Raw genomic sequence first — 113,027 nt, 5'->3', positions numbered from 1 at the left:
CGGCACCGGCGACGGCCAGACCGCGCGCTTCCAGCTCATCAAGAGCTATGGCGAGACGGTGCGGCGGATCACCCGGCCGGTGGCGGGCACCGTGGCGCTCAAGCTCAATGGCGTGGCGACCTCGGCCTTCACCCTCGGCGATGGCGGGGTGGTGACGCTCGACGTCGTGCCCGCAGCAGGCGTGAAGCTCACCGCTTCCTTCCTGTTCGACGTGCCGGTGCGCTTCGCCGAGGACCAATTGCGCGTCAGCCGCGCGACCTTCCTTGCCGGGGCCGCCGCCTCGGTCCCGCTGGTGGAGATCCGCGAATGAGCTGGCTCGACGGCACGCTGACCACCGTCACCCTGTGCTGGCGGATCGAGCGGCGCGACGGGGTGACGATCGGCCTCACCGCGCACGACCGCGACCTGCTGATCGACGGGGTGCTGTACCGCGCCGCGCCGGGGATGACCCCCAGCGCGGTCGAGCGCAGCGCGACGCTGGAGGCGGACAGCATGGACGTGCACGGCATGCTCTCCGGTGACGCCATCTCCGAGACGGACCTGCTCGCCGGCCGCTGGGACTTCGCTCGCGTCGCGCTGTTCGCCACCGACTGGACCGCGCCGGGCGAAACGGTGGCGCTCGGCGAGGGGACGATCGGCGCGATCGAGACCCGCGACGGCGCGATCACCGCCGAGCTGCGCGGGCTCACCGCCGCCTTCGATGCGCCCGTGGCCGAGGCGACCTCGCCCGACTGCCGCGCCGAACTGGGCGATGCGCGCTGCCGCGTGGCGATGGCCGGTCGGCGGCGCTTCGCTCGCGTGGCTGCAGTGGCCGGTGCGGTGGTGACGCTGGACGCCGCCGAACCCACCGCCAATGCCTATGGCAATGGCCGGCTGCGCTGGCTCGGCGGAGCGAACGGCGGGCTGGAGGACGCGATTGCCGCGTCCGAGGGCAACCGCGTGACGCTCCGCCGCCCGCCGCGTTTCGATGGGGTGGGGGCGCTGGTCGAGCTGATCGAAGGCTGCGATGGCCGGTTCGAGACCTGTTCGGGCCGGTTCGCCAACGCCGCCAATTTCCGCGGCGAGCCGTACCTGCCGGGCACCGACCTGCTTACCCGGTATCCCGGCGCATGAGCGGCGCGGCGGTGGTGGCAGCCGCGCGGGCGGCGCTGGGTGCCCCCTTTCAGCTGCACGGGCGCGAGGTGGCGACGGGGCTCGACTGTGTCGGGCTGGCGGTAGTCGCGCTCGGACGCGGCGCGCCTGCCGACTACCGGCTGCGGACCGGCGATGCGGCTGGCACCGCGGCGCAGCTGCGGGCGGCAGGGCTCATCGAGGTCGCCGAGGCGGCACCCGGCGACCTGCTGCTGTGCCGCAGCGCGCCCGGCCAGCTGCACCTCGCGATCCGCTGCGAAGACGGGATCATCCATGCGGACGCGATCGCGCGCCGCGTGGTCGAGCGGCCCGGCCCGGTGCCCTGGCCGGTGCTGAGCTGCTGGCGTCTGGGGGAGGAAGGCTGATGGCGACGGTGGTGCTGACGGTGGCGGGCGGGCTGATCGGGGGACCCTTCGGCGCGGGGCTGGGGAGCCTGATCGGCAACACGATCGATCGCCAGCTGCTTTTCAAGCAGGGCCCGCGCGAAGGCCCACGACTCGCCGACCTGCGCGTGCAGACCTCGAGCTACGGCACCGCGGTCCCGCAGCTGTTCGGGACGATCCGGGTGGCGGGCAGCGTGATCTGGGCGACCGACCTGATCGAGCATCGCGCCACCGAGGGTGGCGGCAAGGGCCGACCTTCCACCACTGCCTATAGCTACACGGCATCGTTCGCGGTTGCGCTGTCGACGCGGCCTATCCTGGGCGTGGGTCGGATCTGGGCGGACGGCCAGCTGCTTCGCGGCGCGGCCGGCGACTTCAAGGTGCGCACCGGCTTTCGCCTCTACACCGGTGCCGAGGACCAGCCGGTAGATCCTTTGATCGTGTCGATCGAGGGCGCGGGCAAGGCGCCCGCGCATCGCGGCACCGCCTATGCGGTATTCGAGGACCTGGAACTCGCGACCTTCGGCAACCGCATTCCCCAGCTGAGCTTCGAAGTGATCGCCGATGCGGAGCCCGTCCCGGCCGGCCGTATCGCCCAGGCGCTCGGCGCGGCGGCGGAGGGGCTCACCACGTCGCTGCGCGGCTTCTCCGCGCAGGACTCGCTGCGGACCACGCTGGACGCGCTGTGCGCGGCGACCGGTGCCTGGGTGCAGAGCGACGGCAATGCGCTGACTCTGCAGACCGGCCCGGGCGCGGCGCGGGCAATGTCCGACGGCGGGGTCGGCGCCGATGCCGAGCCCACCGGCCGCGGGGTGCGCGCCATCGCGCCAGCGGACGCTGCGCCGCGGCGGCTGAGCATCGGCTATTATGATCCGGCGCGCGACTATCAGGCGGGCGTGCAGCAGGCGTCGCGCCAGGGCACCGGCACGCGGGAGACTAGGATCGACCTGCCCGCCGTACTCGATGCCGGATCGGCCAAGGCGATGGCGGCCGGCGCGCTGGCCCGCACCGATCTGGCCAGAGAGCGCCGCACGCTGACGCTGGGCTGGGAGGCGCTGACGCTCGCGCCCGGCGCGCGCGTCACGATCGACGGCGCACCCGGCCAGTGGCGGGTGGATCGCTGGTCGCTCGAGAATATGGTGGTGAAGCTCGAATGCGTGCCGATCGCCGAGGCGCCGCTATCGGGTGCGGCGAGCCCCGGCCGCTCGGTCCCGGCGCCCGACTCGCAACGCGGCAGCACCATCCTGGTACCGTTCGAACTGCCGCCGCTGGACGAGGTGGCGGCGACGGCGCCGAACCTCGTCGTCGCGGCGGCGGGCACCGGCAGCGGCTGGCGCCGCGCGGCGTTGCTCGCGAGCGGCGATGGCGGCGCGAGCTGGGCCCCGGCGGGGGAGACGGCCTATCCGGCGATCCTCGGCACGGTGCGCGTGCCGCCGGGCCCGGCGCGCGCGGCGCTGATCGATGGCGCGGGCTATGCCGAGGTCGAACTCGCCCGCGCCGACATGGCGCTGGCCAATGCGGACATGGCGGCGCTCGATGCCGGTGCCAACCTGGCGATGCTCGGCGACGAACTGCTCCAGTTCGGCCGGGCTACGAACCTTGGCGGCAACCGGTGGCGCCTGGCGCAGCTGTGGCGCGGGCGGCGCGGGTCCGAAGCGGCGATCGGTACCCAGCGCGCGGGCGACCACTTCGTGCTGGTGACGCGCGACACGCTCAAAGCGCTCGAGCTTCGCGTTGCGATCGGCGCGACCGTCCAGTTGCTGGCGCAAGGGTCCGACGACCCGATCGACGCGCCGGCCGTACCCGCACGGTCGACCGGCATCTCGCTGCTGCCGCCGTCGCCGGTGCAGCTCCGCGCAACTCGGCAGGGGGAGGCCACGCGGATCGGCTGGACACGGCGCAGCAGGGTCGGCTGGGTGTGGCGCGACGGCGTCGACGTTCCGCTCGGCGAGGAGAGCGAGCGGTATCAGGTCGAGATCTTGCGCGGGGGCGAGCGAAGCGTGCTGCTGCTGGACGCGCCCGGGCTGACGCTTTCCGCCGCCGACCGGGCGCTGCCGCTCACGCTGACCGTCCGCCAGCTCGGCACGCACGGCCTGTCCCCCGCCGCGCAGCTTTCGCTTCCCAGCCTTGGAGACGACCGATGACCGTTTCGCCGACGCCGCGCCTGGCGCTGCCGCTGCTCGAACCCGGGCAGGCGCAGAAGGAGATGTTCCACAACGAAGCCCTGGCACTGCTCGACATCGCGACGCAGGCGGCCGTGGTCGCGGCGATGGTGAACGTGCCGCCTACCGCGCCGACGATCGGCCAATGCTGGATCATCGGTGGTGCACCGCAAGGCGCCTGGGCCGGGCAGGGCGGCAAGCTCACAGGTTGGACCGAGGGTGGCTGGCGATTTTTGACGCCGCAGGACGGCATGCGGGTCTGGGTCGGGGCAGACCAGGCGCTGGCGCTCTACAGCGGCGGAGAATGGTACCAAGGGCGGACCTATGGAAGACTTTTTATCGAAGGACGACAAGTAGTTGGTCCTCGGCAGCCGAATGTGGCGGAACCGACGGGAGGCACGACGGTTGACGCAGAGGCGAGAAGGGCGATCTCTGCGGTCGTGCAAATGTTGCGCCAACACGGGTTGATCGGTGTCGATTAACATGTGACGTTTGTGCAACAGTCCGCAGGTTTGTGCGCTTGCGCCGAAACTTTGGTTTGAGTAGTGAGTTTGGCCTGTCCGTAAGGACGACCATGAAAGGGGATTATGATGCGGAAGCTTGCCGTCACTTTGGCGCTCGCCACGACCGCGCTCAGCACGCCCGCCTTTGCCCGCGACGACGCGTGGTATGTGGGTGTTGAAGGCGGCGCGATGCTCGTCGAGGACATTCACTTCGACGTCGGCGCCAGCCAGGATGCTGTGACGCAGAACAACAACCATGCCGGCTGGGATGTCGGCGGTAACATCGGTTATGATTTCGGTCCGTTCCGTGCGGAAGCCGAAGTCAGCTACCGCCGTGTTTCCGGCAGCGAGATTCGCTCGTCGGTCGGCCTGCCGATCAACCTGACGACCGGTGCAGCCACGCTTCCGGCGGGTTCGTACAGCCAGGTCGGCAGCAAGACCTCGGCGCTGTCGTTCATGGTCAATGGCCTGCTCGACTTCGGCGACGACAACGGCCTGCAGGGCTTCGTCGGCGGCGGTGCGGGTGTCTCGCGCGTGAAGAACGACCTGTTCCTGCGGGGCGTTTCCTCGACGCTGGACGATTCCGACACCGTGTTCGCATGGCAGGCGCTGGCCGGCGTCCGCGCGCCGATCAACAAGAATGTCGACGTGTCGCTGAAGTACCGCTTCTTCAACGCGCCCGACGTCAAGCTGGTCGACATCGGCGGCAACCAGTGGAAGGGCCGCTTCCGTTCGCACAGCCTTCTGGTCGGCCTGACCTACAACTTCGGTGCGCCGGAAGAGCCCGTTGCTCCGCCGCCGCCGCCGCCGCCGCCGCCGGTTGCCGAGCCGGCTCCGCCGCCCCCGCCGCCCCCGGCGCCGGAAGCCAAGGTCTGCACGCCTGGGCCGTACATCGTGTTCTTCGACTGGAACAAGTCGGACATCACGCCGGAAGCAGCGAGCATCCTGGACAATGCGATCAGCAACTATGCCGATTGCAGCAACACCAAGGTTGTCATCGCCGGCTACACCGACCGTTCGGGTTCGGCGAGCTACAACGTTGGTCTGTCGCAGCGTCGCGCCGACACGGTTCGCAGCTACATGGGTGGCAAGGGTATCCCCGACGCCGCGATGTCGGCGCAGGGCTTTGGCGAGAGCAACCCGCGCGTTCCGACCGCCGACGGCGTTCGCGAACTCCAGAACCGTCGCGTGGAAATCACCTACGGTCCGGGTTCGGGCATGTAATTGCCGCCTTCCCGCAAGGGATGGACGCAAAGAGGGGAGACCGGGCAACCGGTCTCCCTTTCTTTTTGTGCATTTGCCGGGGCTGTGTGGCAGGCGCGGCGATCCGTGCCGCGCGCGTGCGGCAATCTAGACCCTGTCCTCCATTCCGATGCGGGTCAGGCGTCCGCCGCGAGCGCGGTGGCGAGCCAATCGGGCACCAGTGCGTCGCCCAGCGCTTCGACGCGGCGCAGTTCGACCATCTTGCCGAGCGCCGGGTAGGCGGCACGGGTGCGATCGCCCGGTTCGCCGAGCGGGACGACGACCAGCCGGCGGTTGACCTTGGCGCGATAGTGCATCCGCGCGGTGTTCTCCTGGCCCACATAGCAGCCCTTGGTGTAACTGACGCCGTGCAGCTCCTCGGCATTGCATTCGAGCCACAGTGTCTTGTCGCTGCCCAGTTCGTCCATGCCTTCGGTGACCCCCAGCGACAGGCGATGCGCCCGCCAGGCGTGCGCCGCGCTTTCGCCCGCGACGTCGCCCAGCCAGCGATAGCCGAGCGCCGCCAGCCGCGGGTCGGCAACCGCACCGGGCTGCGGCGATGGCGACCAATGCACGCCGCCCTCGATCGGCGCGATCGTGATCGCGCGGCGCAGGCGGTACATGGTCAGCCGGCGGGCGATGGCGTCGCGGGCGCTCGCCTCGCAGTCGATCAGGATCGCATCGCCGTCCGCCCAGAGGAGGAAATCGAACAGCGCCTTGCCCTGGGGGGTGAGCAGCCCCGCCCATTGCGGCGTCTGCGGCGTGATGCTGGCCATGTCCTGCGGCAGCAGCCCCTGCAGAAAGCCGCGAACATCGTCGCCGGAGAGGCGCAGCAGCGCGCGATCGTCGAGCCAGGTGCTGGTATCGTCCATGCCGAACAGGTAGGACGCGGCAAACGCTGACGAAAGAGGCAAGCCATGGCGAATGTCGAACTCAAGCTGCGCGGCGGCCGCGTGCATCTCCCGGGCGGACCGGCGGCAGTCGATGTCGGCGTCTCCGGCGGCAAGATCGTCGCGATCGGCCAGGTGGGCGATGCGGGCGAGACGATCGACTGCACCGGGCTCGACGTGCTGCCTGGCGTAATCGACAGCCAGGTCCATTTCCGCGAGCCCGGCCTCGAATATAAGGAAGACCTGGAAAGCGGCAGCCGCTCGGCGGTGCTCGGCGGGGTGACCGCGGTGTTCGAGATGCCCAACACCAAGCCCAATACCGACAGCGCCGACGCAGTGGCCGACAAGCTCCGCCGCGCACACCACCGCATGTGGTGCGACCATGCCTTCTATGTCGGCGCGACCAACCACAATGCCGAGCATCTGGCGGAGCTGGAGCGCCTGCCGGGCACGGCGGGCGTGAAGATCTTCATGGGCGCCTCAACCGGCGACCTGCTGGTCTCCGACGATGCCAATCTGGCGCGGGTGCTGGCTTCCGGACATCGCCGCGTGGCGATCCATGCCGAGGACGAGTTCCGCATGCAGGACCGGCTCGGTGAGCGGGTGGCGGGCGATCCCGCGTCCCATCCCGTGTGGCGGGACGACGAAAGCGCGATCCTCGCCACCCGCCGCATCCTGCGGCTGGCGCGCGCGGCGCGGCGGCGGATCCACGTGCTGCACGTGACGACCCCGGCGGAGCTGGAACTGCTCGGCCAACACAAGGACATCGCGACCTGCGAGGTCACCCCCCAGCACCTGACGCTGGCGGGCGAGGAGGCCTATCCGGCGATCGGCACCTTTGCGCAGATGAACCCGCCGATCCGCTCGGGCGCGCATCGCGACGGGCTTTGGCACTGGCTGCGCCAGGGCGTGCCCGACGTGCTCGGCTCGGACCATGCGCCGCACACGCTGGAGGAGAAGGCCAAGGCCTATCCCGACAGCCCGAGCGGCATGCCGGGCGTGCAGACGTTGCTGCCGCTGATGCTCAACCATGTGGCGGAAGGCCGGCTGACGCTGCAGCGGCTGATCGACCTGACCAGCGCCGGACCGCAGCGCATCTTCGGGCTGGTTGGCAAGGGGCGGATCGTGCCCGGCTACGACGCCGACTTCACCGTGGTCGACCTCAAGGCGCGCTGGACGGTGGACGAGGCCTGGCTGGCGTCGCGCTGCGGTTGGTCGCCGTTCACCGGCATGGAACTCACCGGCCGGCCGGTCGGCACGATCATTCGCGGCAACCGGGTGATGTGGGAAGGCCAGCTCGCCAACCAGGCGATCGGGGAGCCGATGAAGTTCGAGGCGGTCGAATTCGGCTGAGGGCAGGGGCGGGGCTGCCGATGCGGCCCCGCCCGGCACCCGATCAGAAGGGCAGCCAGCGCTGCTTTTCGCTGAACTTCATATAGCCGGCGTTGACCCCCAGCCGCCAGCCTACGCCCAGCCGCACCGGGATCAGCACGATATCGCCGCGGCGGAGATACGAGGCCGAGAAGCCGCCGACGAAATAGGCGTGGCCTTCGCCCTGCGGGAAGCGCTTGTAGATCTCCTGGCTGTCGTAGAGATTGTAGACCAGCACGAACACCTTGTTGGCGTCCCCGCCCAGGTCGAAGCCGATCGACGGGCCGGTCCAGTAGATCGGGCGCTGGCCCTCCACCTTGTGAAACATCTGCCCCTTGCCGTAGCGCAGGCCGACGCCGATCGCGCCCGACGCCTCGCTGCCGGCGATATAGGCATTGGGCTTGCCCTGGTCCTTGAGAATGTCCTCGAGCAGCTTGGCGAGGCCCGAGGCACCCTTGCCGAACGTGCCTTCGGCGGCGGCGAGCAGATCGTCCTTCTCGAACGTGTCGGTCGCCGCCTGGCGGGCCGACGTCGCCGACGGGTCGGCAGCGGCGGGCGAGGCGGGCGCCGGCTGGGCTGGCGGCGGCGGGGTATCCACGGGCGGCGGCGCCGTGTCGGCCGGCGGATAGGATTCCTGCATCTGGGTCGGCGGCGGCGCGCTCTGCGGCGGTTGCTGCTGCTGCGACGGCGGCGACTTCAGGTCCGAATCGATCGCGGTATTGGGGTCGATCGTCGTCATCTGGGCCGACGCGGGCACGCTGCCCAGCCCGGTGACGGCAACTGCCAGAAGCGTGAACCAACCCGATCGCATCATCAAAATTTCCCGAACCCTGCTGCTTTTGCGGGCTGCACCCTAGGGGCGCGCGGCTGTCGCGGCAATGAATGGGCGCCCGATCCACTCGATTTCGCGTCCATGTGGTTATCCCCGTTGATTGCGGGCGAAGGGCTCGTTATAGGGCTCGACCTCGGCGCATCCGGAGACGTGGGTGAGTGGCTGAAACCAGCGGTTTGCTAAACCGCCGTACGGGGATTACTCGTACCGAGGGTTCGAATCCCTCCGTCTCCGCCAGGCTGTTTCACCTGGAAATCGCGACCAGGTCGCCACCGCAGCGCCGCTTCCCCCCGTTCGTCCGCCCGCCCGCGCCCTAGGGGCGTCCTAAGCCGTCGGCCGGCACCTTCGCGGCATACCGCGCCTAGCTATCCCCGCGTCCATGTTGCGCTCTCCGCGCGCCCGCGCAATTTCGCGTTACGGTTGCAACCAAAGCTTCAATGGAAGCTGCTGTCCTTGCGCATCCGCGCTGGTAAAGATTGGTGAAGAAAGGTGCTCGACGGCTATCGACGCGTCCGGATGATCCCTATTTCCGAGACGAGTGCTGGTGTCCGATGGTTTCGGACGGAGGCGGTATGGGCAGCCGGTGTCGAAACGCCGCCGGTGAGCCGGTGCCTGTCCTGGTAGAGTATTTGTATGAAGCTCAATTTTCTATGTGTCGCTGCTGGGCGACTGGTGAACATGGTGGGCGCGCAACGATGAAGGTCGAGGTGTTCGCGGAGGCTGCCATCCCGGGTACCCCGCGCGTCCTGGTCGTAGACGACGACGCAGCGATGCAGCGCATGCTCGTCTCCTATCTCGGTGAGAACAGCATGCAGGCGACGGCGGTTTCCGGACGCGAGGGCGTGGTGCGCGCGCTCGCCGGGCGTGAGCCCGACGTCATCCTGCTCGATATCAACCTTGGCGATCAGGATGGCCTGGACCTGCTCCGGGAAGTGCGCGCCAAGAGCGTCGTGCCGGTGATCCTGATCACCGGCCATCGCCGTGACGAGGTGGACCGTGTGATCGGGCTCGAGCTCGGCGCCGACGACTATCTGACCAAGCCGTTCGGCATGCGCGAGATGCTCGCGCGGGTCCGCTCGGTGCTCCGCCGCCGGACGATGGATCGCCTGCACCCGGTGCGCCAGACGGAGCAGAGCTTCGAATTCGCCGGGTGGGTGTTCAGCCAGCGCAACCGCCGGCTCAAGAGTCCGGAGGGGGAGACGGTGCCGCTCACCAAGGGTGAATTCGCGCTGCTCAGCGCCTTCGTTGCAGCGCCCCGGCGGCCGCTCACCCGCGAACGGCTGCTCCAGGCGACGCGCGTGCACGAGGACGTGTACGACCGCAGCATCGACGTGCAGATCCTCCGCCTGCGGCGCAAGCTCGAGCGCGACGCCAGCGCTCCCCGGCTGATCCGCACCGAGCGCGGCGTCGGGTATGTCTTCGACGTCGACGTGCGGACGGTGTGAGGCGAGGGCTGCTCGTACGGACATGCGCGGGCCTTGCCGGCGCCGCGACGCTGGGCATTGGCGCGGCGCTGGCGGCACAATGGGTCGTGCAAGACGAGCCGATCACGCCGTTGCCGCCGGCGCCTGCGATCGCGCCGGCCAAGCTGGCGCTGGGCGCGCTGTTGTTCCGCGATCCGCGGCTGTCGCAGCGGCAAACGGTGAGCTGCAATTCGTGTCATGACCTGGGGACCAACGGCGCCAGCAACCGCAATTTCGACGTCGCGCAGAATGGCGGCGCCTTGCGGATGAACACGCTCACCGTGTTCAACGCGGCGCTCAACTATCGCTTCAACTGGCGCGGGCGGCGCGAGACCTTCGAGCGGTTCACCGCGCAGGTGCTGGACGATCCGGCGCTGATGGGCGCGGCGAATGGCGTGGCCGTAGCACGGCTGCGGCGCGATCCGGCGATGGTCGCGCGGTTCCGCGCCGTCTATGGTCGACACATCGACGAGGCTGCGCTGGTCGATGCGCTTGCGGCGTATCAGCGCAGCCTGGTCACGCCCGGCGCGCGATTCGACCGCTGGCTGGCCGGGGACGACCGGGCGCTGTCCGCGCAGGAGCGCCGCGGCTATGCCCGCTTCAAGGCGCTGGGGTGCGTCTCCTGCCATCAGGGCGTCAATGTCGGCGGCAACCTGATGCAGCGCCACGGCGTCTTCCATCCGATCGGTTCGGCAGACCCGGTGCTGGTGCGCGTGCCGAGCCTGCGCAACGTCGCGGCGACAGCGCCCTATTTTCACGACGGTAGCGCGCCCACGCTACGGCATGCGGTCCGCGCGATGGGGCGGGCGCAGCTCGATCTCGCGCTGTCGCCGCAGGACGTGGACGACATCGTCGCCTTCCTCGGCACGCTCACCGGCACCTATCAGGGCAGGCCCATTCGGCCGCCGGCGCCGGGCAGCCGCAGGTGAGGTCCATCGCCGTACTGCGCGCCGCCGCCGCGGTGACCGCGCTGGCGGCGCTGTTGCTGTTCGGCGCGGCGGCGCGGATGCGCACGATGGGGGACGGCTGGGCAGTGGAAGCGAACCGGGCGATCGAGCGCTACGCCTTTGCCGACCGTTCGCTGACGCGCGACATGCTGAGCGCGCGGATAGGGTTGCTGCGCAACTACGACATGATCAACCAGGATCTGGCGAGCGCCGACGAAAGCACCGAGCGGCTTGCCCAACGTGCCGGCGGCGACGTCCCGCTCCGTCGCGCGATCTCGCGGCTGCGGGACCACATGCGCGACGCCGAAGGGCTCGCCGAGGCATTCAAGAGCGAGAATGCGTTGCTGCAGAACTCGCTCGCGCGCGTGACGGCGCTGTGCAACCTGCTGCAGGATTCGCCCCGCGCCGGCACCGTCTCGGCACGCTTTCTCCGACTGACGCTGGATACCAGCCCGGCGGCCGTGGCGGCGGCGCGGGCGGCGCTGGCGGACCTGGCAGGCGGGCAAGGCGATCTCGAAGCCCAGCTGATCGCGCACGGACGCCTGCTGATCGCGCTGCTGCCGCGCGTCGACGCCATCCTCGATGCGGTGCGCGAGGGCGGGCGCGACGGCGAAATCGAGACCGTCCGGCGGCTGGTCGTGGAGCATCAGCGGCGGATCGAGGCGCGGCACCAGCGCGCCTTTCTCGGGCTGCTCGCGGCGGGCGTCGCGGCGGCGGTCCTGTGGCTCGCGCTCCTTGCCGCGCTTCGCGCGCAGGTGCGGGAGCGTCGACGCCGTCGCGAGAATGAGCGACTGAGCGCCACCGTGGCGAGCCTGCTGCTCGAAGTTTCGTCGGAGCAGCTCGAGCAGCGGATCGAAGACGCGTTGCAGCGGCTCGCGGCACATGCCGGTGCCACCGATGCCTATCTCGTGCTGGACGGCGACCAGGCCGGTCGCACCTATATCTGGAGCAGCGATGGGCGGCTGAGCGAACATTGGCCGGCACGCGTGGCGGTGGCCGCGCAGGACGCGCCGCTTTGGGACGACGACGTGCTCCACCTCGCGCTGCCGCACGGCGCGGACACGCCGCTCGGCGCGATGCTGCTGGCGCGCGGCACGACGTCGCTCCTGCTGATCCGGGCCCGCACCCCGGTGCCGGCGTTGCTGGGCTTCGAACGCCACGATACCGACCGCGGTCGCTCCGACGTGATCGCCGGGCTGCGCATGGCGCAGGCGGCGATCCTGCAGGCGCTGCGCCGCGACGGGCTGGAGCGCGCCCGCCTTCAGCTGGAGCTGCGCCTGGCCCGCGCGCGGCGGATGGAGGCGATCGGCGCGGTGGCGAGCGGCGTGGCGCACAATTTCAACAACATCATCGGCGCCATCGGCGGCTTCAGCGAAATCGCCGAGATCCATGCCGGTCGCAACCAGGTGGTGCGGGAGGACCTGTCGGAAATCCGCCAGGCGGTCGATCGCGCCCGCGAGCTGGTCGATGAAATTCTCGCCTTCGGACGGGGGCACGACGCCGAATACAGGCCGCTGACACTGCAGGCGCTGGTGGAGGAGACGGTGCGGCTCGTCCGGGCGGCCGGGCGCGGGACGATTCACTTCGTAGCGCAGGATTGGCCGGCGGCGCGCGCAGTGCAGGGCAATGCCGCGCAGCTCCAGCAGGTGTTCATGAACATCTGCAACAACGCCTTCCACGCGACGCCGGCGGATCCCCATGTCGACGTTACCCTCACCTTTCGCGCCGAATGCAGGCCGCGCACGTTCAGCCATGCCAGTCTGGACGCGGGCGATTATGCCGTGGTGACGATCGCGGATCGCGGATGCGGCATCGCCGCCGCCGCCCAGCCACGGCTCTTCGAGCCTTTCTTCACCGGACGGCAGGGCGGCACCGGGCTTGGCCTGTCGACTGCCTGGGAGATCGTGCAGGCGCATGGCGGCACGATCGACGTCCGCAGCGCACCCGGCAAGGGCAGCAGCTTCCATATCTGGCTGCCGGCGATGCGTGCACGGCTGCTCGTACCGGTGCAGCAGGCGGCGGCGCCGGCGTCGGGAAACGGCGAGTGCGTGCTGGTGGTCGCGCCCGAGGCGGTACGCGAGGCGGTCGAGGATCTGGTGGCGCAGCTCGGCTACGAGCCGGTGAGCGTCGATCCGACGCGCGCGGACATCGGTGCGCAGGCGGACGCGGCGGGTGCCGATGCGGTGCTGCTGGTCGACGCGCCGGATGCGGCGCGCTCTTTCGTGCCGACGGGCCCGGCGGGGCCGCAAGCTGGCGTGCTGCTCCTGATGCGGCCGGCAGGCGGACGCGCATTCGCGCCGGTGCCGCTCGCAGCGCCGCTCGATCCGGTCGCGCTCGCTGCCGCGCTTCGCCCGCTGGCCGTCGAGCCAACACTACAGTCGTAACCGCAAGCTACCCGGTCCGACATGCGGCTGAAACCGTCGCTCGGGCACAGCCGGCCCGACGGTCGCCGCCTGTGGTTGGGAGTGGATGTGTTTCGAGCCGGGGATTTCTGCCGCCGCCGCGGAGGCGCGCATCGTGTCCGCTGACGGGCGCGTCGCCTGGCGCGAGGGGCTGTTCCTGCGCCAGCAGCATTTCCAGCAGCTGGAGCGCCATCTCGACGCGCAGCTCGCGGCCGCCGCCCGCCATGCCGGGCCCTATCGCTGGGGCGTGACCGAGCTGGTGATCAACCAGGATCTCGCCGCGCTCGGCAAGTTCGCGATCGAGAAGCTCTCGGGCGTGCTCCCCGACGGGCTGCACTTCGCCATTCCGGGCACGCTGCCGCCGCCGCCGCCGATCGACATTCCCGCCGACGCGCGCGACGCCGGCATCCAGCTGACGCTGCCGGCGCACCAGCCCGGCGCGGTGGCGTTCCGCGACGTGGACGCAGCCGGTGCCGAGGGCGCGCGCTTCCTGGTCGAGACGCGCGACGTCGCCGACGTGTTTTCCGAAGAGCGCGCGAGCGAGCCGATCGAGATGGCACGGCCCAATCTGCGCTTCGGCATCACCCGCGACCAGACCTATGGCCGCGTCACGCTCGAACTTGCGCGAGTCCGCGAGCTGCGGAATGGCGCGATCCAGTTCGACGAGCGGCACATCCCGCCCGCGCTCGACCTGCGCGCGAGCCCGCGGCTCGCCGGCTTTCTCGCCGACATCCTGGGCCGTGCGGGCCAGCGGGTGGAGGAACTCGCCCTGCGCGCGGTCGAGGCGGCCGAGGCGGGGGCGGAGAGCATTGCCAATTTCCTGCTGCTCCAGGCGCTCAACCGCTGGCGCCCGCAGCTCGCGCATCTGGCGAGCCTGCCGATGGTGCATCCCGAGCGGCTGTACGAGGCGCTGCTCGGCATGGCCGGCGAACTGGCGACGCTCACCCGCCCCGAACGCCAGCCGCCGCCTTTCCCGGTCTATGACCATCTCCGCCTGCGCGAGACGTTCGAGCCGGTGGTCGAGGCGATCCAGGCCGCGCTGTCGGCGGTCTATGACCGCGCCGCGGTCCAGCTGCCGCTCGTCCAGGCGGGGCCGGGGGCCTATACCGCGCGGATCACCGATCCGGCATTGTTCCAGACCGGCTATTTCTACCTGGTCGCCTCGGCGCGCATGTCGCTGGAGGATCTGCGCGCGCGCTTTCCCTCGGTCGCCAAGATCGGGCCGGTGCAGAAGATGCGGCAGATCGTCGATTCGGCGCTGGCCGGCATCCCGCTGCGCCACACGCCGACCCCGCCTCCGCAGATCCGCACGCTGCCGGGGCATGTCTATTTCGAGCTCGACCGCTCGGCACCCGATTGGCCCGCGCTCGCCGCCGCGCCCGCGCTGGGGCTGCACGTCGCCGGCGACTGGCCCGAGCTGCGGCTCGAGCTCTGGTGCGTGAAGAAGGCGCCGCGGTGAACGACGACGATGCCCTGGGCAGCGACGGCCACACCGTCTTCCAGCCGACGCCGCTCCAGCAGGCGCGCGCCCGACTTGCGGAAACGCGGGCCACACCGCCCCCCGCCGATGAAGATTTCCCCGATCCGCCCGTCGCGGCACGCGCGCACAATCCGATCGTCGAGGCCGCGGCGCCGCTGCTCGCGCTGATCGCGTCGGCGCGTTCGGGCCGCATCGCGCTCGACCTGCCCTCGCTGCATCGCCGCGCGTCGGCCGCCGCCCAGCGCTTCGACGCGGCGATCGTGGGGGGCGGCTATGACGCCGAGACGCAGCGCCGCGCGCGTTACGCCGTCTATGCGACGGTCGACGACATCGCCCAGAACCTGCCCGGCCAGGCCGCCGACGGCGCCGAATGGGCGCGGCGCAGCATGGTGGTCCGCGGCTTCGGCGAGAATATCGGCGGCGAACGCTTCTGGGCCTTGCTGCGCGAAATGCTGGCGCAGCCGGCGGCGCATGCCGAGCTGATCGAGCTCTACCATGCCTGCCTCGCCGCAGGATTCGAGGGGCGCTACCGGGTGGCGCAGGACGAGCGCGGGCAGCGCGCCGCGATCCTGGCGAGCGCCTATGCCGCAATCCCCGCCGCGCGCGGGCTTTCGGAAACCGAACTGGTGCCGCACTGGCGCGGTTCCCCCATGGCGCGAGGGCGGGTCGGCTTCTGGGCGCCGATCGGGCTGGCGGCGAGCGTCGCGCTCGGCGTGCTGCTGCTGGTCGTGCTGGCCTTCCGGCTGGTGCTGATCCAGACCGGCCAGCCGGCGATGACCGCGCTGCTCGCGCTCAACCCCGAGCAGCCCTTGCGCCTCTCGCGCGCGGCGGCACCCGTCGCGGTCCCGATCGGTGCGCAGCAGCAGCGGCTCCAGGGCTTCCTCGCCGACGAGATCGCGCGGAAGCTGGTCGTGGTCGAGCAGGACCCCAACAGCGTACGGGTACGTACTACCGTCGGCACGCTGTTCCGCTCGGGCTCGGACCAGCTCGCCCCGGGGCGGCAGGCGCTGTTCGAGAAGATCGCCGAGGCCGTGGTGGGCGAGAAGGGCCAGGTGCGGGTGGAGGGCCATGCCGACAGCGATCCGGTGGCGAGCCTGACCTTCCCCGACAATGTTGCGCTGTCGAAGGCGCGGGCGGAGACGGTCGCGGCGATCCTGCGCGCGCGGCTCGCCGATCCGGCACGCGTGCAGGCCCAGGGCTTCGGCGCGACGCAGCCGATCGCGCCCAACGCCATCCCCGAAGGCAAGGCGCAGAACCGGCGCGTCGAAATCGTCATCGCGCGGAACGGATAACGGAATGCAGAAGCTGATGCGCAATTGGATGGCGGTGAGCGCGTCCGCGGCGGCGATCCTTGCGCTGATCGCGCTGTTCGGACTGCCGACGCTGTTCCCGCTGTTCCGCGCGACCTGGATCCGGCTTGCGCTGGTCGGCCTGGTAGCGCTCGGCTTCGGGCTCGCGGTGCTGTGGCGGCGGTGGCGCGGCAAGCGCGCGGCCGATGGCCTGGCCGAAGGGCTGGCGGCGACCGACGTGGAAGACGGGGCCGAGGAAACGCGCACGCTCGCCGCGCGGATGCGCGAGGCGCTGGCCGAGCTGAAGTCGCTGTCGGGATCGCGGCGCGCCTATCTCTATGATCGGCCCTGGTACGTGATCATCGGCCCGCCGGGTGCGGGCAAGACGACGGCGCTGGTCCAGTCCGGGCTGCGCTTCCCCTGGGCCAAGCGCGCGCTGAAGGGCGTGGGCGGCACGCGCAACCTCGATTTCTGGTTCGCCGACGAGGCGGTGCTGGTCGATACCGCCGGTCGCTACACCATACAGGATGCCGATGCCGGCGCCGATGCCGCGGGCTGGCGCGGGTTCCTCGACCTGCTGCGCCGCCACCGGCCGCTCCAGCCGATCAACGGCATTATCGTCGCGCTCGCTACCGACATGCTGAGCAGCGCCGACCGCGCCACGTTGGACACACATGCGGCGGCGATCCGCCAGCGGCTGGCGGAACTGCGCCGCACGCTGCAGGTGGAGGTGCCGGTCTATCTGCTGCTGCCCAAGGCCGATCTGCTCGCGGGCTTCATCGACTTTTTCGGCGACCTCAGCGCCGAGGGGCGGCGCGCCGTGCTCGGCGCCACGCTCGGGCCCGGCAGTGTGGCCGATGGCGCCCAGGTCGCGGCCGAGTTCGATAGCGTGGTGCAGGCGCTGTGGCAGCGGCTGCCGCGGCGGCTGCACGAGGAACCCGATGCCGCGCGCCGCGCCCGCATCCTTGCCTTTCCGGCACAGGTGGCGTCGCTGCGCCAGCGGCTCGTCTATCTCGTCGAGGGGGCATTCCTCGCCGATGGCGACGGCGCGCGCGACTTTCGCGGCTTCTACTTCGCCAGCGGCGTGCAGGAAGGCGCGACACTCGACCGGGTGCTGAGCGCGATGGCAGCGGTGTACGACGCGCCGCAGCCGCCGGCGCGCGAGGGGCAGGGGCGCGCCTATTTCCTCAACCGGCTGCTCAGCGAGGTGGTGATCCCCGAAGCCGGCAGGGTGCGTGCGGCGCCCGCCGTGCAGCGGCGGCGTCGCGTGCTGCTGGCGGGGGCGATCGGCGGCATGGCGCTGCTGGTTATCGCGATGAGTACGCTCTGGGCGGGAAGCTTCGCGCGCAACAAGGCGCTGCAGGCCGATCTCGCCGCCCAGGCGCAGGCGATTTCCGGCCAGATCGGCGCCTCGGGCACCGACCTGGTCGAGGTTCGCGCCAGCGACCCCGATCTCGAACAGGTGCTGCCGCTGCTCGATCGGCTGCGGACGCTGCCGCGCGGGTTCGCCGACCAGGCGCAGGGGGTGCCCGCGTGGCGGATGCGGCTCGGGCTGTTCCAGTCGGGGCATGCGGCGACCGCGCGCGGCGCCTATCTGGAAGCATTGCAGCGCATCCTGCTGCCGCGCCTGCTGTTGCGGCTCGAGCAGGTGCTGCGGGCCGATGCGGCGACGCCGGCGGCGCTCTACGAGCCGCTCAAGGTATATCTGATGCTCGGCGGGCAGGGGCCGCTCGACCCGCGGGTGGTGCGCGCCTGGGCGATCGCCGACTGGCGCACCGGTCCGCTCGCCGGCGACGACCGCGCCGATCTCCGCGCCGATCTCGCGCAGCATCTCGACGCGATGCTCGCCGATCCCAATCTTGGTCGAGTATGGCCGAACCGGCGCGCGCCGCTCGACGGCGCGCTGATCGCCTCGACCCGCGCCGCGGTGCAGACGCTCTCGCTCGCCGACCGCGCCTATGCCGAATTGCGCACCCGCGCGGCGGCGAGCGGTCGGCCCGACTGGCAGCCGAGCGGCGTGCTCGCCAGCGGCGACGCGCAGGCGTTCCGGGGTGGCAATGCGCTGCTTGCCGCGCAGGTGCCGTGGTTCTTCACGCGCGAGGGCTATGCCAAGGCCTATCGCCCCGGGCTCGCCGACGTGCAGACGGAGCTCGGCAACAGCCTGTGGGTGCTGGGGCCGGACGCCGCGCGCCAGTCGATCCGCGAGCAAGTGCCGGCGCTGCGGGCGGCGGTGGCCGCCGCCTATGCGCGCGACTTCATCGCCGCCTGGGACGGGCTGCTCGGCCAAGTGCAGCCGGCCGACTATTTCGGCAGCCCGGCCGCGCTGGGCGCGTTCACCCGCACGCCCTCGCCGCTCAAGGTGCTGCTCCAGGACGTCGCCCGCAACACCCGGCTGGGCAGCGAGGGCGGACAGGCGGGCGATGCCGGCGGCACGATCACCGCACATTTCGCGGATCTCGCTCGCTATGCCGGTGACGGCTCGGGGCCCGCACCGGTGGATGCGCTGGTCGACGGCGTGCGCAAGGCCGCGTCCGCCCGATCGGCGGCGAGCGTGGCGGGTGCCTCGCTCGGCAGCGACGCTGCGCAGGGGCAGCTGGCGGTGGCGCTCGGCGACCTGACGACCAGCGGCGCGTCCGCGCCCCCGCAGCTCCAGGACTTCGCGCGGCAGGCGACCCGCAGCGGCGCGAGTGCTGCGGCGAAGTCGGCGCAGACGGCGCTCGGCACCGAATATGCCCGCGACGTGCTGCCCGCCTGCCTGGCGGCGACGCGGGGCCGCTATCCCTTTGCGCCGGGTGCCGCCGACGACGCCCCGCTGGCCGAGGTGCAGCAGGTCTTCGCCATGGGTGGCACGCTCGATCGGTTCGTGCAGCAGCGGTTGCTGGCCTTGCTCGATCTGTCCGGGCCGGTCTGGCGGTGGAAGGCGGGTGATCCGGTCGCCGCCAGCTTCGCCGCGAGCAGCGCCGCGCAGTTCCAGAAGGCAGCCGCGATCCGCGCGCTGCTCGCCGGCGGCATCGCGGTCAATGTCGCTCTGGCGCAGCTCGGGCCCGAGGTGCGCGCGGTGCAGTTCGCCGCCGGGGGCGCCAGCTATCGCTTCGATGCCGCCGCGCGCGATCCGAAGCCCGTGCTGTGGTCGGCGAGCGCATTGCCGAGCGCGAGCCTGCAGCTTTCGGCCGAGCAGCGGGTCCTCTCGACCATCGAGACGCGCGGCAGCTGGGCGCTTTTCCGCCTGATCGACCGCGCGCGGGTGGCGAATGCCGGGCCGTCGACGCTGCGGCTGGGCTTCGGCGAGGGCGCGCAGGCGGCCAGCCTGACCATGGCCTTGCCGGGCAGCGAAAGCCCCTTCGGCCGCGGCGGTCCCTTCGCCTTCCGGTGCCCCGAGCGGCTATGAGCGGCGCAGCCTTCCTGTTCGGCAAGCTGCCGTCGCGCGCCGAGTTCACCAGCCGCGGCCTCCCGCCCGCCGAGCGCGTGCAGTGGGATGCCTGGTGCTGCGCGGTGATGGCCGATGGTGCCGCCCGGCTCGGCGAGGACTTCGAGGCGGCGTTCGACGCCACCGCACCGTGGCACTTCGGCCTCTTGCTGGCGGGCGGCAGCTGGCAGGCGGGCTGCATCGCACCGGCGTGCGACAGCCATGGCCGCCGCTTCCCGCTCGTGCTGGGACGCAAGGGCACGGGTGCCCCGGCGCCGCTGTTTCTGGCGGGCATGGCTGCGGCGATGGCCGAGGCGATCCAGGCTGCCTTCGCGCCGGTGCTCGATCTCAACGCGTTCCTCCCGGCCTGCGCGGCGCGCGTCGCCGGTCCAGCCGCGTCTGCGCCGGAGATGACCGACTGGCGGCACGATTGGATCGGCCGATGACGATCGCGACGCGGCTTCGCTTCGAACAGGGCGCGCGCAGCGATGTCGGCTGCGTGCGCCGGGTGAACGAGGATAGCTGGGCGGCGCGGCTGCGCGACGGGCTGTGGCTCGTCGCCGACGGCATGGGCGGGCATGCGCATGGTCAATGGGCCTCGGCGACGATCGCCGCGGCGCTCGAAGCCGCGCCGTTGCCCGAGACCTTCGAGGAAGCCGCCGCCGCCGCCCGCGCCGCGCTGCTCGCCGTCAACGCCCGCATCTATGCCGCCACCGGCGCGGACGGGGCGAAGATCGGCTCCACCGTCGCGCTGCTGCTCGTCCGCGAAGGCCGGGCACGGGTGATGTGGGTGGGGGACAGCCGCGTCTATCGCCAGCGCGAGGGGGGGCTCGATCAGCTGACCACCGATCATTCGCAGGTCGAGCAACTGATCGCGCGCGGCCTCCTCACGCGCGCGGAAGCGGAGCAGCATCCGATGGCGCATGTCCTCGCGCGCGCCGTCGGGGTCGAGCCGCGGCTCAACGTCGACATGCGCGACGAAATGGTGCTGGCGGGGGACGTGTTCCTGCTGTGCAGCGACGGGCTGACGCGGATCGTCGGCGATGCCGAAATCGCGCAGATCCTCGGCACCGAGCATCCGCGCCGCGCCGCCGACGCGCTGGTTGCGCTGGCGCTGGCACGGGGGGCGCCGGACAATGTCACCGTGGTCGTGATCGGCTGCGATTCGACCACGCTGATCGGCTAGAGCGTTTTCACCATGGGTGAAGACGCTCTAGATGTTTGTTTGCCGCATTTTCCGAGTCGTTGACCGTACACGGTCAACTTGAAAATGCTCTAGCGGGCGCCGCGCATCGCGGCGATCTGCTCCTCATAGGCGCCGCGGAATTCCTTGGCGAAGCGGTCCATGAACGCCTCGTCGGCACCGCGCACCACGCCTTCGAAGTCGCGGACATAGGCGCGCCACAGCGCCGCCTCGCGCGCCTGGCGCGACCAGCGGGCGAGGCCCGCCGGCGCGGGCTGCCGGGCGTGGATCGCGTCGGGGGCGAATTGCGCCAGCGTCTGGGTGAGCGCGCCGCGCATCGCCGACAACGTCGCCATCTGGTGCGCCTGCAGATCCTGATAGGCGTCCTCCACTGCGCGGGCGGCATCCATGAAGCCGGGCTCGGGCGCGTCGAGCAGCTGGAGCAGCGCGCGCTCGGGCGAGCGCACGAACTTGATTGGGTTGTTGCCTTCGAGTTCGAGGCTCGTCGCGGGCGTGCCGAGCTGCGCCTTGGCGCGGGCGCGGGCATCGACCATCAGGATCAGGCCGCTGACCATCTGGCGCAGCATGGCGCCGGCGGCGGCGAGCGCCTCGGCCGGGCGGCTGCGCAGCCGATCGGCGGGTACGCCCGAGGCGCGGAGGAACGCCGCCCAGCCGTCTTCGCCGATCGAGGCAGGGGCAGGGAGCATCTCGACGGCATCAGCCTGTGAGGCGGTCGCGGCGTGCTCCGGCTGCGGCGGCAGCGCCAGGGGCGCCGGCTGCTGCGCGGCGCTCCACGCTTCGGCGGCGCCGAAATCGCCGCGCGACCAATCGATCGCGCTTTCGGCGGCAAGCTGCCCCCAGACATCGCTCGCCGAGGGCTGGGTGCTTTCGCGCGGCGCGCTGGCCCAGTCGGAAGGCGCGCGCTCCGGCTCGGGCACTGCCCAGAGGCCGGCATCCGGCGGCGGTGCGGCCGGGAGATCGTCCCAGCCCGAGGGCGCGGCGGGCGGCGCGGGCGGGTCCCAGCTCCCCCAGGGCGACTCCGCCGGTGCCGCCGCTGCGGCCGCGACATGCGTGCCGGCACTCGCCTCGGCCGGGAGCGATACCGCGATCCGATAGTCGCCGATCGCGATCCGGTCGCCGTCGCGCAGCACGTGGGGCGCCGTCAGCCGCTCGGCGGAATCGTTGACGAACGTGCCGTTGGTGCTGAGGTCGGTGAGCAGATAGGCGCCGTCGCGATAGCTGACCTCGCAATGGCGCGACGAGATGTGGTGACGCGGATCGGGCAGGTGCCAGTCGGCATGCGGCGAGCGGCCGATCAGCGCGCCATGCCCGTCGAGGCGCAGCGGGGCGGGCTGGGCAGGGTCCTGCGCCGTGCCGGGCTGGAGGGTGAGGGTCAGCGTCATGGGGTGGTCTCCGCCTCGCGCCGGGCGAGGGCCGTTCCAAGATCGAGGGCGTGGTCGAGCGCGGCACGGTGGTCCGCGCCGGCCGTGGCGACGGCGGCGAGTACTGCGACCGCGGCCAGCGTGCCGGCGACTTCGCGGGGCGGTGCCGCCGGAGGCTGGTCCGGCGGCGCGATCGAGCCGCCCGAATGGAATACCGCGCTGGCGGCAAGGGTCGCGGCAGTGGACGGGGGGCCTTGCAGCGCCGCTGCGCCTGCGGCGCGGCGCTGGGGCTCCGCGGGATGGGCCAGCCACGCCTGGACCGCCGCCATCGCCGCGGCGTCTCCAGGTCCCGCGACGGGTTCGGCGACCTGCGCTGCCCAGAGTACCGCCTCGAACCGGGGCAGCGCCTGGCCCAGGAACAGCGCCGCCTCGGCCGTCTTGCCCTCGGCGCGCAGCCGCTCGAAGAAGCGATCGGGCGCCGCCTCGTCGCCGGGCAGCGCCGGCCAGCGCAGCAGCGCGTTGATCTGGCGCGCCTGCACCCAGATGGTGCGCGGCCAGCTCACAGGATCACCAGTGCACCGCCGTGCAGGGTCAGCAATCCCGCGGCCGTGACGGTGGCGGTGCCGAGGCTGTTGAGCGTCAGTGCGCCCGCCGTGTTGCCGGTGATCGTCAAGCCGTTCAGCACGATGCCCGCCTGGGTGATCATGATGCTGTTCATGCCCACGCGGAGGGTGATGGCCGCTTCGTTCATGATGATGGTGTTGAGCCCTACCGCGAGCTTGATTTCCCGCGCGGCCGTGATGTCGGCGCTGCCCCGCGCGACGTCGAGGCTGTGGTTGCCGGTCTCGACCGACACGCTGTCGTCGCCGTGCACCTCGGTCGTGCGGTCCCGGCCGACCCGGATCTTGCGATCACGCCGAACGCGCAGCTCGTCGTCGAGCATCACCTCGGCCACGCGGTCGCGCTGGGCGCGGAGATAGACCTGCTCGGCCCCGCCCTTGTCCTCGAAATGCAGCTCGTTATAGCCGCGCCCGCGAGGCGCGCCGCCCTCGGCCCCGGCATAGCTGCCGCTCGCCCCGATCGTCTGCGACCGGTAGAGCGAGCGGGTGCGATGCTCGGGCAGCGCATAGGGGTGCACGTGCTCCGAATTGTACACGCGGCCGGTGAGGATCGGCCGATCGGGGTTCCCGTCGAGAAAGTCGACGATCACTTCCTCGCCGGTGCGCGGCAGCGTGACATGCCCGAACCCCGCGCCTGCCGAGGGATAGGAGACGCGCAGCCAGCAGGAGCGCGCCTTCTCCTCCCCCTCCGACGCCCGCTTCCAAAGAAAGCGCACGCGCACGCGGCCCTGGGAATCGACATTGCTGTCGTCGGCGCCGCCCGCGACCACGATCGCGGTTTCGGGCCCGGCAATGGGCGCGGGCGTCACCGCGGGCGCGCGCCAGGGCGTGTCGGCGGGAACGGCCTCGATCGAGACGCGGCGCGGCGTCGCGTCCGCGCCCGTGCGATAGGGCTCGGCGTCCATCGCCATGTCGAGCGCGGTGACGACGAACTCGGCCCCGCGGTCGAAGGCGTCCTGCGAATCGAGCGTGAACCGCCCGCCGCAGGCGAGCCCGATCGCATCGCCGGTGCCGGTATAGACACGCTGGTTGGCGCGCGCCGCCTGCAGTGCCACCTCGGCCCAATGCTGCGCCAGCGCGGGCTCGACGAAGTCGCCGGTGTAGCGATGCACCTCCTGGCTGTCCGCCTTGTTGCGCGCGGGGCCTTGCTTCTCGCCCTCGCGCACCGTGCTTGCCTGATAGTCGAAGCTCTGCAGCAGATAGCGCCGCTCGCCGCCGCTGCGGACATGCTCGTGCCAGTCCCACAGTGCCTCGGCGAGCCCGCCGCTGCGGCCCGACCAGTCGGGGCGGAGCTTGACCGTGGCATAGCCCGGCGCAGGCTTGTGCGCCGAGGGGGAGTCGCACAGCACCAGTACATGCTCGCCCGCCTCGTGGCGGAAATAATAATAGATCCCCTCGCGCTCCATCAGCCGCGAGACGAAGGCGAAGTCGCTCTCGCGATATTGGGTGCAATATTGCCAGGGACGATAGCTGCCGGTCAGCCCACCGAAATCGACGCGGCGGCTATACGGCGCCAGCACCGCCTTGAGGATGTCGACGACGCTGCGCGCCTCGAACACGCGATAGGCGAGATTATGGTCGAGCAGGTGCAGCCAGGGCCGCAGCTCCAGCCTGTAGTGATAGCCCTGATCCTCCTCGCGCAGGAAATGTGCTTCGGCGAGCTGCGCGTGGAAGTAGCGCACATGCGCGTCCAGCTCGAAGACTTCGATCCTGGCGGCGTTGCCGAGCTTCGGCAGGAAATCCACCTTGTCGCGGACGACGATCTCAGCAGTGATCGTGAACAAGCTGCTCAGACGCTCGTACGAAGAGAAGTTCAGAAGCTTGATCGGCGAGCCGACATCGAGCGTTATTTCGGCCTGGCGCTTCATGCGATCGCGCTTTCCATCCTGTTACTATTGTCATCATGTCGTCGATTGATCGGCTTCCGAGCCGCGCCTAGGCCCGGCGCCGCCCGCCGGGCCCCGGCGGTCCCCCGATCAAGGATGCTCCCGACATGGCCATCGACCTCGAAACCCTGCTGGCGCCCGTCTCCGAAGACGATCCCGCCGGGCCCGACCTCGCCTATGACCCGCAGCGCCACCGGATCGAGCAGGCGTTCGACACGTCGGTCTCGATCGACGCCTCGGGGATCGTCGAGCAGCGCGCCGACACCGACTGGCGGCAGGTGCTCGACACCATCGCGACCCTCGCCACGCGGACCAAGGACCTGTGGCTGGGGGTCTATTTCTGCCGTGCCGCGGCGGAGTCGGGCAGGCTCGACCAGGTCGAGCTGGGCGTGGCGTTCGTCGCCGGGCTGCTCGACCGCTACTGGGATGCGGTGCATCCGCGGCTCGATGAATATGGCGTGGAGGCACGCAAGAGCGCGTTCGATGCGCTCGCCTCGGTGCCGGCCTTCGCGGGCTCGCTGCGGCGCATCGTCTATGCCGATCACGCCCGGCTCGGCCGGATCACCGGCGAGGACATCGCGCGCTTCCACCGCGGCGGCGAAGGCGAGGAAGGGTACGGCATGTTCCGCGCGATGCTCGCCGAGGCCGAGGTTCGCGCGGCGCTGACCGAGGGCGCCGCCGCGATCGAGCGGATCGAGGCGACCCTCCACGCCATCGACGAGCGGCTGATGGCCAATGCCGGCGCCCGCAATGCCACCGACTTCTCCGCGCTGTACGACGCGCTTTCGACGCAGAAGATCGCGCTGCGGAGCTTCGTGCCGACGCCGGTCGACGCGGAGATCGACACGCCGGGCGAAGACGGTGTCGTTGCGGGCCTTGAGGTGGAGGAGGGCGGCACGCAGCCGCTGCGCGGCACCGTGCGGAACCGGGAGGATGTGGCCCGGGTGCTCGATCTGGTGCTCGATTATTATCGCCGAAACGAGCCGTCGAGCCCGGTGCCGATGCTGGTCGAGCGCGCGCGCGGCTGGATCGGTCTCGATTTCATGGCCGTGCTCGAGGACATCGCACCCAGTGCGCTCGGCGATGCGCACGCCATTCTGCGCATGCGCGGCCAGTAAGCCAGCGCGGGCGCGTTCGGCAGGACGATGTCGGGCGGCGAGCGGCGCTGCCATGTGCTGCGGTTCCCGTAACGGTGTGAAGCGGTGCGTGTCGAGATAAGCGCGGCCGGGTGCCGGGGGGTAGGAGGATTGCGTTGCGCCTGAAATATTGCGGGCGCCGAACGCGCGGCATTTCTCGTGCGTACAAAGTGTCTTGTTTCGATCGTAGCTTCGCCGCCGGCTTCTGAAATCCGGCTGAAGCCGTCCGCTCGCTACTCGGCAAGCGTCGCACGGCGGATCCCCAACCGGTTTCCCCGTGCAATCGCAAACGCACGAGGTGGCTATGGTTTCGGCACGGGGCGGTCAGCGCTTCATCAAGGAGAACAGGGCGCCGCGCGTCCATATCGAATATGAGGTCGAGACCTATGGCTCGCGCCAGAAGATCGAGATCCCGTTCGTGATGGGCGTGATGTCCGATCTTTCCGGCAAGTCGCTGGTCGAGAAGAAACCGCACGACCAGCGCGACTTCGTCGATTTCGACATGGACAATTTCGAGGAGCGCATGGAGCGGATCGCGCCGCGCGCCGCCTTCACGGTCGAGAATACGCTGACCGGCGAGGGGCGGCTGGGCGTCGACCTGACCTTCAAGACGCTCGAGGATTTCAGCCCCGGCCAGATCGCCCGCGGCGTTCCCGCGCTCGCCAAGCTGCTCGAGGCGCGCGAGCAGCTCAACGACCTGATGCTCTACATGGACGGCAAGGCCGGCGCGCAGGAGCTGCTCGACAAGGTCCTGAAGGACCCCGAGCTGATGCGGTCGCTTGCCGCCGGCCGCGCGGCGCATGCCGAGACGGCCGAGGCCACGGCCGACGGCGGCGCAGCCGAATAACCGCAGATCCCGGATTCAGGAGGCACAGATGGCCCAGCAAGCAACGCAGCAGGACGATCGCGTCCAGCTGACGGAAGACGGCGCCGCGGACACGTTCGCGATGCTGCTCCAGCGCGAGTTCAAGCCCGGCTCGGACAGCAAGCGCGCGCGCATCGAGGAAGCGGTGAAGACGCTCGCCGAGCAGGCGCTCGCCGACGCCGCGGTGATCGGCGAGGACGTCTACATGACGGTCGACGCGCTCAAGGCGGCGATCGATCGCAAGCTCAGCGAGCAGGTCAACGCGATCCTGCACCATCCCGAATTCCAGCAGCTGGAGTCGGCGTGGCGCGGGCTGTGGTACCTGGTCGGCAACACGTCGACCGGCAAGGATCTCAAGATCCGCGTGCTCAACGTCTCCAAGGAGGAGACGCGCCGCCAGCTGCGCCAGTATCGCGACGCGGCGTGGGACCAGAGCCCGTTGTTCAAGCGCATCTACGAGGCCGAGTTCGGCCAGCTGGGCGGCCAGCCGTACGGCGCGATCGTCTGCGACTATCAGTTCGATCACAGCGGCCCCGACATCGAAGTGATGAAGGGGCTCGCCAAGATCGGCGCGGCGGCGCACGCGCCGTTCCTGGCGGCGGCGGCCCCGGCGCTGATCGGCATGGACAGCTGGCGCGAGCTCGCCAATCCGCGCGACATCGCCAAGCAGTTCGACGCTACCGATTATATGGCCTGGCGCTCGTTCCGCGCCTCGAACGACAGCCGCTACATGGCGCTGACGCTGCCGCGCTTCCTTGGGCGCCCGCTCTACGGCGCGAACACCGACCCCGTCGAGGAATTCGCCTTCGAGGAAGAGGTCGACGGCGATCACGACAACTATCTCTGGCTCAACGCCGCCTATGCGCTGGGCGTACGGATCACCGAGGCGTTCAAGACCTATGGCTGGTGCACGCGCATCCGCGGCGTGGAATCGGGCGGCACGGTGGAGGATCTGCCGACCGCGCTGTTTCCCACCGACGAAGGCGGGCTCGACGTGAAGTGCCCGACCGAGATCGCGATCTCGGACCGGCGCGAGGCCGAACTGTCCAAGGCCGGGCTGATGGCGCTGGTTCACCGCAAGAACACCGACCATGCGACCTTCATCGGCGCGCAGACGCTGCATGCGCCCAAGGCCTATGAGGATCCGGACGCGACGGCGAGCGCCAACCTCTCGGCGCGGCTGCCCTACATCTTCGCCAGCTGCCGCTTCGCGCATTACCTGAAGTGCATGGTGCGCGACTGGGTGGGCAGCAGCCGCGAGGCGCCGGTGCTGGAGCGCGACCTGCAAAGCTGGATCATGCAATATGTCGACGTCCAGCCCGACTTCTCGACCGAGGATACCAAGGCGCGCAAGCCGCTGAAGCAGGCGTCGGTCGAGGTGATCCCGGACCCCGAGAACCCCGGCTATTATCGCGGGTTGTTCCGCATGATCCCGCACTATCAGCTCGAGGGCATGGACGTGTCGCTGAGCATGGTCTCGCGGCTGCCCAAGTCCGGCAACTGAGCCGCGGGCCCGCCCAACCTCCCTCTCCCTCTCTCCCGCTTCAAACCCATCAAGGATGAATCATGGCTGTCGATATTTTCCTGAAGCTCGAAGGCATCAACGGCGAGTCGAAGGACGCAAAGCATCCTGCCGAGATCGACGTGATCGGCTGGAACTGGGGCATGAGCAATGTCGGCACCGCGCACATGGGCGGCGGTGCGGGCACCGGCAAAGCCAATTTCCAGGATATTACCGTCACCAAGTTCGTCGACCTCGCCTCGATGCCGCTGATGCTCAGCTGCGCGCAGGGCAAGCACATCACCAAGGCGACGCTCACGATGCGCAAGGCGGGCGGCGACAGCCCGCTGGAGTATCTCACCATCGTGATGGAGGAAGTGCTCGTCTCGAACATCCAGCACGGCGGCAGCAGCGGCGACGAGCGCACCACGGAGATGGTGTCGCTCAATTTCGAGAAGATGCACATGACCTACAAGGAGCAGACCAAGGACGGCACGGCCGGCGGCGCGCCCGAGTTCAAGTGGGACATCCTGAAGAACACCAGCGCCTGATCGGTCTTCGGGCGCTCCGCATCCGCCTCGGCATGAAGGCGCGGCGTCCCTTTTTCATCGACCAGCAAGAGAGCCAAGATGATGCCAGCCGATGTCGCGCAGGAACGGGCCATCGCGGCGCAGCTCGCCTCGGGCGATCTCGTCGCCGCGCGGCAGGCGTTGGCTGCCGTGGTGCGTAACGCCCCCGGCGACCAGCGCGCGCGGATGTTCCTGTGCCAGATGCTGTGCATCGACGGCGCATGGGACGGCGCGCGCAGCCAGCTCCGCGCGCTGGCGCAGCTCTCGCCCGAGGCGCAGATGCTGTCGGTCGCCTATGGCCAGGCGATCGAGGCGGAGCGGCTGCGCGCCGCGGCGATGGCGGGCGAGGAACGCGCGCCGCTGCTCGCCGGCGGCGAGGCCTGGGCGGAAGTGTTCGTCGATGCGCTCGCCGCGGTGGGGCCGGATGCGGGGCTGCTGCGCCGGCACGCGCTCGACGGCAGCCCCGATATGCCCGGCGAGATCGACGGCCACCGCTTCGACTATCTGTTCGACGCCGACAGTCGCTTCGGGCCGATGTTCGAGGCGGTCGTGGCCGGGCGCTGGGGGCTGATCCCGTTCGCGGCGGTCGCGGAGATCACCAGCGAAGGGCCGGTCGACCTGCGCGACCTGGTATGGCTCCCCGCCGAGATCCGCCTGCGCGACGGTGCCGGGATCGCCGCGCTGCTGCCGGTGCGCTATCCCGGCACCGAAGTGCAAGAGGAGGGCGCCCTGCGGCTCGCGCGGCGTACCGAATGGCACGAGGCAGAGGACGCCGTCCACGGCCTGGGCCAGCACCTCTGGACCACCAGCGACGGCACCGACATCGGCATCCTAGGCTTCCGCCGCATCCGCTTCGATCCCCAGCCATGACGCGGCGGATCAACCCGACGCTGTTCGACAAGCTTGTCGCCGATCTCGAGCTCGATGGCTTGCGCGACGAGTCGGTGGAGGTGCGCGGCATGGATCGCACCTCGCTGCGCTTCTACACCGTGCCCCGGATCGAGCGGTTCAACGAGGCCGCGCTCCGCACGACGGTGCTGCGCGAGCTCAACTGGCTGCTCAACACCATCTCGCTCGCCTCGGCCGAGGATCTCTCGGCGGCGCCCGAAGTGGCGAGTTCCGTCCTCAACTACGGCCTTGCCGACCTGACCGGCAGCCTGCTCACCCGGCCGGGCGTGCAATCGCGTGCGCGCGAGATGCGCGAGGCGGTGGCGCGGTTCGAGCCGCGGGTGGCGCGCGGCAGCCTCGAGGTCGAGGTCGATCCCGATCGCACCCGCGCCAGCAGCGTCGGCTTCGTGATCCGCGGCGACCTGGTGAGCGCGGTCGCCGCGCTGCCGGTCGAGTTCCGCTCGGACGTCGAGATCGAAACCGGCGCGGTCGCCTTCCGGGAGCAGTGATGGATCCCCGGCTCCTTCAGGCGTATAACGACGAGCTCGTCTATCTCCGCGAAACCGCGCGGGAATTCGGCGAGGAGCACCCGACCGTCGCCGGCCGACTGGGGCTCGACGCCTCGGGCGAAGTCGACCCGCACGTGGAGCGGCTGCTGGAGGGCGTGGCGTTCCTCGCGGCGCGCGTGCAGCTCAAGCTGCAGGACCAGTTTCCCGATTTCACCCAGCATCTGCTGCAGGTGGTGCAGCCGCACTATCTCGCGCCGACGCCGTCGATCTGCATCGCCGGGTTCGAGCCGCATGCCGGCGACGGGGCCCTGGCAGAAGGCGTCGCCGTGCCGCGCGGCACGCGTCTGCGCGCGCTCGCCGCCGATCGGGACAACTCCTCCGTCCAGTTCGTCACCGGCCATGCGGTGACGCTCTGGCCGCTCCGCGTGGTCGAGGCGGAGTATCTCTGTTCGCGCGCCGCCGTCGCGCCGTTCCTCACCGCGGTGGGGGCGGGGGAGACGATCGAGGCCGGCATCCGGCTGCGGCTGGGGACGACCGAGGGCATGCGGCTGGCCGATCTGCCGGTCGACGATCTCCCGCTCTATCTCGACGGGGCGGGCAGCGTGCCGGGCGAAGTGTTTCGCCAGCTGATCGGCGATGCCGTCGCCGTCGTCGCCCGTGCGCCCGAATCGGGCGCGGCCGGCGGCGTGCGCCTGCCGGTACCGGCGCAGCATGGCTTCGACGAGGCGCATGCGCTGCTGCCGAACGACCGGCGTTCGCACCGCGGCTATCGGCTGCTCGGCGAATATTTCGCCTGCCCCGAGCGCTTCCTGTTCGCCCGCCTCGAAGGGCTCCGCGCCGCCTTCGCCGCCTGCGAAGGCGAGACGTGCGACGTCGTGATCCTGCTCCGCCGCGCCGCGCCGGCGCTCGCCGGCGCGCTGTCCTCGGCCAATTTCCGGCTGTTCGCGACGCCGGCGATCAACCTGTTCGAGAAGCAGCTCGACCGCGTGCCGCTGCGCGGGTTCGAGCACGAGCATCAGGTGATCGCCGATCGCACCCGCCCGCTCAACTACGAGGTGTGGCGGCTGCTCGACGTGAAGGCGCATGGCCGCGAGGCGGACGATGTCCAGCCGGTGCTGCCGCTGCACGATTTCGCCGGGATGCTCTATGACTGGAGCGAGGCGATCTTCTACGTGCCGCGGCTGCGCTACCGGCGGCTCTCGACCCGCGAGCAGCGCGCGCGGCGGCGCGGTGACTATACCGGCACCGAGACCTGGATCAGCCTGACCGCCCCCGGCCGGCCCGATCGCATCGAGGAGATCGGCGAACTGTCGGTCCGCGCGCTCGTCACCAATCGCGAGCTGCCCGCGCTGGTGCGCGGCACCGGCGCGGCGCTGTCGGGCGAGGGCCTGCCGGTGCGCGCGATCACGATGCTGCGCGCGCCGACGCCGCCGCGGCCGCCGCTCGGCATCGGCGATGCGGCGTGGCGGGTGATCAGCCACCTCACCCCCAATTACACCGGCTTCGCCAGCGATCCCGACGGCAGTCCCGACGTGCTGCAGAGCCATCTCGCGCTCTACGGCCGCGTCGACGATCCGGCGCTGCGACGGCAGGTGGATGGGGTGCGCTCGGTCACCGCGCATCCCGTCTCGCGCCGCGTGCCGGGCGCGCAGCCCGGCTTCGTGCGCGGGCAGCAACTGTGCGTCACCCTCGACGAGGCGGCGTTCGAAAATGGCCGCATGTTCGTGTTCGGGGCGGTGCTAGAGCGCTTCCTGAGCGAGTTCGCCGCGGTCAACAGCTTCACCGAAACGGTGTTCGAGACCCTCCAGCAAGGGAGGTTGGCGCAATGGCCCGCGCGCATCGGCCGCCGTCCGACCATCTGAGCTATTTCGCCCGCGCCGCGCAGCAACTGCGCCGGCTGGGTCCGCTCGCGCTGCTGCGCGGGGCGGAGGCGCGTGCGCCGGGCCTGCCGCGGATCGGCGAGGCGAAGCTGCCCGCGCAGGACATCGCGACGCTCACCCACACGCCGTCGCTCGCCTTTCCCGCCGCCACGCTCGATGCGATCCGGGTGGAAGACGGCCGCGCGACGGTCGCCGGGCAATGGTTGGGGCTGACCGGGCCGATGGGGCCGCTGCCGCTCCATCTCAGCGAGTTTGCCGCCTATGAGCAGCGCTATTCGCGCACCCAGCCCTATGGCAGCTTTCTCGACGTCCTTGCCGGGCGGATGCTGCAGCTCTTCTACCGCGCCTGGGCGTCGACCAGCCCGGCGGCGAGCGCCGATCGCCCGGCCGACGACCGCTTCGCCGATCGCGTCGCCGCGCTGACCGGCGCGCAGGACGGCGCGCGCGCGGACAGCGCCTTTCCGCCCGCGGCCCGGCTGCGCCATGCCGCGCTGTTCGTATCGCCGCGTAGCCCGGCGGGGCTGCAGGATGCGCTCGCCGACCTGCTCCGCGTGCCGGTGCGGATCCGCGAGTTCGTGCCGCGCTGGCGTGCGGTCGAGCCGGAGGACGGCACGCGGCTCGGCGGCCGCTGCGCGGGACTGGGGCAGGATGCGATGGCGGGCGGCCGGGTGCGGACCTGGCAGGATGCCTTCCGCGTCGAACTCACCATCCGCGATCCGCGTGACCATGCCGCCTTCCTGCCTGGCGGCCAGCGCTATGCGCTGCTGGTCGCCGCGCTCGATGCCTTCGCGCCGCCGCATCTCGAATGGGACGTCGAACTCGCCGTGTCGGCCGAGGCGATCCGCCCGGCACGGCTGGGCGGCGGCGCCCGGCTCGGCTGGAGCGGCTGGACCGGGCGTGCGGCGCCCGGCGGCACCCGCGCCGATGCCAGGCTCGGCCCCAGCGCCCGGCGGCTCGCCCGCACCCTTTCCAAGGAGACCATCACGTGACGGAGATCAGCCGGTCGGCGCTGTTCGGACGCCTCAACCCCACCGCCCTCAAGGCGATCGAGACCGCGACTGGCTTCTGCCGGATGCGCGGCAATCCCTATGTCGAGCTGGTCCACTGGCTGCACGTGCTGGTGCAGGATGCCGGCAACGACGTGGCGGCGATCCGCCGCGCCTTCGCCATCGACGATGCCCGGCTGGCGGCGGATCTTTCCGAGGCGCTCGACCGGCTGCCGCGCGGTGCCAGCGCGATCTCGGACTTCGCGCCGCAGATCGAGGAAGTGATCGAGAAGGGCTGGCTGTTCGCCTCGCTGATGTTCGCCGCGCCGCGCGTGCGCACCGGGCATCTGCTGCTGGCGATGCTCAAGACGCCGACGTTGCGCGGGCTGCTTCACGCCACTTCGGCCGAATGGCGCAAGCTTTCCGCCGAGCGGCTGGGCGCCGACTTCGCCGACATCGTCCGCCACTCGACCGAGGCTGCGGGGACCGAGCCGGTGGCGCTGTCGGACACGCAGGCTCCGGCGACGGAAGAAAGCGCGCTGGCCCGCTACGCGGTCGACCTCACCGAACGCGCGCGTACCGGCGCGATCGACCGGATCGTCGGCCGCGATGCCGAGATCCGGCAGGCGATCGATATCCTGCTGCGCCGCCGCCAGAACAACCCGATCCTCACCGGCGAGGCCGGGGTGGGCAAGACCGCGATCGTCGAGGGGCTGGCGCGCCGCATCGCCGATGGCGATGTGCCCCCCGCGCTCGCCGAGGTCACCCTCCACGCGCTCGACATCGGGCTGCTCCAGGCTGGTGCGGGGGTGAAGGGCGAGTTCGAGAAGAGGCTGCGCGCAGTGATCGACGAGGTCGAGGCCTCGCCCAAGCCGATCATCCTGTTCATCGACGAGGCGCACACGCTGATCGGCGCGGGCGGCCAAGCCGGCACCGGCGACGCCGCGAACCTGCTCAAGCCGGCGCTCGCCCGCGGGCAGTTGCGAACGATCGCCGCGACCACCTGGGCCGAGTATCGCCAGTATTTTGAGAAGGATCCGGCGCTCACCCGCCGTTTCCAGCCGATCGCGGTGGGCGAGCCCGATATCGAGACCGCGATCGCGATGCTGCGCTCGGTCAAGCCGCTGATGGAAGAGCACCACCGGGTCGTGGTGCTCGACGAGGCCGTCGCCGCGGCGGTGCGCCTGTCGCAGCGCTATATCCCGGCGCGGCAGCTCCCGGACAAGGCGGTAAGCCTGCTCGACACCGCCAGCGCGCGCGTCGCGGTTTCGCAGCATGCCACGCCCGCGCCGGTGGAGGATGCGCGCCGCCGCATCGAACTGCTCGACGTGGAACTGGGCATCGCCGAGCGCGAGGCGGCCGGGCGCTATGCCAATGCCGGGCGGATCGCGCCACTGCAACAGGCGCTGGCTGAAGCCCGCGCGACCTTCGCCGCGCTCGAGCAGCAATGGGCGGGCGAGCGCGCGGCCGTCGCGGCGGTCGCCGAGGCACGCGCCGCGCTGGCGGACGGGGGCGACGCCGCGCTCGATGTCGCGCTTGAAGCCGCCGACGCCGCACGCGGCGACCGCGCGATGGTACATGGCGAGGTGACCGAGGAGATGGTCGCCGCCGTGGTCGCCGACTGGACCGGGATTCCCGTCGGGCGGATGGTCCAGGACGAACTCACCGCCATCCTCGAGATGGAGGCCCGGCTCCAGCGCCGCGTGATCGGGCAGGACCATGCGATGGCGGCGATCGCCCGGCGGCTGCGCACCAGCCGCGCGCGGCTCGACAATCCGGACAAGCCGGTCGGCGTGTTCCTGCTCTGCGGACCCTCGGGCGTCGGCAAGACCGAGACCGCGCATGCGCTTGCCGAACTCCTCTATTCGGGCGACGACAGCCTGATCACGATCAACATGAGCGAATTCCAGGAGGCGCACAGCGTCTCGACGCTGAAGGGCGCGCCGGCTGGCTATGTCGGCTATGGCCAGGGCGGGGTGCTCACCGAAGCGGTGCGGCGGCGGCCCTATTCGGTGGTGCTGCTGGACGAGATCGAGAAGGCGCATCCGGATGTCCACGAGATGTTCTTCCAGGTGTTCGACAAAGGCTACATGGAAGACGCCGAGGGCCGGTATATCGACTTCCGCAACACGCTGATCCTGCTCACCTCGAACGTCGGCACCGACCTGATCGCCAGCCTGTGTGAGGATGAGGAGACGGCGCCAGCGCCCGAGGCGCTCGCCGGGGCGCTGCGCCCGGCGCTGCTCCAGGTGTTCCCGCCGGCCCTGCTCGGGCGGTTGAGCGTTCTGCCCTATCTGCCCCTCTCGCCGGCGATGCTGCGGCAAATTGTGGGGCTCCAGCTCGATCGCATCATCCGCCGTGTGGCGGAGCATCATGGCGCGGCGCTGATCGTGGCGCCGGCGACGATCGACCTGATCGTGTCGCGCTGCGAGGAGGTCGCCTCGGGCGGCCGCATGATCGATGCGATCCTCACCAACACGCTGCTCCCCGATCTGTCGCTGGGCCTGATCGAGCGGCAGATCGCCGGCACGGCGGTGACGGCGATCCATGTCGGTGTCGACGGCGACGGCTTCACCTATCGCTTCGACGGCGACGGTGCCGACCTCCCCGCGCTGGCGGCCGAGTGAGCATGGAACCGATGCCCGACAAGGACGGGCCCGGCGACGATCGCACCGTCGTCGCGATCGAGCCCAGCGCGGGCGGGTCGCTGCCGGGCGCCGGCGGCGGCGGTCGCCGCGGCGCCAGCCTTGTGCCCGGGGACGTGCTCAACGGCATCTATCGGGTCGATCGCTTCATCGCGCGCGGCGGCATGGGCGAGGTGTTCGAGGGCATCAACGTCGAGAGCGACGAGCGCGTCGCGATCAAGGCGATCCGCAGCCACCTGGCGCAGGAAGACAAGATCATCGCGATGTTCCGCAAGGAAGCGCGCGTGCTCACCCAGATCGCCCACCCGGCGATCGTGCAGTACCGCGTGCTGGCGCGCGATCCGATGCTCGATCTCTATTACATCGTCACCGACTTCATCGACGGCGAGCCGCTTTCGGCGCACTTGGGGGGCTTGCTGCCGACGGCGGCCGAGATCGCGATCCTGGCGCGCCGGCTTGCCGCGGGACTGCTGGCGGCGCACGAACATGGCGCGGTCCACCGCGACATGTCGCCGGACAATGTGCTGCTGCCGGGCGGGGCGATCGAGCGGGCGAAGATCATCGATTTCGGAATCGCCAAGAGCCTCGATATCGGCGGCGAGACCGTCGTCGGCGAGGGCTTTGCCGGCAAGCTCGGCTATGTCGCGCCCGAGCAGTTCGGCGACTTCGGTCGCGATGTCGGTCCCTGGACGGACGTGTACAGCACCGCCCTGGTGCTGCTCGCCTTTGCGCGCGGCAAGGCGCCGGCGATGGGGAACACGCTGGCGGACGCGGTCGAACGCCGCCGCCAGCTGCCCGATTGCGACGGCCTGCCGCCGGCGCTGGTGCCGCTGCTCCGCAAGATGCTCGCGCCGAACCCCGCCGAGCGGATCCGCTCGATGGCGGAGGTGCTGGCGTTCCTCGACTCGCTGGTGCTGCCGGAGGAGGATGCGGCCGGCGCATCGCTTCCACCCGTCCCGGCGCCTGCCGTGCCGTCCGCCCCGGAAGCCGTGTTCGCGCCGGTGCGCGCGGTGCCGGCGCCCGCCGTCGCGGTTGCCCCGAAGCGACCGGCCGCCGCTCCCAGGCCCGCGCCTGCGCCGAAGCGGCGGCGCGGCAAGGGGATCTGGGCGCTCGCCGCGCTGCCGGTCGCCGGGGGCGCATGGTGGCTCGTCGCCGCACCCGCGTCGCATCCGCCCGCCGCTCCGCCGCCGGCAAGGCAGGTTGCGCGCACCGTCCCCCAAGCCCCTGCCGTGCCGCGTCCGTCGCCGGCGGCTTCGCAAGGCCCCCGCGTGGAAATGCCTGAACCGGCTTCCAGGGGCGCTGCGCTTCCCGTACCGACGCCGATCCCGGCGGCATCGCCCGCTGCGCTCCCGGCCGCCAAGCCGACGCCCGAGGCACCGGTGCCGGTGGCGCCCGTGCGCAAGCCCGAGGAGGATGCGGCGGGCAAACTCGTCGACTTGCAGAAGCTGGAGCGCAGCCACCATTGGCAGAGCAGCGGCGTCGGCGCCTGCTATCGCTTTACCGGCGACTGGAAGCTGATCGGCCATACGAGCAAGGCGGCTTGTGCGCTGACCGTGTTCTTCAACCAGTGCCACGTGAAGAGCGGCCTGTTCGGCCAGGTCGCGCTGCGCCGCAACGGTGCGCGTATCGAGGAACTGCGTGGACGAAAGTGGCAGGCGCTCTATGCCGATCGCCGCTGCGGCTGACGGCAGGGCGATCGGCACCGCAGCTTACTCCGACATTTGACGCGTGCCCCACTCCGTGGTTGAACCGCGCCTGCGCGGCCCCTAAGTCGCGCAGGCGGTCTTGGTACCGCTAACGCCCAGTTTCAGAATCATCCTCGTCGATCGGAGAGAGAGCTCATCATGGCGCTGACCGGAGAATTGTTCATCGCATCGAAGCGCGTCGCCCGCGACGCCGGCTTCCGCGCCGTTGCCGCCGCTACCGGCAGCGAGATCGAACCCAGCTTCAGCACGGCGACGCTGGAAGACGTCGACGCCGCCTGCGCTGCCGCCGAGGCTGCGTTCCTGCCCTATTCGAGCCTGTCGCGCGAGGAACGCGCCAAGTTCCTCGAAGCCATCGCCGAAGAAATCGAGGCGCTGGGCGACGAGCTGATCGAGCGCGCGATGCAGGAAAGCGGCCTGCCCCAGGCCCGCCTGCAGGGCGAGCGCGGCCGCACCGCCGGGCAGCTGCGCCTGTTCGCCAAGGAACTGCGCCTGGGCGACTATCTGCGCGTCCGCATCGATCACGCGATCCCCGATCGCGCGCCGCTGCCCAAGCCCGACCTGCGCCTGCGCATGGTGCCGCTGGGGCCGGTCGCGGTGTTCGGCGCGTCGAACTTCCCGCTCGCCTTCTCGACCGCTGGCGGCGACACCGCCTCGGCGCTCGCCGCCGGCTGCCCGGTGGTGGTGAAGGGCCACCCGGCGCATCCGGGCACGGCCGAGCTGGTCGCATCCGCGATCACCCGCGCGGCCGAGAAGACCGGCATGCCGGAAGGCGTGTTCTCGATGGTCGCCGGCACCGCCAACGAGCTGGGCAGCGCGCTGGTCAGCGATCCGCGGATCAAGGCGGTGGGCTTTACCGGCTCGCGCGGCGGTGGCCTCGCGCTGGTGAAGATCGCCCAGAGCCGTCCGGTGCCGATCCCCGTCTATGCCGAGATGAGCAGCATCAACCCCGTCTTCCTGCTGCCGGCAGCGCTGGAAGCCCGCGCCGAGGCGCTGGGCAAGGGCTATGTCGCCTCGGTGACGATGGGCGCGGGCCAGTTCTGCACCAATCCTGGCCTCGTGCTGGCGCTGGAAGGCCCGGCGCTGGAGCGCTTCCTGGCGGCGGCCAGCGAAGCGATGCTCGGCGCGCCGGCGCAGGTGATGCTCACGCCGAACATCCACAAGGCCTATGAGAGCGGCGTGGCGAAGCTCGCCGGCGTCTCGACCGTGCAACAGCTTGCGCAGGGCGTCGAAGCGCAGGGCCCGACCTGCGGCCGCGCGGCCTTGTTCACGATGCAGGGGGCGGACTTCATCGCCGATCCGAGCCATGCCGAGGAAATTTTCGGCGCGACCTCGCTGCTGGTGCGCTGCGCCAGCGTCGACGAGCTGAAGAAAGTCGTCTCGCTGCTCGAAGGCCAGCTGACCACCACGCTGCACATGGACGAGGGCGACGTCGCCGTCGCGCAGGAGCTGCTGCCGTCGCTGGAGCGCCTGGCCGGCCGCATCCTCGCCAATGGCTGGCCGACCGGCGTCGAGGTGACCGACGCGATGGTCCATGGTGGGCCGTTCCCCTCGACCTCGGACGGCCGCAGCACCTCGGTGGGTACGCTGGCGATCGACCGGTATCTGCGCCCGGTGTCGTACCAGGACCTGCCGGAAGCACTGCTCCCGGCTGATGTGCGCGATGGTACGGCTGTGCCGGCGCGGGTGGACGGCAAGCCGACCGTCTGAGGCTGTTCCTCGCTAAATCCCCCTCCCGCTTGCGGGAGGGGGATGGCGGGGCAGCGTTACAGCAGTTTATTCACAGCTCCAGCGGCGGCCATTGCCGCGCCGTGTGAATCACAGCGACGATCCAGATCGCGTCTTCGGCGATTTCATAGATCAATCGATAGCTGCGATGCGGGGTGAACTCGCGCGTTCCGGGCACGTCTGCCGGGTGTCCGAGCAATGGGAAATCCGCGAGTTTGGAGGCGAAATCACGAATCAACGTGTCGATGCGCACGGCTGCCTGTCGGTCGCGTGCGACGATATAGTCCCAGATCGCCGCGCGGTCTTGCTCCGCTTCGGTCGACCAGCGGACGTTCACTGGGCGTCAGTTACCCTTGCGCGACGTGCGGCGAACGCGGCTTCCACTTCTTCGTTGCTACGGCCTTCGCCCCGACGGATCGACGCGCGCGAAAGCTCCACCTTGTGGGTGACGAACGCGCGATAGGCTTCGGCATTTTCTTGCTGCTGGACGAACTCGCGCATCAGTTCCCGAACAACTTGCGAGGCGGGTCGATGCGCTGCCTCGGCCGCTGCCATGAACGCATCCCGCAAATCGGGTTCGAGTTTCATCGTGAACACGGCGGCTTTCGACATGGCAACCTCGCAAGCGATACTGACGAGGTATATACCATGTCGGAATGTCGCCGGGCAACGGGAGGCTAGAACTTCGCCTCGCCATACACCCGGGTGATGTCCCCCTGCCAGTCGCCATGATAGCGATCGAGCAGCACCTGCGCCGGCACCTTGCCGGTCCGCACGATCTCGCGCAGCGGATCGAGGAAGCCGGATTCGTTGTCGCCCGAGCCGTTGAGCCGGGCGCGCGCCTGGAGCCCCGCGCCGGCGATGTTCAGCACCTCGCCGGCAATGTCGGCCAGCTTGCCGCCGCCTGGCAGCGGTGCATCCAACGCGAGCTTCGGCACCGCGCTGCGCAGCGCCTCGCGGCCTTCCATCGACCAGCCCTTCACCAGGTCCCAGGCAGCATCGAGCGCACCCGAATCGTAGAGCAGGCCCACCCACAAGGCCGGCAGCGCGCAGATTCGGCCCCAAGGGCCGCCATCGGCGCCGCGCATCTCCAGGAACTGCTTCATCCGCACTTCGGGGAAGGCGGTGGAGAGATGATCGGCCCAGTCGTCCATCGTCGGCAGCTCGCCCGGCAGGACCGAAAGCTCGCCCTTCAGGAAGTCGCGGAAGCTGAGGCCTGCCGCATCGATATATTTCCCGTCGCGGTAGACGAAGTACATCGGCACATCGAGCGCATAGTCAGCATAGCGTTCGTAGCCGAAGCCGTCTTCGAACACGAAGGGCAGCATGCCGGTGCGCGCCGGATCGGTGTCCGACCAGATGTGGCTGCGGTACGAGAGGAAGCCGTTGGGCTTGCCCTCGGTGAAGGGCGAGTTGGCGAACAAGGCGGTTGCCAGCGGCTGGAGCGCCAGGCCGACGCGGAACTTCTTCGCCATGTCGGCTTCGCTGGCATAGTCCAGGTTCACCTGGATGGTGCAGGTGCGCAGCATCATGTCGAGCCCCATCGAGCCCACGCGCGGCATGTGGCGCAGCATGATCTCGTAGCGGCCCTTGGGCATGATCGGCAGCTCGGCGCGGGTCTTGTCCGGCCACATGCCCATGCCGAGGAAGCCGATGCCGAGCCGGTCGCCGACGGCCTTGACCTGCTTGAGGTGGCGGCCGGTTTCGGCGCAGGTGTCGTGCAGGTTTTCGAGTGGAGCGCCCGAGAGCTCGAACTGGCCGGCGGGCTCCAGGCTGATTGCGCCATCGGGGCCGGAGAGCGCGATGACGTGCTCGCCCTCATAGATCGGCTTCCAGCCGAATTCGGTGAGGCCGATCAGCAGCGCATGGATGCCGCCGCGCTCTTCATAGCTGGGCGCGCGGTGGCTGCCGTCCATCCAGTAGACGAACTTCTCATGCTCGGTGCCGATGCGCCAGCGCTCCGCCGGCTTCTCGCCCTTGGCGAAATACTCGACCAGCTGGGCGCGATCCTCGATGACCGCCGCGGTCTTGGTCGAAACGGTCTTGGTGCTCATTTTCGCGCCTCTAGCGATGCCGACGAAACGACGCCAGCGGATTTTTGTACCGTTCGGTTTACCAGTCGCCCGCGGCGCCCATCCACAGGCTCACCGCCGCCGCCGCCGCGGTCTCGGCGCGCAGGATGCGGGGGCCGAGCGCGATGCCGATCGCCTGCGAAACGGCGCGAATCGATTCGCGTTCCTCGGCGTCGAATCCGCCCTCGGGACCGACGAGGATCGCGGCGGGGCCGGGATGGGCGCGCATCGCCTCCAGCGCGGGCACGCCGCCCGTTTCGTCGGCGAAGAACAGCGCGCGGTCGGCCGGCCAGTCGCGGAGCAGGGCGGGGAGCTTCACCGGCTCGACCAGTTCGGGCAGCGCGGTGCGGCCGCATTGCTCGGCGGCCTCGATCATGTGGGCACGCAGGCGATCGAGGTTGAGCCGGTCGATCACGGTGCGGCGGGTGAGGACGGGCACGAGGCGCGCAACGCCCAGTTCACACGCCTTTTCGGCCACCCAGTCGATGCGACCCTTCTTGATCGGCGCGGCGCAGAGCCACAGGTCCGGCACGGCTTCGTGCGGGCGGAGCTGCTCGGTGATCTCCAGCGTCAGGTCGCGCTTGCCGACGTCGCGGGCGATGCCGAGCCATTCGCCGCTCGTGCCGTCGAACAGCTTCACCGCCTCGCCAGGCTTCAGCCGCATCACCGATCCCAGATAATGCGCCTGGGGTCCGTCGATCCGGCGCAGGCCGGATTCGAGCGGGCCTTCGACGAACAGGCGAGGGGCGGATTGCGGCGGCCAGGCGGGGGTTGCGGGCATGGGCCTGCTGTAGCCGCGCCATGCCCCTTTCGTCCATCCGGGCGCGGGGTCACTGTCCCTGGTAGCGGATCTTCCACAGTTTGTAGGGCGAGCCGTCGGGCAATGCCACTGGCTCCAGCCAGTCCGGTACCCGTCCTTTGGCGAGCTGGGCGTAGAAGCCGACCGGGTTGTGCGAGCGGTAGACGGTGGTTTCCGCCATGTTCGGGCAGAGCAGCAAATAGGCCGCTTTGTGGCGCGCCGCGATCGGACGGAAGCCGTCGGCCGTGCCGGTAAAGGCATGGTGGACGTCGAGGATCGCCTGGCCGTTGCGGTGATAGGGCCCGGCAACGGCATTGTGGTGCGTCACCACGATCAGCCGGGGCCCGAGATCGACCTGGGTGAACATCGTCGCGGCGGGAATTGCGTTCAGCGTGCGCAGCTGCGAGGTGCGGGTGCAGGCGATGTTCGCCTGGCGCACCTTGTCGCTGCCGGGCCTGGGCGCGGTCTTGTTCGCCCAGGGCATCTTCACCCCGCTGGCGACCACGCCGACGCCCACAAAGGCGAGCACCGCCACGCCGATCCGCACCCAGAGCGGACCCCGCCGCACGAGCAGGGGCACCAGAATCCAGATCAGCGCGGTGATCCCGGGCACCGCGAGCAGCTGCGCACCCGGCGCCGCGCGCATCTGCCACAGCAGCATCGCGGCGGCGAAGGCCGTGAACAGCGCGACCGCGACCCAGCCGACCAGCTTGGCGCTGCGCCGCGCGTGCCATACCGCGAGCAGTGCGCCGAGCAGCCCCAGGCCCGCGACGATCGCGACCGGTACGGCGACGTCCGCCGGGTGGCGGTAGATCGGCCGTGCTTCACGGACGTTGGAGAGCCAGGTCTTGTAGAGCTCGTCCGAGACTTGCTCGGGACGGCCGAGGCATTGCGGGAAGAAATGGACGAAGCCCGCGACGATCAGCCCGCCGGCAACCACCGCCAGCGCCAGCCGCACCCAGCGCGCGGCGGGGTTGGCCAGCGTCAGCGCTACCAGCAGCGCGCCGGCGGCGACCAGCACGCTCAGCCACACCGGCGTCAGCGCGTCGCAGCGCATCGCTTGGTTGGCATAGGAGGCGAAGGCCGCGAAGCCGATCGCCGAGCCGCCGCCCAGCGTGAGGCCATAGACCATCAGCCGGGCCCGCTCGGCCGCGTCCCACACCCAGCGCAGCGCGAGGATTGCCCCGGCCATCGCGCAGAAGGGCAGCAGCTCCAGCCCGATCGACAGCGAAAAGGCGCTGGCGAGGCCGACGACCGCGCCGCCGCGCGCGCCCTTGGGATCGGCAATGCCGGCCACCGTCATCGCCAGTGCGGCGAGCTGCCAGCCATGATGGTCGATCCGCAGCGGCGCGTACATCGGCAGCGTCGTGGTGCACACGCTCACCAGCAGCACCAGCGCGATCGGCCAGGCGAAGGGCGAGACGAGGCGGCGGACCGTGAGCGCGAGCCCGGTCATCGTGATCGACAGCGGCAGCAGGGGGGCGAGCCCACACGCCCATTTCTCTGCCGTGGCCATGCCGACAAAGGGCTTGAGCAGCAGGATCAGCCCGGCGATCGGCAGGTCGACGATCCGCGACCAGTGGATGTCGAATCCGCCCAGCGCCGGGTCCATCCGGTACTGGCGCAGATCGTACCAGCCCTGGCCCGCCAGCAGCGCGCGGACCTGCATCAACCGCATATTGTCGTCGGTGTCGCCCAGCGTCAGCCAGTAGATGTTGCCCTGGCGCTGGACGAGGAACCACACCGTCACGCAGGCCCAGGCGACCAGCGTCCAGAGCAGCCAGTGGCGGTCGAATTCGTCTCGAAGGCGGAAAAGCCGCTGAATGTTGGCCGTCAAAATCGCTTTCCTCGGATGCTGCCGCGCATTAGGGCGAGCGCCGGTCAGAGGGCAAGCGAGATGACGGCGGTATTGCAGCGAGTGGAAGCATTACGGGCCAGCGGGGTGCTGGGCCAGCTGATCCGCTTCGTCATCGTCGGCGGGCTCTCGACGGTGGTCTATGCCGCCGTCTACTGGCCGCTGGCCACCTATGTGATCCATCCGGTCGCCGCTTCGGTGGCCGGCTTTCTGGTCGCGGTGGTGTTCGGCTATTTCATGCACAGCCGCTGGAGCTTCCAGGGGCACGGCGCCGAGGAAAATGCGGCGCTGAAACTGAGATTCTTCGTCGTACAGGCGACGGGCATGGTGCTCAACGCGGGCTTCACCTGGCTGCTCACCGGCCCCTGGATCCATGGGCCCACCTGGTGGCCGCTGGTGCCGGCGGTGCTCGTCACGCCTTTCGCGACTTTCGCACTCAATCGCTTGTGGGTTTTCGGCTGAATGGACCGTATCGTTTACGACCGCATGGCGGCGCATGACTCCACCCATTGGTGGTACCGCGCCCGCCGCGACATCCTCGCCGACTATCTGGCGCGCTACGGCGCGGTGCCGAAGGACGCCAAGATCCTCGAGATCGGCTGTGGCACCGGGCACAATCTGCCGATGCTCGGCGCGTTCGGCGAGGTCGACGCGATCGAGATCGATCCGGCGGCGCGGGCGATCGCCAGCGCGCGGCTGGGCAAGCCGGTGGGCGCCTCGCCATTGCCCGAGCTGACCGGGGTGCAGCCCGGCAGCTACGACCTGATCGCGGTGCTCGACGTGGTCGAGCATATCGAGGACGACGTGGCCGCGCTCAAGGCGATGGCCAGCGTGCTCAAGCCCGGCGGCAAGATCCTGATCACTGTGCCCGCGCACCAGTGGATGTGGAGCGCGCACGATGTGGTGAATCACCACAAGCGCCGCTATTCCAAGGCCACGCTGCTGGCATCGCTGGAAAAGGCGGGGCTCAAGTGGCGCAAGCTGCGCTGGTTCAACTCGCTGCTGTTCCCGGTAGCGGTGGCAGCGCGCTTCGCCGGCAAGCTGATGGGCAAGGACGACAGCGACGATTCGCCGCCGCCGGCCGTGCTCAACAAGGCGTTCGAGACGATCTTCGGGCTGGAGCGGCATCTGCTCGGCCGTCTGCCGATGCCGCCGGGGCTGTCGATCATCGTGATCGCCGAGCCGAAGGGCTGAGGTAGCGCTGCGTCCTTTTCTCCCCTCCCGCAAGCGGGAGGGGGAATAGAAGATTTCACTCCGCCGCGTCGTTGTGCCGGGCCTGAGGCGACACGCTGATCGTCCCCGAATCCTGCTGGCGGTACCCCAGCGAGGCATGCGCCTGCACCGGCCCCGCGACATCTGCGATAAGGTACAACGGCCGGCGCTTTGATTCGACATAGAGCCGGCCGAGATACTCGCCGATCATCCCCAGCACGAACATCTGCACCGCGCCCAGGATCACGACGACCAGCATGGTCGATGTCCAGCCCTGGATCGCGTGCCCCATCGCCCAGGCGATCAGGATGTAGAGGATCAGCAGCACCGAGGCCGCCGTCAGCAGCAACCCGACATGGCTGGCGAAGCGCAGGGGTGCGGTCGAGAAGCCGGTGATCGCGTCGAGCGCAAAGCGGATCATCTTGCCGAGCGGGTATTTGGTCTCCCCCGCATGCCGCTCATGGCGGTCATAGACGAAGGGCACCTGGCGGAAGCCGATCCAGGCGACCATGCCGCGGATGAAGCGCGCCTGTTCGGGCAGCGACAACAGCGCATCGAGCGCGCGCCGGCTCATCAGGCGGAAGTCGCCGGTGTCGAGCGGGATCGGCGTGTCGGTGATGCGATCGAGCATGCGGTAGAAGATCGCGGCGGTCGCTTTCTTGAACAGGCTTTCGCCCTCGCGCTTGCGGCGCACGGCATAGACTACGTCGGCGCCCTGCGCGGCCATGGTTTCGCGCATCTCGGTCAGCAGCTCGGGCGGGTCCTGCAGATCGGCGTCGATGATCAGGATCTGCTCGCCGGCGCACAGGTCCAGGCCCGCGGTGAGCGCGAGCTGGTGGCCGTGGTTGCGCGACAGGTTGATCGCGACGAGGTGCGGGTCGGCGGCGGACAGGCGCTGCATCACCTCCCAGCTGCGATCGCGCGACCCGTCGTTGACGAAGACGATTTCATACGACTCGCCCACTGCGGCGCGCGCGGCGGCGCTGACGCGGCCGTGGAGCATGTCAAGACATGCTTCTTCGTTGTAGCAGGGGACGACGACGGAAAGCTGGGGACGTTTCATCACGCGCGCTCTGTAGCGCTGCCGGAACGGCCCGTCGAGCGGGCGCGCATCAGGCGAACAGGCTGGTGACGAGCCACACGTTTGCGCCGGTGATTCCGGCGAACAGCAGCCAGCCGATCGCCTGCAGCCAAGCGGGATTGGCGAAGCGGCCCATCAGGCTGCGGTCGGTGGTGAGCAGCAGCAGCGGCGCCATCGCGAAGGGCAGCCCGGCGGAGAGCACGACCTGGGTCAGCACCAGCAGCCGACCCACCGCACCGTCGCCGAGCAGCAGCACGCCGATCAGCGCCGGGACCAGCGCCAGCCCGCGGGTGATCAGCCGGCGGACCCAGCACGGGATCTTGAGGTCGAGGAACCCCTCCAGGATCACTTGGCCGGCGATGGTGCCGGTAAAAGTCGCGCTCTGCCCCGAGGCGAGCAATGCGATGCCGAACAGGGGCGCGGCGATCGCGGCGCCGGTAGCTGGCACGAGCAGCCGATAGGCATCCTCGATCTCGCGCACGCCGGTATGGCCGTTGGCATTGAAGGCGGAGGCGGCGACGATCAGGATCGCGGCATTGACGAAGGTGGCGGCGAGCAGGGCGGCGATGATGTCGAACTGGGCGTAGCGCACCGCCTCGCTGCGGCTGGCCTCGTCGGCGCCCGAGACGCGGGTCTGCACCACCGAGCTGTGCAAATAGAGATTGTGCGGCATTACCGTCGCGCCGAGGATGCCGATCGCCAGGTACAGCGCATGCGGGTCGGCGAGGCGGGCGGGATCGGGGATCATGCCTGCCAGCACCGCGGCGCCGTCGGGGGGCGAGAGAAACAGCTGCACCACGAAGCAAGCCGCCACCGTGCCGACCAGCCCGAGCATGATCGCCTCCATCTGGCGGAAGCCCTGGCCCTTGAGGCTGAGCACGATCACCACGTCGAGCGCGGTGATCAGCACGCCGATCCACAAGGGAATGCCGAGCAGCAGCTGGAAGGCGAGCGCGCTGCCCAGCACTTCGGCGACGTCCGTCGCGATGATCGCGAGCTCGGCGAACACCCAGAGGAACTTGGCGACCCCCGGCGAATAGCGGTCGCGCACCAGCCGGGCGAGGTCGCGGCCGGTGGCGATGCCCAGCCGCGCGCACAGCGATTGCAGCACCATCGCGGCCGCGCTGGAGGCGAGGATGACGAACAGCAGGCCATAGCCGTACCGCGAGCCCGCCTCGATATCGGTCGCCCAGTTGCCCGGATCGATATAGCCGACCGAGACCAGCAGCCCCGGCCCCATATAGCGCAGCAGCTTGGCCAGCGGCGACAGGCCCACGGGCACGCTCACGCTGCCGCGGACCTCGGAGGGACAGAAGGGCGCGGTAGCGGTGCGGGGCAGTTTGAACATGGCGGGCTCACGGACACGGGAAAGGCAACCGCCCTTGTGGCGGGCGGTTCCGGTCGCCGCAACCATACTGGGGCTGGGGCAGGTGGGAAGATCCTGCCTTCCCGGGCAGGATCTTCCAAGCCTCAGGCCATGGCCTTGGCGCGTTCCTCCACCAGCCGTTCGAACATGGTGAGCGGCATCGCGCCCAGCCGGATCACCTCATGAAACTGCTGGAGATCGAACTTGTTGCCGGCGATCTTCTGGGCGTTGGCGCGCGCGCGGGTCCAGGCGATGTGGCCGAGCTTGTAGGCGCAGGCCTGGCCCGGCATCGTGCAATAGCGCTCCACCTCGCGCTGCGAACGCGGCCGGGCGAAGCCGGTGTTCTGGACGATGTAATCGGTCGCTCGCTCGCGGGTCCATTGCTGGGTGTGAATGCCGGTATCGACCACCAGCCGCACTGCGCGGAACAAAAAGGACTGGAGATAGCCGGCGCGCTCCAGCGGCCCGTGATAGGCGCCGAGCTCGTCGGCCAGCTGCTCGGCATAGAGCGCCCAGCCTTCGGTATAGGCGCTGAAGAAGCCGAACTTGCGGATCAGCGGGCCTTCCGCCGCCTGCGCGGTGCTGATCTGGAGATGGTGGCCGGGCAGGCCTTCGTGGAAGGTCAGCGCGGGCAGCGAGTATTTCGGCCAGTCGGCGACGCTCTTCAGGTTGATCCAGTAGATGGCGGGGCGCGACCCATCGAGCGCGGCGCGGGTGTAATAGCCGTTCGACGCGCCGTCCTGGATCTCCACCGGCACCGCGCGGATCTCCAGCGGCGCCTTGTTGGGGTTGAGGAACGCCTTGGGCAGCAATGCCGCGACTTCCTGCACGCTGGCGTTGAGCCCCGCGATCAGCGCCGTCCGCCCCTCGGCGGTGTCCGGATAGAGCTGGTCGGGGCGCTCGTTGAGCGCGGTCAGCCTTTCGCCCACGCTGCCCTTCGTCAGCCCTTGCGCCTTCAGCAGCGCATCGAGCTTGGCGCTGATCTCCGCGACCTGCTCCAGCCCCATCTTGTGGACCTGATCGGGCGTGAAGCTGGTGGTCGTCCATTGCTCCAGTGCGGCCGCGTAGATTTCCTGTCCGCGCGGCACGTCCCACAAGCCGGCGGAGGGGCGGCCCTTGGCGTGGAGGTCCTTGATCAGCGCGTATTGGCGATCGAGCGCGGGATACACCTTCTCGCCAACGATCTTCGCGGCGCGACCCTGCCAGTCGCCCTGGAGCTGCTTGGCGGCGGCGCGGCGGACCAGCGACTGGGTGAGGGTGTTCGCGGCCGGATCGGCCTGGCGCAGCTTGGCTATCTGGGCGAGCGTCAGCTCGAGGCAGAAGACCGGCGCGACCAGCCCGCGTCCCGCGGCTTCCTTCTGGTCCGCGGTGTCCTGGTCGAGCGCGCCGGCAAAGGCATCGAGACGATCCAGATAGGCCTCGGCATCGTCCTGGGTGACGATCGTGTGGCTGGAGTTGAGGAAATCGGGCGTCGAGAAATAGGCGCCGCCCTGCTGAGTGATCGGGAAGGGGCGGCCGACCGAGTCGATCTGGAACCTGTCCTGCGAGACGGTGGCGCTGCGCAGCGAGTAGAGCACCACTTCGCGATCGAGCTGCGCCCCCTCGGACAGGGTGGCTGGATCGAACGCCTCGATCTTCGCAATCGCCGCCTTGGTATCGGCGAGGTTGCGGGCCTTGGCGGCAGGGCTGTCGTCGCTCAGCTTGTGCTTGAGCGCGGCGTTGGGGCCCTTGTCGAAGCCGAGCGAGGTGGCGAACTCCGGCGAGCGCTGGATACGCTCGGCGACGATCTGGTTGTAGACGGCGTTGATCTCGGCATCGCGGGTGCCAGCCATGGCGGCGCGGGCCGCGGCGGGGAGCAGCGCGGCCAGGGTAGCGGTGCTCGACGAAGCGAGGAAGGTACGACGATCCAAGGCTTTTCCCCCAAATGCTGTGTTTGCTGGGGGCAGCGTACCGCGAATCTAGGCAAGGTCCACAGCGTTTCCTCCCCCTGGCGGGGGGAGGATAGGGCAATCCGTCACACCCGCTCGGCCGAACTCACCGCGTCCGCCGCGCGCAGCGCCGCGAGCAGCTTCATCAGATGCGCCGCGTTGCGCACTTCGAGGTCGATCGTGTTGGTGTGGAAGGTCGTGTCGCGGTTATCCAGCCGTAGCCCCAGGATGTTGGCCTTGTGCTGGCCGATCAGAGTCGCGACGGTGCCCAGCGCGCCGGGCTCGTTCTTCAGCGTCACTGCGATCTCGGCGACGCCGCCATCGGCCTTGTCGCCCCAGGTCAGGTCGACCCAATCGGCTTCCTCGACATCGGCGAGGCTCGGGCAATCGATACGGTGGACGATGATCGGCTGGTCGGGCTTGCGCACGCCCAGAATGCGGTCGCCGGGCACCGGGCAGCAATCCTCGGCATAGGTGAAGGCGACGCCGGGGGTGAGGCCCTTGATGTCGATGGCATGGTGCTGCGGCGGCAGCTGGTCGTCCTCGCCGCTGGCCGAGCCCGGCATCACCGCTTCCATCACCTGCCGGTCGGTAAGGCTGCGGCGGGCGATCGCCTCCATCAGCGATTCCGCATCGGCGAGCTTCAGCCGCTTGAGCGCCTCGCCGAGCGCGCCTTCACCGGGGGCGACGGGCAGGCGGGCGACGATGTCCTCGTAGAGCTTGCGGCCCAGCCGGATCGTCTCGTCGCGCTCCTTGTGGCGGAGGTGGCGGCGGATCGCGGCGCGGGCCTTGCCGGTGATCGCGAAGTTGAGCCAGTTGGGCTGCGGCTCCTGCGCCTTGGAACGCAGGATCTGCACCTGGTCGCCCTGCTCGATCTCGGTGCGCAGCGGCACCACCTTGCCGTTGATCTTGGCGCCCACGGCCTGGTCGCCGAGATCGGTGTGGACCGCATAGGCGAAATCGATCGGGGTCGCGCCCTTGGGCAGCTGGATCAGCTCGCCCTTGGGGGTGAAGGCGAAGATGCGATCCTGGTACATCGCCATGCGGGTATGTTCGAGCAGCTCTTCGGGGCTCTCGGCATGTTCGAGGATCTCGATCAGGTCGCGGATCCAGCTGACCTGGGTGTCGGGGCGGACCGCGCTCTGCTTGTAGGCCCAGTGCGCGGCGAGGCCGAATTCGGCCTGGGCGTGCATGTCGCGGGTACGGATCTGCACTTCGACGCGGGTGTCGCCGGCGTGCATGATCGTGGTGTGGAGCGAGCGATAGCCGTTGCGTTTCGGCGTCGAGATGTAATCCTTGAACCGGCCCGGCACCATCGGCCAGCGGCGGTGGATCACCCCCAGCGCGCGGTAACACTCCTCCTCGGTATCGACGATCGCACGGAAGGCCATGATGTCGGACAGCTGCTCGAGGCTGACATGGCGCTCGGACATCTTCTTCCAGATCGAGTAGGGATGCTTCTCGCGCCCTGTCACGTCCGCCTCGATGCCGCCGCGCCCCAGCAGCAGCTTGAGGCCCGACGCGATCTTGAGCACCCGGTCCTCGCCCTCGACGCGGAAACTCTCCAGCCGCCGGGTGATCGATTCATAGGCTTCTGGTTCGAGCTGGCGGAAGGCGAGCGTCTGCATCTCCTTCATGAACTCGTACATGCCGATCCGCTCGGCGAGCGGGGCATAGATGTCCATCGTCTCGCGGGCGATGCGGCGGCGCTTCTCCTCCTTCTTGATGAAGTGGAGCGTACGCATGTTGTGCAGCCGATCGGCGAGCTTGACCAGCAGCACGCGGATGTCGTCGGACATCGCGAGCAGGAACTTGCGGAGGTTTTCCGCCGCGCGCTCGCTTTCGGTCTGCGCCTCGATCTTGGAGAGCTTGGTGACGCCGTCGACCATGCGGGCGACGTTGGGCCCGAACAGCCGCTGGATCTCCTCCGGCGTCGCCACCGTGTCCTCGATCGTGTCGTGGAGGATCGCCGTCGCGATCGTCTCGTCGTCGAGATGCAGGTCAGTGAGGATGCCGGCCACCTCGATCGGGTGGCTGAAATAGGGGTCGCCCGAGGCCCGTTTCTGGGTGCCATGGGCGTTGACCGAAAAGACATAGGCCCGGTTGAGCAATGCCTCATCGGCTTCGGGGTCGTAGGAGAGGACCCGGTCTACAAGTTCATACTGACGCAGCACGCCTTCTAGATGGCGTCACTGGCCCGCTTTTTGCAACCGATTTGAAGCTGCAATCGCGGCTTAGCTGCGAGGCTGTGGCTGAAGGGCTGCGCCGCGCCGGTTTCCCACCCCCCATTTTTGCGATAGGGTGACCCCATGGGTGGAGCCGTTCGAGAGACGCTGCGGGCCATGGCGCGGGAATGCAGCCTGCCAGCCGCGCTGGAGGCGATGGGCGAACGCTGGTCGTTCCTGATCCTGCGCGGCGCGTTCAACGGCCTGCGCCACTTCGAGGAATTCCAGAGCGAACTGGGCATCGCCCGCAACATCCTCGCCAATCGGCTGGCGCGGCTGGTCGAGCACGGCATCCTTGCCCGGCAGCCTTGTGCCGACGATCGCCGCAAGGTGGAGTATCGGCTGACCGACAAGGGGCACGCGCTGCTGCCGACGATGGTGGCGCTGCGCCAATGGGGCGAGCGCTGGGAGACCGGCGTGCCGGCCTCGCCGATCCTCGTCGATGCCCGCGACGGCAAGCCGATCGCGCCGGTGACGGTGCAGGCGCAGGACGGCCGGGTGCTGGGCAAGGGCGACCTGCTCTGGGCGCTTCCCGAGGAGGCGGAAGAAGCCCGCGCGGCGGAGTAAGTCTGCCCCTTGCGCGCCGCCGAAGCGTAAATGCTTCTATAATGCGCCCGTGCATCAGGGAAATTTGCGCATGACGTTCAGCATTTCGACGGTGGGGATCAACGGCGTGCGGGGCGTGGCGGTAATCGCTGCGACCCACGGCAGCACGAGCGGCCCCGTCGACGAGACCGCCGAAACCTTTCTTCGCGAAGCCCGCAAGAGCCCGGCCGAGCGCACCAAGGAAGCCGTGCTCAAGCGCTACAACCTGACGCAGGAACAGTTCGACCAGCTTGCCCCCGAAAAGCAGGCCGCGATCCGGAGGGAAATCGAGGACGAGATGCGCCGCAAGCTGGGCCGGGCCCAGGGCGGCGCCTTCGCCGACGTGGTCGTCTAGGCGCCGATCGCCAGCAGCGCGGCGCGTACCGCCTCCGGGATCGGCTTCGGGCGGCGCGTGTCCAGATCGAGATGGACGCTGACCAGTTCCACCTCGGCGTGGAGGTCGCCGGTCTCCGCATGGCAGAGGTCGGCGCGCATCGTCATGCTGCTGTTGCCCAGCCGCTCGACGCGGACGAACACCTCCACCAGGTCGTCGAAGCGGAACGGGCGCTTATACTCGACCTGCGCGCGGACGACGTTGAACTCCGCCTCCATCCATTCGGGCCCAAGCCTGGCGAGATCCGCCCAGCGCCAGAATTCGGTGAGCCCGACATCGGCATATTCGAGATAGCGCGAGTTGAAGACGATCTTCTGCCCGTCGATCTCGGAATAGCGGACGCGGAAGCGGGTGGAGAAGGGAAAGCCGGGGCGGGACATGGGGGCGCGCTTTGCCCCGATTGGGGCAAGGTTCGCAAGTGCGGGGTGCACATGTGGGCGTGCCGTCTTTGAACAGGATTGTCATCCCGGCGGAAGCCGGGATCCATTTGCCAGAACGCCGGGGATGGAGCCTAGCGGGAGGCCTCAATGGATCCCGGCTTTCGCCGGGATGACGGTTGTGGTGCGCGAGGCCTCGCTTTTGCAGCTGCAGGACTTCACCACGTCATTTTGCTGAGACGGCCATTTGGCCGCCGCCATCACCCCGCGTTCGCCGCCGGCGTGTTGACCCCCATCGACTGGAGATACTTTTTCACGTTGCGCGCCGCCTGGCGGAGGCGCTGTTCGTTCTCCACCATCGCGATGCGGACATAGCCCTCACCATTTTCGCCATAGCCCACGCCCGGCGCCACCGCGACCTTGGCATGGGTGAGCAGTTGCTTAGAGAACTCCAGGCTGCCGAGATGCGCCAGCGCCGGCGGCAGCGGCGCCCAGGCGAACATCGAGGCGCGGGGGGAAGGGATCTCCCAGCCGGCGCGGGCGAAGGCCTCCACCATCACGTCGCGGCGCTTGTGGTAGAGCAGGCGGTTCTTCTCGACGATGTCCTGCGGGCCGTTGAGCGCGGCGCAGGCGGCGGCCTGAATCGGCGTGAAGGCGCCGTAGTCTAGATACGACTTTACCCGCGACATCGCCGCGATCAGCTGCTTGTTCCCCACCGCGAAGCCGATCCGCCAGCCGGCCATCGAATAGGTCTTGCTGAGCGAGGTGAACTCGACCGCGACGTCCTTGGCGCCCTTGACCTGGAGGATCGACGGCGTCGGCTTGCCATCGAAATACAGCTCCGAATAGGCGAGGTCGGAGAGGATCCAAACCTGGTTCTCGCGCGCCCAGGCGACGAGGCGTTCGTAGAAGGCGAGGTCCACCGTCTCCGCCGTCGGGTTCGACGGATAGTTGACGACGAGAATCGACGGGCGCGGCACGGTGAAGTTCATGGCGCGCTCAAGGCTTTCGAAATAGGCGTCGTCGGGCGTGGTCGGCACCGCGCGGATCGTGGCACCCGCGATGATGAAGCCGAAGGTATGGATCGGGTAGCTCGGGTTCGGCGCCAGCACCACGTCGCCCGGCGCGGTGATCGCGGTGGCGAGGCTGGCCAGGCCCTCCTTGGAGCCCATCGTCACCACGACTTCGGTCTCGGGATCGAGTTCCACGCCGAAGCGGCGGCCATAATAGTTCGCCTGGGCGCGGCGCAGGCCTGGAATGCCCTTCGACTGCGAATAGCCATGCGCGTCGGGCTTGCGCGCCACTTCGCAGAGCTTCTCGATCACATGGTCGGGCGGCGGCAGGTCGGGGTTGCCCATGCCGAGATCGATGATGTCCTCTCCGCCCGCGCGTGCCGCCGCCCGCATCGCGTTCACTTCGGCGATGACATAGGGGGGCAAGCGCTTGATGCGGTAGAATTCTTCGGACATTTCCTCGACTTTCAAGGGTTCTGGCATGCGACACAAAATTGTGTCGTGCGGTCATTCTACGCCATAATAACCAAGTCGGGAATGACGCATTGCATTGCCTGCGCTAAGGCGGGGCAAAGGAGAGGATCGAATGCCCGACACGCTCACGCCGACCCTGCCGCGCCTCGAAGACCTGCAGCACTGGACCTGGGTGCTGGGCCGGGCGCAGCAGATGATGTTGGAGCATGGGCTGGACCTGATGGAGCATGTGCCTGCCGCGCCGCCCTTCGGCATGCTGCTCGATCCCACGCCCGCGATGCGCGCCAGCGCCGACTTCTGGGCGGACACGATGCAGTTGTGGCAGCGCTTCCTCGACCCAGCCAACGCCGAGCCCTTCGTCGAATCGCCCGAACAGGCGCGCGACAGGCGCTTCAAGGCGCCGCAATGGCGCGAGGAGCCGATCTTCGATTTCCTCCGCCAGAGCTATTTCGTCATCGCCGATCACCTGCTCAAGAATGTCGAGGCGCTGGAGCATGTCGACGGCCGGCAGAAGGACCAGATCCGCTTCGCCACGCAAGGCTTCATCGACGCGATCAGCCCGACCAACTTCCCCGCGACCAACCCGCAGGTGATCGAGAAGATCGTCGAGACCAAGGGCGAGAGCCTGCTCAAGGGTTTGCAGCACATGCTGCAGGACATGGCCAAGGGACAGATGACGCAGACCGCGGCGGGGGCGTTCGAGCTCGGTCGCAATCTGGCGATGACGCCCGGCAAGGTGATCAAGCGCACCCCGCTCTACGAGCTGATCCAGTATTCGCCGACGACCGACGAAGTCCTGGAGACCCCGCTGATCATCTTCCCGCCCTGGATCAACCGCTTCTACATCCTCGACCTGACGCCGGAGAAAAGCTTCATCCGCTGGGCGGTGGAGCAGGGGATCACCGTGTTCGTCGTTTCGTGGCGCTCGGCCGATGCGAGCATGAAGGACGTGGTGTGGGACGATTATGTCGAGCGCGGCCAGATCGACGCGATCGACACGGTGCGCGACCTGCTCGGGGTCGAGAGCGTCCATACCATCGGCTATTGCGTGGCCGGCACGACGCTGGCGGCAACGCTGGCGGTGCTCGCGGCGCGCGATCAGGCGGCGAAGGTGGCGAGTGCGACCTTCTTCACCGCCCAGGTCGACTTCACCGAAGCGGGCGACCTGCGCGTCTTCATCGACGACGACCAGCTGGCGATGATCCGCAGCCTGAGCGCCGATGGATTCCTCGACGGGCGCTACATGGCGGCGACCTTCAACCTGCTGCGCGGGCGCGACCTGATCTGGAATTACGTCACCAACAACTATCTGATGGGGCAGGAATATGCCCCTTTCGACCTGCTCCACTGGAACTCGGACGTCACGAACCTGCCGGCGAGCTGGCATCTCAGCTACCTCACCGACCTGTACCGCGACAACAAGCTGATCGCGCCAGGCGCGCTGCGCATCGGCGGCACCCCGGTCGACCTTTCGAAGGTCACCACGCCCAGCTACATCCAGGCGGGGCGCGAAGATCATATTGCGCCTGCCAAAAGTGTGTGGAAGTTGACCGAGTATTTTCGTGGGCCGCACAAGTTCGTGCTCGCCGGCTCCGGCCATATCGCAGGTGTAATAAACCCCCCATCTGCTAAAAAATACCAATACTGGACCAATCAAGGTCCTGCCGAGTCGCTGGAATCCTTTCTCGAAAAGGCGACGGAACATGCCGGAAGTTGGTGGCCAGACTGGCTCGATTGGCTCCGTGCGGTGAGCGGTGCCAAAGTTGCGGCAAACGGCGCACGGGTTCCTGGGGGTGGGAACCTTTGTGCAGTTGCGGAAGCCCCCGGCGATTATGTTAAGATGCGGTGAGAAAATGTTGTGAAAATGCGTTGTTCGTAACTTTTTGTGCAGCGCACAATGACGCCTTGCAAATCTGGCGCCATCTCGTTATATGCTGCGGTGCAGCAATAGGCAGGGAAGCTAGTCACATGGCCAGCAAGGGACCCAAGACGACGGCCAAACCCGCCGCCAAAACGGCGGCACGTGGTGCTCCCAAGCCCGCGATTCTGGCCGAAGCTGCCGCGGTGACGCCGCCGCCCGTACCCCCCTTGGCCGAGACGATCGTCCCGGTCGGGGCCCTGGTACCGGCGCCGGTCGAGACCGCTGCACCGCAGGAAGTGAAGACCCACGTTGAAGAGACGATCGCCGCCCCCGCGGAAACGGCCGAGGCCGTCGCCGAACCGGTGATCGAAGCCGTAGAGACCGTCGCGTCGGCGGTCACCACCAGCACCGCGAAGGAAACGACCACCATGGCTACCACCTACGAGAACGCGACCGCGCAGGCCCACAGCGCATTCGCCGACATGAACGAGCGCGCCAAGGCCGCTGTCGAGAAGTCGACCAAGCTGGTCGAAGAGGCCAACGAGTTCGCCAAGGGCAACATCGAGGCGCTGGTCGAATCGGGCCGCATCGCCGCCAAGGGCTTCGAGAGCCTGGGCCAGGAAGCTGCCGACTATAGCCGCCGCTCGTTCGAGAGCGCGACTGCCGCGATGAAGAACCTCGCTTCGGTCAAGTCGCCGACCGACTTCTTCAAGCTGCAGAGCGATTACATGCGCAGCGCGTTCGACTCCTATGTCGCCGAAGCCTCGAAGCACACCGAAGCGATGATCAAGCTGGCCGGCGACGCCGCGCAGCCGATCTCGAACCGCTTCGCGGTTGCGGTCGAGAAGGTGAAGACCACCGCCTGATCGGCGTTGTCGGCCCGGATTGGAACGATTTGGGGGCGGTCGCTGCGGCGATCGCCCCTTTTTCGTGGCGACAAAATGCCGATGAAGCCTCTCCATGCCTTGCCCTTGGGGGCGCTGCGACATATTTTGCCATGCCTATGGTCGAGCTTCGTACAACACAGATTCGGATGGCCGAGGACGGCGACCAGGACGATCGCGGTAACGACAACGCGGTCGGCATCGCCACCCGCACCCGCACCCGTACCAAGAAGCCGACCCCGTACCGGGTGTTGATGCTCAACGACGACTATACCCCGATGGAGTTCGTCGTGCTGGTGCTGCAGCGCTTCTTCCGGATGAACATCGAGGAAGCGACCCAGGTGATGCTCCACGTCCACCAGCGCGGCGTGGGCGTGTGCGGGGTGTTCAGCTACGAAGTCGCCGAGACCAAGGTCTCGCAGGTGATCGACTTCGCCCGGCAGAACCAGCACCCGCTGCAGTGCACGTTGGAGAAGGCGTAGGCGTTCCGGCCGCGTCATCGTGATCGGCGGTGTACTAGCTCCAAATGCACAACATCCGTCATCCCCGCGAAGGCGGGGATCCATCGGCGCTGACTCTTCGGTTCTTTCCCCAGCGTCCTGGCAAATGGATTCCCGCCTTCGCGGGAATGACGATGGAGGGGCAAGCAAGGCGTAGCACCCCGCACGCCGTATCACCGCGCCGGCGGCAGCCAGCGCAGGTCGAGCCCTTCGTAGCGATTGACGTAGTTCGCAGCCCCCGCCAGCGCGCCCCTATCGAGCAAGGTCACCCGGCCGCCTTCGCGCGCGATCATGCCTTCTTCCTCGAGCTGGCGGAGCATGCGGTTGACGTGCACCGCGGTGAGCCCCGTCGCATCGCCGATCTCCTCCTGGGTCAGCCCGAGTGGGAACGCGCGGTCGATCGACTTGTCGGTCGCGCGCAGCCGGTTGCGCAGGTCGAGCAGCAGCGCCGCGACGCGGGCCTTGGCGCTGGTCCGCCCCAGTGCGGCGAGCCGATCGGTCAGCGCCACCCGCTCGATCTGGCTGTAGACGAGGATCATCGCCGAAAGCCTGGGATGTTCCTGCATGATTGCGGACAAGGTCGCGCGGTCGAACGGGCAGACCACCGTGTCCGAAAGGGCACACAGCGTCTCCGGCGCCTCGTGATAAATCGCCGAGGAGATGCCGAGCATGTCGCCCGGGAACAGGAATCGGAGGATCTGCCGGCTGCCGTCGTCGAGCAGCACATAGCTCATCATCAGGCCCTTGCGGAGTATGAACAACTCCCCGCAAGGCTCGTTCTCACGCTGTAAAATTGCTCCGCGGCGCACATGGCGCTGGCGCAACTCGAGCGCATCCAGCGCCTCGCGCTCCTTCGGCGTGAGGTGGATGAACTCGCTCAAAACATCGGCAAAACAACTGGATGACACGCTCTGCACTTTCCCCCGGTTCGCCCTGCAAAGCAGCGCAATGGAATCAGCGCATTAAAATCGATCAAGCCGACCCGGCAGCCCGCCGCTTGCGCCGACGCGCAGAGCGGCTAGAAGCTCGCCATGGACCGTATCCTCATCCGTGGCGGCAACCGACTTGCCGGCAAGATCGCGATTTCCGGGGCGAAGAACGCCGCCCTTACTCTGATGCCGTGTGCGCTGCTCACTGACGAGCCGCTCACGCTGCGCAACCTGCCACGCTTGGCAGATGTCGACAGCTTCGGACATCTACTGAATGAACTCGGCGCGTCCACCTCGGTAGAGGGCACGCGCCCGAACGAATTCGGAAGGGTGCTCTCTGTGCGCGCCAGCCGGTTGACCTCGACGGTCGCGCCCTATGACATCGTGCGCAAGATGCGCGCCTCGATCCTGGTACTGGGCCCGTTGCTCGCCCGCGAGGGCGAGGCGACGGTGTCGCTGCCCGGCGGCTGCGCGATCGGCAACCGCCCGATCGACCTCCACCTCAAGGCGCTCGAGGCGATGGGTGCCGAGATCGAGATCAGCGCCGGCTATGTGAAGGCGACGGCGCCCGGCGGCCGCATTGCGGGCGGGCGCTTCCGCTTCCCGGTCGTCTCGGTCGGCGCGACCGAGAATGCGCTGATGGCGGCGGCCACCGCGCGCGGCACCACGGTCCTCGAAAACGCGGCGCGCGAGCCGGAAATCGTCGATCTGTGCAACCTGCTCGTCGCGATGGGCGCGGTGATCCGCGGCATCGGCACCGAGACGCTGGAGGTCGACGGTCGTGATCGGCTGCACGGCGCCACCTATGCAGTGATGCCCGATCGCATCGAGGCGGGCAGCTATGCCTGCGCGGCGGCGATCACCGGCGGCGACGTCGAGCTGGTCGGTGCCTCGGCGGAGGACATGCGGGCGACGCTGGATGCGCTGGCCGAGGCCGGCATCACGGTCGAGGAAACCGGGAACGGCGTCCGGATCGCCGCCGAGAACGGCATTCATCCGCTGACGCTCAACACCGCGCCCTTCCCGGGCTTCGCCACCGACATGCAGGCGCAGTTCATGGCGATGCTGTGCAAGGCGGACGGAGCGAGCACGCTCACCGAGACGATCTTCGAGAATCGCTACATGCACGTGCCCGAGCTGGCCCGGATGGGCGCGGACATCGAGGTGCATGGCCGCACCGCGATCGTGCGCGGGGTAAAGAAGCTCACTGGCGCTCCGGTGATGGCGACCGACCTGCGCGCCTCGATGAGCCTGATCCTCGCCGGCCTCGCGGCCGAAGGCGAGACGCAGGTCAACCGGGTGTATCACCTCGACCGCGGATACGAGCGGCTGGAGGAAAAGCTGCAGGCGGTGGGTGCGGACATCGAGCGCGTCGGGGACGGTTGAGCGTCATATCCCTTCTCCCTCCCGCCGACGAAGGCGGTGGGAGGGCGCAGGGCAGTGCTGCTGGAGCGGGCCACGAGCGCGATCGTTCCTGCCCGCAGAATGCGCCAACGGTCGATACCGCTGGACATCAAGGGCCACGTAACTTTGTGCTCCGCCCAGAAAACCGGCACTGCCTCCGTCGTTCGGGCGCTGCCGTGTAGAACCTGGCCCATGGCTCCTCCCGCTCTGCATGCTGGTCAATCGTACCACCACATTGTGGGATCAAACAGCTAGCGCGCGCCAACGGTAAGGCGTGGGACAAGGAAACATGGGAGAGGCAGATTGCGGAGGCGGTTATCGCTGCCGAGCTGCCATCCGGGACGACGGCCTATACACTCCGCCACAGTACCATTACCGACCTGGTGAATGGCGGCCTGCCATTGCTGGCCGTGGCGCAGATCAGCGACACGAGCGCATACGCCGATCCGGCACGGATGCGGTGACGGAGGCTCACGCCGAAATGGGCTATCTACGAGTCTGAGGCTGCCCAGCGAGGCAGCACCATGCCAGATCTGAGCCTAACCGTCGCCGCACTTCAATATGGCTTTGCCATTGACGTCAAAAGCAAGACGGGGTTCTATACCGTCGGGTAGTTGGATATCTGCGACGATGTATGTTGTGAGCCGGTGACCATTTGACGGAAGATGGCCTCAGCTTCGAGCAGGTGATTCGAACATATTCGGGGCTGCTCTCGCGCATTGCGTTGGCTTATGAATTAGATCCCAGTCAGCGCGAAGACTTGAAGCAGGAGATGATCTTGGCCATCTGGCGAGCCCTGCCATCCTTTCGGGGCCAGTCCTCCGTAAAGACCTATGTTGCTAGCATCGCCCAAAAACGTGCGGTCACGCATGTCTCGCGTCAACGGCGCCTCCCGGCGACTGAGGAGTTGGGCGAAGAGGTCCCCGCGGGCGGCCCGCAACCCGACGAGGCGGCGATCGCGTCGGACCGCAGGTCACGCCTGCTGGCGGCGGTGCGAATGCTCAGTGCAGCCCAACGTGAAACGGCGACGCTGATGCTGGAGGGATTCTCGTTCGCCGAAATCGCCGACACCCTCGGCATCACGACCAACGCAGCCATGCTTCGCTGCCAGCGCGCCAAGGCGTCGCTGATCGAGCAGATGGGGAGCACCCATGCAGGCTGACTTCGACGACCTTGCGCAGCTGTGGCAGCAGGAAGATTCGCATTCCACCGGTGTGGTGATGGCCCTGTCGCAGCGTGCGGTTCGCCGGGCGCGCTGGATCGAGCGGGCGGAAATGCTCGTCGCCACCCTGCTGATCGCGGCCGTCTCGTTCGCTGCCTGGCGGAAATTCTCGCTGGGGATGCTGATCGTCGCGGCGGCGATCATCGCGTTCGTGTTGTGGTCGACCTACACCCATTATCGTCTGCGGCGGGTCGAGTGGGGTGCGGACCAGCGCGAACGCCAGCAATTCGTCGAAGGGCAGATCGTTCGCCACCGTGCGCGCATTCGCCGCACCATCTTCGACCTAATCTTGTTCGGGCCACTGAGCTTATTCGGCATGGTGTTTTCCTCGCTGCGGCAGAGTGAAAACGGGGAGCCCTTCGGTCATTTTGTCGACCATCTGTGGACCTGGCCCACGCTGCTGGGGCTGGGCGCGATGTTCGTCACGGTCGCCTATCTGATCGTGCGACTTAACCGGCAGCGTCATATCGTGCGGAGATTGACCAGCTCGCTTGCCGAGTATCGGCAGGAGGCCGCCCTGGATCGATTCACGCTGGGCCAGTAATCGCGAGAATCGGCCGCAAATTTTTTTTCAGAAGTTGCGACAGGTTTTCCGCTGCGCGAAGACTATACTCCTGACAACTGAAATGGTTGTCCCGTCGGTTCGGTCGGGATTGTTCGCCGTCGCGCCTTCATGGCGCGTGACGGGCAGCGAACCTGTACGCATCACGGATATGGGGAAGGATCGCCGCATCGCCGGCACATTTGGGGGAGCTGTCATGAACAAGATCGATCACAGCAAATTGTCGCTGAAGACGCGGGTCGGCTTCTGCGGAAATGTCGTTCGGGAGGAAGTCGGCGGGGTCGCATGTCTCGCCGTGTTCCTGGGGGTCGTCGTAGCCAACTGATCGCTTCCGTCGTGCCCCCGCCACGGCGGCATGACGACATCGCCACATCGTCGCACCACCACTATCGCCGCGGCCGGAGAGGGCGCGGCGGCAGGAGAATTGCGCCATCCGCGCAGGAGGACCCATGATTCCTCGCCCAGACCTTCAAGCGTATCTGGCCGGAACGCAGTCCCGGACGGACCATCCCGCATTGCATTGGCGCGTACAGCCGGCGCTGGCTGGCTTGCACGATGCACTGGATGGGCTGACCGAGCGGAGCGGGACAGCCGTACGCGCGCTGGTTGAAAACCTCTTCGCGGAAACCGGCTGGCTGACATGCTGGATCGAGCGGATGGCGCAGACCGCCGCCGCCGACCCCTTCTTCGATCTGCCGCTGGTGGCGAACGGCAATAAGCACCAGCGCGGGCTGGTTCTCTTTAGCCATGACTGCGTCACGCTGACGCTCAACGTGCTCTCCATCGACGCACTCGCCGCGAAGAAGACGCACCGACGCGGCCCCGGGGCAATTATTTTCACCGGGGGCCTTACCCTGCAGAAATTTCTGAAGGGCGGCGGCGCGCTGCTTCAGCTCTGGTCGGCGGCGGCGCCGGATGCCCTGTTCAGCCTGGCGGACGGCCATTGTTGCGCGCCTGCCGGCTACCGCGCGATCAAGGACGGGGAGATCCTGACGACCGATGGCCGAACACAAAGCTATGTGATCAGCCACGCAGTGTCCGACATCGTCGTGCTGCAAGCCGATATCCGCGTCGACCGGGCCCCGTTGCTCGTCGAATACGACGCGCAGAGCCTGTTGGCGGTAGGGGCGAGCAGCACCAACGACGGCGCGTCGCGCAGCCAGATGCTGCTGTCGTTCCTCTCCATGCTCGGCCGGGCCGGCGATGCCGATGTTCTCGAGCGCTATACCCATGACGACGCCTTCTATCTTCGCTGGCACGCGACCCGCGAATTGCTGGGCGTGGACGCCGGGCGCGCGATGGAGCGATTGCGCGCGATGGAACGCGGCGACCCGCATCCGGAAATACGCGATGTGGCCCGCTGCGCGATCTCGATGTTGGCCGGCCAGGCAGCGGGAGCAACACCATGCCACGCGTGATCGCGGCGAACGATCCCAAGGCGATCGGGCTCGGCGATCTTGTCGACATCGTGGAGACCGGACGATTCGACGCACGCGACGAAGCCTGCTTCGCGTCGTTCGGCCCGGCGCTCGGCGACCTAGCGGCCAATCGCGACTTTCTGGCGGACATCATCGTCGCCGAGCTGAAAGACCGCTGCCGCAGCCAGAGCGTGCGCAACGCCTATGGCCCGCAGGTCGTGATGCTCCATGCCGGCAGGAATTTCATCGTGCGCGCCAATTTCTGGCCCGCCGAGACGGACCCGGTCCTGCAGGAAAACGGTCCCGAGGCCTTCTTCTACCACAGGCCGCACGACCATAATTTCTCTTTCCTGACGGTAGGATACACCGGACCGGGCTATTGGAGCGACTATTACGAGTTCGACTATGACGCCTGCGTCGGTGCGGTGGGGGATGCGGTCGACCTGCGTTTTGTCGAGCGGTCTCGCCTGTCGCGGGGCAAGGTGCTGCTGTACCGGGCGCATCGCGACATTCATGCCCAATTGCCCGCCGATGCGCTCTCGGTGTCGCTCAACATCATGGAGCGTGCGCCGCATATCGGCTACCGCGACCAATATGGCTTTGACGTTTCGAACGGCGTCATCTCCGAGAATCTGACGGAAACCGCGATCGAGCCGCTGCTGGCGATCTGCAGCCAGATCGGTGGGGAGAACGCCCGGGATCTGGTGGAGACCTACGCCGCCTATCATCCTAGCGAACGGATCCAGTTCGCCGCGCTGACCGCGCTCGCCTCGACCTGCCCGTCGATCGACGCACGGATCGAGGTCTTTGCGCAAGCTGCCCGCCGATCGGCGCCGTTTGTCGCGCGCATGGCGGCCCGGCAGTGCGCCGCCATCAATGCCGGCCGGCACTGGATCACGCGAACCGCACATTAGGAGGGCGTCCCCATGCACATCGACCCGTCGCTACCCACCAATGTCTCGATGAGCGTATCGGCCCCACAGGGTGGCCTCGACGCAGCCGCGCGGGCGGATTTGTGCCGGCGAGTCGCGGCGGACATCGTCCGGTCCCGAACGCTTCGGCATCGGATCCTTACAGGTATCCGGCTGGCCGAGCCGAACTGGGACATCCTGCTCGACCTCTATCTTTCGGAACGCAAGGGCCTGCGCGTGTCGATCTGCGATGTCGCGTTCATCGCCGGCGTGTCCCGCAGCACGGGTGCCCGCTGCGTCGCCAATCTGATTGCGTCCGGCGTGCTGGAAGGCGTTGCGGACGCGCAGGACGGCCGACGTACCTGGATATCGCTCAGCCAGCACATGAAGGCGGCTCTTGAAGAATATTTTCTCCGGATATCGGGGGTAAATTTCGCGGATTCGGAAGAACTATCCGAAATGCATGCATCTATACTTTCTCACTTTGGGAATAACTGTCTTAGCTGATAATTGACCTCAAATGAAGAGTGTAGGAAATTCTCCAAGTCGACCTGAAATCGACGTCTTGTAAGCAAGTCTTACTCAGTAAATGGAGAAACGTATGGCCATTTATCACGTCAACACGCTCCCTTCTCTCGAACTCGAAGCCGGAATGCTCGTCGAGCAGCGTGGCGAGGCTGTGCTCTGCAGCCTGACCGCCGGCATTGCATCGGTCATCGGCGCGATCTTCTGATCGCCAGCAAAAAGGGGAAAACACCATGGTACGCACGCAGAACCTGCCCACGCTCGATCTCGAAGTCGGGGCACCCAACTCGTCGAAGCACACTCCGGTCGTTGCCGGGCAGATCATCGCGGGCATCGCGATCGGCATCGTCATCGCTGTCACCGACTGAACCAGGTGCGGGTGCGGCAGGTGCCGCACCCGTCACCGACAGGGGAGTATCACGCCATGAACACCTCGGTTGAAACCTTGCCTGCTCTTGATCTCGACGTCGCCGGACCGGGCGGTCCGCGGATGCGGCCGACGGTCATCGATCCGGATGTGAGCATCATCATCGCCATTTTGATGCCCGGCCCCTTTTGAACGCGGAGCGGCGGTCATGAAGAACCTTCAGGATGTGCTGTCGGTCGTGCGGCACCCCGATTTTCGCCAGACGCTGCTCGACGACAACGAGCGCAGCGTCCTCTATTACAATCGCGCGCTCGGCTTCGGGGATCTCAAACGGTCTCTGCAGGACAAGCGTGACATGACGCCGGAGGAAGTGTTCGCGCTTTGCAGCGAATTCTTCACCGAAGATCGCATTCGCAAGATCGTGGCCGAGGAGCGGGCGTGTGCCGCCCGCAATCCGTTCTACGGATCGTCGTTCCAGCCGATCAGCGGCGAGTTCTTCGGCGGCATGGTGCTGGTGTCGACCGATCAGTTCAGCGCGATGCTGCTGGGCCTCGACGGGTTCGAAATCGACATGGCGAAGCGGCGCACGCCCGGCGATCGGCGGACGCTGACCTTTGGCGGGCAGCACACCTTCCTCAAGATCTATCGCGCCCGCGACTTCACGCTGCAGACCTGGAAGATGGATCCGTTCGCCGACGAAGACGATCTGGCGACGAGCGGAAAGACGTATCGCGAGGGCCCTTCGCTTGTGTGCGAGCCGGGCGATACCTTCCATTTCGGCGCCGATGAAGCGTTCGAATACACGTCGAAGGTCGGCGCCCATGCGCTGGTCCTGCAGGTGCAGATGTATCGCCATGGACTGCCGATGGCGCTGGAATTCGATGTCGATTCCCGGAGCCTGGTCGGCGCGGCATCCTCGGCGCAGGAGCCGACCCGGTTGCAGATGCTGGCGACGGCGATGCGCCTGTTTGGCCGGCAGGACGCCGGGGAGCAGATGGAGCGTCTCGTCGCGCACCCCTCGCATTATGTGCGCTGGCACGCGATGCGCGAATATCTGGGCCTCAACCTGGAGCGCGCCTGGCCGCTCCTCGAGCGGATGTGCGCCGAGGATCCGCATCCGGCGGTGCGCCGCGCGGCGCAGAAGACCATCCACCATCTGAGCGACGTCGCGCCCGCCCTGGCGGCGGAGTGAGCGTGCTTTCCCGACACGGAGACCCATCATGCCTCTGGTAATCGACGCCCCACAGGCCGATGCAATCGAACTCGACGAACTGGTCGAGTATCTGCACGACGCCGATATCGACACGGCCGATCATGACGCGATGGTTTCGGTCGCGCCGATGCTCAAGCGGCTCAACAACAACCGCACCTTCCTGTCCGACCTGGCGCTCGAGGAACTGAAGAAGCGCACCTCGATCGGCAATGGTACCAACAATTACGGTCCGCAGGTCATCATGCTCTATGCGCCCACCCGGCGCTTCCAGACCTTCTTCCTGCGTGCCAACTTCTGGCCGGCGACGCAGGATCACATCCTCAGGGCGAGCGGGCCGGAACAGTTTTTCTACCATCACCCGCATGATCACTCGTTCAACTTCCTGACCTCGGGCTATTTCGGGCCGGGCTACAGCAGCAACTACTACACCTATGATTACGAGCAGACCGCCGGCTATCCCGGCGAACCGGTGGCGCTGAAGTTCGTCGAGAAGAGCGCGCTGCACGAAGGCAAGGTGATGCTGTACCGCGCCTGTGTCGACATCCATGACCAGCTGCCGCCGGAAAGCATGTCGATCAGCCTCAACATCATGGAGCTGACGGTGCGTGGCGGCGTGCTTGACCAGTACAGCTTCGATGTCGAACGCAACCTGGTCGGCACGATGATCAACCGCATGTCGATGGCCTGCCTGATGCCGATGATCGCGCAGCTGGGCGATGGCGACGCGGCGGATTATCTCCACGAAACCGCGCGCTCGCACCTGTCGGAGCGCGTGCGCTTCTCCGCGCTCAAGGCGATGGCGGGTACCCAGCCCAACCTGGAATCGACGATCGCGGTGTTCGAGCGCGGCACCCGCAGCGACAGTGCGCTCGTTGCTGGCTGGTCGAAGCACAAGATCGCTCGCCTGGAAGGCCTACGCGCGTGATCGCGACCGCGCCTGCTTCTGCCGCCGGCCTGCGGGCAGTGCTGCGCCATGTACGCCTCGACCGGCTTGCGCTGGCGGCGGCGGGCGTGCTGACCCTGCTCGAAGTCGCCGGTACCCTCGGCTTTCCGTTGTTGACGCGCTCGATCGTCGATCGCGCGGGCGCCGCCGACGCGTCCTGGCATGGGCCCGCCTTGATGCTGGCGCTAGTCCTGCTCGCGTCGGCAACGGCGTCGGCGATCGCGCGCTTTCTCACCGCGCGCGCGGGTCTCGCGCTCGACGCGGCGTTGAAGGAAGCGACCGTCGAGCGGCTGGTCCGCGCGCCGATCGCCTATTTCGACACATCGTCGAGCGGCGCGGTGACCAGCTGGGTGGTGAACGACACCAAGGCCGTCGCGCAGGTCATCTCGCGCGAGGGCCTGGCCGCGGCTTCGGCGGCATTGTTGCTGGTCGGCGCGGCGATCGTCCTGTTCGCGACCGATGCGGGGCTGGCCGGCATCCTGTTCGGCTCGGTGGCGCTGGCGTTTCTCGCCATGCTCCCGGTGGTTCTGACCACGGCCAGGATTGCAACGCGCACCCAGGACGAGACGGCGAGGCTGAGCGGCCGGTTATCCCAGATCTTCGCCGAAGTGCGGATGGTGAAGACTTTCGGCGCGGAAGCGCGCGAGCAGCGCGGGGTCGCTGCCAGCGTCGCGTCGCTGTTCGCGCTGGGGTGCCGTTCGGCCCGGATCGAGGCGGCGCTCAGCCCGATCGTAACCTTGTCGGTCACGCTCGCGATGGTGACGATCCTTGCCTATGGCGGCATGCGGGTGGCGGCAGGCACGCTGTCGTCGGGTACGCTCACGGCTTTCCTGCTCTACATCTTCACGGTCGTCGGGCCACTGGCGCAGCTGACGGCGTTCGTCTCGCGCCTGTCCGCCGCGCGGGGCGCATCGGCGCGGTTGATCGAAGTGCTCGACCTTCCGCCGGAAACCGATGCGGCCGATCGCGCGGCCGCGGCCGCGGCCGTGCCGGCGCTGCCGCAGATATTGGCGTTCGAGGGCGTTCGCTTCGCCTATGCGGACGGCGGGGACAGCGACGGTGCGACGATTGCGATCGACCGACTGACCTTTGCGCCGGGCACGCGGACGGCGCTGATCGGCCCGAGCGGTTCTGGCAAGTCGACGCTGCTCGGCCTGATCGAGCGCTTCTACGCGCCGGATCGCGGCACCATTCGCTACGGCGTGCAGGACATCGCGGCGTTGCCGCTTGCCCAGTGGCGTGCGCGGATCGGCTATGTCGCCCAGTCGACGCCGATGGTTTCAGGGAGCATCCGCGACAATCTGCTGTACGGAATCGATCGGCCCGTCGGCGAGCAGCAGGTCGCCGAGGCGCTGGCGCAATCCTGTTCCGCCACGTTTGTCGCCGCACTCCCCGAGGGGTTGGATACGCCCGTCGGCGAACGTGGGGTGCTGCTTTCCGGCGGCGAACGCCAGCGCATCGCCATCGCGCGCATGTTCCTGCGCGACCCCGAGATCCTGCTTCTGGACGAGGCGACATCGAGCCTCGACGAGGAAAACGCGCATCTCGTTTTGCAGGGGCTCGACATGCTGATGCGCGGACGCACCTGCATCCTCGTCACCCACCGCATGACCGGCTTGGAGACGATGGACCAGATCGTTTCGCTCGATGCCGGGCGGATCGTCGAGTGCGGCGCGCCCGATACTCTGCTGTTGGGCATGGGCCTCTACCGCCGCTTCGCTCATCGCCAGTTCGCACAGGAGAAGATCGCATGACCCCAACGCTGTTGTCCCGCCGCGCGTCCCGTCCCCTGGCCGTGCTGGCGCAGCATAAATCCACGCTGATCGGCTGGGTCGCGGGATGGTCCGCCTTCACCTATTCCGGGGCAGCGCTGCGTTGGAGCCAGCTGGACGGGGAGGGCGACCTCCGCACCGCCGCCGCGGCGATCTTCCATGTCGCGGACATGATCCCTCCTTATGCGAAGATCGCGTTCGGGGCGCTGTTCCTGCTCGGGCTGTTCGCCTTGCCGCGCCTGCCCGGGGGGCGGATCGTGCGGGGACCGAGCGCGAGCGTTCTGGCGGCGCTGGCGGTGCTGATGGTGGCGCCGCTCGACTATTTCGACGGTGTGACGGGCAGCTTCGCCGGGCATGTCGGGATCGGCCCGGCGCTGCTGTATCTGGTGCCCGCGGTGATCGGCGGGCTCTGTTGGGCCGGCGTCTCCGCGCATTATGCGCGCAAGGGACAGGGCAAGTGACCGCGTCCGTCGTCGATCGGCTGCGCGAATTGCGGCTCGATGCGGTGCCGGCGATGGGGGCGCCCGCCGTCGAACCGGCACGCCCGCGCGCGCAGCGGGGGCGGATGTCCCTTGCCGCGGGCATCGGCCTCGTCGCGGCCGCTGCCGCGCTGGGCGTGGCGACGCGAAAGAAGGCGGTCGCGCCTCCGTCCGTTGCGCCGGCGGCGCAGGCGGCGCCCGTCGCCGCACCGGCAGCCGCGCTGGTCGCCGCCGGGTTCGTCGTGCCCCAGCGCAGCGGCACGATTGGCTCCCAGGTGACCGGGCAGATCCGGGAGATCCTGGTGCGCGAGGGCGATCGCGTCCGCGCCGGGCAGGTGATCGCGCATGTCGACGACGCCGACGCGCGCGCCGCGCTTGGTCGTGCCCGGGCGGCGCAGGCCGAAGCGCAGCAGCAACTCGCCGGCATCCACTTCCAGCGCACCCAGGCGGCGGCCACGCTCGCCCGGCAGCAGGCGCTGAGCGCGCGCGGTTTCACCACCCGGGCGTCCCTGGACGCCAGCGCGGCGGAAAGCGGTATGCTGGGTGCGCGTGTCGCCGCTGCCGAGGCCGCACTGGCCGGGGCGAGCGCGTCGGTGCGTGCGGCCGAGGTGACGCTGGGCCGTTTCGCGATCCGGGCACCGTTTTCCGGCGTGGTGATCGACAAGAACGCCGAAGTTGGCGAGCTGGTCTCTCCTATCTCGGCCGGCGGCGGGTTTACCCGCACCGGCATCGTCACCATCGTCGACATGGCAAGCCTGCACGTCGAGGCCGACGTGAACGAGGCCTACATCGGCAAGGTCCGCGCCGGCCAGCCCGTGACGCTGAGCTTCGATGCGCTGCCCGGCGAAACCTTCGACGCGAGGGTTTCCGCGATCGTGCCGTCCGCCGATCGCAACCGCGCGACGGTGCGCGTCAACATCGCGCTGGTGCGGCGCGATCCGCGCATCCTGCCGCAGATGGCCGCCAAGGCCGCCTTCCTCCCTTCCGCGTCCAACACAGGATCGAGGCAATGAACATGATGCAGACCATATCGGCGCCGACACCGCTCATCGAGATTTCCCGCCTGTCGAAGCGCTACAGCCGAGGCGAGACCGTCGTGCCCATCTTCGATGACCTGTCGCTGTCCATTCCCTGCGGTCGCTTCGTCGCATTGATGGGGCCGTCCGGGTCCGGCAAGACGACGCTGCTCAACATGCTGGCGGGCATCGACCGGCCCTCGGGCGGCATGCTGTCGATCGATGGTGAGCGGATCGACCGTTACGGCGAGGCGGCGCTGGCCGGATGGCGGGCACGGACGCTGGGCTTCATCTTCCAGTTCTACAACCTGATGCCGATGCTGACAGCGGCGCAGAATGTCGAGTTGCCCCTGCTGTTGCAGCCGATGGGCGCGAGCGAACGGCGCCGGCGGGTGGAAACGGCGCTGGACGTTGTCGGGCTGGCGGACCGGATGAAGCACCGGCCCCGCGAACTTTCCGGCGGCCAGCAGCAGCGCGTCGCGATCGCGCGCGCGCTCGTCGCCGATCCCAAGCTGATTCTCGCCGACGAACCGACCGGCGACCTGGATCGGCCCAGCGCCGACCGCGTGCTCGAGATCCTGCGCCTGCTGTCGAGCGAGTTGGGGAAGACCATCGTCATGGTCACCCACGACCCGGTTGCCGCACGCGCGGCGGATCTGACGCTTCACCTGGAGAAGGGGCGCTTCGTCGACGAAGCGATCGCCGCATGAGGATGTCTACGCTCGTCGCGCGCAACGCGCTGCGCAATCCGGTGCGGCTGGTGCTGATGGTCGCGTGCATCGCCATCGCGTTCCTGATCTTCGGCGTGCTGAGCGCGGTCGGCGCCGCTTTCCGCATGGAGGACCAGCCGGGCGCGCATGAGCGGGTGATGATCGTTAACCGCAACGGACTGCAGCAGACGCTACCGATCGCCTATCTGGCGGATATCCGGCAACAGCCCAATGTCGCGGCGGCAACGCCCGTGCGGCTGGCGATCGCCTATTGGCGCGAGCCGAAGGATGTCCTGTCGGCGGTGATGGTCGACCCGGCGATCTATCTGACCCTTTCCGAGGACAGCGCGGTCGTTTCCGCCGAGGATCGCGCGCGCTTCGTCGCGACGCGCGACGGCCTGCTGGTCGGGCAGGCACTTGCGACCCGCAACGGCTGGAAGCGCGGCGACCTGGTGACGCTCCAGAGCCTGAACGACCTGCGTACCGACGGGACGCGAAGCTGGTCCTTCAGGGTCGCCGGGATCTACCGCGCCGCGAAGCCTGGCGGCCCCGAACTCGCCGTCGCCGGGCACTACGACTATTTCAACGATGCACTGCTGACCGGCCGGGATCGCGCCAACTGGATCATGGTGCAGGGACGTGACGTGACCGCCAACGATGCGATGGCCCGCGCGATCGACGCATCCTACGCCAACTCCGCGGCGGCGACCCGCACGCAGAGCGAGGCGGCGCTGGGCCGTGCATTCCTGTCGCAGATCGGCGATGTCGTCCTGATCATCCGCCTGGTCGTGGGAGCGGCATTCCTCGTCATCCTCTGCATCGTCGGCAACACGCTGATCTTCATGGTGGGCGAACGCACGCGCGAGATCGGTGTGCTCAAGACGCTGGGCTTCTCGGGTGGGCGGGTGGCGCGGATCGTCGTCGGCGAAGTCGCGCTGATCACGCTCGCGGGGGCTGCCGTCGGGATGAGCCTGGCGCTGCTGATCGTGACTGCGGTCGCGAGCGCCACGAAGGACATGCTGCCGGGGCTGGCGATCGGGCCGACCACGCTCGGGATCGCCGCGCTGCTGGCCGGCGGCCTCGTCCTGCTGACCGGCCTGTTGCCGGTGGTCAAGGCTGCCCGCCTCGATATCGTAACCGCATTGGGAAGGGTCTGAAATGTTCAGCCATGTCCGTCAGGTCGGTGCCGTGGCCCGGATCGCCTTGCTTGGGCTGCCGTCGCGCGCCCGGATGTCGCTCGCGGCCATATTCGGGATTGCGCTGGCGACGTTGGTCCTGCTCGGGTTCCTGGCGATGGCCTCGGGTTTCCGCTCGACCGTCGCCGGCGCCGGATCCGACCAGGCCGCGATCATTCTCGCCGAGGGATCGCCATCCGAATTCGCCAGTGCGATCGACATCAATCGGCTCGCGCAATTGCAAAACGCGCCCGGCATCGCGCATGGCCCGGGCGGCCCGCTGATCTCGCCGGAGAATTTTGCGACGATCAGCGCCGTGGACGATCAGGGGACAGAGGCCAATCTGTCGCTCCGCGGCATGGCGACGCAGGGCTTGGCGGTGCGGCCGCTCGCGCGGCTGGCTGCCGGCCGAATGTTCGCACCCGGAAGCAACGAGCTGGTCGTCGGTGCCTCGCTTGCGGCGCGCTACCGCGATCTGAAGCTGGGGCGCAGCATCCGGCTCGCGGGCATGGCATGGAAGGTCGTCGGCATCTTCGACGCCGGCGGATCGGCGGCGGAATCCGAAGTTTGGGCGGATCGCACGCTCGTCGCCCAATTCTTCGGATCGAGCGGAGCGGTCCAGTCGGTGCGGGTACGATTGGCCAACGCTGGGGCGCTCCTGCCGCTCCAGCGCTATCTGGCAGCGGAATCCGCGTCGAAGCTCACAGCGCGGTCGGAGAAGGACTATTTCGCGGTCCAGGCACGCAACATGGGCAAGCTGATACTATTCATCGGCTGGCCGCTCGGCATCGCCATGGCCATTGGTGCGCTGGCCGGAGCCCTGAACACGATGTTCACCTCGGTTTCCGCACGCTCCGAGGAGATACGCACGCTGCGTATCCTGGGTTATCGTGGACTCCCGGTGTTCCTCAGCACCATGGCGGAAGCCATCGTGCTTGTGCTGATCGGCTGTGCTGCCGCGATTTCCCTTTCGCTGGCGTTCCTCAACGGCCGAAGCGCGAGCACGATCGGCGGCAATCTGTCGCAGGTAATGTTTCGGTTCGACCTTGGCGTATCCGACATCCTTCAATCGGTGGTAGTGGCGCTGGTGGTGGCGATACTGGGCGGCGCACTGCCGGCATGGCGAGCGGCGCGCCGTCCGCTCGCCGCGGCTCCCGGGGCATGAGGTCGATTTCACCATAAAGTCTCAGCTGTGCCGGCGCGGGCCGGGCTGAGCCATGCGAACAATATCGCCAGATTGCTTTCAAGACGTCGCTGTCACTGGTTTCCATGGCGGCGGCGTCGACATTTGCATGCACTAAAAAATTCAAATATCGAGGGTAGTGATGCTCCTATATTGGGAGTAATTTGACTTTACTATTACCTTTAAGGTTGGCAACTTTCTCTTGCCGGATCGAGATGGGTTCATCGAAGATCTGGACATCGCCTGGTGTATGGGCATGGGCCAGGGGGGATGTTGGAACGCGCCCAACAATGGAGAAATTTATGAAAAAGATTTCTGTCGTGAAGGTCCAGGACCTCAAGACCACGTCGGTTGCGCTGTATCCGATCTGGACCTGCTGGCCCTACTGACTTCCTTTTTGCTGGACGTCTCCCGAGGATTTCTCGGGGGACGTCGGCTTTCTGGTTTCGGCAGAGGAAAACCCGCGAAGAATTGGCTTCGGCCACACGGAGGAAATGGCGCATGTCGAACAGCTTTCTTGAGGCAGCCCTCGGACTCGTCGCGTTTTTCAGCGCTCCCCTGTCGCCGGTCGCGCCCGTTGTGCCGCGCGAGGAATTCGCTTCTCCCGCCGCCGACAGCCCGTTGGTCGCGGTGATCGAGGCGGCCGTGCGGGCGGAGGCGGGCTTCGACTCGCAGGCCTTGGCCAAGGTGCTTGCCGACGACTATGTCGAGGTCTCTCCGGTCGGCGAGGTCGATCACCGCGACGCGGTGCTCCGCTTCTACGATCCGGCCAACCGTCGTCCCGCGCCGCAGGTGGCCGTGACGGAGCCGCTGGCCCGGGTCGACGGATCGAATGCCGTCGTCATCGTCCGGCTCTCCTTTTCTGCCCCGGAAGCGGCACCGCAGCGCCCGCCGATGTTGATGCGCGCGACCTATGTGCTGCGACAGAATGCGAGCGGCTGGCGTATCGCAAGCGCCCAATACACCCCCATTCGGACCGCGGCGAAATGACTGTCGCCACCATCGACGGAAGCAGCCGCTTCGCGTTGATTCCGCTGACGGTCCAGCCGGAAGGGGAGGGGTTCCTGGTTGGCAATCAGCAGCTCGGCGCCTTCTACCAATTTCCGGCGGAAGGGGTGGCGCTGCTCCGTCAGCTGCAGGAAGGGCGCACGCCCGATGACATCCGCCGCCTGATGTCGGGTGAGGGCACCGGCGAGGATATCGATCTCGACGACTTCCTCGCCACGCTGATCGAAATCGGCTTCGCCCGCCCTGGCGACGAGACCCCGGCGGCGGGGCCGTCGAGCGCGCCCGCGCGGACCTTGGGCTTTTCGGTCTCGCGTGCGACGGCGGAACGCTTCTTCTCGCGGGGCGCCGTAGCGCTGTACGGGCTGGTGGTGGCGGCGGGACTGGTCTGTGCCGTCCGCTTTCCCGTCGCCCGGCTGCACGCGGACGCCTTTTTCATCGAGGACAATCTGGCGGCGACGCTGATATTGCTGCTCGTCCTTTCCTCCGCCGCGACGGGCCTGCATGAGCTGGGACACATGCTCGCCGCGGCCCGCGAAGGTGTAGCCAGCCGCCTCGGGATTGGAACCCGCCTCTGGAACTTGGTCTTCGAGGCGGACCTGTCCGGCATCTTCGCGCTGCCGCGGGCGCGGCGGTATCTGCCCCTTCTAGCCGGGATGCTTGTCGATCTGCTGGTGGTGTCCCTCGTCACCATCCTGATCACGGCGCTTTCGCTGGCCGATGCGCCGGTCTTCGCGGTCGCGCTGCTGCAGGCGCTGGTGCTGCAGATCGCGGTGACGGTCGCGTGGCAGTTCAATCTCTTCCTGCGCACCGACGTCTATTATATCCTGTCGAACTGGTCGGGGCACCCCAATCTCGACGGGGCCGCGCGAGACTATATCGCTGGCAACGTCCATCTCTGGACCGCAGGCCGCTTCGGTCGGCGTCAGTCGGGCGAGGCGGACGGCACGCCGGCGCGCAATCTTCGAATGGTCCGTTGCTTCGTGGCCGTGTGGATCATGGGGCGCATCCTCGCGCTCGCGACCTTGTTCCTCGTCGTGCTGCCGACGCTGGCGCGATATGCCGAGCGCGCCTGGCAGACCATCCAGGACCCCAACGCACCCGTACTGCGCGGCCTAGACGCGGCAATCTTCGCCGGGCTTTCCATGCTGCTCGTGGCGGCAGGGCTCGCGCTGTGGCTGCTTCCCAAATTCAGGCATCAGAAACCGAAGGATACCCAGTGATGACCAAGTCGGAATCTTCTGAATCGACGCAGCGCTGCACGCTGGACATGCGCTTCGCGCGGGGGGGTGTCTGGGCTGGGGTAGAGGACTTGGTCGGGCGTGCCTATGGGGAGTTGCGCGATCGTGGCGCAGACGCGATCATCGATCGACACGCCTATGAACTTCATTTCGTACTGCGTGCCCATCGGCAGGCGATCCCGCTCGCCTATGCATCGCTTACCGACACTGCGAGCGGCCTCGAAAAGACCCGCAACTACCCGCTCGACCGTGCCTATCGCATTGTTCACGGCTTGATCGATTTCCTCATCGCTTGGCGACGGGAGATCGAGACCGAAACCGAACTGGTGGTCGTGGCGCTGTGCCCCGATGCTGCGCAGCATCTTTCGCAGCGATTTCTGGTCGAGCTGGCGAGGCGAGGTCCAAATGCGGGCATCCGTGTCGAGCACGGCACGACAAGCGCCCAAACCCTTCCTCCGGTTGATACGTCTGCCGCCGAGGCGGTTATCGCCAGCGGACCGGCGCATCTTCTCGACATGGACGTGATCGAAGCGCATCACCCCGCGCTGATCGCCCATCATCTCCGGCGCGGCGACGAAACCGCGGCAGCGCGGGTCGCGCTTCGGGCGCTGTGCCTCTACAATCATCTTGGCTTCTACCACGAAGCGGGCAGCTTCGCCGACAGGGTGATGGCTCATCTCGACACGCTGGCCGGCGACGACCAGGAAGCGCGCTGGAACTATGTCGGCAACCTTTTCCAGGGGCTGGTGATGACCGGTCGGCTCGACGCGGCGCGGGCTCTTGTGGAAGACGCAACCGCGCCCAGGCTGACCCGCCCGGATCTACGTGCCAAGATGCACTACCTCATGGGCATGGTGCACCTGCGCTATGCCGCCCAAAAGGATGTTGATCAGGCCGAGCGACATCTCCTTGCCGCGCGGCAAGCGATCGCATTGGCGCAGGAGGTGCTGGGGGCCGCCGATCACGCTTTCTATTCGGTTTTCATCGACAATGGTCTCGCTTTCCTGCGTGTGCGGCAGGGGCGCCCCCAGGAAGCGATCGACCTGTGCACCTCGGGACTCGAACTGCTCAGCCGCGCCTTGTCTGAGGACGCGCACCGGCTTCATCGCTCCGTTCTGCACTACAACACGGCGCAGGTGCACGCGATGCTCGGCAATCTCGAGGAGGCGCTGCGCTTTTACGATCTCAGCATCGAGATGGACCCCTATTATTCCGAATATCACAACGAGAGTGGAAATCTGCTGCTCCGCGCCGGCCGGCTAGAGGGGGCGATCGCGCGCTACTCGGAGGCGGTGCGCTACAGCGCGCCCTATCCGGAGGTATTCCACAACATCGGCGTCTGCATGGCGCGGATGGGGGCGTTTGAGCAAGCCTCAGCTGCGTTCGATCGAAGCCTTGAGCTCGATCCCAATCAGGTTGACGTGCTGCTGATGCGCGCAGAAGTGCTGGAATCCTTGGGGGCAAGCGACCGTCAGCTGCAGGATCTCGATGCCGCTCTTCTGCTCGATCCCAACCGGCCGGAAGCGCGCGTGAACCGCGCCGTCTTGCTTTTCGACCGACAGGAATATGTGCGCGCGCTCGCAGACATGGACCGCGCCATCGAAATGTTGCCGATGGAGCCGGATCTCTACATCAGTCGATCCGAAGTGCATCGGGCGATGGGCTTCGAAGCATTGATGGCCCAAGACATAGAAGCTGCCAGTCATCTACGAGCGGCATAGCGATTTGCAGTGGCGCTGGGCGGAGGTGGATCATGCACTCCGTATCAAAAGGTTGGAATCCAAGAAGCGGGACTTCGTTGATACGAGAAATGTGATTCATTCTGTCCGTCGTCAGAACATTTGGCGCAGATCGCAGCGTAAATTGGCGGAGAGCGGGCTTCGTCCTGGGGGTTGATATTAAGCGGCGATCTTGCGGTGCTGCAAGCGCTGGTGCTCGAGCGAAATACGCGGTGGCTTTTTTTGGATGTCGCGCTCCTCGCTCACCCGGGCCAGTTCGCGCTTCAACTGGCGGATCTCGGCATCCTTGCCGGCATCGCCGGATACCTGTCTAGCCAGCTGTCGTTTCCAAGCATACAGCGAGTGCTGGCTGACGCCGAGATCCGCCACTCCTTGGCTTCGAAATGTGCGCGCGCACCGCTCTGCTTGACCCCGGCAGGCAGACCGTTCGGCCGTGTCCAGCGCGTCTCGATGCGGAAATCGTCCTGATGGGCGACCCCGATCGATTGCAGGTTGAGGGCGAGACGTGCCACCGGCGGAAGACCAAGGCTTGTGGCTTCACCTTCGGTCAGCTGGGCAACCAGGCCAGGGTGAAGACACACGGCATTGTCCGAGGCTTCGGCCTGTGCCGAGCCATCGGGCGCATTGTTGCCATCGCCGATCGCCTGCAGCAACCGTGCGACCGCCGGACGCGCCGCAGTCGGGGCTTGGATTATCCAGTCGTCGACGGGGATCAGCGAGCGCGTCCCCTTGCCAAGAAAACGGCCGCCCTCGACGCGGATCAGCTCGATCCGCTCGCGCCCATCCTCATGCCGCGCTTCGAACCGCAAGTCGGGACTACTCACCATCCTGCTCCATGCCTGGGGTGCTGCACGCCAGCGCTCTGATAGACCTGCCGCGCGAACTTCGGCTGCCAGCCATTGGGTGGATTGTGCGGAATCGCACGGAAGCCTTCGCCGGCCGCCATGGTTCGCAAAGCCGGCCCTTGGTAGCGACGCTGGTAAAGACTTGGCGCCTTCGGGTCCGCTGCCCGCCAGAAACGGCAACTGCCGTTATCGCTCCATTCGGCGATGCGAGTGTCGCGGATCGAGAAGATTAATGCCGACTGAGCCGTCGTGGCACCACCGCCTTCGAGCGTCGCATAGGCGATTGCCTGGTCGTCCATGAACTTGCGCGCAAGCCGCTCCGCCTGCGAGCCGAACGCGAACCATGCGTCAGTGATGAACCCGGCGTCGAGGTACGCCAGCCAGAAATCGGTGCGTTTCTTCCATTGGTCGCGCCGCTCGACCGTTTTCGCCACCACCGAGAAGAACTCCCGGACGGTCGCGCGTACCAGCCAGCCGCGCAGCACGGCGAAGGCAGCGTCGACCTGGGCGTCCGGGAACATCGCCAGCACATCGCGGCGTAGTGCGGCCCAGCGTTGCGGCGCAAGCCGCGGATCACCTCCCGCAATCTCAACATCCAGCCGACGCTGACAGTTCGCCCCGGCACGAATGTGCTGCTCGTGGTCCACAAGGACCTGATCCTCGCGCCCTGGCGCGGATAGGAGGCCCACATGCCTGACCTGAAACTCGCCAAGCTGCCGGATCGGAAGCCCCTCAAGCTGGCGATCCTCATCACGCCCGACCTGCACCAGCGGCTGCAGGACTATGCTGCGCTATATGCCGATACCTATGGGCAGAAGGAGGCGGTAACGGATCTGATACCAGCGATGCTCGCGTCCTTCCTTGAGAGCGACCGCAGTTTCGCAAGGGCAAATGGAGCAAACCGCCGGGGCTAGGGTGAGCGCCCATCTGGAGGAACGATCAATTACATTGAGCCAGATTATGGTGGCCTACTTTCCAGGGAACGAAGCCCGATACTGAATGCAACTGGCCGAGTTTGATTTCCCCAGCGCGGGACCGCAGAACCATTGGCGGCCTACCGGGCGTACCGTCGTCTGAGCCTCTCTTGCCGCGCGGCGGCAGGAGCTTTGCGAAAGGATCCAGAACTCCTGCTTGTATAGTAATACTGCTTGTGATGAGCTTCGCGGAAACAAGCCATGGGAGGCTAAACGGGCATCATCTGTCGCTTTGTATCCCCTTTAAGATTTTACCTTCCCATGGCCGCCTGCGGCTATCTTCCATGCGCGGTTGCTCAGGCGCGACGGTGTTGCCGCTATAGCAACATGCCCCGTCAGCGCGCCCGTGTCGCGATGAAGCGCCAGTCTGCGATCGCGGCGAAGCGATGCGGCTTGGCGTGGCGGGCGTATACGTCGCTATCGAGTATCGTCCGGAGGTCGGCGAAGCTGTCGTAGCGGACGACGACGATGTCGTCCCAGTGGTCGTCCGGTCCGGCGAGCAGGTTGTGGACCCGCTGGCCTGCATAGAGCAGCTCCGGTATCACGCCAGTGGCTTCGCACGCGGCGCGGAAACCGCCGACATATCCTTCATAATAGCCACTGCGAGAGTCCGGCTTTGCTTCCGCGAAACCCTCGGGATAGTCGGGCGCCTCGCGGAACTTCACCAGGTTCACCATCGCCACGGGCCCCTCGCCGATGGCCTGCGCGGCCGCGTCCAGGGCTGCGTCGTCGAGCTCGTTTGCGTGCATGTACTTGTGCCTCCAAGTTTCGTTGCAGCGAGTATCGCGATGCGCACGGGGCACGTGTAGGGATGCTGGGAGCAGGATCGAGTTGCCACCATGTCCACACCGCCCCATGTCCAGCGACTGTTGAACCTGCTGCATTTCGCGCGGGTGGTGGATGCCGGCTCGTTCGCGGAGGCGGCGCGTCGCGCGGGCACGACGACCTCGGCCCTGTCCAAGGCCGTCTCGCGCTTCGAGAAGGCGAACGGGGTGCGGCTGCTCCATCGCACCACCCATGCGATCTCGCTGACGCCCGAGGGCGAACGCCTGTTCGAAGGCGCGCGCGATCTGCTCCGCGAGGCCGAGAGGTTGGAGGCCCTGCTCGATCACGCGAAGGCGAGCGGGTCCGGCGGGCGCATCCGGCTGAGCGCGCCGGCGCCTTTCCTCCGCGCGAGGCTGGCGCGGCAGGTGCCCGCTCTTCTTCGCGCGAACGCGGACATCGAGCTGGAGCTCAAGATAGACGACGGCACGCTCGATCTCGCCGCCGAGGGCATTGACATCGCGATCCGGTTCGGCGCGCTCGCCGGCTATGCCAATGTCGTCTCGACGCCACTGGGCAGCTTCCCCTGGGTGCTGTGCGCGACGCCGCGCTATGTGGAGATCATGGGCACGCCGCAATCGCCGGCGGACCTCGACGCGCACCACCAGATCGGCTTTCGCGATCCCGGCTCGGGCCGCGTGATGGCGTGGCAATTCGCCGATCCGGACAGCGGCGTCGTGGTTCGGCACCTGCCGCGCCCGCGCATCGTGGTGGAGGACCTAGGGGCGATCTGGTCGATGATGCGGCAAGGGCTCGGGCTCGCCTGGGTGCCGGCCTGGGTCGGCCGTGGTCCCTTGCGCGACGGACGCGTCGTCGAGCTTCTGCGCGCGTGGCGCGTGCAGGAAACACCGATCCACGCGGTGCGCCTGGAGCGGCGCCATACCCCCTTGCGGGTCCGCTCGGTGCTGGACGGGCTGAAGGCGGCGGCAACGGACTGGCGCTATCTCGGCTGAGCCACTGGCCAAGCCCCGCCGGCACGCGATATGCGGAGCGGATGCGTGAACCTACCGAAGACCAGCTTGCCGCACTCGGCGCCGCGTTCGAAACCTTCGGCCGCCGCTACAAGCTGGCCGACGCGCTTCGTTCCGAGCGGCCGCTCGCCGAGCTGGACAAGGCGGTCCTGCTCTATGTCGCGGAGCATGCGGGTTGCGGCCCGACCGATGTCGCGCGCTTCCTGGGCGTGCCGACGACCACCCTGTCTTCGGCCACAGACCGGCTGGTGAAACGCGGCTTCCTCAAGCGCGAGCGCATCGAGGCCGATCGGCGTGCGGTGGCGCTGTCTCTGTCCGAGGCCGGCGCGGCCTGTGCGCGCGGCTTGGTGGATGCCTATCGCCAACTGCATCTGCTGATGCTGTCGCGATTGGCGCCCAACGAGCGCGACCCGTTCATCGCAATGATCGGGAAGATCGTGTATGACGATAGTTGAATAATCCGAAGTTCGTTGTATCGTTGCGGGGATGCTGCCACTGCAGCGTCGCGCCAGCGGACGGAGCCGAACCATGCCGATACGGGTCAACGATACAGAGGTTCCAGCGCCCGAGGACGCCCGCGTCTCGCTGCTCGACCTGTTGCGCGAGCATCTCCACCTTACCGGCACCAAAAAGGGATGCGACCAGGGCGCCTGCGGTGCCTGCACGGTCCTTCTCGACGGAAATCGCGTCCTGTCTTGCCTCACGCTCGCCGCCCAGGCGGAGGGGCGCGAGGTCCGCACGATCGAGGGAATCGCCGGCGCGGCAGGCGAGCTGCATGTGCTGCAGCGGGGCTTTGTCGAGCATGACGGCCTGCAGTGTGGCTATTGCACGCCGGGCCAGATCTGCTCGGCGATCGCCATGGCGGAGGAACTGCGGCGGGGCGACCCGAGCTACGTTACCCCGGACATCGCGGCGGGGCCGGCCGCTGTGACGCGGGAGGAAATTCGCGAGCGGATGAGCGGCAATCTCTGCCGGTGCGGCGCGCATAACGGGATCGTCGAGGCGATCGAGGCGATGCTGGCGGAGACCGCGGCATGACGCCGCTGTGCTATGTCCGCGCCGGCGATCGGGCGGATGCGCTGGCGCGGGTGGTAAACGGCGCGCGCTGCCTGGGCGGCGGCACCAACCTGGTCGATCTGCTGCGCCAGAATGTCGAACAGGCAAGCGAGTTGGTTGATGTAAGCCGCTTGGACGGGGACGTCCGCGAAAGCGATGGCGGCGAGCTGTTCATCGACGCCGCGGTCACCAACGCCGCGCTTGCCGCGCACCCGCTCGTGCGCCGCCGCTATCCGGTGCTCGCCCGCGCCCTGCTCGCCGGCGCATCGGCGCAGATCCGCAACATGGCGACCGTTGGGGGCAATATTCTTCAGCGGACACGCTGCATGTATTTCTACGACGTCGACGGCGCACGCTGCAACAAGCGCCAGCCGGGCGCCGGCTGCGACGCGCGCGAGGGGTTCGACCGCTATCATGCGATCCTCGGCGCCTCGGACCAGTGCGTTGCCACCCATCCTTCGGACATGTGCGTCGCGCTCGCGATGCTCGACGCCGTCGTTCACCTCTCGGGACCCGGCGGCGATCGATCGGTGCCGCTAACCGACTTGCATGTCCTGCCGGGCGCCACGCCGCAGGTGGAGACCGTGCTGCAGCCGGGCGAGTTGATCACCGGCGTAGAACTGCCGCCGCCGTCCGATGCGATGGTGCGGTCGGACTATCGCAAGGTCCGGGATCGCTCCAGCTATGCGTTCGCGGTGGTGTCGGTCGCGGGCGGGCTGGGGCTCGCCGAGGGGCGGGTCCGCGAAGCCCGGATCGCACTCGGCGGCGTTGCCGCCAAGCCATGGCGGGCACGGCGAGCCGAGGCGGCGCTGATCGGCCTCGCGCCGACCCCCGAGGCGCTCCTGGCCGCGATCCGCGAGGAACTGGCCGACGCCCGGCCGCTGTCCGGCAATGGCTTCAAGATCGGCCTCGTCGAACGCACCGTGGTCGCCGTCCTGACCACCCTTGCAGGAGCGCGCGCATGACCAAGCTGCAGAATGCGATCATCGGCGGCGTGCGCGCCGTCCTCGGCCAGGTGCCGGCAAGCTGGCTGCCCGGCGGCACGCCCGATCCGCTGATCGACAAGCGCGTGGCGCTCGGCGGGCAGCAGTCGCGGATCGACGGGCCCGACAAGGTGCGCGGGGCGGCACGCTTCGCCGCCGAAGTAGCGATGGAGGACCTGCTCTACGCCGCCTTCGTCCATTCGACGATCGCGCGCGGTCGGATCGCGGATCTGGACGTGTCGGATGCGGAAGCAGCGCCCGGCGTCGCGCTGGTCATGACCTATCGCAATGCGCCCAGGATCGGCGTGCCGCCGCCGATCGGGCTGACCAATCTCAAGGCGGCGGGCAATCACACGCTGCCCATCCTGCAGGATCCCGAGATCCACTGGAACGGGCAGGTTGTCGCGGTGGTGCTCGCGGAGACGCGCGAGCAGGCCGATCATGCCGCCAGCCTGGTCCGCGTGCGCTACGATGCCGCGCCGGCCCGGACGCGCTTCGAGGAGGGCAAGACCAGCGCAAGCATGCCGGAGTCGATCCTCGTCGAGCGCAACCGCCTCGACAAGGGCAATGCCGGCCAGAAGTTCGCGCAGGCGGCGGTCACGATCGACGGCGTGTATACGACGCCTTGGGAGAGCCATGCCCCAATCGAGCCGCATGCTGCGACGATCGCGTGGCGTGACGGCAAGCTGATCGTGCACGACGCGACCCAGATGATCCACGCCACCGCAGGCTCGTTCGCCAAGGTGTTCGGGCTGAAGGCGGAGGATGTCCATGTCAGCTCGCCCTATGTCGGCGGCGGGTTCGGCGCAAAGGCGCTGTGGGATCACCAGATCCTCGGCGTGGCGGCGGCGAAGCTCGCGGGGCGCCCGGTGCGGGTCGCGCTGTCCCGCGCGAGCATGCACCGGCTGATCGGCGGGCGCACCCGGACCGAGCAGCGCGTGGCGCTGGCGGCCGATGCGGACGGCAAACTCACCGCGCTGCTGCACCATGGCTATGGCGTGAAGCCGCGGCACAGCGTCTGCGACGAAGGGTTCAGCCTCACCGGCCGCTCGCTCTATGCCTGCGAGAGCTTCGACATCGTCCAGCACAATGTCGAGCTGGACCTGCTGGCGAACAGCTTCATGCGCGGCCCGGGCGAGACGCCGGGCACCTTCGCGATCGAGTGCGCGATGGACGAACTGGCCCATGCGCTCGGCATGGATCCCATCGAATTGCGGCGCCGCAACGCCGCGACCTGCGATCCGGTGAGCGGGGCGCCCCATTCGCAGAGCGCGATGATGGAGGCCTATGACCTGGGCGCGGCGCGGATCGGCTGGCACCGGCGCGCGCCGCGGCCCTGCACCCGGCGCGACGGCGAGTGGTGGATCGGCATAGGCTGCGCCACCGGCACCTTTCCCTTCACCCGCATGCCCGGCACCTCCGCCCGGATCACCCTTGACGCAAATGGCGACGCCCATGTCGCCAGCGCCGCGCAGGAAATGGGGATGGGTACCGCGACGGTCCAGCGCCAGCATGCCGCCGATCGGCTGGGCCTGCCGCTCGAGCGCGTCACGGTGGCGATCGGGGATTCGCGCCTGCCTTTCGCCAGCTTTGCCGGCGGATCGTCGCAGACCGCGTCGCTGGCGGCGGCGATCAGCGCGGCGAGCGGAAAGCTCGCGATCCAGCTGATGCGGCTGGCGGGCAACGACACGCCGCTGGCCGGCCTCAAGCCGAACGAGATCGAGTTCGCCGAAGGCGGCCTGCGCAGCGTCGAGGATCCCGCGCGCCACGAGAGCTTTGCCTCGATCCTGCGTCGGGCAGGGCGGGGCGAACTGAGCGCGATCGGCGAAAGCGGTGCGCCGCTCGAGGTGCTGAAATATTCGATGCACAGCACCTCGGCGATCTTCTGCGAGCTGCGCGTCAGCGAGGTCACCGGTGAGATCCGCGTCGATCGGCTGGTCGGCGCGTTCGACTGCGGCCGGATCCTCAACGCCAAGACCGCGGCCAGCCAGTTCAAGGGCGGGATGATCATGGGCCTGGGCATGGCGCTGACCGAGGAGACGCTGCTCGACGAGCGGACCGGCCGCATCATGAGCACGTCGCTCGCCGACTATCACGTGCCCGTGCATCTCGACGTGCCCGACATCGACGTGCTGTGGACCGACATCCCCGATCCCCGCACCCCGCTCGGCGCGCGCGGGATCGGCGAGATCGGCACGACCGGCGTGGCGGCGGCGGTCGCCAATGCGGTGTTCAACGCGACGGGCAAGCGGGTCCGGGACCTGCCGCTTACGCTCGACAAGCTGTTCTAGCCTGTGGATCGGCGCGGTCCCGCCGATCCGGGGGAGGTCCGTCAAGCACCCCGAGCAGATCTCGCCAAGCGGGTATCGATGGACCAGGCGACTGCCCCGTTCATGGCGATGTGCAGCGCGACGACGCCGAGGATAATCGGATATTCGATGCCCCGATCGATCCAGGGATAGGTCGGCCCCAGCGCAAGGCAGATCGCCACCATCTGGACCGCGAGCATCGGCGCGAACAGTCGCGTCGCGAAGCCGATGGCGATCGCCAACCCGCCAAAGCTTTCGAGCAGCGCCACGAACAATGCAAGTTGCGGCGCGAAGGGCAGGCCCAGCACATTCTCGATCAGGTTGACCGAACCCGCCATGGGATCGGCCATGGAGCCATGCGCGCTGCCGGTCAGCTTCGGCAAGCCGTGGGTCATGATGGTGATGCCGAAGGTCGTCCGGAGCAGAACATAGCTGGCCACGCGCCCGCGGGCGTAAAAACCTTCGGGGGCGGGGGAGAGCGAAGGAGGTGCATGTGTCGTCGCGCGGAAGGATGGGGCCGGCATGTCCAACTCCTTTACATGTTTCATAGGCGACAACAGTATCGTTGGAGCTTCCGCGCTCAAGTAGCAGGAGCTGAATTCACCATTCCAAACCTGGCAACAATTCCAGCTTGATGTGCTACAGCTACCGGCGCATCCGAGGACGCATGGATCGCTTCGACACCATGCGGCTCTTCGTCCGGATCGTGGAACGCGGAAATTTCGCAGGCGCGGCGAGAGACTTGGGGTTTCCCCGCGCCACGGTCACGCGCGCCATCCAGCAACTGGAAGGGCATCTCGGCACACGGCTGCTCGAGCGCACGACCCGCGCTGTCCGGCCGACGGACGACGGCATTGGCTACTATGGGCGATGCGTCCAGCTTCTGGCGGACCTCGACGAGATCGAAAGTGGATTTCGGCCATCCGAACCCAAGGGGCCGTTGTGCGTCGACATGCAGGGCACGCTCGCGCGGTTCTTCGTGCTGCCGGCGCTCCCCGACTTCCTGCGCCAGCATCCGGCGATCGAGCTCCGGCTGAGCGAGACCGATCGCATGGTGGATCTGGTCGAGGAAGGCATCGACTGCGTGCTGCGGGCGGGGGGCCTGCCCGACTCCTCCCTCGTGGGCCGAAAGGTGGCGGACGCCGAGCAGGCGACCTTGGCGAGCCCCGGCTATCTCGACCGTTTCGGCATGCCGTCGGCGCTGGAGGACCTTCCCAGGCATCGGATGGTCGCCTACGCCGCGTCCGCCTCCGGACAGCCGTACGCGCTCGACTTCATCGTCGACGGAGGGACGCGAGAGGTGCTGCTGCCGTTCGACGTCACCGTTCGCGGGGCCGAGCTCTACACGGCGGCGGGCGTTGCCGGTCTCGGACTGATTCAGGTTCCGCGCTATCGCGTGCAGCACCAGATCGATGCGGGCGCGCTGGTTCCTGTCCTCGCGCAGTTTCCGCCGCCGCCTATGCCGATATCGGTGCTGCACCCCGGCCACCGCACCGTATCGCCGCGGACCAGGGTGTTCGCCGACTGGCTGGTCGCCTTGTTCGAGCGACTTCAGGCAGAGGAGCGGCTGTAAGCCGCCTCTGGTCCCGTCCTGCGAACGAGCAATGCAGGAAGCGGCTCAAGCGAACCGCACGCCCGCGAGCCTGCACGACTCCTCCCACAGGCGTGCCGCCGCAGCCCCGTCGAGCGTCCGGGCAGGAGGCTTTTCGAGCGTGGGATAGCCGCGCGTGCCGCCCAGGGCGTGGGGGCCGTAATAGCCGCCGTCCTGCGCGCAGGGATCGGTGGCGGCAAAGAGCGTCGGCAGTGCGCCCTGCCATGCGGGCTGGAACAGGAAGGGCAGGAAGCGCCGTAGCCGCCCGGAGACGCTGTGCGGACCCGCGCCGTTCGCGATCAGGTCCGTGCGCGTGATGCCGGGATGCGCCGCCATGCTGGCAATGCCCCAGCCGTGCCAATGGCTTTGCCGGCTGAGCTCCAGCGCGAACAAGAGGCAGGCCAGCTTGGACTGGCTGTAGACCGGCATCGGCCGATAGCTGTGCTCGGCCTGCAGGTCCTCGAAAGCGATCGCGCCGCCGCGTGCGGCGACGCTGCTCAGTGTCACCACCCGCGGCTGCATTCCCCGCTTGAGCAGCGGCAGCAGCCGGGCGGTCAGCGCGAAATGACCGAGATAATTGGTGCCGAACTGCAGTTCGAAGCCGTCGCTGGTCTCCAGCCGCGCCGGCGGTGCCATGACCGCGGCGTTGTTGATCAGGAGGTCCAGCCCCTCCTGCCGGTCCGCCAGGCGCTCGGCGAACCGCGCGACCGATTCCAGGCTGGCGAGGTCGAGAAGTTCGAACCGTACCGTCGCGCCCGGGGCCGCCGCGTGCACGGCGGCAACCGCCTGCGCGCCCTTGTCGGGATTACGGCCGGCGATCACCACCGCGGCGCCCGCGCCGGCGAGCGCCCGGGCGTCCTCCAGGGCCAGGCCCCCGGTGCCGGTGACGACGGCCGAGCGGCCATGCTGCGGAGGGATGTCGGCGGCGGTCCAGCGATTCATGTCTGTTCTCGGATCGAGTGCAACTGCCGCCGGGATAGCGGGACGCCCGGCGCCCCGCTTGCCCGAAGCCACAGAAAACCTGTCCGATCCTCGCTTTCGTGGCGGAGCTTGCGCTACCGCCTGGTGACCGCCGCCATCAGCGCCTTGCGCTCCAGCACGTCGCGCTTCGGTGCGATGCCAAAGGTGCGGCTATATTCGCGCGTGAACTGCGACGTGCTTTCATAGCCGACCTGATAGGCCGCCGCGGTCACGTTCGCCGCATTGTCCAGCATCAGCCGGCGCGCCTCCATCAGCCGCAGTTGCTTCTGGAACTGGATCGGCGTCATCAGCGTCAGCGTCTTGAAATGCTGGTGGAAGGACGAGGGGCTCATGCCCGCGGCCTCCGCGAGATCCTCGATCCGCAACTTCTCGGCGAAGCGTTCGCGCAGCAGCCGGATCGCGCGGGTGATCCGCTCGAGATGCGTGTCGGCGATGAGCTGCTTGCAGATCTCCCCGCCCAGCGGACCGGTCAGCAGCCAGTAATAGACCTCGCGCATCAACGAGGGGAAGAGGATCGGCACCGCCTCGGGCGTCTTGGTCAGCCGCAGCATGCGGACTAGGCAATCGGCGAGCGAGTCGGTCACCCGCGTCACGAAGATGCTGGGTCCGTCATGCTTGCCGGGCTTGGGCCGCTGGTCGAGCTGTTCGAGCACCTCGCGCAGCAGTTCCAGGTTGAAGTCGATCGTCATGCCGACGAAGGGCTCCCCCGGCGACGCCCCGACGATGCGGCCCGACGCCGGCATCTCCATGTTGACGATCAGGCATTCCATCGCGCCATATTCGAGCGAGTCGTCGCCGAACTCGATCTGCTTGAGACCCTCGACCACCACGCACAGCGACGGCCGATAGATCTGCCGGTTCGCGGGCACGTGGCGCATCGCGCGGATGACGTGCACTTCCGGCGCCGGCAGCGGGAACAGCCCCTCGCCGCCGCCCCCCGCATCGATGTGCGCGTACACCGCCTCCCGCAACGCTGCGGCGGCGCGATCGTCCGGCGGCGCGATGGGCCGGGCGTGCGCGGCCCCGCCACGCGCGGCGCCATTTGGAGGAAAAGGCAAGATTTTCGCGGTTTCCGGCATTCTGGTCATCGAAGACACCTTCTAACTTGATGGCGCAGATAAGCCGAGGTGTTTCCCGAAGATGACAGATCCAGCGATCCCGTCAACCCGAAATTTGCACCAATCCATGGGCGATGTCGTAGCGTATGGTGAACTTCATCTTCGTGGATTAGGAGAAATTAGATTTGTCGGAGCGCTGTTGCTGGTAAGTATCGTCTGCCAGATCGACAGGATATTGCCGTTTATCTTGATAGAGCCGATAAAGCGCGAGCTTGTTCTTAGTGATGTGCAGATCGGCCTGGTGACCGGTCTGGCATCGGCGCTTTGCTATACGCTCTTTTCGCTACCGATCGCCCGCGCGGCCGATCGCGGCTCGCCGAGGCAGGTCTTGCTCGGCTGCGTCCTGTTCTGGAGCGCGATGACCGGGCTGGGCGGGCTCGCCACCAGCTTCGCCGCGCTCACCGCCAGCCGCTTCGGCGTTGCGATCGGCGAGGCCGGCGCGATCCCCGCCGCGCATGCGCTGATCGCCCGGCGGATCGCACCGGATCGCCGCGGCCGCGCACTCGGGCTGTTTTCGATGGGCATTCCGCTCGGCACGATGCTGGGCTTCTCGCTAGGCGGTGTCGTCGCCGATGCGCATGGTTGGCGGACGGCGCTGCTAGGCGCCGGTGTCGCGGGGGCCGTCTTGGCGATCCTGCTCGCCGGCCTGGGCCCGACCCCGCCGTTGCGGGAGCAAGGGGAAAGCGTCCCGTTCCTGAAGACGGGCAGGGTGTTGCTGGCATCGCGCGCGTTTCGCTGGCTGCTCCTTGCGGCGGTCGGCGTCGGCTTTGCGTCCGCGCCTTTCTACGCCTTTGCCGCGAGCTTCCTGATCCGTGTCCATGGGTTCAGCGCCGCGCAGGCGGGCCTCGCCTTCGGGCTGCTCCAGGGCGGCATGGGGCTGGTCGGCACGCTGCTGGGCGGGCGCGATTTCGATCGGCGGCGCAGCGCAGGCAATCGCCGCCTGCTCGCGACACCGGCGACGTTGTTCCTTGTCGCGGGCGCCGCTGCCAGTGCCGCGCTGTTCGTGCCGATCGGCTGGCTCGCGATCGCGCTGTTGGTGCCGACCATGCTGTCCTTCGCCTTCATGTTGCCCGGGGCCTTCGGTGCCGCGCATCTGGTCGCCGGCGCCGGCCATCAGGCGATGGCCTCGAGCATGGTCCTGATCGCGTCGGGACTGCTGGGGCCGACGCTGGCGCCGATGCTGGTCGGCGCGGCGAGCGATGCCGCAGGCGACGCGGGCATCCGCCACGGCCTGCGCTTCGGCCTGCTGCTCGTGCCGATCGCCAGCGCGATGACTGCCGCGGCCATGCTGGTCGCCAACCGCCATATCGCCGGCGCCGGGAAACCGACGATGGCCTGAGATCGGGCCTGCGGCTCCCGACCGCAGACCCGCCGAGGGATCACCCACCGCCGCCCCTGGGTGGTGGGCGATCCCTCGAATCGCCGCCGGAGGCCCCCCCCCCGCCTCCGGCGGCTACCCCCATGACGAGGAGTTTCGACCATGCGTATTCTGCTGCTGCTTTCCTTTGCCTGGACCACTGCGCTGACCAGCGCGACCGCCTATGCCCAGCAAGCCCCCGCCGAGGTCGGCGGCGCCCATGGCATGGTCGCGCTCGGTGCCGGGGTGGTTCCCGAGTTCGACGGCGCCGGCGACGTGCGCCCCTTTCCCTTCGCCACTGCCGACATCCGCTGGCGCGGGGTCAACTTCCAGCTCCGCGGCAATGGCGCGCGTGTCGATCTGGTGTCCGATCCACGCTTCGCTGCCGGGCCGGTGATCGGCCCGCGCCTGCCGCGACAGGATGTGGACGGGCGGCTCGGCCGGCTTCCCGAGATCGGCACCGCGGTCGAGGCGGGCGGGTTCGTCGGCTACCGGATCGGCGGCAATGCCCAGGGGCAGGGCGGGGTGCAGCTCGAATTGTCCGTCGTGCATGACGTGTCGGATACGCATGACGGTCTGCTGGCGACGGCGAGCGCCTCCTACGCCGCCGTGCAGCGCTCCGACCTGTTCCTGTCCTTCGACCTGCGGACGACCTGGGCGGATGCGAAATATACCCGCACCTATTTCGGCATCGACGCAGGTGGCGCGGCGGCAAGCGGACTCGCGCCTTACCGTCCGGGATCGGGGCTGCGCGATGTCGGCGGCGGGGTGACGGCGGGTTATTGGTTCGATCGCCATCTGGGCGTGATCGCCCATGCCAGCGCCGGCTATCTCGTGGGCGATGCCGCCGACAGCCCGGTCACGCGCGAAGGCAGCCGCTGGCAGCCGATCGCCGGCCTGATGCTCGCCTATCGTTTCTGACCGCAGCCCCGGCGCAGGCCGAGGACGGCCGGCGCCGGGCTCGCCTTGGCGACCAACACCCGACTGGAGCCCCACCATGCCCTATCTGCTCACCGTCAACGGGCAGCGCCACCGGATCGAGGCGGACGGCGAGACGCCGCTTCTCTGGATCCTGCGCGACACGCTCTATCTGACCGGCACGAAATATGGATGCGGTGCCGCGCAATGCGGTGCCTGCACGGTCCATCTCGACGGCGCCCCGGTTCGGTCTTGCTCGGTGCCGCTCAACGCGCTGGGCACGGCCGAGGTGACGACGATCGAAGGTGTCGATGGCCCGCAGGCACAGGCGGTGCGCGATGCCTGGGTCGCACGCGACGTGCCGCAATGCGGCTTCTGCCAATCCGGCCAGGTGATGAGCGCGATCGCCTTGCTGCGCGCGATCCCCATGCCCTCGGACGCCGATATCGACGCGGCGATGGGTGGCAATCTCTGTCGCTGTGCGACCTACATGCGCATCCGCGCGGCGATCCACGATGCCGCCGCTGCCGTCGCTGGGGCTAGCGCATGACGGAGGAGCGGGAAAAGGCAGCGCGGCCCCGCCGGCGATTGGGCGCGCCGCAACTAGCGGCGATCGTGGTTCCGGCGCTGTGCGTCGCCGGCGCGCTGTTGTTGCGCTCTACCGAGCCGAGTGCGACCCCGCTGCCGCCGCCACCCTCCGCACCCACGGCGACGCTTCGGCCCGTGGCTGCCTTCTCGAACATCGCGGATCGCCGGCAGCGTTCGGTCGCGCTCTTCCGCGAAGCCGGGCGGGTGTTTCAGCATCCGCGTTGCCTGAACTGCCATCCGCGCAGCGATCGGCCGACCCAGACCGGGGTGATGCGCCCGCATCTGCCGCTGGTGACGCGGGGACCGGACGGCGGCGGCACGGAGGTCCTGCGCTGCATCACCTGCCACCAGGCAGCCAATGTCGCCGCTTCGGGCGTGCCCGGCAATGTGCGCTGGCGTCTCGCGCCGCCGGAGATGGCCTGGCAGGGCAAGTCGCTCAGCGCGATCTGCCGCCAGCTGCTCGATCCTTCGCGCGCGCATCTGCGCCGCGACGCGCTGCTGGAGCATGTGGCGCAGGACGAACTGGTCGGCTGGGCATGGCATCCCGGCGCGCAGCGACGCCCGGCGCCGGGCACCCAGGCGCAGTTCGGCGCGCTGGTCGCGGCGTGGCTGGAAACCGGCGCGCATTGTCCCGCCTGATGGCGTTTCCGGAGATGTTCTGATGTCCGATCCCAAGCCTGCAGCACGCGGCTTCCGCATGACGCGCCGCCGGATGGTCCTCGGCGGCGGTCTGACCGGCGGCGCGCTCGTCATCGGCTATGCGGCCACCCATCCGATGGAGGTCGCCGCCATGGTGTTGAGCGGCGGCGGCCACGATCCCGAACCGAGCGCATTCGGCGCGTATATCCGCATCGCCGCCGACGGCATGGTGACCATCGTCAACAAGCAGCAGGAACTTGGGCAGGGCATTCATGCGGCGCTGGCGGCGATGATTGCCGAGGAACTCGACGCCGATTGGAGTCGCGTCCGGGTGGTCTCCGCCGAAGTCAACTTCCGCGCCTATGGCGTCCAGCTCACCTATGGGTCGTTTTCGGTGAGCACGCAGTGGGACGCGATGCGCCGTGCCGGTGCTGCCGCGCGGGCGATGTTCGTCGCGGCTGCCGCGCGGCGCTGGCGGGTGCCGCGCGCCTCGATCGGGGTGCGCGACGGCATCGTCTCGCACCCCGCCACGGGGCGATCGGCCCCCTTTGCTGCGCTGCTTGCCGATGCCGACAGGGAAACGCCGCCGCAGCAGCCCCGACTGAAGCAGCCCGCCGAGTACCGCCTGATCGGCACTGATCGCGTGCGCCGCAAGGATGCGGTGCCCAAGAGCACCGGCGCGCAGGTCTATACCCAGGACGTCCAGCGCAGCGGCATGCTCTTCGCCGTGCTCGCGCGCAGCCCGCGCTTCGGCGGCCGGCCCGCGCGTTTCGACGATCGTGCCGCGCGGCAGGTGGCAGGCGTGGTCGACGTGTTCGCCACGCCCGCGGGCGTGGCCGTGGTCGCGGAGAACAGCTTTGCCGCGCTCCGTGCCCGCGCTGCTTTGCGTACCGAATGGGACGACCGCCAGGCCGAGCGCCGGTCCACCCCGGAGATCGTCGAGGAATATCACAGCATCGCGCTTGGCCGTTCCACCCTGAAGCCCGATCGGTTCCTGCAGCGCGGCGATGCCGATCGTCGCTTCGGCGAGGGGCAGTTCGAAGCGGCGTTCGACTTTCCCTATCTCGCCCATGCGCCGATGGAGACGCTCGACTGCGTCGCGCAGGTGGACGGATGGCAGGTCCGGATCGCCTCGGGCAGCCATCTGGCTACCGGCGAACTCGTCAATGCCGCCATCGCCACGCCGACGATCCCCGGCAAGGTCGAACTGGAGGTGCTTCCCGCCGGCGGATCCTTCGGCAGGCGGGGCGCGGCCATGGGCGACTATGTGGCGGAGTGCGTCCATATCGCCCGGCGCTTGCAGGGGCGGCCGGTCAAGCTTTTCTGGAGCCGGGAGGACGATCTCACCGGTGGCTATTACCGCCCGATGGCGCATCACCGCCTCTGGATCGAAAGCGGCGCGGACGGCTTGCCCACGGCTTGGCGGCACCACATCGTCGCGCAGCAGCTCCTCCCCTTCGGGGCGAACAGCCCGAATTACGAGGGCGTGAAGAATTCCCCCTATCTGGCCGCCGTATCGACGCTGGACTGCAAGATCTTCACGCCGACATCGCCGGTCACCGCCACCTTCTGGCGCTCGGTCGGGCATTCGCACGGCACCATGGTGATGGAGCATGTCGTCGACCAGCTCGCGCGCCGTGCCGCCAGGGATCCCGCCGACTATCGCCGTGCGCTGTATCGCCGCGCCGGGGCAACGCGACATCTGGCGGTGCTCGATGCGGTCTGCCGCGAGGCGGGCTGGGGGACTTCGATCGATGCCGGTTGGGCGCGCGGGCTGGCAGTGCAGGACTATGCCGGCACCGTGGTCGGCCAGGTCGCCGAGGTCCGGCTGGAAGCTGGCCGGCCCGTCGTTCGCCGTGTCGTCGCCGCGGTGGATTGCGGCATCGCGATCAGCCCGGACCAGATCGCGGCCCAGATGGAGGGCGGGATCGGCTTCGGCCTGTCGGCGGCGCTGTACGGCGCGATCACGCTCAAGGACGGGATCGTCGAGCAACGCAACTTCGACGGCTACCGGGTCGCGCGCATCGACGACATGCCGCGCGTGGAAACGCATATCCTGCGATCGACGGCGCCGCCCACCGGCATGGGCGAGCCCGGCGTCCCGCCGATCGCGCCCGCCATCGCGAACGCGATTCTCGCCCTGACGGGGCGGCCGACCCGGCGCCTGCCCTTCGTGGGCACCGACGCTTGACCCCTATCGTCGATGCGGCCAGCTGCGCTAGCTGCCGGCGGTGGCAATTGCCCAGGGAGCATGGTTGGTGAGGATTTCGTTCGGCAAGCCGTTGGTGTTGGCAGTGGCACTTTGCGGTGGCACCGGCATCGCCGGGGCGCAGCCGTCGCAGGGGCCGGCATATCGCATGCCGGCGGCGACCGTTCCCCTGCCGGTGGACCATGGCTTCCATGGCGTGCTCGACCTCCAGGTCGATGCGACCGACATCGCGCACCGCATCTTCACCGTGCGCGAGCATGTTCCGGTGGCGGGCGGCACCCGGGTGACGCTGCTCTATCCACGCTGGGAAGCAGCGAGCCACGGGCCGAGCCTGAACGTGGTCGACCTGGCGGGGCTGGTGGTTGAGGCGGAAGGCCGGCCCGTCCGCTGGCGGCGCGATCCCTACGAGCCGCATGCCTTTCATGTCGATGTGCCGGCGGGGGCCAAGGCGATCGACGTCCGCTTCCAGATGGTGGCGGGCGGGGACTTGCTGACGCCCGACATCGTCAGCGTGCCCTGGCAGCGGCTGGTCCTGTATCCGGCCGGCTGGTACGCCCGGAACATCCGCACCACGGCTTCGGTCACGCTGCCGGCGGGGCTCCGCGCCTTCACCGCATTGCACGTCGAAACGGCTGGGAGCGCGACGCTGCGCTTCGCCGAGACGACGCTCGAGTCCCTGCTCGACGCCCCCGTCCTTGCCGGCCGCTACACTCGGCAGGTGCCGCTGACCGTGCCCGCCACCGGCAGCGTGACGCTCGACCTTGTCGCGCAGCGCCCTGCGGATCTGGCTGTGCCGCCCGAACGCGTGGCGGAGCTGACCGCGCTGATCGCGCAGATGACGGCCGTCTTCGGAACCACCCCCTTCGCGCACTACGATATCCTCGCGCGCCTGGGCGACGATGGCGCCTCGGGCGGCACCGAGCACCGGTCGTCGAGCGAGAACGGCTTGCCATCCTCGCTCTTCCGCGACTGGCAGTCGCAGATCCTCTCCCGCGACCTGATCGCGCACGAGATCGTCCATGCCTGGAACGGCTTCTACCGAATCCCGGCCGATCTTTGGGCACCGACCCCCAATGTGCCCGTCTCGGCCAGCCTGTTGTGGGTGTATGAGGGCCAGACCGAGTTCTGGGGGCGGGTGCTGGCGACGCGCGCCGGGCAATTCTCCCCCGCCGAGCTGCGCGACCGGCTCGCAGTCGAGGCCGCCGAGATCGCCGCCCGGCCCGGCCGCGCCTGGCGGCCGCTGTCCGACGACATCAACTACCCGGCCTTCATGCTCCGCCAGCCCGTTCCCTGGCGCGACTGGCAGCGGCGCCGCGACTATTATTCGGAAGGCGTGCTGCTGTGGCTGGCGGTCGACGGGGAACTGCGGGCGCGGACCGGTGGACGTCGCGGCATCGACGATTTCGCCGGCGCCTTCTTCGCCGGAGCGACACCGAACGCGCCGACGCGCACCTACACGTTCGAGGACCTTTGCGAGACGCTGGAGGCAGTCGCGCCCGGGGATTGGGCGGGGTGGCTGCGGCGATGGATCGACGGGCAGGGCGCGCTCGACACGACCATCGGGCTCCGCAGCCATGGCTGGCGCCTGACCTTCACCGATACCCAGACGCCAGCGTTCCGCGCCGGGGAGGAAGAGCTGGGCGTCGCCGATCTCAGCTATTCGATCGGGCTTGCCGTGCGGGCGAACGGCGCGATCCGCTCGGTAGCCTGGGACGGGCCCGCTTTTCGCGCCGGATTGCGTCCGGGCGCGCGCGTCGTGGCGATCAACGGAGGTGCCTTCGGCACGGAGACACTGCTCGCCGCCGTACGGGCGTCGGCTGGCCATCCGCTGGTGCTGACGGTCGAACAGGATGGCGGCCGGTCGGATCGGCCCATCCCCTATGCGGGGCCGTTGCGCTATCCGCGGCTGGAGCGGATCGCGGACACACCCGACACGTTCCGGGACCTGCTGGCGCCGCGAACGATCCTGCCGAAGGCCGGTACGCGCGGCGGGGCAGGCTAAGCGGACGACGCCGGCCCGACCGGGGATGCGATCCGCCGGGCCGTCTCCGCGGTCGCCGGATTATAGTCGATCATGCCCAGATCGGGGCGGCCTTCGATGGCGAAAGACGAGAATTCGAGTTCGAGGATGCCCTGCTCGGGATGGTGCACCCGCTTGTGCCCGTCCGCATTCCCGGCGACGTCATTATCCTGCCAGAGCGCCTCGAATTCGGGGCTCAGCCGCGACAGCTCCTCGACCAGCCGGGTGATCTCGGCCGTAGCGCCGGCGCGCACCGCGTCCGTCCGAAAGGCGCCCACGACATAGCGGTCCTGCTGCGCCAGTCTTCCTGCGCCGCCGTCACCTTGGAGTTGGTGAAGACGAGCCGCAGGATGTTGCGGTGTTCGCGGGGCAGCAGGCTATAGTCGGTCAGCACCGCCGACGCCGCGGCATTCCACGCGACCACGTCCCAGGTCGCGGTCTTGATGATCGCCGGGCTGGTCGGCATCGCGTCGAGCACGCGCTGCAGGCGCGGCGTGACCTCGTCCGACCCGCGGATCTTGATCGCGGGTGGCCGCCCGAGCCCCAGCACGAACAGGTGCTCGCGCTCGGGTGCGGTCAGCATCAGGCCGGAGGCGATGCGTTCGAGCACGTCCCCAGAAGGTGCACCGCCGCGGCCTGAGTTCCTCCAGGTATTCCGACCGGTGCTGGGCGATCCACTGCACGATGCGGTCGTTCCCGAGCAGCGTGCTGACATAGGCACGCGCCACTGTCAGTTGTAGCGGATCGACGCCGTATCGGGGACATGCGCCGGAGGACGTCAAAGACGGCTGTCGGACAGGACAAGTCTTTCAGGATATCAATAACCTCGGTGCAGATCCCATAGAGCATCCGCGATCGCCGATGGATGGATGCAACCTCGAGTTCAAGCGCTTCCGCGATCTTCGCTTCCGGTACGCCCCGCTCGATTGCGCGTCGGACCATGCGATGTTCCTGGATCGCCGCCAGACGATGTATTCGCTTGTTGTAGGTGTGCCGGTCAGAACTCGATCAGCGCTTCGGCGCGCAATTCGACCGCCAGAACCGTACTGCGGATCGGATGGAGCAGAAGCTCGACTGACCGAGGCCCTTGGATTGTTCGTCCGCCACCGGCTCACCCTTACGGCGCACCGACCGGCCTTCGATACCGAGACGCAGCGCCTCAGCCGGCTTCGCTACGACGCCTTCGCCGAGCTTGTCGGTCGAGCAATCGTCCGGGGGGGACACCAACAACCGCATCGGAACATCGCCTTCCTCCCGCTAACCCGCACCCGATCGGTGAAGGAGGCTGCGCGATTAGCGGGGCGCGCACAGAAGCGTCGCCCGAATCGTCTTTGCGAGGGTTCATTTGAGCGCATTTCGTCCGACGATGTTTTCCGTACATTTTCCGTACGGCCGTCGCGATGCTGCGCTAAGTCATTGAAAAGATGGCGCACCCGACAGGATTCGAACCTGTGGCCTCTGCCTTCGGAGGGCAGCGCTCTATCCAGCTGAGCTACGGGTGCCTGGAAAGCGGCGACTAGCAAAGCCTTTGGCCGAACGCCAGCCCGTTTCGGCAGCTCCGGCGCAAAAGCGTAGGCGCCGCAAAAGCTCAGGCGGGTTCGGCGGCCTTCTTCGCCTTGGGGGTGGGCGTCTTCGGCTTGAAGGTGCAGAGTTCGGCCACCGGGCAGCGCCAGCATTCGGGGGTGCGCGCCTTGCAGATATAGCGGCCGTGGAGGATCAGCCAGTGGTGCGCGTGCAGCCGGAAGGGCTGGGGCACCACCTTCTCCAGCTTCAGCTCCACCGCCAGCGGCGTCTTGCCGGGTGCCAGGCCGGTGCGGTTGCAGACGCGGAACAGGTGGGTGTCGACTGCGAAGGTCTCCTGCCCGAAGGCGACGTTCATCACCACGTTCGCCGTCTTGCGGCCGACGCCGGGCAGCTGCTCCAGCGCGTCGCGATCGGCCGGGACCTCGCCGCCATGGTCGCGGATCAGGGCTTCGGAGAGCGCGATGACGTTCTTGGCCTTGGTGTTGAAGAGGCCGATCGTCTTGATGTGCTCCTTCAAGCCCCCTTCGCCGAGGGCGACCATCTTCTCGGGCATGTCGACCTGCGCGAACAATGCGCGCGTCGCCTTGTTCACCCCGGCATCGGTCGCCTGGGCGGAGAGCACCACCGCGACGAGCAGCGTATAGGTGTTGACCGATTCGAGCTCGGTCTCCGGGTGCGGATTGTCCGCCGCCAGCCGCGCGAAGAACTCGACGACCTGCGCCTTCTTCACACGCCGAGCACTTCGGCCATGGTGTAGCGGCCCGCGTCGCGCCCGGGGAGCCACAGCGCCGCGCGGATCGCCCCCTTGGCGAAGATCGCGCGATCATCGGCGCGGTGGGTGAGCTCGATCCGCTCGCCGTCGCTGGCGAAGACCACCGTGTGGTCGCCGATCACCGAACCGCCGCGCAGGCTCGCCATGCCGATCGTGCCCGCGGCGCGCGGGCCGGTGAGCCCGGCGCGGTCGCTGACCCCGGCTTCGGCGAGGGTGGTGCCCATCGCCTCGGCAGCGGCGGCGCCCAGCATCTGCGCGGTGCCCGACGGCGCATCGGCCTTGTTGCGGTGGTGCATCTCGACGATCTCGATGTCCCAGTCCTGGCCGAGCCGCGCCGCGGCCTCATGGACCAGCCGCGACAGCAGCCCGATGCCGAGCGAGGTGTTGCCGGTCTGCAGCACGGCGATCTCGGCGGCGGCCGCGTCGATCATCCGGTGGTGGCGCTCGGCGAGGCCGGTGGTGCCGACCACGATCGGCGTGCGCGCGGCGCGCGCCGCGGCGAGGTTCGCCTCGAGCGCGGCGGGGGCCGAGAAGTCGACGAGCACATCGGCCTTGCGGGCGAGCTCGGCGGGATCATCGCCCACGTCCGCGCCGCCCGCGAGGCGGGCGCCGAAATCGGGAAGGGCGGCGGCGATCGCCTGGCCCATCCGCCCCATGCTGCCATAGATGCCGATGCTCGTCATGCTGCGCGCTGTTGCACGATCCTGTGCTGCAGCGACAGATGCTATTTTTGCGGATCGTCCGGCTTTTTCTTCTTGCCCCCGAGCGGAATCCGCAGGGTCACGAAGGCGGCGGGGACCGAGGCGATGCCGGCGCTGTGCTGCTGCGCCTCGGCGCGCACCTCGCCGGCGCCCGGCAGCCGGATGCTCGGATCGAGCGCGCGGCGCTGGGGCGGTGCCGCCAGCTGCGGGCCGATGCGGTAGCGATCGGGTTCGTCCCGCTTGCACACGACGATCTCGTTGGGATCCGTGGGCACCGGGCAGCGCTGCCGGGTGAGCGGGCGCGCGGCGATGCCGGTGCCGTCGTCGTCGCCAGCGGGGCCGCGCGCCTGTTGCGGCAGCAGGATCGCGAGGAGGGCGAAGGCGAGCAGGGCCATGATCTTGTCTCCGATCCTCGAGGGGCCAGAGAAACCGGACTTTGCGGCGCCGGCATGGCGGGCCTAGGGTCGCGGCATGGCCAGCCTTCGCAATCTCGTGATTCTCACCGGCGCCGGCGTTTCCGCCGAAAGCGGCATCGCCACCTTTCGCGGGCCCGGCGGGCTGTGGGAGGGGCACCGGGTCGAGGATGTCTGCACGCCCGAGGCGCTGGCGCGCGATCCCGAACTGGTCCACCGCTTTTACGATCTGCGGCGCGCCGCGCTGGAGACGGTCCAGCCCAATGCCGCGCACCATGCGCTGGCGCGGCTCGATGCGGCATGGCCGGGCGAACTGCTGGTCGTGACGCAGAATGTCGACGACCTGCACGAGCGCGCGGGGGCGACGCGGCTGCTCCACATGCATGGCGAGCTGCGCTCGGCCTTGTGCGCGGCCTGCGGCGTGCGCGAGCGCTGGGAAGAGGCACTGCCGCCCGAGAGCGAATGCCCCAATTGCGGCATGCTCGCGCTGCGCCCCGACATCGTCTTCTTCGGCGAGATGCCCTACGCAATGGAGCGGATCGAGGCGGCGCTGGCGGATGCGGACCTGTTCGTCTCGATCGGCACCTCGGGCGCGGTCTATCCGGCGGCGGGGTTCGTCCAGACCGCGCGGCATCATGGCGCGGCGACGCTGGAGATGAACCTGGAGCCCTCGGGCGGCAGCCACTGGTTCGAGGCGAGCCGGATGGGCCCGGCGGGCACCTTGGTCCCGGCCTGGGTCGACGAACTGCTCGCCACGGCCTGAGCCCCGCAACATCGCGCTGGCATTGCACCGCATCCTGCGGAAGGATGGGCCCAAGGCGTCGCGACAGGCGCCAGCTATGGGAGAGGCGGGCGATGCCCCAGCAGGCGATCTTCATTACCGGCGGCGCGTCGGGAATCGGGCGGGCGGTGGCGGTGCTGTTCGCGCAGCGCGGCTGGCGCGTCGGGCTGGCCGACGTCAATGCCGCGGGGCTGGCGGAGACGCTGGCGATGCTGCCGGCCGGCAGTGCCACGACGCACAAGCTCGACGTGCGCGACCGCGACCAATGGGTGGCGGCGCTCGCCGACTTCGCGGCGGCGAGCGGCGGGCGGATGGACGTGCTGTTCGCCAATGCCGGGATCGGCACCAGCGGCCCCTTCGCTGCCACGCCCCCGGCCGAGCTGGAGCGCTGCGTCGCGGTCAACCTGCTCGGCGTGGTCCACGGCGCCCATGCCGGGTTCGAGCTGCTCGCCGCGACGCCGGGATCGGTGATGCTGATCACCAGCTCGGCGGCGGGGATCTACGGCACCTCGGGCGCGGCGATCTATTCGGCGACCAAGTTCGCGGTGCGCGGGCTGGCCGAGGCGCTCGACGGCGAATGGGCCTCGGCGGGGGTGAAGGTGCGCACGCTGATGCCCTCGTTCATCGACACGCCGCTGCTCGACCAGCCGGCGGGCGGCTCCAACCAGCAAATCCGCGACAATGTGCGGCGCGCCGGGCTGGAGATCACGCCGGTCGGCGAGGTCGCCGAGGCAGCCTGGGCAGCGGCGCATGGGACGGTGCTCCACACCCGTGTCGGCAAGACCGCGCGCAAGCTGTGGTTCGCGGCGCGCTGGATGCCGGGCGCGTTGCGCAGGCAGGCACAGCGCAGCAGGCTCGGAAGGCGCTAGGCTTGGCAGGTCCCGCGCATTCGCGATACGGGCCACGCTTGCGTAACGACGGGAAAGGGAAAGCGCATGAAGATGGGGGTGCTGATCGGGCTCGGGCTGCTGGCGGCGGTGCCGGCGCAGGCGCAGGCGCAGGCGCAGGTGAAGTCCACTGACCCGCAATCGGTGGTCAAGGCGCTGCAGGATGCCGGCTACAAGGCGGAACTGGCCAAGGACAGCGACGGCGACCCGATCATCCGCAGCGGTGCGCAGGGCTACAAGTTCACCATCTTCTTCATGAGCTGCGACAAGGGCCGCAACTGCGGCGACCTGCAATTCTATGCGGGCTGGACCGACAAGCTGTCGCCCGAGCGCGCTAATGCCTGGACGCAGAAGCACCGCTTCGCCCGCGTCTATTCGGACGAAAAGGGCGAGGCGGCGATCGAGTATGACCTGAACTTCGAGGACCAGCCGATGACCACCGTGCTGTTCCGGAAGAATCTGGAACTTTGGGATTCGCTGGTCGGCAGCTTCGCCGATTACGTCAACGAATCGAACGGGGCCGAGAAGCAGTAAGGCGACGGGCGGGCCGTTCAGAACAGCCCGTCATCGTCATCGTCGTCGTCCATGCTCGCTTGCGGGGACGCGGACGTGCCCGGCAGCGCGAAGCGGGTGTGGATCTCGCGCTCGCGGGCCATGGTGTAGCTGCGCGCCATGCCGTCGAGCAGTTCGGCAAGTGCGTCCGCCACCGGGCCCTCGGGCGCGGTGCAGGGCGTGCCGAACAGCTTGAGCCGTAGCGCCACGCCGCGCAGTGCGTCGCCGAACGCGGCCTCGCAATCGACATTGCTGGTCGTGGTCTCCAGGATCCGCGTCACCGCCGCGGCATCGTCGCTCAGCCCGGCCATGCCTTCGCGCATGCGCTGGGCGCCGTCGCGGATGCAGGCGAGCGATTCGGTGAGCGCCTCGGCCGCATCACCGCCCTGTTCGGCGTCGGGATCGCGCAGCGCGGTGACCGCGCTGACCAGCCGCTCGACCGACTGGCGGATCTCGCCGGAGATCGTCGCCAGCGCGGTCGCGAAGCCGCGGATCTCGGAGGCGACCATCGCCAGCGCCTTGCCCTCGTCGCCGAGCCGGTGGCAGCGCAGATCGGTGTTCCACGCCATCAGGTGCACGTCCTCGTTCACCCGGTGCACCACGCGCAGCCGCTCGGCGAGCCGCTCGGCACTGTCCGAGGTCGAGCCGCCCAGCGCCTGCGCCTTGGCATCGGCATCGCGCAGCCGCGCGGTGACCTGGGCGACATCGGCGACGCTCTTCTCGAGCGCGCCGAGGAAGACGCTGTCGTCGCCGGTCTGCTGGCGATCGCCCTCGGCCTTGATTTCCAGCAGCTGCGCCGCGCTCGGCGCGATCCCGCGCAGGCTTTCGGCCAGCCGCTGCGATTCCGTGTGGAAGGCCTCGATCGTGTCCGAGGCCTGGGCGGCGAACAGCGCGACCATATGGCCGACCACGTCGATCGCGGTCGCCGGATCGGCGGAATCGCGCCAGGCGATCAGCGCCTGGATGCCGCTGGCGACATGCTCCAGCCGCTGGCGGGTGATGTCGCCGATCTGCATCGCGCCGATCGCGGTCGCGACCTTCGCATGGATCTCGCGGCCGACCGAGGCGATGCGTTTGGCGCGCGCCGCGTCCGCCGCCTGGTGGCGCTGCAGCGCCTCGGCATCCTCGGCGAGCTTGCGGGGCACCTGCGGGATCACCTTCACGCATTCGGCGGCGAGCTGGCGATCGACCTCGATCAGCGCCGGGATGCTGGCGGTGAGCCGCTCGATCTCGCTGCCGATCCCGCCGATCTCGATCTCGCCCACGTCGAGCCGGACGTTCATCGTGTCGGCGAAATCGGCAAAGCCGTTGCGGCCCGCCGCCGCCACCTTGATGTTGAGGCCGCAGATGCGGAGAAAGTCGAGCGTGCGCTTGACCTGGTTGATATGGTGCGCGAGCGGGCGCGCACCGGCGGCGATGCTTTCCAGCCCCGCCTGGCGCGCGGCCTGCAGTGCGGGCAGCCGCTCCAGCCGGTCCGCGGTCGCGCGCATATTGTCGACCGCCGCTTCCGCCGCGTCGCGGCCGAGCGCGTTGGTCACGCCCTCCAGCGCGCTGACCAGCCGCTCGACGATGGCATAGGCCTGGGCCAGCGCCTCGCCCGCCGAGACGAACCGGGCGTCGAGCTTGCCCGCCACCTGGCTGATCGTCGCCTCGATCTCGGCGAGCGACAGTTCGGATTCGGGGTTCGGTTCAGGAATGGGTGCGGCGTACATGGCCGTCTCCTTGGCAAGCGGTCATCGTGCGGTGGCCGTGAGCAGTTCGCGGGCGATGTGCCCGAGGGGAATGATCTTGTCGGCGGCCTCGCGCGCGATCGCCTCCTTGGGCATGCCGAAGACGATCGAGCTCGCCTCGTCCTGCGCGAAGGTGCGCGCGCCCGCCTGGCGCATCTCGAGCAGCCCGCGCGCGCCGTCGTCGCCCATGCCGGTCATGATGATGCCGACCGCGTTCGATCCCGCCGCGCGCGCCGCCGAGCGGAACAGCACGTCGACCGAGGGGCGGTGGCGCGAGACGAGCGGCCCGTCGCGAACCGAGACATAATAGCGCGCGCCCTGGCGCTCGAGCATGGTGTGCTTGCCGCCGGGGGCGATCAGGACGTGGCCGCGCAGGACGGGGTCGCCGTCCGCGGCTTCCTTGACGTCGACCTCGCACAGCCCGTTGAGCCGCTGGGCGAAGGCGCGGGTGAAATGTTCGGGCATGTGCTGGACGATGACGATGCCGGGGCTGTTCGCCGGCAGTGCCTCCAGTACTTCGCGCAGCGCTTCGGTGCCGCCGGTCGAGGCGCCCATGCACACCACCATCTCGGTGGTGCGGCTCATCGGCTTGCCGCTGGGCGGCGGCAGCACCGCGTCGGCGGTGAGCTTCTGGGCCGGCGGCTCGGTGCGCGGCATCGGCTTGCCCGGCCGCCCGCGCACCTTGGCGCGCGCCGCGGCCTTGACCACGTCGCGGATCTGGAGGTGGTGCTCGGCGAGATGATCGGCCACGCCCACCTTGGGCTTGAGGATCACGTCGACCGCGCCCGCTTCCATCGCCTGAAGCAAGGTCTCGGAGCCGTTCTCGGTCAGCGACGAGCACATCACCACCGGCACCGGGCATTGCTGCATCAGCTTCTTGAGGAAGGTGATGCCGTCCATCCGCGGCATCTCGACGTCGAGCGTGATGACGTCGGGCACCTGCTCCTGGATGCGCTTGGCGGCGCTGAACGGATCGGCGGCGGTGCCGACCACCTCGATCGCCGGGTCCTCGGCGAGGATCGACGCCATGGTCTGGCGGACGCTCGCCGAATCGTCGACGATCAGGACGCGGATCTTGGGCATCAGCCGCCGCGCCGGAACACGGTGTTGGCGACCTGCTCGAGCGGCAGGCCCAGCCCGGTGATCGATTCCGAATGGCCGAGGAAGAGATAGCCGCCCGGCGCCAGGCAGTCATAGAGCTGCGAGACGACCTTCTTCTGTGTCGGCTTGTCGAAATAGATCAGCACGTTACGGCAGAAGATCAGGTGCATCGCATCGCCCACGGGATAGCGATCGTCCATCAGGTTCAGCCGGCCGAAGCCGATCGCGCTGCGCAGCCGCGGCACCATCCGCACCTCGCGCCGCCGCGGATCGTTCGAGGTCATCACATACTTGCGGCGCAGCGCCGCCGGCACCGGGTCGACCAGCTCGGCCGCGTAGATGCCGTTGCGGGCGGCGGCCAGCACCTCGGTGTCGAGGTCCGTCGCGAGGATGCCGTACTCCGGGCCGCCCATCCGCTCGGCATAATCGTCCAGCACCATCGCCATGGTGTAGGGCTCGGGGCCGGTCGAGCAGGCGGCGCTCCAGGCGCGCAGCGAGCGCACCCCGCGCGCCTCCAGCGCCGGCAGCGCCTGCGCGACCAGATAGTCGAAATGCGCCGGCTCGCGGAAGAAGTCGGTCTTGTTGGTGGTCACCGCGTTGATCAGGTGCAGCCCTTCGGCCGCGAGATGATCGCCGGTGAACAGGAAGTCGCAATAGCCGTCGAGCGTATCGATGCCCACCGCGCGCAGGCGGCGGCGCAGCCGGCCCTCGAGCATGGTCTTCTTGGTCTCGGGCATCTTGATGCCCGAGACCTCGTAGATATAGGCGGCGATCTGCGCGAAATGGCGCCTGCTCATCGTGTCGAGCCCGGGGGCGGGCGACGGATCCAGCGCTAATGCTGCGGACAAGGGCTGCTCCGTAAGGCTCAGGCGGCGGCGCGGACGGCGAGCGCCCGCGCTTCTTCCGACGAGAAGATCTTCGCCATGTCGACTAGCACCACGAATCCTTCGGACCGCTTAATGACGCCGCCGATATAGTCGGACGACCAGCGCACCCCGATGTCGGGCGCGGCTTCCAGCTGGTCGGTGGTGACGCTGCACACCTCCAGCACGCGGTCGACCACCAGGCCCAGCATCAGCACGCGGTCGGCGACCGGCACGTCGACCACCAGGATGCGGGTCGCCTGGGTCGGTTCGAAGGGCGAGAGGCCCAGCCGCTGGCGGAAGTCGATCGTCGGCACGCCCTGACCGCGCATGTCGGTCAGGCCTAGCAGATAGTCGGGGCCGTTGGGGATGCGGAAGGTCTCGCGATAGTCGAGGATCTCGCGCACCAGCGTCACCGGGACGGCGAAGATCTCCGCCCCCAGCCCGAAGGTGACGAGCTGGAGTTCGGTTGCGTCGCTCATGCTGCCTCCACGTCGAACGCGCTGTCCTGCGCATCGGGGCCGCCGGTGGCGAGATCGAGCGCGAAGCCGCTCACCCGCGCCTGCTGGTCGGCAACGCTGTTGGGCTTGTGCCGCGCGGCCGCCTTGGCGGCGGGCTTGGCTGCCGGACGGCGGGCCGGGGCGGGCACGCGGCCGCGCGGCTGCTGCTCGACGCGGAAATAGGCGATGCTGGCCTGGAGCTCCTCGGCCTGGGCGGCGAGTTCTTCCGAGGTGGCGCTGATCTGCTCGGAGGCGCCGGCATTTTGCTGGGTGACCTGGTCGAGCTGCTGGATCGCTTCGTTGATCTGCGAGGCGCCGATGTCCTGCTCGCGGCACGCGGCGCTGATCTCGCTGACCAGCTCGGCGGTGCGGCGGATGTCCGGCACCAGGCGGCCGAGCATGTCGCCGGCCTCTGCCGCTGCCTTCACCGTCTCGCTCGACACCGAGCTGATTTCGGCGGCGGCACCCTGGCTGCGCTCGGCGAGCTTGCGCACTTCCGAGGCGACGACGGCGAAACCGCGGCCATGCTCGCCCGCGCGCGCCGCTTCCACCGCGGCGTTGAGCGCGAGCAGATCGGTCTGGCGGGCGATTTCCTGCACGATGCCGATCTTCTCGGCGATGGTGCGCATCGCGCCCACCGCGCGATCGACCGCAACGCCGCTCACTTCGGCATCCTTGGCGGACTGGCGGGCGATCTTCTCGGTCTGCGCGGCATTGTCGGCGTTCTGCTTGATGTTGGCGGCCATCTCTTCCATCGCCGCCGAGGCCTGCTCCGCCGCCGCGGCCTGCTCGGTCGCGCCCTGCGAGACCTGCTCGGAGCTCGACGACAGTTCCTGGCTACCCGAAGAGACATTGGTCGCGGCGGCGGTGGCGTCCGACACCACGCCGCGCAGGCGATCGACCATCCGCACCAGCGCGTTGCCGAGCACGTCCTTGTCCGAGGCCGGCTTGTGCTGCACGGTCAGGTCGCCATCGGCGATCTTGTCGGCCAGCGTCGCGCTCACCCGCAGGTTGGCGACCATCGTGTTGACGGTGTCGACCAGGTCCTTGATCTCGTCGTTGCTGGTGACCTGCACGTCCTGGCTGAGGTCGCCGATCGACACCGCGCTGACCGCGGTCGAGACGCGGCGCAGGCCCTGCGAGACGATGCGCGAGATCCAGAAGGCACCGGCGACGGCGATCAGCAGCGCGATGCCGGCGACGGCCCACAAGGTGGTGGCGGCGCTGGCATAGAGCGCGTTGGTATCCTGATCGGCCTGGGTCATCTGCTGCTTGGAGAGCGCGACCAGCTGGTCGGCCACGTCGCTCATCGCCGTCGCGATCTCGCGCGACTTGCTGATCGAAATCGTGCCCGCTTCGGTGTTGCGGTTGGCGAGCGCCAGTTGGCGGACCTGATCGTTGACCGGCACGAACTCGTTGAACTTGGTGCTCAGCTGCAGCCATAGCGGCTTGCCCTGCGCGCTGGCCGTGGCGACGCCCTTGGCGATCTGTGCCTGGACCTGCTCTCGGCCCTTCATCAGCTCGGCGTCGAACTTGCGGGTGAGCGCTTCGTCCTCGGTCAGCGCCATGTTCTTTTCCTGGCGCAGCACATAGCTGATCCCGCCGCTGACGCTCTGCGCGATCTCCTGTCGCTGGGCGGGGCCGGAGATCACGTCGCTGATCGCCTGGTTGAGCGTGGCGAGCCGCGAGTTGGCGACGCCGACCACGGCGAGCAGCAACAGGATGAGCACGCCGAAGGTGATGCCAAGTTTCAACTTGATCGTGGCACGCATGGGTTCGAGTCCTTGAAAGGTAGAGCCGGCGGTCAGGCTGCGTGGACGCCGAAAGCGGCGTCTTCGGCGTCGGGACCGCCATTGTTGAGATCGAGCGCGAAGCCGCTGACACGGGCCTGCTGATCAGCGACGCTGTTCGCCTTGGGCCGCTGCACGCTCGCGCGCTTGGGCGCGGGGGCGGTGCGGGCGACCGGGCGGGCATGGCCGCTGCTGCGTTCGACGCGGAAGTACGCGATACTGGCCTGGAGCTCTTCCGCCTGGGCGGCGAGTTCTTCGGACGTGGCACTGATCTGCTCGGAGGCGCCGGCATTCTGCTGGGTCACCTGGTCGAGCTGCTGGATGGCATCGTTGATCTGGGCGGCGCCGATATCCTGCTCGCGGCAGGCCGCGCTGATCTCGCTGACCAGCTCGGCGGTGCGGCGGATATCGGGGACGAGGCGGCCGAGCATCTCGCCGGCCTCGGCGGCGGCCTTCACCGTCTCGCCCGAGACCGCGCTGATTTCGGCGGCGGCACCCTGGCTGCGCTCGGCGAGCTTGCGCACTTCCGAAGCGACCACCGCGAAGCCGCGGCCATGCTCGCCGGCACGCGCTGCCTCGACGGCGGCGTTGAGCGCGAGCAGGTCGGTCTGGCGGGCGATTTCCTGGACGATGCCGATCTTCTCGGCGATCGTGCGCATCGCACCCACCGCACGATCGACCGCGACGCCGCTGACTTCGGCATCCTTGGCGGACTGGCGCGCGATCTTCTCGGTCTGCGCGGCGTTGTCGGCGTTCTGCTTGATATTGGCCGCCATCTCTTCCATCGAGGCCGAGGCTTGCTCGGCGGCAGCCGCCTGCTCGGTCGCGCCCTGCGAGACCTGCTCGGAGCTGGACGACAGTTCCTGGCTGCCGGTCGAGACGTTGGTGGCGGCGATGGTGGCATCGGAGACGACGCCGCGCAGCCGCTCGACCATCCGCACCAGCGCGTTGCCCAGCGTGTCGCGCTCCGAGGCCGGCTTGTGCTGCACGGTCAGGTCGCCATCGGCGATCTTGTCGGCTACCGCGGCCGAGAGCCGCAGATTGCCGGTCATCCGGATCATCGCATGGCCCAGCGTATCCTTGTCCGACAGCGGCTTGTGATCGACGCTGAGGTCGCCCGCGGCGATGCGGTCGGCCAGCGCGGCGCTGTCGCGCAGGTTGGCGGTCATCCGGTTGACGGTGTCGACCAGGTCCTTGATCTCGTCATTGGTGCTGACAGCGATGCGCTGGTCGAGATCGCCGATCGCGACGGCATCGACCGCCTCCGCGATGCGGCGCAGCCCCGTCGAGACGATCCGCGCAATCCAGATCGCGCCGCCGATGGCGAGCAGCAGCGCAAGCCCCGCCACTACGTAGAGCGTCGTCGCCGCGCTGGCGTAGAGCGCGCTGGTGTCGTGGTCGGCCTGGTCCATCTGCTGGCGCGACAGGGTGACGATCTGGCCGACGAGGTTGCTGATCGTGCCGGCCAGTTCGCGCGACTTGGTAATCGACAGCTTGCCGGCCTCGGCATTGCGATTGGCCAGCGCCAGCGCGCGGACCTGGTCGTTCACCGGCACATATTCGGTGAACTTCGCCTCCACCTGCATCCACAGCGGCTTGCCGGTTTCGGTCGCGGTGCCGAGCCCCTTGGCGATCAGCGCCTGGGTTTCGCCGCGTGCCTTCATCAGATCGGCGTCGAACGCGCGGGTTTCCGCGGCGTCCTCGGTCAGCGCCATGTTCTTTTCCTGGCGCAGGATGTAGCTGACCTTGGCGTCGACGCTCTGGGCGATCTCCAGCCGCTTGGCCGGGCCGGCGATCACGTCGCTGGTCGCCTGGTTGAGCAGGCCGAGACGGCTGTTGGCGACGCCGACGACGGCGAGCAGCAGGGCGATCAGTACGGCGAAGGTGACGCCGAGCTTCATCTTGATGGTGGCACGCATGGGATACTCCTGGAACGGGGCGGTCAGGCCGCCTGGACGCCGAAGGCGGCGTCATCGGCATCGGGGCCGCCATTGCTCAGATCGAGCGCGAAGCCGCTGACCCGAGCCTTTTGATCGGCAATGCTGTTGGGCTTGGGCCGCGCAGCCGACTTGGCGGCGGGCTTGGGTACGGGGCGGCGAACGGGTGCTGCGGCGCGCGGTGCGGCGGCGCGCACCGAGTCGACCCGGAAATAGGCGATGCTGGCCTGGAGCTCCTCGGCCTGGGCGGCGAGTTCCTCGGAGGTGGCGCTGATCTGCTCGGAGGCGCCGGCATTCTGCTGGGTCACCTGGTCGAGCTGCTGGATCGCATCGTTGATCTGGGCGGCGCCGATGTCCTGCTCGCGGCAGGCGGCGCTGATCTCGCTGACCAGCTCGGCGGTACGGCGGATGTCGGGCACCAGCCGCTGCAGCATGTCGCCCGCTTCGGCGGCGGCCTTGACCGTCTCGGACGAGACCGAGCTGATCTCGGCGGCGGCACCCTGGCTGCGCTCGGCGAGCTTGCGCACTTCCGAGGCGACCACCGCGAAGCCGCGGCCATGCTCGCCCGCGCGCGCCGCTTCCACCGCGGCGTTGAGCGCGAGCAGGTCGGTCTGGCGGGCGATTTCCTGCACGATGCCGATCTTCTCGGCGATGGTCCGCATTGCGCCCACCGCGCGGTCTACCGCGACGCCGCTCACTTCGGCATCCTTGGCGGACTGGCGGGCGATCTTCTCGGTCTGCGCGGCGTTGTCGGCGTTCTGCTTGATGTTGGCGGCCATCTCTTCCATCGAGGCCGAAGCCTGCTCGGCGGCAGCAGCCTGCTCGGTCGCGCCCTGCGAGACCTGCTCGGCGCTCGACGACAGTTCCTGGCTGCCCGAGGAGACGTTGGTCGAGGCGATCGTCGCATCGGCGATCACGCCGCGCAGGCGATCGACCATGCCGTTCACCGTCTCGACCAGATCCTTGATCTCGTCGTTGCTGCGCACCTCGATCCGCTGGTTGAGGTCGCCTTCGGCCACGGCGGTAACCGCCGTGCCGACGCGGGCAAGGCCGGTCGAAACGGTGCGGGCGATCCACCACGCCGCGGCGACGGCGATCAGCAGCGCGATGCCGGCAACGCTGAACAGCGCGATGTTGGCGGCGGCATAGACCGCGGCGGCTTCCTGCTCGGCATTGCCCATCTGCTGCTTGGAAAGGGTGACCAGCTGGGAGACCACCTGGCTCATCGCCACGGCGAGCTCACGCGACTTGGTCATCGAAAGCGCCGAAGCCTCGGCATTCTTGTTCGCCAGACCAAGCGAGCGGACCTGATCGTTGACCGGCACGAACTCGTCCAGCCTGCCTTCCAGCTGGGTCCAGAGCGGGCGACCCTGTTCGGTGGCGCCCGCAACCCCCTTGGCGACCAGCTGTTGCAGCTCGCCGCGCGCCTTCATCAGATCGGCATCGAACTTGCGCATCTGGGCGTCATCGTTCGACATCGCCAGATTCTTCTCCTGGCGGATCACGAAGCTCAGTTTGGCGTCGATCGTCTGCGCCAGTTCCAATCGTTGCGCTGGCCCGCGGATCACGTCGCTGGTGGCCTGATTGAGCACGGCGAGGCGGGTACTTGCTACGCCTACGACGACAAGCAACAGGGCGATCAACACGCCGAAGGTGACGCCGAGCTTCATCTTGATCGTCGCACGCATGTCAGAAATCCTCGTTCGAATGGGTGGGGCACGGACGCGCCTTGCGGCAGGGATACGGGAAAGAAATCACGCGACTTCGCCGGTCCGCCCGAGCTCGCCGATGCCGAGATGGGCGGCGAAGATGGCGTGGAGGTCGGGGAGGACGACGACGCCGTCGTCGCGGCGGACGAGGGTGCGGACGAACTGGCGGCGCCAGCGCATGCCGACGGCGGGGGGCTCCTCGCTCGCGCTCTCGGCAAGCGTCGCGACCTCGTGGACCTTGTCGGTGCGGATGCCGATCTGGAGCGGCTCGTCGCCGAGCGCGATCTCGATCACCACGATGCGGCTGTCGAGCGTCGCCGCCTCGGCCGGCGGCATCGCAAAGGCCTGGCGCAGGTCGGCGATCGGGATGATCTTGCCGCGGAAATTGACCACGCTGTGGACCAGGGGCGCCGCGCCCGGCACCCGGGTCTCGGGCAGCAGGTCGAGGATCTCGCGGACCAGCACGGCCTCGAGCGCGAAGGTCTCGTCGCCGAGATCGAAGGTGAGGACCTCGAGATGGCCGGTCTCGTCCCAGGGGACGGTTTGGGTAGGGGCTTCCTGCATGGGCTCAACCGGCGGCACGCAGCCGCTCCTCCTGCTGCTGGCCGGCCAGCACGAGCTGGACGACGTCGAGGATCAATGCGACGCCGCCGTCGCCGAGGATGGTCGCGCCGGCAAAGGCGGCGACGTCCTGGTGCAAGGGCGACATCGACTTGATCACGGTCTGGTGGCTGCCGATGATCTGGTCGACGACCAGCCCGACGCGCTCGGCGCCGGTGGCGATGACGACGATCTTCTGGTGCGGATCGGGCCTGGTGCCCGTGGCGAACATCTCGCGCAGGCGCAGGAAGGGCACCAGCCGGTCGCGCAGCGTGATGAAGCTGCGGCCGCGCGAGCGCAGATCCTCCTCCAGGCTCAGCTCGAGGCACTCTTCCACGGCGGCGAGCGGGATCACGTAGCGGCC

The 113,027-nt window shown here is 68.4% G+C and carries 107 protein-coding genes, 2 tRNA genes and 1 pseudogene (1 of these 110 running past the window's edge); 71 read left to right on the top strand and 39 right to left on the bottom strand.

Annotation, left to right across the window (positions count from 1 at the left end):
• From GGR89_RS00535 to GGR89_RS00510, 6 genes are all read left to right on the top strand, one after another.
• Positions 1-310, top strand: partial view of a DUF2460 domain-containing protein gene (locus tag GGR89_RS00535; protein WP_125974693.1) — the 3' end only. 1,949 nt of this gene lie to the left of the window's left edge; the window shows 310 of its 2,259 coding nt (coding positions 1,950-2,259); its start codon lies off the left edge, out of view; its stop codon occupies positions 308-310.
• Positions 307-1,113, top strand: coding sequence for a DUF2163 domain-containing protein (locus GGR89_RS00530; RefSeq protein ID WP_125974691.1), 807 nt, complete (start codon positions 307-309; stop codon positions 1,111-1,113). The genes GGR89_RS00535 and GGR89_RS00530 overlap by 4 nt, the downstream gene beginning before the upstream one ends.
• Entirely contained in the window at positions 1,110-1,496 is a 387-nt protein-coding gene (locus GGR89_RS00525; protein ID WP_125974689.1) for a peptidoglycan endopeptidase, read from the top strand. The genes GGR89_RS00530 and GGR89_RS00525 overlap by 4 nt, the downstream gene beginning before the upstream one ends.
• A complete protein-coding gene (locus tag GGR89_RS00520) occupies positions 1,496-3,658 on the top strand; it encodes a phage tail protein (protein ID WP_125974687.1) in 2,163 nt (720 codons plus the stop codon). The genes GGR89_RS00525 and GGR89_RS00520 overlap by 1 nt, the downstream gene beginning before the upstream one ends.
• Positions 3,655-4,158: a DUF2793 domain-containing protein gene (locus tag GGR89_RS00515; RefSeq protein ID WP_125974685.1), complete on the top strand. Its 504-nt coding sequence runs from the start codon at positions 3,655-3,657 to the stop codon at positions 4,156-4,158. The genes GGR89_RS00520 and GGR89_RS00515 overlap by 4 nt, the downstream gene beginning before the upstream one ends.
• A gap of 108 nt (positions 4,159-4,266) precedes the next feature.
• Positions 4,267-5,403, top strand: coding sequence for an OmpA family protein (locus tag GGR89_RS00510; protein WP_125974683.1), 1,137 nt, complete (start codon positions 4,267-4,269; stop codon positions 5,401-5,403).
• 155 nt (positions 5,404-5,558) lie between these two features.
• Here GGR89_RS00510 and ygfZ read toward each other — a convergent pair whose 3' ends face one another.
• Entirely contained in the window at positions 5,559-6,293 is a 735-nt protein-coding gene (gene ygfZ, locus GGR89_RS00505; RefSeq protein WP_125974681.1) for a CAF17-like 4Fe-4S cluster assembly/insertion protein YgfZ, read from the bottom strand.
• A 45-nt stretch (positions 6,294-6,338) separates the two neighbouring features.
• Between ygfZ and GGR89_RS00500 the strand changes: the two genes are divergently transcribed.
• Positions 6,339-7,664 (top strand): dihydroorotase, encoded by a 1,326-nt coding sequence (locus tag GGR89_RS00500; protein WP_125974679.1) that lies wholly within the window; start codon positions 6,339-6,341, stop codon positions 7,662-7,664.
• A 43-nt stretch (positions 7,665-7,707) separates the two neighbouring features.
• Here the strand turns inward: GGR89_RS00500 and GGR89_RS00495 are convergent, their stop codons facing one another.
• Positions 7,708-8,496 carry a DUF1134 domain-containing protein gene (locus tag GGR89_RS00495; protein ID WP_125974677.1) on the bottom strand — a complete coding sequence of 263 codons (789 nt, stop codon included), beginning with the start codon at positions 8,494-8,496 and terminating at the stop codon, positions 7,708-7,710.
• A 162-nt stretch (positions 8,497-8,658) separates the two neighbouring features.
• Between GGR89_RS00495 and GGR89_RS00490 the strand changes: the two genes are divergently transcribed.
• The 9 genes from GGR89_RS00490 to GGR89_RS00450 all read left to right on the top strand — a co-directional run bounded on the left by GGR89_RS00490 (position 8,659) and on the right by GGR89_RS00450 (position 20,687).
• Positions 8,659-8,751, top strand: a tRNA-Ser gene (locus tag GGR89_RS00490).
• A 458-nt stretch (positions 8,752-9,209) separates the two neighbouring features.
• The gene (locus tag GGR89_RS00485; RefSeq protein ID WP_125974675.1) at positions 9,210-9,959 is read left to right on the top strand and encodes a response regulator; all 750 of its coding nucleotides are present in this window, start codon (positions 9,210-9,212) and stop codon (positions 9,957-9,959) included.
• Positions 9,956-10,906, top strand: coding sequence for a cytochrome-c peroxidase (locus tag GGR89_RS00480; protein ID WP_241217889.1), 951 nt, complete (start codon positions 9,956-9,958; stop codon positions 10,904-10,906). Before GGR89_RS00485 ends, GGR89_RS00480 begins: the two co-directional genes overlap by 4 nt.
• On the top strand, positions 10,903-13,308 hold the full coding sequence (locus GGR89_RS00475) for a DAHL domain-containing protein (RefSeq protein WP_125974673.1): 2,406 nt from the start codon (positions 10,903-10,905) through the stop codon (positions 13,306-13,308). Before GGR89_RS00480 ends, GGR89_RS00475 begins: the two co-directional genes overlap by 4 nt.
• Positions 13,309-13,441: 133 nt before the next feature.
• Complete coding sequence (gene tssK / locus GGR89_RS00470; protein ID WP_241217886.1) at positions 13,442-14,785, top strand: type VI secretion system baseplate subunit TssK; 1,344 nt, start codon at positions 13,442-13,444, stop codon at positions 14,783-14,785.
• On the top strand, positions 14,782-16,098 hold the full coding sequence (gene icmH, locus GGR89_RS00465; RefSeq protein WP_241217885.1) for a type IVB secretion system protein IcmH/DotU: 1,317 nt from the start codon (positions 14,782-14,784) through the stop codon (positions 16,096-16,098). The genes tssK and icmH overlap by 4 nt, the downstream gene beginning before the upstream one ends.
• A gap of 4 nt (positions 16,099-16,102) precedes the next feature.
• Entirely contained in the window at positions 16,103-19,483 is a 3,381-nt protein-coding gene (tssM, locus tag GGR89_RS00460) for a type VI secretion system membrane subunit TssM (protein WP_125974669.1), read from the top strand.
• On the top strand, positions 19,480-19,947 hold the full coding sequence (gene tagF, locus GGR89_RS00455) for a type VI secretion system-associated protein TagF (protein WP_125974667.1): 468 nt from the start codon (positions 19,480-19,482) through the stop codon (positions 19,945-19,947). Before tssM ends, tagF begins: the two co-directional genes overlap by 4 nt.
• A complete protein-coding gene (locus GGR89_RS00450) occupies positions 19,944-20,687 on the top strand; it encodes a PP2C family protein-serine/threonine phosphatase (RefSeq protein WP_125974665.1) in 744 nt (247 codons plus the stop codon). The genes tagF and GGR89_RS00450 overlap by 4 nt, the downstream gene beginning before the upstream one ends.
• 89 nt (positions 20,688-20,776) lie before the next feature.
• Here GGR89_RS00450 and tagH read toward each other — a convergent pair whose 3' ends face one another.
• Genes tagH through GGR89_RS00435 form a run of 3 tightly spaced genes read right to left on the bottom strand, consistent with a single transcriptional unit; the run spans position 20,777 to position 24,554 of the window.
• Positions 20,777-22,087 (bottom strand): type VI secretion system-associated FHA domain protein TagH, encoded by a 1,311-nt coding sequence (gene tagH / locus GGR89_RS00445; protein WP_125974663.1) that lies wholly within the window; start codon positions 22,085-22,087, stop codon positions 20,777-20,779.
• Complete coding sequence (locus tag GGR89_RS00440) at positions 22,084-22,629, bottom strand: DUF6931 family protein (RefSeq protein WP_125974661.1); 546 nt, start codon at positions 22,627-22,629, stop codon at positions 22,084-22,086. Before GGR89_RS00440 ends, tagH begins: the two co-directional genes overlap by 4 nt.
• Positions 22,626-24,554, bottom strand: coding sequence for a type VI secretion system Vgr family protein (locus GGR89_RS00435; protein ID WP_164542645.1), 1,929 nt, complete (start codon positions 24,552-24,554; stop codon positions 22,626-22,628). The genes GGR89_RS00440 and GGR89_RS00435 overlap by 4 nt, the downstream gene beginning before the upstream one ends.
• A 125-nt stretch (positions 24,555-24,679) precedes the next feature.
• Here GGR89_RS00435 and tssA point away from each other — a divergent pair, with 125 nt between their 5' ends.
• From tssA to GGR89_RS00380, 11 genes are all read left to right on the top strand, one after another.
• The gene (gene tssA / locus GGR89_RS00430; protein ID WP_125974659.1) at positions 24,680-25,690 is read left to right on the top strand and encodes a type VI secretion system protein TssA; all 1,011 of its coding nucleotides are present in this window, start codon (positions 24,680-24,682) and stop codon (positions 25,688-25,690) included.
• 322 nt (positions 25,691-26,012) lie between these two features.
• A complete protein-coding gene (tssB, locus tag GGR89_RS00425; protein ID WP_125974657.1) occupies positions 26,013-26,555 on the top strand; it encodes a type VI secretion system contractile sheath small subunit in 543 nt (180 codons plus the stop codon).
• A gap of 28 nt (positions 26,556-26,583) precedes the next feature.
• Positions 26,584-28,077: a type VI secretion system contractile sheath large subunit gene (gene tssC, locus GGR89_RS00420; protein WP_125974655.1), complete on the top strand. Its 1,494-nt coding sequence runs from the start codon at positions 26,584-26,586 to the stop codon at positions 28,075-28,077.
• A 62-nt stretch (positions 28,078-28,139) separates the two neighbouring features.
• Positions 28,140-28,625, top strand: coding sequence for an Hcp family type VI secretion system effector (locus tag GGR89_RS00415; RefSeq protein WP_125974653.1), 486 nt, complete (start codon positions 28,140-28,142; stop codon positions 28,623-28,625).
• Between the two features lie 78 nt (positions 28,626-28,703).
• On the top strand, positions 28,704-29,513 hold the full coding sequence (locus tag GGR89_RS00410; RefSeq protein ID WP_241213532.1) for a type VI secretion system accessory protein TagJ: 810 nt from the start codon (positions 28,704-28,706) through the stop codon (positions 29,511-29,513).
• Positions 29,510-30,040: a type VI secretion system baseplate subunit TssE gene (gene tssE / locus GGR89_RS00405; RefSeq protein ID WP_125974651.1), complete on the top strand. Its 531-nt coding sequence runs from the start codon at positions 29,510-29,512 to the stop codon at positions 30,038-30,040. The genes GGR89_RS00410 and tssE overlap by 4 nt, the downstream gene beginning before the upstream one ends.
• The gene (gene tssF / locus GGR89_RS00400) at positions 30,040-31,902 is read left to right on the top strand and encodes a type VI secretion system baseplate subunit TssF (protein ID WP_125974649.1); all 1,863 of its coding nucleotides are present in this window, start codon (positions 30,040-30,042) and stop codon (positions 31,900-31,902) included. Before tssE ends, tssF begins: the two co-directional genes overlap by 1 nt.
• Positions 31,866-32,909 (top strand): type VI secretion system baseplate subunit TssG, encoded by a 1,044-nt coding sequence (tssG, locus tag GGR89_RS00395; protein ID WP_125974647.1) that lies wholly within the window; start codon positions 31,866-31,868, stop codon positions 32,907-32,909. Before tssF ends, tssG begins: the two co-directional genes overlap by 37 nt.
• Positions 32,906-35,533 (top strand): type VI secretion system ATPase TssH, encoded by a 2,628-nt coding sequence (tssH, locus tag GGR89_RS00390; RefSeq protein WP_125974645.1) that lies wholly within the window; start codon positions 32,906-32,908, stop codon positions 35,531-35,533. Before tssG ends, tssH begins: the two co-directional genes overlap by 4 nt.
• A gap of 2 nt (positions 35,534-35,535) precedes the next feature.
• Positions 35,536-37,236: a serine/threonine-protein kinase gene (locus tag GGR89_RS00385; protein ID WP_167712680.1), complete on the top strand. Its 1,701-nt coding sequence runs from the start codon at positions 35,536-35,538 to the stop codon at positions 37,234-37,236.
• Between the two features lie 159 nt (positions 37,237-37,395).
• On the top strand, positions 37,396-38,964 hold the full coding sequence (locus tag GGR89_RS00380; protein WP_125974641.1) for an aldehyde dehydrogenase (NADP(+)): 1,569 nt from the start codon (positions 37,396-37,398) through the stop codon (positions 38,962-38,964).
• Between the two features lie 70 nt (positions 38,965-39,034).
• Here GGR89_RS00380 and GGR89_RS00375 read toward each other — a convergent pair whose 3' ends face one another.
• From GGR89_RS00375 to GGR89_RS00355, 5 genes are all read right to left on the bottom strand, one after another.
• On the bottom strand, positions 39,035-39,319 hold the full coding sequence (locus tag GGR89_RS00375) for a type II toxin-antitoxin system RelE/ParE family toxin (RefSeq protein WP_125974639.1): 285 nt from the start codon (positions 39,317-39,319) through the stop codon (positions 39,035-39,037).
• Complete coding sequence (locus tag GGR89_RS00370; RefSeq protein ID WP_125974637.1) at positions 39,316-39,594, bottom strand: antitoxin of toxin-antitoxin stability system; 279 nt, start codon at positions 39,592-39,594, stop codon at positions 39,316-39,318. Before GGR89_RS00370 ends, GGR89_RS00375 begins: the two co-directional genes overlap by 4 nt.
• A gap of 65 nt (positions 39,595-39,659) precedes the next feature.
• Entirely contained in the window at positions 39,660-41,036 is a 1,377-nt protein-coding gene (locus tag GGR89_RS00365; RefSeq protein WP_125974635.1) for a glutamate--cysteine ligase, read from the bottom strand.
• Between the two features lie 58 nt (positions 41,037-41,094).
• Complete coding sequence (locus GGR89_RS00360) at positions 41,095-41,835, bottom strand: 16S rRNA (uracil(1498)-N(3))-methyltransferase (RefSeq protein ID WP_125974633.1); 741 nt, start codon at positions 41,833-41,835, stop codon at positions 41,095-41,097.
• A gap of 49 nt (positions 41,836-41,884) precedes the next feature.
• Entirely contained in the window at positions 41,885-43,690 is a 1,806-nt protein-coding gene (locus tag GGR89_RS00355) for an AcrB/AcrD/AcrF family protein (protein WP_125974631.1), read from the bottom strand.
• 60 nt (positions 43,691-43,750) lie between these two features.
• Between GGR89_RS00355 and GGR89_RS00350 the strand changes: the two genes are divergently transcribed.
• Positions 43,751-44,170, top strand: coding sequence for a GtrA family protein (locus GGR89_RS00350; protein WP_206431211.1), 420 nt, complete (start codon positions 43,751-43,753; stop codon positions 44,168-44,170).
• Positions 44,171-44,902 (top strand): class I SAM-dependent methyltransferase, encoded by a 732-nt coding sequence (locus tag GGR89_RS00345; protein WP_125974629.1) that lies wholly within the window; start codon positions 44,171-44,173, stop codon positions 44,900-44,902. It begins immediately after the preceding gene.
• Between the two features lie 55 nt (positions 44,903-44,957).
• Here the strand turns inward: GGR89_RS00345 and GGR89_RS00340 are convergent, their stop codons facing one another.
• From GGR89_RS00340 to GGR89_RS00325, 4 genes are all read right to left on the bottom strand, one after another.
• A complete protein-coding gene (locus GGR89_RS00340) occupies positions 44,958-45,983 on the bottom strand; it encodes a glycosyltransferase family 2 protein (protein WP_125974724.1) in 1,026 nt (341 codons plus the stop codon).
• A gap of 49 nt (positions 45,984-46,032) precedes the next feature.
• Positions 46,033-47,349, bottom strand: coding sequence for an Nramp family divalent metal transporter (locus GGR89_RS00335; RefSeq protein ID WP_125974627.1), 1,317 nt, complete (start codon positions 47,347-47,349; stop codon positions 46,033-46,035).
• A 122-nt stretch (positions 47,350-47,471) separates the two neighbouring features.
• Positions 47,472-49,277, bottom strand: a complete 1,806-nt coding sequence (locus tag GGR89_RS00330; protein ID WP_125974625.1) for a DUF885 domain-containing protein — start codon at positions 49,275-49,277, stop codon at positions 47,472-47,474.
• 104 nt (positions 49,278-49,381) lie between these two features.
• Positions 49,382-51,469, bottom strand: a complete 2,088-nt coding sequence (locus GGR89_RS00325; protein WP_125974623.1) for a RelA/SpoT family protein — start codon at positions 51,467-51,469, stop codon at positions 49,382-49,384.
• Between the two features lie 135 nt (positions 51,470-51,604).
• Here GGR89_RS00325 and GGR89_RS00320 point away from each other — a divergent pair, with 135 nt between their 5' ends.
• Together GGR89_RS00320 and GGR89_RS00315 are read left to right on the top strand one after the other, a co-directional pair.
• The gene (locus tag GGR89_RS00320; protein WP_125974621.1) at positions 51,605-52,087 is read left to right on the top strand and encodes a winged helix-turn-helix transcriptional regulator; all 483 of its coding nucleotides are present in this window, start codon (positions 51,605-51,607) and stop codon (positions 52,085-52,087) included.
• A 70-nt stretch (positions 52,088-52,157) separates the two neighbouring features.
• Positions 52,158-52,460, top strand: a complete 303-nt coding sequence (locus tag GGR89_RS00315) for a hypothetical protein (protein ID WP_125974619.1) — start codon at positions 52,158-52,160, stop codon at positions 52,458-52,460.
• Here the strand turns inward: GGR89_RS00315 and GGR89_RS00310 are convergent.
• Both GGR89_RS00310 and GGR89_RS00305 read right to left on the bottom strand, forming a co-directional pair.
• Complete coding sequence (locus GGR89_RS00310; protein ID WP_125974617.1) at positions 52,457-52,879, bottom strand: acyl-CoA thioesterase; 423 nt, start codon at positions 52,877-52,879, stop codon at positions 52,457-52,459. The genes GGR89_RS00315 and GGR89_RS00310 overlap by 4 nt on opposite strands.
• A gap of 257 nt (positions 52,880-53,136) precedes the next feature.
• The gene (locus GGR89_RS00305; RefSeq protein ID WP_125974722.1) at positions 53,137-54,345 is read right to left on the bottom strand and encodes an LL-diaminopimelate aminotransferase; all 1,209 of its coding nucleotides are present in this window, start codon (positions 54,343-54,345) and stop codon (positions 53,137-53,139) included.
• Between the two features lie 130 nt (positions 54,346-54,475).
• On the opposite strand from GGR89_RS00305, the gene GGR89_RS00300 reads away from it, so the two are divergent.
• The 3 genes from GGR89_RS00300 to clpS all read left to right on the top strand — a co-directional run bounded on the left by GGR89_RS00300 (position 54,476) and on the right by clpS (position 57,590).
• Positions 54,476-56,212, top strand: a complete 1,737-nt coding sequence (locus GGR89_RS00300; protein ID WP_125974615.1) for a PHA/PHB synthase family protein — start codon at positions 54,476-54,478, stop codon at positions 56,210-56,212.
• A gap of 119 nt (positions 56,213-56,331) precedes the next feature.
• Positions 56,332-57,090: a phasin family protein gene (locus GGR89_RS00295; protein WP_125974613.1), complete on the top strand. Its 759-nt coding sequence runs from the start codon at positions 56,332-56,334 to the stop codon at positions 57,088-57,090.
• Between the two features lie 167 nt (positions 57,091-57,257).
• Positions 57,258-57,590 (top strand): ATP-dependent Clp protease adapter ClpS, encoded by a 333-nt coding sequence (gene clpS / locus GGR89_RS00290; protein WP_064310916.1) that lies wholly within the window; start codon positions 57,258-57,260, stop codon positions 57,588-57,590.
• 191 nt (positions 57,591-57,781) lie between these two features.
• On the opposite strand, the gene GGR89_RS00285 is transcribed toward clpS, so the two are convergent.
• Positions 57,782-58,489 carry a Crp/Fnr family transcriptional regulator gene (locus tag GGR89_RS00285; RefSeq protein ID WP_125974611.1) on the bottom strand — a complete coding sequence of 236 codons (708 nt, stop codon included), beginning with the start codon at positions 58,487-58,489 and terminating at the stop codon, positions 57,782-57,784.
• 150 nt (positions 58,490-58,639) lie between these two features.
• Between GGR89_RS00285 and murA the strand changes: the two genes are divergently transcribed.
• The 21 genes from murA to GGR89_RS00195 all read left to right on the top strand — a co-directional run bounded on the left by murA (position 58,640) and on the right by GGR89_RS00195 (position 77,404).
• Positions 58,640-59,923 (top strand): UDP-N-acetylglucosamine 1-carboxyvinyltransferase, encoded by a 1,284-nt coding sequence (murA, locus tag GGR89_RS00280; RefSeq protein ID WP_125974609.1) that lies wholly within the window; start codon positions 58,640-58,642, stop codon positions 59,921-59,923.
• 673 nt (positions 59,924-60,596) lie between these two features.
• Positions 60,597-61,103, top strand: coding sequence for an RNA polymerase sigma factor (locus GGR89_RS00270; RefSeq protein WP_125974607.1), 507 nt, complete (start codon positions 60,597-60,599; stop codon positions 61,101-61,103).
• Entirely contained in the window at positions 61,093-61,707 is a 615-nt protein-coding gene (locus GGR89_RS00265) for a hypothetical protein (protein WP_125974605.1), read from the top strand. Before GGR89_RS00270 ends, GGR89_RS00265 begins: the two co-directional genes overlap by 11 nt.
• Before the next feature lie 214 nt (positions 61,708-61,921).
• Entirely contained in the window at positions 61,922-62,050 is a 129-nt protein-coding gene (locus tag GGR89_RS22545; protein WP_277600101.1) for a hypothetical protein, read from the top strand.
• A 223-nt stretch (positions 62,051-62,273) separates the two neighbouring features.
• Complete coding sequence (locus tag GGR89_RS00260; RefSeq protein ID WP_125974603.1) at positions 62,274-63,143, top strand: hypothetical protein; 870 nt, start codon at positions 62,274-62,276, stop codon at positions 63,141-63,143.
• Complete coding sequence (locus GGR89_RS00255; protein WP_125974601.1) at positions 63,131-64,057, top strand: transposase; 927 nt, start codon at positions 63,131-63,133, stop codon at positions 64,055-64,057. The genes GGR89_RS00260 and GGR89_RS00255 overlap by 13 nt, the downstream gene beginning before the upstream one ends.
• Positions 64,058-64,069: 12 nt before the next feature.
• Entirely contained in the window at positions 64,070-64,561 is a 492-nt protein-coding gene (locus GGR89_RS00250; RefSeq protein ID WP_125974599.1) for a MarR family transcriptional regulator, read from the top strand.
• Positions 64,562-64,655: 94 nt separating this feature from the next.
• Positions 64,656-64,787 carry a hypothetical protein gene (locus GGR89_RS22540; RefSeq protein WP_277600100.1) on the top strand — a complete coding sequence of 44 codons (132 nt, stop codon included), beginning with the start codon at positions 64,656-64,658 and terminating at the stop codon, positions 64,785-64,787.
• 25 nt (positions 64,788-64,812) lie between these two features.
• Positions 64,813-64,947 carry a hypothetical protein gene (locus GGR89_RS22535; protein WP_277600099.1) on the top strand — a complete coding sequence of 45 codons (135 nt, stop codon included), beginning with the start codon at positions 64,813-64,815 and terminating at the stop codon, positions 64,945-64,947.
• Between the two features lie 56 nt (positions 64,948-65,003).
• Positions 65,004-65,138 (top strand): hypothetical protein, encoded by a 135-nt coding sequence (locus GGR89_RS22530; protein ID WP_277600098.1) that lies wholly within the window; start codon positions 65,004-65,006, stop codon positions 65,136-65,138.
• Positions 65,139-65,154: 16 nt separating this feature from the next.
• On the top strand, positions 65,155-66,138 hold the full coding sequence (locus tag GGR89_RS00245) for a HEAT repeat domain-containing protein (protein WP_125974597.1): 984 nt from the start codon (positions 65,155-65,157) through the stop codon (positions 66,136-66,138).
• Between the two features lie 28 nt (positions 66,139-66,166).
• Positions 66,167-67,084, top strand: coding sequence for a transposase (locus GGR89_RS00240; protein WP_125974595.1), 918 nt, complete (start codon positions 66,167-66,169; stop codon positions 67,082-67,084).
• A complete protein-coding gene (locus GGR89_RS00235) occupies positions 67,081-68,856 on the top strand; it encodes an ABC transporter ATP-binding protein (protein ID WP_125974593.1) in 1,776 nt (591 codons plus the stop codon). Before GGR89_RS00240 ends, GGR89_RS00235 begins: the two co-directional genes overlap by 4 nt.
• On the top strand, positions 68,853-69,335 hold the full coding sequence (locus tag GGR89_RS00230) for a hypothetical protein (RefSeq protein WP_164542643.1): 483 nt from the start codon (positions 68,853-68,855) through the stop codon (positions 69,333-69,335). The genes GGR89_RS00235 and GGR89_RS00230 overlap by 4 nt, the downstream gene beginning before the upstream one ends.
• The gene (locus GGR89_RS00225; protein WP_164521867.1) at positions 69,332-70,366 is read left to right on the top strand and encodes an efflux RND transporter periplasmic adaptor subunit; all 1,035 of its coding nucleotides are present in this window, start codon (positions 69,332-69,334) and stop codon (positions 70,364-70,366) included. Before GGR89_RS00230 ends, GGR89_RS00225 begins: the two co-directional genes overlap by 4 nt.
• Complete coding sequence (locus GGR89_RS00220; RefSeq protein WP_241213579.1) at positions 70,363-71,079, top strand: ABC transporter ATP-binding protein; 717 nt, start codon at positions 70,363-70,365, stop codon at positions 71,077-71,079. The genes GGR89_RS00225 and GGR89_RS00220 overlap by 4 nt, the downstream gene beginning before the upstream one ends.
• Positions 71,076-72,236: an ABC transporter permease gene (locus GGR89_RS00215; RefSeq protein WP_125974589.1), complete on the top strand. Its 1,161-nt coding sequence runs from the start codon at positions 71,076-71,078 to the stop codon at positions 72,234-72,236. Before GGR89_RS00220 ends, GGR89_RS00215 begins: the two co-directional genes overlap by 4 nt.
• 1 nt (position 72,237) lies before the next feature.
• Entirely contained in the window at positions 72,238-73,419 is a 1,182-nt protein-coding gene (locus GGR89_RS00210) for an ABC transporter permease (protein ID WP_125974587.1), read from the top strand.
• A gap of 519 nt (positions 73,420-73,938) precedes the next feature.
• Positions 73,939-74,427 (top strand): nuclear transport factor 2 family protein, encoded by a 489-nt coding sequence (locus GGR89_RS00205; RefSeq protein ID WP_125974585.1) that lies wholly within the window; start codon positions 73,939-73,941, stop codon positions 74,425-74,427.
• A complete protein-coding gene (locus GGR89_RS00200; RefSeq protein WP_125974583.1) occupies positions 74,424-75,665 on the top strand; it encodes a hypothetical protein in 1,242 nt (413 codons plus the stop codon). Before GGR89_RS00205 ends, GGR89_RS00200 begins: the two co-directional genes overlap by 4 nt.
• The gene (locus GGR89_RS00195; protein WP_125974581.1) at positions 75,665-77,404 is read left to right on the top strand and encodes a tetratricopeptide repeat protein; all 1,740 of its coding nucleotides are present in this window, start codon (positions 75,665-75,667) and stop codon (positions 77,402-77,404) included. Before GGR89_RS00200 ends, GGR89_RS00195 begins: the two co-directional genes overlap by 1 nt.
• A 281-nt stretch (positions 77,405-77,685) precedes the next feature.
• Here GGR89_RS00195 and GGR89_RS22865 read toward each other — a convergent pair whose 3' ends face one another.
• A complete protein-coding gene (locus GGR89_RS22865; protein WP_125974579.1) occupies positions 77,686-78,231 on the bottom strand; it encodes a hypothetical protein in 546 nt (181 codons plus the stop codon).
• 11 nt (positions 78,232-78,242) lie between these two features.
• Positions 78,243-78,914: an EH signature domain-containing protein gene (locus GGR89_RS00185; protein ID WP_164542642.1), complete on the bottom strand. Its 672-nt coding sequence runs from the start codon at positions 78,912-78,914 to the stop codon at positions 78,243-78,245.
• Positions 78,915-78,956: 42 nt separating this feature from the next.
• On the opposite strand from GGR89_RS00185, the gene GGR89_RS00180 reads away from it, so the two are divergent.
• Positions 78,957-79,181: a DUF2274 domain-containing protein gene (locus GGR89_RS00180; protein ID WP_125974575.1), complete on the top strand. Its 225-nt coding sequence runs from the start codon at positions 78,957-78,959 to the stop codon at positions 79,179-79,181.
• A 395-nt stretch (positions 79,182-79,576) separates the two neighbouring features.
• On the opposite strand, the gene GGR89_RS00175 is transcribed toward GGR89_RS00180, so the two are convergent.
• Positions 79,577-79,990, bottom strand: a complete 414-nt coding sequence (locus tag GGR89_RS00175; protein ID WP_125974573.1) for a hypothetical protein — start codon at positions 79,988-79,990, stop codon at positions 79,577-79,579.
• A 90-nt stretch (positions 79,991-80,080) separates the two neighbouring features.
• Here GGR89_RS00175 and GGR89_RS00170 point away from each other — a divergent pair, with 90 nt between their 5' ends.
• The 5 genes from GGR89_RS00170 (at position 80,081) to GGR89_RS00150 (ending at position 85,364) form a co-directional block, all read left to right on the top strand.
• Positions 80,081-81,016 (top strand): LysR family transcriptional regulator, encoded by a 936-nt coding sequence (locus tag GGR89_RS00170; RefSeq protein WP_125974571.1) that lies wholly within the window; start codon positions 80,081-80,083, stop codon positions 81,014-81,016.
• A 41-nt stretch (positions 81,017-81,057) separates the two neighbouring features.
• Positions 81,058-81,489, top strand: coding sequence for a MarR family winged helix-turn-helix transcriptional regulator (locus GGR89_RS00165; RefSeq protein WP_125974569.1), 432 nt, complete (start codon positions 81,058-81,060; stop codon positions 81,487-81,489).
• Positions 81,490-81,562: 73 nt separating this feature from the next.
• The gene (locus tag GGR89_RS00160) at positions 81,563-82,072 is read left to right on the top strand and encodes a (2Fe-2S)-binding protein (RefSeq protein WP_125974567.1); all 510 of its coding nucleotides are present in this window, start codon (positions 81,563-81,565) and stop codon (positions 82,070-82,072) included.
• Positions 82,069-83,055 (top strand): FAD binding domain-containing protein, encoded by a 987-nt coding sequence (locus GGR89_RS00155; RefSeq protein WP_125974565.1) that lies wholly within the window; start codon positions 82,069-82,071, stop codon positions 83,053-83,055. Before GGR89_RS00160 ends, GGR89_RS00155 begins: the two co-directional genes overlap by 4 nt.
• Positions 83,052-85,364, top strand: coding sequence for a xanthine dehydrogenase family protein molybdopterin-binding subunit (locus GGR89_RS00150; RefSeq protein ID WP_125974563.1), 2,313 nt, complete (start codon positions 83,052-83,054; stop codon positions 85,362-85,364). The genes GGR89_RS00155 and GGR89_RS00150 overlap by 4 nt, the downstream gene beginning before the upstream one ends.
• A gap of 41 nt (positions 85,365-85,405) precedes the next feature.
• On the opposite strand, the gene GGR89_RS00145 is transcribed toward GGR89_RS00150, so the two are convergent.
• Positions 85,406-85,822, bottom strand: coding sequence for a DoxX family protein (locus tag GGR89_RS00145; RefSeq protein ID WP_209092074.1), 417 nt, complete (start codon positions 85,820-85,822; stop codon positions 85,406-85,408).
• Between the two features lie 227 nt (positions 85,823-86,049).
• On the opposite strand from GGR89_RS00145, the gene GGR89_RS00140 reads away from it, so the two are divergent.
• The gene (locus GGR89_RS00140; protein WP_125974559.1) at positions 86,050-86,955 is read left to right on the top strand and encodes a LysR family transcriptional regulator; all 906 of its coding nucleotides are present in this window, start codon (positions 86,050-86,052) and stop codon (positions 86,953-86,955) included.
• Positions 86,956-87,000: 45 nt separating this feature from the next.
• On the opposite strand, the gene GGR89_RS00135 is transcribed toward GGR89_RS00140, so the two are convergent.
• Positions 87,001-87,915, bottom strand: coding sequence for an SDR family oxidoreductase (locus tag GGR89_RS00135; protein WP_125974557.1), 915 nt, complete (start codon positions 87,913-87,915; stop codon positions 87,001-87,003).
• Between the two features lie 113 nt (positions 87,916-88,028).
• Positions 88,029-89,042 carry an AraC family transcriptional regulator gene (locus tag GGR89_RS00130; protein ID WP_245201523.1) on the bottom strand — a complete coding sequence of 338 codons (1,014 nt, stop codon included), beginning with the start codon at positions 89,040-89,042 and terminating at the stop codon, positions 88,029-88,031.
• A gap of 97 nt (positions 89,043-89,139) precedes the next feature.
• Here GGR89_RS00130 and GGR89_RS00125 point away from each other — a divergent pair, with 97 nt between their 5' ends.
• From GGR89_RS00125 to GGR89_RS00100, 6 genes are all read left to right on the top strand, one after another.
• Complete coding sequence (locus GGR89_RS00125) at positions 89,140-90,411, top strand: MFS transporter (protein WP_241217882.1); 1,272 nt, start codon at positions 89,140-89,142, stop codon at positions 90,409-90,411.
• A gap of 141 nt (positions 90,412-90,552) precedes the next feature.
• The gene (locus GGR89_RS00120) at positions 90,553-91,350 is read left to right on the top strand and encodes a MipA/OmpV family protein (protein WP_125974553.1); all 798 of its coding nucleotides are present in this window, start codon (positions 90,553-90,555) and stop codon (positions 91,348-91,350) included.
• Positions 91,351-91,426: 76 nt separating this feature from the next.
• Positions 91,427-91,897, top strand: coding sequence for a (2Fe-2S)-binding protein (locus GGR89_RS00115; RefSeq protein ID WP_125974551.1), 471 nt, complete (start codon positions 91,427-91,429; stop codon positions 91,895-91,897).
• Positions 91,894-92,574 carry an Isoquinoline 1-oxidoreductase subunit gene (locus GGR89_RS00110; RefSeq protein ID WP_241217878.1) on the top strand — a complete coding sequence of 227 codons (681 nt, stop codon included), beginning with the start codon at positions 91,894-91,896 and terminating at the stop codon, positions 92,572-92,574. The genes GGR89_RS00115 and GGR89_RS00110 overlap by 4 nt, the downstream gene beginning before the upstream one ends.
• A gap of 22 nt (positions 92,575-92,596) precedes the next feature.
• The gene (locus GGR89_RS00105) at positions 92,597-94,765 is read left to right on the top strand and encodes a xanthine dehydrogenase family protein molybdopterin-binding subunit (RefSeq protein WP_164521870.1); all 2,169 of its coding nucleotides are present in this window, start codon (positions 92,597-92,599) and stop codon (positions 94,763-94,765) included.
• 67 nt (positions 94,766-94,832) lie between these two features.
• Positions 94,833-96,785, top strand: a complete 1,953-nt coding sequence (locus tag GGR89_RS00100) for a M61 family metallopeptidase (protein ID WP_206434277.1) — start codon at positions 94,833-94,835, stop codon at positions 96,783-96,785.
• Here GGR89_RS00100 and GGR89_RS00095 read toward each other — a convergent pair.
• The 7 genes and pseudogenes from GGR89_RS00095 to GGR89_RS00065 all read right to left on the bottom strand — a co-directional run bounded on the left by GGR89_RS00095 (position 96,782) and on the right by GGR89_RS00065 (position 100,195).
• Positions 96,782-97,269 (bottom strand): annotated as a pseudogene (locus tag GGR89_RS00095) (MmyB family transcriptional regulator). The gene GGR89_RS00100 and the pseudogene GGR89_RS00095 sit on opposite strands and share 4 nt — an antisense overlap.
• 116 nt (positions 97,270-97,385) lie before the next feature.
• Positions 97,386-97,745, bottom strand: coding sequence for a plasmid partitioning protein RepB C-terminal domain-containing protein (locus tag GGR89_RS22860; protein WP_425338734.1), 360 nt, complete (start codon positions 97,743-97,745; stop codon positions 97,386-97,388).
• A gap of 66 nt (positions 97,746-97,811) precedes the next feature.
• Positions 97,812-98,039: a hypothetical protein gene (locus GGR89_RS00085; protein WP_125974549.1), complete on the bottom strand. Its 228-nt coding sequence runs from the start codon at positions 98,037-98,039 to the stop codon at positions 97,812-97,814.
• 189 nt (positions 98,040-98,228) lie between these two features.
• Positions 98,229-98,305 (bottom strand) — tRNA-Arg (locus GGR89_RS00080).
• 86 nt (positions 98,306-98,391) lie between these two features.
• The gene (gene nth / locus GGR89_RS00075) at positions 98,392-99,057 is read right to left on the bottom strand and encodes an endonuclease III (RefSeq protein WP_125974547.1); all 666 of its coding nucleotides are present in this window, start codon (positions 99,055-99,057) and stop codon (positions 98,392-98,394) included.
• Complete coding sequence (gene dapB, locus GGR89_RS00070; protein WP_125974545.1) at positions 99,054-99,782, bottom strand: 4-hydroxy-tetrahydrodipicolinate reductase; 729 nt, start codon at positions 99,780-99,782, stop codon at positions 99,054-99,056. The genes nth and dapB overlap by 4 nt, the downstream gene beginning before the upstream one ends.
• A 41-nt stretch (positions 99,783-99,823) precedes the next feature.
• Positions 99,824-100,195: a hypothetical protein gene (locus tag GGR89_RS00065; RefSeq protein ID WP_125974543.1), complete on the bottom strand. Its 372-nt coding sequence runs from the start codon at positions 100,193-100,195 to the stop codon at positions 99,824-99,826.
• Between the two features lie 76 nt (positions 100,196-100,271).
• Between GGR89_RS00065 and GGR89_RS00060 the strand changes: the two genes are divergently transcribed.
• The 3 genes from GGR89_RS00060 to GGR89_RS00050 all read left to right on the top strand — a co-directional run bounded on the left by GGR89_RS00060 (position 100,272) and on the right by GGR89_RS00050 (position 102,415).
• Positions 100,272-100,976, top strand: a complete 705-nt coding sequence (locus GGR89_RS00060) for an NAD-dependent deacylase (protein WP_125974541.1) — start codon at positions 100,272-100,274, stop codon at positions 100,974-100,976.
• Positions 100,977-101,068: 92 nt separating this feature from the next.
• The gene (locus GGR89_RS00055; protein WP_125974539.1) at positions 101,069-101,863 is read left to right on the top strand and encodes an SDR family oxidoreductase; all 795 of its coding nucleotides are present in this window, start codon (positions 101,069-101,071) and stop codon (positions 101,861-101,863) included.
• 66 nt (positions 101,864-101,929) lie between these two features.
• Entirely contained in the window at positions 101,930-102,415 is a 486-nt protein-coding gene (locus tag GGR89_RS00050) for a YbjN domain-containing protein (protein WP_125974537.1), read from the top strand.
• 17 nt (positions 102,416-102,432) lie between these two features.
• On the opposite strand, the gene GGR89_RS00045 is transcribed toward GGR89_RS00050, so the two are convergent.
• The 9 genes from GGR89_RS00045 to GGR89_RS00005 form a co-directional block, all read right to left on the bottom strand.
• Positions 102,433-104,145 (bottom strand): hypothetical protein, encoded by a 1,713-nt coding sequence (locus GGR89_RS00045; RefSeq protein WP_125974535.1) that lies wholly within the window; start codon positions 104,143-104,145, stop codon positions 102,433-102,435.
• Positions 104,146-104,166: 21 nt separating this feature from the next.
• On the bottom strand, positions 104,167-105,246 hold the full coding sequence (locus tag GGR89_RS00040; RefSeq protein WP_125974533.1) for a protein-glutamate methylesterase/protein-glutamine glutaminase: 1,080 nt from the start codon (positions 105,244-105,246) through the stop codon (positions 104,167-104,169).
• Positions 105,246-106,061, bottom strand: a complete 816-nt coding sequence (locus GGR89_RS00035; protein ID WP_125974710.1) for a CheR family methyltransferase — start codon at positions 106,059-106,061, stop codon at positions 105,246-105,248. The genes GGR89_RS00040 and GGR89_RS00035 overlap by 1 nt, the downstream gene beginning before the upstream one ends.
• A gap of 68 nt (positions 106,062-106,129) precedes the next feature.
• Positions 106,130-106,609: a chemotaxis protein CheW gene (locus GGR89_RS00030; protein WP_125974531.1), complete on the bottom strand. Its 480-nt coding sequence runs from the start codon at positions 106,607-106,609 to the stop codon at positions 106,130-106,132.
• Positions 106,606-108,399, bottom strand: a complete 1,794-nt coding sequence (locus tag GGR89_RS00025; protein WP_125974529.1) for a methyl-accepting chemotaxis protein — start codon at positions 108,397-108,399, stop codon at positions 106,606-106,608. The genes GGR89_RS00030 and GGR89_RS00025 overlap by 4 nt, the downstream gene beginning before the upstream one ends.
• Positions 108,400-108,431: 32 nt before the next feature.
• Positions 108,432-110,336 carry a methyl-accepting chemotaxis protein gene (locus GGR89_RS00020; RefSeq protein ID WP_125974527.1) on the bottom strand — a complete coding sequence of 635 codons (1,905 nt, stop codon included), beginning with the start codon at positions 110,334-110,336 and terminating at the stop codon, positions 108,432-108,434.
• A 23-nt stretch (positions 110,337-110,359) separates the two neighbouring features.
• Positions 110,360-112,042 (bottom strand): methyl-accepting chemotaxis protein, encoded by a 1,683-nt coding sequence (locus GGR89_RS00015; RefSeq protein ID WP_125974526.1) that lies wholly within the window; start codon positions 112,040-112,042, stop codon positions 110,360-110,362.
• A 66-nt stretch (positions 112,043-112,108) separates the two neighbouring features.
• Positions 112,109-112,627 carry a chemotaxis protein CheW gene (locus tag GGR89_RS00010; RefSeq protein WP_167712743.1) on the bottom strand — a complete coding sequence of 173 codons (519 nt, stop codon included), beginning with the start codon at positions 112,625-112,627 and terminating at the stop codon, positions 112,109-112,111.
• A 4-nt stretch (positions 112,628-112,631) separates the two neighbouring features.
• Positions 112,632-113,027: chemotaxis protein CheW (locus GGR89_RS00005; protein ID WP_209092073.1), on the bottom strand; the 396-nt coding region annotated here is incomplete at its 5' end.

Origin of the sequence: Sphingomonas trueperi (assembly GCF_011927635.1) — a bacterium.
Classification (GTDB): Bacteria; Pseudomonadota; Alphaproteobacteria; order Sphingomonadales; family Sphingomonadaceae; genus Sphingomonas; species Sphingomonas trueperi.
Note: the sequence above shows the minus strand (reverse complement) of the source record. Positions and strands in the feature narration are given on the sequence as shown.

Excerpts from the sequence above, each read along its gene's own strand:
- GGR89_RS00530 (WP_125974691.1), top strand. The coding sequence starts at position 307 with ATGAGCTGGCTCGACGGCACGCTGACCACCGTCACCCTGTGCTGGCGG.
- GGR89_RS00525 (WP_125974689.1), top strand. The coding sequence starts at position 1,110 with ATGAGCGGCGCGGCGGTGGTGGCAGCCGCGCGGGCGGCGCTGGGTGCC.
- GGR89_RS00520 (WP_125974687.1), top strand. The coding sequence starts at position 1,496 with ATGGCGACGGTGGTGCTGACGGTGGCGGGCGGGCTGATCGGGGGACCC.
- GGR89_RS00515 (WP_125974685.1), top strand. The coding sequence starts at position 3,655 with ATGACCGTTTCGCCGACGCCGCGCCTGGCGCTGCCGCTGCTCGAACCC.
- GGR89_RS00510 (WP_125974683.1), top strand. The coding sequence starts at position 4,267 with ATGCGGAAGCTTGCCGTCACTTTGGCGCTCGCCACGACCGCGCTCAGC.
- ygfZ (WP_125974681.1), bottom strand. The coding sequence starts at position 6,293 with ATGGACGATACCAGCACCTGGCTCGACGATCGCGCGCTGCTGCGCCTC.
- GGR89_RS00500 (WP_125974679.1), top strand. The coding sequence starts at position 6,339 with ATGGCGAATGTCGAACTCAAGCTGCGCGGCGGCCGCGTGCATCTCCCG.
- GGR89_RS00495 (WP_125974677.1), bottom strand. The coding sequence starts at position 8,496 with ATGATGCGATCGGGTTGGTTCACGCTTCTGGCAGTTGCCGTCACCGGG.
- GGR89_RS00485 (WP_125974675.1), top strand. The coding sequence starts at position 9,210 with ATGAAGGTCGAGGTGTTCGCGGAGGCTGCCATCCCGGGTACCCCGCGC.
- tssM (WP_125974669.1), top strand. The coding sequence starts at position 16,103 with ATGCAGAAGCTGATGCGCAATTGGATGGCGGTGAGCGCGTCCGCGGCG.
- tagF (WP_125974667.1), top strand. The coding sequence starts at position 19,480 with ATGAGCGGCGCAGCCTTCCTGTTCGGCAAGCTGCCGTCGCGCGCCGAG.
- GGR89_RS00450 (WP_125974665.1), top strand. The coding sequence starts at position 19,944 with ATGACGATCGCGACGCGGCTTCGCTTCGAACAGGGCGCGCGCAGCGAT.
- tagH (WP_125974663.1), bottom strand. The coding sequence starts at position 22,087 with ATGACGCTGACCCTCACCCTCCAGCCCGGCACGGCGCAGGACCCTGCC.
- GGR89_RS00435 (WP_164542645.1), bottom strand. The coding sequence starts at position 24,554 with ATGAAGCGCCAGGCCGAAATAACGCTCGATGTCGGCTCGCCGATCAAG.
- tssA (WP_125974659.1), top strand. The coding sequence starts at position 24,680 with ATGGCCATCGACCTCGAAACCCTGCTGGCGCCCGTCTCCGAAGACGAT.
- tssB (WP_125974657.1), top strand. The coding sequence starts at position 26,013 with ATGGTTTCGGCACGGGGCGGTCAGCGCTTCATCAAGGAGAACAGGGCG.
- tssC (WP_125974655.1), top strand. The coding sequence starts at position 26,584 with ATGGCCCAGCAAGCAACGCAGCAGGACGATCGCGTCCAGCTGACGGAA.
- GGR89_RS00415 (WP_125974653.1), top strand. The coding sequence starts at position 28,140 with ATGGCTGTCGATATTTTCCTGAAGCTCGAAGGCATCAACGGCGAGTCG.
- GGR89_RS00410 (WP_241213532.1), top strand. The coding sequence starts at position 28,704 with ATGATGCCAGCCGATGTCGCGCAGGAACGGGCCATCGCGGCGCAGCTC.
- tssE (WP_125974651.1), top strand. The coding sequence starts at position 29,510 with ATGACGCGGCGGATCAACCCGACGCTGTTCGACAAGCTTGTCGCCGAT.
- tssF (WP_125974649.1), top strand. The coding sequence starts at position 30,040 with ATGGATCCCCGGCTCCTTCAGGCGTATAACGACGAGCTCGTCTATCTC.
- tssG (WP_125974647.1), top strand. The coding sequence starts at position 31,866 with ATGGCCCGCGCGCATCGGCCGCCGTCCGACCATCTGAGCTATTTCGCC.
- GGR89_RS00385 (WP_167712680.1), top strand. The coding sequence starts at position 35,536 with ATGGAACCGATGCCCGACAAGGACGGGCCCGGCGACGATCGCACCGTC.
- GGR89_RS00380 (WP_125974641.1), top strand. The coding sequence starts at position 37,396 with ATGGCGCTGACCGGAGAATTGTTCATCGCATCGAAGCGCGTCGCCCGC.
- GGR89_RS00370 (WP_125974637.1), bottom strand. The coding sequence starts at position 39,594 with ATGTCGAAAGCCGCCGTGTTCACGATGAAACTCGAACCCGATTTGCGG.
- GGR89_RS00365 (WP_125974635.1), bottom strand. The coding sequence starts at position 41,036 with ATGAGCACCAAGACCGTTTCGACCAAGACCGCGGCGGTCATCGAGGAT.
- GGR89_RS00360 (WP_125974633.1), bottom strand. The coding sequence starts at position 41,835 with ATGCCCGCAACCCCCGCCTGGCCGCCGCAATCCGCCCCTCGCCTGTTC.
- GGR89_RS00350 (WP_206431211.1), top strand. The coding sequence starts at position 43,751 with ATGACGGCGGTATTGCAGCGAGTGGAAGCATTACGGGCCAGCGGGGTG.
- GGR89_RS00345 (WP_125974629.1), top strand. The coding sequence starts at position 44,171 with ATGGACCGTATCGTTTACGACCGCATGGCGGCGCATGACTCCACCCAT.
- GGR89_RS00340 (WP_125974724.1), bottom strand. The coding sequence starts at position 45,983 with ATGAAACGTCCCCAGCTTTCCGTCGTCGTCCCCTGCTACAACGAAGAA.
- GGR89_RS00335 (WP_125974627.1), bottom strand. The coding sequence starts at position 47,349 with ATGTTCAAACTGCCCCGCACCGCTACCGCGCCCTTCTGTCCCTCCGAG.
- GGR89_RS00320 (WP_125974621.1), top strand. The coding sequence starts at position 51,605 with ATGGGTGGAGCCGTTCGAGAGACGCTGCGGGCCATGGCGCGGGAATGC.
- GGR89_RS00315 (WP_125974619.1), top strand. The coding sequence starts at position 52,158 with ATGACGTTCAGCATTTCGACGGTGGGGATCAACGGCGTGCGGGGCGTG.
- GGR89_RS00310 (WP_125974617.1), bottom strand. The coding sequence starts at position 52,879 with ATGTCCCGCCCCGGCTTTCCCTTCTCCACCCGCTTCCGCGTCCGCTAT.
- GGR89_RS00305 (WP_125974722.1), bottom strand. The coding sequence starts at position 54,345 with ATGTCCGAAGAATTCTACCGCATCAAGCGCTTGCCCCCCTATGTCATC.
- GGR89_RS00300 (WP_125974615.1), top strand. The coding sequence starts at position 54,476 with ATGCCCGACACGCTCACGCCGACCCTGCCGCGCCTCGAAGACCTGCAG.
- GGR89_RS00295 (WP_125974613.1), top strand. The coding sequence starts at position 56,332 with ATGGCCAGCAAGGGACCCAAGACGACGGCCAAACCCGCCGCCAAAACG.
- clpS (WP_064310916.1), top strand. The coding sequence starts at position 57,258 with ATGGCCGAGGACGGCGACCAGGACGATCGCGGTAACGACAACGCGGTC.
- murA (WP_125974609.1), top strand. The coding sequence starts at position 58,640 with ATGGACCGTATCCTCATCCGTGGCGGCAACCGACTTGCCGGCAAGATC.
- GGR89_RS00265 (WP_125974605.1), top strand. The coding sequence starts at position 61,093 with ATGCAGGCTGACTTCGACGACCTTGCGCAGCTGTGGCAGCAGGAAGAT.
- GGR89_RS22545 (WP_277600101.1), top strand. The coding sequence starts at position 61,922 with ATGAACAAGATCGATCACAGCAAATTGTCGCTGAAGACGCGGGTCGGC.
- GGR89_RS00255 (WP_125974601.1), top strand. The coding sequence starts at position 63,131 with ATGCCACGCGTGATCGCGGCGAACGATCCCAAGGCGATCGGGCTCGGC.
- GGR89_RS00250 (WP_125974599.1), top strand. The coding sequence starts at position 64,070 with ATGCACATCGACCCGTCGCTACCCACCAATGTCTCGATGAGCGTATCG.
- GGR89_RS22540 (WP_277600100.1), top strand. The coding sequence starts at position 64,656 with ATGGCCATTTATCACGTCAACACGCTCCCTTCTCTCGAACTCGAAGCC.
- GGR89_RS22535 (WP_277600099.1), top strand. The coding sequence starts at position 64,813 with ATGGTACGCACGCAGAACCTGCCCACGCTCGATCTCGAAGTCGGGGCA.
- GGR89_RS22530 (WP_277600098.1), top strand. The coding sequence starts at position 65,004 with ATGAACACCTCGGTTGAAACCTTGCCTGCTCTTGATCTCGACGTCGCC.
- GGR89_RS00245 (WP_125974597.1), top strand. The coding sequence starts at position 65,155 with ATGAAGAACCTTCAGGATGTGCTGTCGGTCGTGCGGCACCCCGATTTT.
- GGR89_RS00240 (WP_125974595.1), top strand. The coding sequence starts at position 66,167 with ATGCCTCTGGTAATCGACGCCCCACAGGCCGATGCAATCGAACTCGAC.
- GGR89_RS00230 (WP_164542643.1), top strand. The coding sequence starts at position 68,853 with ATGACCCCAACGCTGTTGTCCCGCCGCGCGTCCCGTCCCCTGGCCGTG.
- GGR89_RS00220 (WP_241213579.1), top strand. The coding sequence starts at position 70,363 with ATGAACATGATGCAGACCATATCGGCGCCGACACCGCTCATCGAGATT.
- GGR89_RS00215 (WP_125974589.1), top strand. The coding sequence starts at position 71,076 with ATGAGGATGTCTACGCTCGTCGCGCGCAACGCGCTGCGCAATCCGGTG.
- GGR89_RS00210 (WP_125974587.1), top strand. The coding sequence starts at position 72,238 with ATGTTCAGCCATGTCCGTCAGGTCGGTGCCGTGGCCCGGATCGCCTTG.
- GGR89_RS00205 (WP_125974585.1), top strand. The coding sequence starts at position 73,939 with ATGTCGAACAGCTTTCTTGAGGCAGCCCTCGGACTCGTCGCGTTTTTC.
- GGR89_RS00200 (WP_125974583.1), top strand. The coding sequence starts at position 74,424 with ATGACTGTCGCCACCATCGACGGAAGCAGCCGCTTCGCGTTGATTCCG.
- GGR89_RS00195 (WP_125974581.1), top strand. The coding sequence starts at position 75,665 with ATGACCAAGTCGGAATCTTCTGAATCGACGCAGCGCTGCACGCTGGAC.
- GGR89_RS00180 (WP_125974575.1), top strand. The coding sequence starts at position 78,957 with ATGCCTGACCTGAAACTCGCCAAGCTGCCGGATCGGAAGCCCCTCAAG.
- GGR89_RS00175 (WP_125974573.1), bottom strand. The coding sequence starts at position 79,990 with ATGCACGCAAACGAGCTCGACGACGCAGCCCTGGACGCGGCCGCGCAG.
- GGR89_RS00170 (WP_125974571.1), top strand. The coding sequence starts at position 80,081 with ATGTCCACACCGCCCCATGTCCAGCGACTGTTGAACCTGCTGCATTTC.
- GGR89_RS00165 (WP_125974569.1), top strand. The coding sequence starts at position 81,058 with ATGCGTGAACCTACCGAAGACCAGCTTGCCGCACTCGGCGCCGCGTTC.
- GGR89_RS00160 (WP_125974567.1), top strand. The coding sequence starts at position 81,563 with ATGCCGATACGGGTCAACGATACAGAGGTTCCAGCGCCCGAGGACGCC.
- GGR89_RS00155 (WP_125974565.1), top strand. The coding sequence starts at position 82,069 with ATGACGCCGCTGTGCTATGTCCGCGCCGGCGATCGGGCGGATGCGCTG.
- GGR89_RS00150 (WP_125974563.1), top strand. The coding sequence starts at position 83,052 with ATGACCAAGCTGCAGAATGCGATCATCGGCGGCGTGCGCGCCGTCCTC.
- GGR89_RS00140 (WP_125974559.1), top strand. The coding sequence starts at position 86,050 with ATGGATCGCTTCGACACCATGCGGCTCTTCGTCCGGATCGTGGAACGC.
- GGR89_RS00135 (WP_125974557.1), bottom strand. The coding sequence starts at position 87,915 with ATGAATCGCTGGACCGCCGCCGACATCCCTCCGCAGCATGGCCGCTCG.
- GGR89_RS00130 (WP_245201523.1), bottom strand. The coding sequence starts at position 89,042 with ATGACCAGAATGCCGGAAACCGCGAAAATCTTGCCTTTTCCTCCAAAT.
- GGR89_RS00125 (WP_241217882.1), top strand. The coding sequence starts at position 89,140 with ATGGGCGATGTCGTAGCGTATGGTGAACTTCATCTTCGTGGATTAGGA.
- GGR89_RS00120 (WP_125974553.1), top strand. The coding sequence starts at position 90,553 with ATGCGTATTCTGCTGCTGCTTTCCTTTGCCTGGACCACTGCGCTGACC.
- GGR89_RS00115 (WP_125974551.1), top strand. The coding sequence starts at position 91,427 with ATGCCCTATCTGCTCACCGTCAACGGGCAGCGCCACCGGATCGAGGCG.
- GGR89_RS00110 (WP_241217878.1), top strand. The coding sequence starts at position 91,894 with ATGACGGAGGAGCGGGAAAAGGCAGCGCGGCCCCGCCGGCGATTGGGC.
- GGR89_RS00105 (WP_164521870.1), top strand. The coding sequence starts at position 92,597 with ATGTCCGATCCCAAGCCTGCAGCACGCGGCTTCCGCATGACGCGCCGC.
- GGR89_RS22860 (WP_425338734.1), bottom strand. The coding sequence starts at position 97,745 with ATGGTCCGACGCGCAATCGAGCGGGGCGTACCGGAAGCGAAGATCGCG.
- GGR89_RS00085 (WP_125974549.1), bottom strand. The coding sequence starts at position 98,039 with ATGCGGTTGTTGGTGTCCCCCCCGGACGATTGCTCGACCGACAAGCTC.
- dapB (WP_125974545.1), bottom strand. The coding sequence starts at position 99,782 with ATGACGAGCATCGGCATCTATGGCAGCATGGGGCGGATGGGCCAGGCG.
- GGR89_RS00065 (WP_125974543.1), bottom strand. The coding sequence starts at position 100,195 with ATGGCCCTGCTCGCCTTCGCCCTCCTCGCGATCCTGCTGCCGCAACAG.
- GGR89_RS00060 (WP_125974541.1), top strand. The coding sequence starts at position 100,272 with ATGGCCAGCCTTCGCAATCTCGTGATTCTCACCGGCGCCGGCGTTTCC.
- GGR89_RS00055 (WP_125974539.1), top strand. The coding sequence starts at position 101,069 with ATGCCCCAGCAGGCGATCTTCATTACCGGCGGCGCGTCGGGAATCGGG.
- GGR89_RS00050 (WP_125974537.1), top strand. The coding sequence starts at position 101,930 with ATGAAGATGGGGGTGCTGATCGGGCTCGGGCTGCTGGCGGCGGTGCCG.
- GGR89_RS00045 (WP_125974535.1), bottom strand. The coding sequence starts at position 104,145 with ATGTACGCCGCACCCATTCCTGAACCGAACCCCGAATCCGAACTGTCG.
- GGR89_RS00040 (WP_125974533.1), bottom strand. The coding sequence starts at position 105,246 with ATGCCCAAGATCCGCGTCCTGATCGTCGACGATTCGGCGAGCGTCCGC.
- GGR89_RS00035 (WP_125974710.1), bottom strand. The coding sequence starts at position 106,061 with ATGAGCAGGCGCCATTTCGCGCAGATCGCCGCCTATATCTACGAGGTC.
- GGR89_RS00030 (WP_125974531.1), bottom strand. The coding sequence starts at position 106,609 with ATGAGCGACGCAACCGAACTCCAGCTCGTCACCTTCGGGCTGGGGGCG.
- GGR89_RS00025 (WP_125974529.1), bottom strand. The coding sequence starts at position 108,399 with ATGCGTGCCACGATCAAGTTGAAACTTGGCATCACCTTCGGCGTGCTC.
- GGR89_RS00020 (WP_125974527.1), bottom strand. The coding sequence starts at position 110,336 with ATGCGTGCCACCATCAAGATGAAGCTCGGCGTCACCTTCGCCGTACTG.
- GGR89_RS00015 (WP_125974526.1), bottom strand. The coding sequence starts at position 112,042 with ATGCGTGCGACGATCAAGATGAAGCTCGGCGTCACCTTCGGCGTGTTG.
- GGR89_RS00010 (WP_167712743.1), bottom strand. The coding sequence starts at position 112,627 with ATGCAGGAAGCCCCTACCCAAACCGTCCCCTGGGACGAGACCGGCCAT.